This is a genomic window from Enterobacter cloacae complex sp. 418I7 (genome assembly GCF_050030705.1).
In the GTDB taxonomy this organism is placed as follows: domain Bacteria; phylum Pseudomonadota; class Gammaproteobacteria; order Enterobacterales; family Enterobacteriaceae; genus Enterobacter; species Enterobacter intestinihominis.
This window is the reverse complement of record NZ_JBLGUU010000001.1, coordinates 2,350,696-2,466,038: the sequence shown is the minus strand read 5'-3', so window position 1 is coordinate 2,466,038 and position 115,343 is coordinate 2,350,696. Positions and strand designations below refer to the sequence as shown.

Here is a 115,343-nt window from a genome sequence, read left to right as displayed (position 1 = left end):
CCAGGCTGTAAACCGATCGCACCATGCGGGGCAGAATGGCCAGCCAGACGGCGAACATCGCATGTGTGAGGTGCGGCCCCGCGAAGGCCACGACGATAATCGCCAGCAACAGCGAAGGAATCGAGAGCAAGGTATCAAGAATATGATTAAGCACGGCAGACCGCAGCCCATGGGTAGAGCCGGCAAAAATGCCCAGCGCAAGGCCGCATATCGCGGCGGCCAGGGTGACCACGAACGCGCCGCCTACCGTAGGTGCGGCGCCGCTCAGTAAACGACTTAGCACGTCGCGTCCGAGATCATCAGTCCCCAGGAAGAACGAAACCTCCCCGTAACGCGACCACGATGGCGGTAAAAGCTGATAACCAAGGAACTGCTGATCGATGCCATACGGGGCAAACCACGAACCAAAAACACACAGCAACACGAGGCCAATGCAGCCGTAAAAGCCGATCATCGCCGTGGTGTCGCCGTAGAAATTACGCCACACGGTGCGTAGCGCACCAGGCGTGCGCTTTTCGCTGTAGACGTTATCGTAAGGCATACCATTCCTTATGCTTCAACGGGTTGGCCATGGCACCCAAAATATCGGAAACAACGTTAACAATAATAACCAGCGAGCCAATCACCATCACTCCGGCGGAGATCGCAGCGTAATCCTGCTGGCGAATGGCGTTGATCATCCAGCGTCCAAGGCCCGGCCAGCTGAAAACCATCTCGGTGATCATCGCCAGCGTCAGCATGGTTGAGAATTGCAGCCCAAGCCGTGGGATTACCGGCGGCAACGCATTGTGCAGCACATGGCGACGTAGAATCGTCAGGCGAGACAGTCCGCGTGTGGCGGCGGCTTTCACATAGTTTTGATCGAAGACTTCGATAGTGCTGATGCGCATCAGGCGGATCACTTCGGTCGTCGGTGCGACGGCCAGCGTGAGCACTGGCAGCACCATATGGCGCAGGGCGCTCACGATCATTTCGTCGCGCCAGACTGAATCGGAAAGCCAGGCGTCAACGATGGCGAAGCCGCTCACCGTTTGCACGTTATATAGCAGGTCGAAACGGCCAGACACCGGAAGCCAGCCTAACGTCAGTGAGAAGAAGAGGGTAAGCAGCAGCGCCAGCCAGAAAACAGGGATGGAAAAGCCAATTAAGGCAAGCGCGCTGATGAATTTATCCTGCCATTTATTGCGATAAATTCCCGCCAGCATCCCCACCGGGATCCCCACCATGAGGGCAAAGCCAAAGGCGAGTATACACAGCTCCATGGTGGCCGGGAAAACCATCTTCAGCTGCTCAGAGATGAGCTGTCCGTTGATGCTGGACACGCCAAAATCCCAGTGCAACAGGCCGTTAAACCAGAACAGCCAGGCGTCCCAGAGGGATGAGCCCTGAAGCGGGGCGTGCGGCGTAAAGTAGCTAAGGCTAAAGCCGACAAAGGTCAGGAAGAACAGGGTGACCAGCAGTAACAGCAGCCGCCGCAAGGTAAATATAATCATGGTTTTTTCACCTCTTGTTCTTTCTCACGAGTCACGCCCGCGAAGGAGGCGTTACCAAACGGGCTGAGTACCAGCCCTTTTATATCGTAACGGTAGGCCTGAAGGCGCAGGGAAGAGGCAAGCGGCAACACGGGAAGCTCTCTGGCCAGAATATTTTGCGCTTCATCGTAGGCCTCAATGCGTGAAGCAAGCTGTTGAGATGAGAGGGCTTTTTGCAGCACAGCATCAAATTCCCGGTTACACCAGTGCGCGTAGTTGGTCTGGGAGTTGATCGCCGCACAGCTCAGCAGCGGACGGAAGAAGCTGTCCGGGTCGTTACTGTCGGTAGACCAGCCAGCCAGCGTTAAGTCGTGATTCATGTCCATCAGACGCGCCTCCTGGAAACGGCCTTCGACAGGAACGATGATCACCTTCACGCCCACCTGGGCCATATCTGCCTGCAACAGTTCGGCGGTTTTCAGCGGGCTAGGGTTCCACGCCTGAGAGCTGGTGGGTACCCACAGCTGAAGCGTCAGGTTTTCTGCCCCCAGTGCTTTAAGCTGTTCGCGCGCTTTCGCCGGATTATATTCCGTGATCTTCGCCTCGCCGTCATAGGCCCAGGAGGCGCGGGGCAGAATAGAGGCGGCGGTTTCCGCGGTGCCGTAATAAATCGACTGCATCAGACGCTGATTGTTGATCGCTAACGCCAGCGCATGGCGCACGGCCGGATTATTCAGCGGTGGCTTATCGGTGTTAAACGCCAGATAGGCGATGTTCATTCCCGGGCGTAGGGTCAGGCGCAGGCGGGGGTCGTCGCGCAAAATAGTCAACTGGCTGGCCGCAGGCCACGCAAGGACGTCGCACTCACCGGTCAGCAGTTTGGAGAGGCGACCTGTTCCACCTGAACCCAGATCAACAATAACCTGCGGCATCAGCGGTTTGCCGCGCCAGAAATGATCGTGTCGTTGCAGGCGAATGTATTGTCCGGCGCGGTACTCAGCTAACTGGAAGGGTCCTGTGCCCACAGGCTCACGATCGAGACGTTCCTGACGATCCTTTTTCGTCAGCTGATCCGCGTATTCGGCTGACATGACGGACGCGTAGTGCGTCGCCAGGTGCCAGAGGAAGGAGGCGTCCGGGCGCGTCAGGCGAAACTCAACCGTGCGGTTATCCAGCTTACGAACGCTTTTGACCGTGTCCGCGAATTGCAGACTGTCGAAGTAGGGGAAGTTTCCGCCGTTGACGTTATGCCACGGATGGTTGCGGTTAAAGATGCGCTGGAAGGTGAAAACCACGTCATCCGCGTTGAGCTTGCGGGTTGGGGTAAACCACGGGGTGTGCTGAAAAGCCACATCATCGCGTAGACGGAAGCGGTACGTGGCGCCGTTATCAAGCACTTCCCAACTTTCAGCAAGCTCCGGAACCAGCCGATAGGTATAAGGATCGACGTCGAGCAGGCGATCGTAAATCTGTGCGGCCAGCGTATCAACAATCACGCCGCTCCCCGCCTTTTGCGGGTTAAAGGTATCAACTTGCCCGCTGACGCAATAGACGAAACCACTATCACGAATATCAGGAGGCGCAGTACGATCGGGCGCAGCAAAGGCCAGATTGCTGAACAGACCGAGTGCAAACAGGGATGATAAAACCAGGCGCATAGTTTTTAAGGTTTTTAGATTCGATCTGCAAAGTGTATCGCACTTACGCCTGCTTCGTAAAAATGTCTGGGGGTAAGTGCTGATAATGTCAGCGCATTTGATGTTTTTTGAGCAATGCCCTTAACTGATGGTAGGTCAGACCCAGCAGTTCAGCTGCCCGTTTCTGGTTATATTTCGCCTCTTTCAGGCTCCGTTCCAGCAGTTGCTGCTCCTGCTGATGCTGGAACTGGCGTAAATCGAGCGGCAACGCCGGATCATGCTGGCGCGCCGCCGGATCAAGGGGCTGTTTAACCTCGCGCCGAAACGGATCGAGAATAATGTTGTCCAGTTCGGTCTCGCTGCTGCCATGACGGTAAACAGACCGTTCCACCACGTTTTTCAGTTCACGGATATTCCCCGGCCAGTGGTAACCGAGCAGGGTCTCGGTGGCTTGTTCGCTGAAGCCCGGAAAGAGCGGCAGGCCCAGTTCCCGGCACATCTGAATGGCAAATTGATCGGCCAGCAGCATGATATCGCTGCGTCGCTCACGCAGCGGCGGCAACTGGACGACATCGAAAGCCAGCCGGTCCAGCAGGTCGGCGCGGAATTTATCTTCTGCAACCATCGCGGGCAGATCGGCGTTAGTGGCGCACACCAGGCGAACGTTAACCTGAAGCGGCTGACTTCCACCAACGCGTTCCAGTTCGCCATACTCAATGACGCGCAGCAGCTTTTCCTGTACCAGCATTGGCGCGGTCGCCAGCTCGTCGAGAAAGAGCGTTCCGCCATCGGCACGTTCAAAACGACCGGGGTGCCGTTTTTGTGCGCCAGTAAACGCGCCGGCTTCATGACCGAAAAGCTCCGTGTCGAGCAAATTTTCATTCAGCGCCGCGCAGTTAAGCGAAATAAAAGGCCCGTCCCAGCGGCCAGACAGAAAGTGCAGACGGTTAGCGATAAGTTCTTTACCCGTTCCGCGCTCACCGATAATGAGCACCGGTTTATTCAGCGGCGCCAGGCGCGATACCTGCTCAAGCACTTCCAGGAAGCTGTTTGCCTCGCCAAGCAAATTGTCTTTATATTCAGCCATGATGAAATTAACCACTCCTTAGTGATATTCACCAGGTGAGAATAGCCGCTGGATGGATAAATATCAATCACACCCAGTAAAATCAATAAGATAAAAAGTTGGCATGGGATTTGTATTAACTACTCAGCAGGGCATCGCCCGATAACAGAACTATGAGGATTGAATTATGGGTATTTTTTCTCGTTTTGCCGACATCGTGAACGCCAACATCAACTCGCTGCTGGAGAAAGCAGAAGATCCGCAGAAGCTGGTGCGCCTGATGATTCAGGAGATGGAAGACACGCTGGTTGAAGTACGCTCCACCTCCGCCCGCGCGCTGGCAGAGAAGAAGCAGTTAACGCGTCGTATTGAGCAGGCGACTGCCCAGCTTAACGAGTGGCAGGAAAAAGCTGAACTGGCGCTGCGCAAAGATAAAGAAGATCTGGCCCGCGCTGCGCTGATTGAGAAGCAGAAGCTGACCGATATGGTTGCCACGCTGGAACATGAAGTGACGCTGGTGGATGATACTCTGACGCGTATGAAGAAAGAGATTGGTGAGCTTGAAAACAAACTCAGCGAAACCCGTGCACGTCAACAGGCGCTGGCGCTGCGCCACCAGGCTGCAAGTTCGTCCCGCGACGTGCGTCGCCAGCTGGACAGCGGCAAACTGGATGAAGCGATGGCGCGTTTCGAATCGTTCGAACGTCGTATCGACCACATGGAAGCGGAAGCCGAAAGCCACAGCATCGGTAAGCAGAAAACCCTGGATCAGCAGTTTGCTGACCTGAAAGCCGATGATGAAATTAGCGAGCAGCTGGCGGCGCTGAAAGCCAAAATGAAGCAAGACAACCAATAATAAATCCTGCGGCACCTGAGCGTGCCGCATCGCAAGACAAGGAGTACACATGAGCGCGCTTTTTCTGGCAATACCCCTGACAATTTTCGTGCTGTTTGTTCTGCCCATCTGGTTATGGCTGCACTACAGCAACCGCTCTTCTCGCGGGGAGCTGTCGCAAAGCGAGCAACAGCGGCTGGCGCAGCTCTCTTCTGAGGCAAACAAAATGCGCGAACGTATTCAGGCGCTGGAAGCCATCCTGGATGCGGAACACCCGAACTGGAGGGAGCGTTAATGGCTGGACTAAGTCTGAATAAAAAACTGTGGCGCATCCCGCAGCAGGGCATGGTTCGGGGCGTTTGCGCCGGCCTGGCACACTATCTGGATGTCCCGGTAAAACTGGTACGTGTGGTCACCGTATTGTCGATTTTCTTTGGCCTGGCCTTTATTACACTGGTGGCTTACATCATTCTGTCGTTTGTACTTGATCCGATGCCGGAAGGTGAACTGGATGCGGAAAACACGCCAACCAGCAGCGATCTTCTTAACGCGGTGGATGAACAGCTGAGCGCAGGGGAGAAGCGATTGCGCGAGATGGAACGTTATGTCACCTCCGATACCTTTACGCTGAGAAGTCGTTTCCGTCAGCTTTAAGAGAGAACTTACATGAAACAAAACTGGCAACAGGCCGGTCAGAAGGTAAAACCCGGCCTGAAAATCGCAGGTAAACTGGTTCTGATGACGGCGTTACGTTATGGTCCGGCTGGTGTGGCGGGCTGGGCGATCAAGTCTGTTGCCCGTAAGCCGGTCAGAATGTTGCTGGCGGTCGCCCTGGAGCCGCTGTTACAAAAACTGGCAAAACGCGTTTCACGTCGCTACTTTTCACGCTAATCCCGCTCATATAAGCCCTTTCTCGCGCTGAGAGAGGGCATGAATTCCCCCTCTGCTTTTTCTCTTTCTTTGCGGCAGCTCACATTACTGCGTTGCGCTGCTTTGAGAATGCCTTTTTCAGCCCCCAGGTCCGTTGACAGTTATTTTTCATGGGAGTAGATTGCCACTCCGTGGGACCGCTACCATGGAAAATAATGTGAACGCAAAAATTAAATACCTTATCAATCATATTTACGGTGAATCATTTTCAGATGCACACTTTGACGTGTTATTAACTAAGCTTCAACAGGCGGCGGTTAATATTACGGAGAAGCGTAAGTCAGGCTGGGATGAAAAAGATGTTGTTCTGATTACCTATGCCGATCAGATCTCCGCGAAAGGGGAGAAAGCATTGCCGGTATTTACCCGGTTCTATAATGAGTGGCTTTCTCGTACTTTTTCTCATGTCCATCTTTTACCTTTCTATCCGTGGTCATCAGATGATGGTTTTTCCGTTATTGATTATCATACCGTTGCACCTGAAACGGGAAACTGGCGCGATGTCGCGGAATTAAAACAGTCAGCCAGCTTAATGTTTGATTTCGTTTGCAATCATATGTCAGCGAAAAGCGAATGGTTTGCGAATTATCTTGCGCAGAAGCCTGGTTATGAAGATTTCTTTATTTCTGTCGATCCGGAAACCGATTTATCCGCGGTGACGCGCCCACGCGCTCTACCGCTGTTGACGCCGTTTACGCTTAATGATGGCAGCGTTCGTCATTTATGGACTACATTCAGCGATGACCAGATCGATCTCAATTTCGCCTCGCCGCAGGTGCTGATTGCAATGGTTGACGTTCTGCTCCATTACCTCATGGAAGGGGCGCGTTATATCCGTCTGGATGCGGTCGGGTTTATGTGGAAAATCCCGGGAACAACCTGCATCCATCTGGAACAAACTCATTGCCTTATCCAGCTGTTCCGCGCCATTACGGACGCCGTGGCACCTGGAACGGTGATCATTACTGAGACAAATGTTCCGCACAAAGACAACATCTCTTACTTCGGTGATGGTGAAAACGAAGCCCAGATGGTCTATCAGTTTTCCTTACCTCCGCTGGTGCTGCATGCCGTTCATCGTCAGGATGTGAAAGCACTTTGCCAATGGGCGGGGTCGCTGGCACTGCCTTCTTCACACACTACATGGTTTAATTTCCTGGCCTCGCATGATGGTATCGGTTTGAATCCGCTGCGCGGCATTCTTCCGGAATCAGAGATCCTCTCGTTGGTCGAAAATCTTCAGCAGGAAGGCGCGCTGGTCAACTGGAAAAATAATCCTGACGGAACGCGAAGCCCTTATGAAATTAATGTCACCTATCTTGATGCGTTAAGTTTACAAGACAGTTCAGATGAGGAACGTATTGCACGGTTCCTCCTCGCGCATGCTGTGTTGTTAAGTTTCCCAGGCGTCCCGGCTGTTTATATTCAGAGCATTCTTGGTTCGCGGAACGATTATGAAGGCGTCGAACGCCTCGGATATAACCGCGCGATTAACCGGAAAAAATACACGGCGGGGCAGCTTGATAGCGAACTGAATAATAAGAAGAGTATTCGTTATCAAATTTATTCTCGTTTGAGTGAGCTTATCGCTATTCGTCGCGGCGAGAGGGCGTTCCATCCGGATAGTCAGGTTGCTTTCGACGCAGTGGGTAAACAAATTCTTAAAATTATTCGTGTTGCTGAAAATGGCGAGCGAATTACAGCATTATTTAATTTTAGCAATAAAATGCAGACCGTTTATGAACAAACGCTTTCTGGTAAGGAGTTATTATCAGGACAGGATATTAGCGGTACGGAGCTGATCCTCAATCCATGGCAGGTAATGTGGATTAAAGAAAACTAAAAAGGACCCTAAAATGAAAATGCCAAAAATTGTGCTGTTATCAGCACTGGTTTCGTGCGCCCTGTTATCAGGCTGTAAGGACGATAAAGCATCTCAGGTCACCATTGAGTTCATGCACTCGTCGGTAGAACAGGAGCGTCAGGCCGTTATCACGAAATTGATTGAAAAATTCGAACAAGAGAACCCGACTATAACGGTGAAACAGGTACCCGTTGAGGAAGATGCCTATAACACCAAGGTTATTACTCTGGCCCGTACCGGTGCGCTACCGGAGGTGATAGAGATCAGTCATGACTACGCCAAAGTCATGGATAAAGAGCAGTTGCTGGATCGTGACGCCATCGGCCGCGCCGTCAAGGCGGTGGGCGAGGAGACATTTTACGACGGCATTTTACGCGTTGTTCGCACGGAAGATGGCAGCGCATGGACGGGGGTGCCGGTTAGCGCCTGGCTGTCCGGCGTCTGGTATCACAAAGATGCGCTCGCGGCAGCGGGGATCGAGGAACCGCACAACTGGGAACAACTGCTGAAAGCCAGTCAGGCGCTCAACGATCCGGCGAAAAAACATTACGGCATCGCGCTTCCAACCGCAGAAAGCGTTATGACTGAGCAGGCTTTCTCGCAGTTTGCTTTGTCAGGAGGGGCTAACGTCTTTGATGCAAACGGCAGCGTGAAAATCGATACCCCTGAGATGTCGAAAGCGCTGGAGTTTTATAGGGCACTGGCCGCGAACACCATGCCGGGCTCGAATGATGTCATGGAGATCAAAGACGCCTTCATGAACGGTTCTGCGCCTATGGCCGTTTACTCTACCTATATCCTGCCCGCGGTCTTCAAAGATGGCAATCCGGCCAACCTGGGGTTCGTGGTCCCGACGGAAAAATCATCAGCCGTGTACGGCATGATCACTTCTTTGACGATCACTACCGGCCAGACCGCAGATGAAACGCAGGCCGCCGAGAAATTTGTCACCTGGATGGAGCAGGCTCAGAACGCCTCTGATTGGGTCATGATGTCTCCGGGCGCCGCGCTACCGGTCAATAAACTCGTGGTGGGCACAGATTCCTGGAAAAACAACGACGTTATCAAGGCCTTTGGTCAACTGCCTTACGAGCTGATTGCGCAGTTCCCGAACGTCCAGGTGTTTGGTGCCGTGGGCGACAAGAACTTTACCCGCATGGGAGATGTTACCGGGTCCGGCATTATCAGTTCCATGGTGCATAACGTGACGGTGGGACAAAAAGATCTCAATGCGACGTTAAGCAACAGCCAGAAGAAACTGACTGACCTGATATCACAACGATAGGAGCGCTTTGCGAAGGGAATTATGAAGACGTTGTTTTCTGGTCGTTCAGATATGCCTTTCGCCATGCTGCTGTTGGCCCCCAGCCTGATTTTGCTGGGGGGCCTGGTGGCCTGGCCAATGATTTCTAACATTGAAATCAGTTTTTTACGTTTACCGCTGAATCCGCGTATTGATGCGGTGTTCGTCGGTCTGGATAACTACATTCGCATCCTGGGCGATGCTGCGTTCTGGCACTCCCTGTGGATGACGTTCTGGTATACGGCGCTGGTGGTGATCGGCAGCACCGGACTGGGGCTGGCCGTAGCGATCTTCTTTAACCGTGAATTCCGCATGCGGAAAACGGCACGTTCACTGGTGATACTGTCCTATGTGACGCCGTCTATTTCACTGGTATTTGCCTGGAAATACATGTTCAACAACGGCTACGGAATTGTGAACTATCTTGGCGTTGATCTGCTGCATCTCTACGATCAGGCGCCGCTGTGGTTCGATAACCCTGGCAGCAGTTTTGTCCTGGTCGTGCTGTTCGCCATCTGGCGTTACTTCCCATACGCCTTTATCTCGTTCCTCGCGATTCTACAGACCATTGATAAATCCTTGTACGAAGCGGCAGAGATGGACGGGGCGAATGCCTGGCAGCGTTTTCGTATCGTGACGTTGCCCGCCATCATGCCGGTGCTGGCCACGGTGGTCACGCTGCGCACCATCTGGATGTTCTACATGTTTGCGGATGTTTATCTGCTCACCACCAAGGTCGACATTCTGGGCGTATATCTCTACAAAACCGCCTTTGCGTTCAATGACCTGGGTAAAGCAGCCGCCATTTCCGTTGTGCTGTTTGTGATCATATTCGCTGTCATTCTGCTGACCAGAAAAAGGGTAAACCTCAATGGCAACAAATAAACGCGTTCTGGGCCGTATCGGTTTTTATCTGGGACTGGCGGTATTCCTGATTATCACGCTGTTTCCGTTTTTTGTGATGCTGATGACATCGTTCAAAAGCGCGAAAGAGGCGATCTCACTGCACCCGACTATCCTGCCGCAGGAGTGGACGTTACAGCACTACATCGACATCTTTAACCCGCTGATTTTCCCGTTTGTGGATTATTTCCGTAACAGCATGGTGGTGTCGCTGACCTCCTCGGTCATTGCGGTGTTTCTCGGTACGCTGGGCGCTTATGCATTATCCAAACTGCGCTTTAAAGGGCGCACGACGATCAATGCGAGCTTCTACACCGTCTATATGTTCTCCGGGATCCTGCTGGTAGTGCCGCTGTTCAAAATCATCACCGCGCTCGGCATTTATGACACCGAGCTGGCGCTGATCATCACCATGGTGACGCAGACGTTGCCGACTGCGGTCTTTATGCTGCGCAGCTATTTCGACACTATCCCGGACGAAATCGAAGAAGCCGCGATGATGGACGGCCTGAACCGCCTGCAAATCATCTTCCGCATCACCGTGCCGCTGGCGATCTCGGGTCTGGTGTCAGTCTTCGTTTACTGCTTCATGGTGGCGTGGAATGACTACCTGTTCGCCTCCATTTTCCTGTCCAGCGCCAGCAACTTCACGTTGCCGGTGGGGCTGAACACGCTCTTCAGTACGCCAGATTACATCTGGGGTCGCATGATGGCGGCATCGCTGGTGACGGCACTGCCCGTTGTCATTATGTATGCCCTGTCTGAACGTTTTATTAAAAGTGGTTTGACCGCCGGCGGCGTAAAGGGCTGAGGCGGCCGATTTTAACAAGGAGTGAGTCATGAAAAAATTAGTTGCGACAGCGCCTCGTGTAGCGGCGCTGGTGGAATACGAAGATCGTCCTGTTGCAGCACATGAAGTGAAGATTCGTGCCCGTTATGGCGCCCCGAAACACGGCACCGAAGTTGTGGATTTCCGCGCGGCAAGCCCGTTCATTGATGAAGAGTTTAACGCCGAGTGGCAGATGTTTACCCCACGTGAAGAGGGGGCAGCACGCGGCATCGAATTTGGTAAATTCCAGCTGGGAAACATGATCGTCGGCGACATCATCGAATGTGGTGCGGACGTAACGGAATACCAGATCGGCGACAGCGTTTGCTGCTACGGCCCATTGCAGGAAACGGTCATCGTCAACGCGGTGAACAACTATAAGCTGCGCAAAATGCCACAGGGCGCATCCTGGAAAAACGCTGTTTGTTACGATCCGGCTCAGTTTGCCATGAGCGGCGTGCGTGATGCTAACGTCCGCGTAGGGGATTTCGTTGTAGTTGTCGGGCTGGGCGCTATTGGCCAGATTGCGATTCAGCTGGCGAAAAAAGCTGGCGCGTCAGTGGTTATTGGTGTCGATCCTATTGAACATCGCTGTGAGATCGCCCGCCGTCACGGTGCAGACCACTGCCTGAACCCAATCGGTACCGATGTCGGTCTTGAAATTAAGAAACTGACCGGCAAGCAGGGCGCGGATGTGATCATCGAAACCAGCGGCTTTGCAGATGCGCTGCAATCTGCGCTGCGCGGACTCGCCTACGGCGGCACGATCTCTTACGTGGCTTTCGCCAAACCTTTTGCGGCAGGCTTCAACCTGGGCCGCGAAGCACACTTCAACAACGCGAAGATTGTCTTCTCCCGCGCATGCAGTGAACCCAACCCGGATTATCCACGCTGGAGTCGCAAGCGTATTGAAGAGACCTGCTGGGAATTGCTGATGAACGGTTATCTCAATTGTGAAGATCTGATCGACCCGGTCGTCACCTTCACCACCAGCCCGGAAAGCTACATGAAGTATGTCGATCAGCACCCGGAACTCAGTATCAAAATGGGCGTTACTTTTTAAGCTAAGGACAGCAAATCATGAAAATCGCAACACAAAACCAGGCCTTTTTTCCGACCACTATCATGGAAAAATTCAAATACATCAAAGCGATGGGATTTGATGGCTATGAAATTGATGGCCGACTGCTGGTTGAACATCTCGACGAAGTGAAAGCCGCTATCAAAGCCACCGGTCTGCCGGTCACGACGGCGTGTGGCGGATACGATGGCTGGATCGGGGATTTCATCGAAGAACGCCGCCTGAACGGTCTCCAGCAGATTGAACGCATTCTGGAAGCGCTGGCAGAAGTGGGCGGCAAAGGGATTATCGTCCCGGCTGCCTGGGGGATGTTTACCTTCCGTCTGCCGCCAATGACTTCGCCACGTAGCCTGGATGGCGATCGCAAAGCGGTCAGCGCTTCCCTGCGCTGGCTGGATGAGGTAGCAGCGCGCACCGGTACTACCGTCTACCTGGAGCCGCTGAACCGCTATCAGGATCATATGATCAACACCCTGGCCGACGCGCGTCGTTACATCGAAGAGAACGGCCTGAAGCACGTGCAGATCATCGGTGATTTCTACCACATGAACATTGAAGAAGACTCACTGACGGAAGCGCTGCATCACAACCGCGACCTGCTGGGTCATGTGCACATTGCTGATAACCACCGCTATCAGCCGGGCAGCGGCAGCCTCGATTTCGCCAGCCTGTTCGGTCAGCTGCGTGCTGATAACTATCAGGGTTATGTGGTGTACGAGTGCCGGGTTCGTGCCGACGATCCGGCTCAAGCCTATCAGGACTCACTCAATTACCTGCGTGAATGCTAAGGATGACGAGCGTGATGAGTGCTTCTACACCTTTGCCTCTGCGCGTCGCCATCATTGGCGCCGGGCAGGTTGCAGACAAAGTGCATGCCTCGTATTACGCCACGCGCAGTGATGTTCAAATGGTGGCTGTCATGGACAGCCGCCTTGAGCAGGCACAGGCGTTCGCGGAGCGTTATGCCATTCCAACGGCATGGCAGGACGCTCACGAGATGTTGCAGAAAGTAAAACCGGATGTGGTGAGCGTCTGTTCGCCTAACCGGTTCCATTTTGAACATGTGATGACGGCTCTCGAAGCGGGTTGCCATGTGATGTGTGAAAAGCCGCCGGCAATGACGCCGGGACAGGCCGACCAGATGCGCATCGCGGCGCGCAAGGCAGGAAAAGTCCTTGCGTATGATTTTCATCATCGCTTTGCCCTGGACACCCAGCTCCTGCGCGATGCGGTAATGAACGGCACACTCGGTGAAATTTACTTCACTTCCGCGCAGGCGCTGCGTCGCTGCGGTGTGCCGGGGTGGGGCGTTTTCACCAATAAATCGCTCCAGGGCGGCGGGCCGCTTATCGATATCGGCATTCATATGCTGGATGCTGCGATGTACGTGTTGGGCTTCCCGGCTGTGAAGCGGGTAACCGCGCACAGCTTCCAGAGACTGGGGAACCGGAAACACACCGGTCAGTTTGGCGAATGGGATCCTACGCAGTTTACCGTGGAAGATGCCCTGTTTGGCACGATTGAATTCTGCAACGGCGGCGTTCTGCGTCTGGACACCTCCTTTGCGCTTAACATCCGCGAGCAGTCCATCATGAACGTCTCTTTCTGCGGTGAAAAGGCAGGCGCAACGCTGTTCCCGGCGCATATCTATAACGACGAAGCCGGTGTTTTAGAAACCCTTTTCCATCGTGAAGAGGCGGACGATCAGCGCCATCTGCGCAGTATGGATGCCTTCGTGCGTCATGTGCTGGGAGAGCACGTTATGATCGCTGACGCAGAACAGGGTCTGGTTATTCAACAGCTTGTTGCCGCGCTTTATGAATCAGCAGAAACAGGGGAAAGCGTGACATTATGCTGAACGTGTCTGTATTAAACGATCCGGGCTTTTGTCCTCACAGCCTGAACAAATATGCCTCTGTCATGACATGCGGGAATGGATACATGGGCATTCGCGCTACGCATGAAGAAGATTACACCCAGCAGACCAGAGGCATGTATCTCGCGGGGCTTTATCATTGCGCGGGTCGCAACGAGACTACTGAGCTGGTCAATCTGCCGGATATCACCGGTATTGATGTTGAGCTTGATGGCGTCAATTTCACGCTCCTGTCAGGCGAAATTCTTGAATGGCAGCGCGAGCTGGCCTTTGCTAACGGCGAACTGCATCGCAACGTTGTCTGGCGTGCACCCGACGGGAAACGTTATCGGCTGGAGAGCCGTCGTTTTGTTTCGCTGGACCAGTTGCCCTTAGTGGCAATGCAGTTCTCGATCACACCGCTTGATGGCGACGCTCAGGCCGTGCTGAAAACCGGCATAGATGCGACACAAACGAACAGCGGCAGACAGCATCTGGATGAAATCTCGGTCAGGATCTTTGACCAGCACTACATGCAGGGCGTGTATGAAACGCAGGACCGTGCATCTGAGGTTGTGGTTTCGGCGTATTGCCAGCTCTCGACGAAAAGCGACAGCTGTTTCACCGCCAAAAACCGCCGTCTCAGCGTGCATCATTCGCTGACGATTGTTCGGGGTGACACTGTCACGCTTGAGAAGATCGTCTGGGTGGCTCATCGTAGCGAGAAAGCGCTGTCGCAGGAGTCATTCGCGCGCAACGCGCTGGCCGATCTTAAAGTCTGTGCGGCAAGAGGTTATGAGGCGTTGCTTGAAAGCTCAGCGTATGCCTGGAAAGATGTCTGGCGCGACGCACGTGTGGAAGTGACTTCCACAGAGCAACAGGATCAGCAGGCGCTGGATTACGCCGTCTGGCATCTGACGACAATGACGCCTGCTCATGATGAGCGAAGCAGTATTGCGGCGAAAGGGCTGACGGGTGAGGGGTACAAGGGGCACGTCTTCTGGGATACCGAAATTTTCCTGCTGCCGTTCCATCTGTTTACCCGCCCGCAGATTGCCCGCAGCCTGCTACGCTATCGTTGGCTTAATCTGGCAGGCGCACGGGAAAAAGCGCGCCGTAACGGTTGGCCGGGTGCATTGTTCCCGTGGGAAAGTGCGGCCAGCGGACAGGAAGAGACGCCAGAATTCGCGGCCATTAACATCCGCACCGGGGTTCGCCAGAAGGTGGCTTCCGCACTCGCTGAACATCACATCGTGGCTGATATCGCCTGGGCCGTGGTCGCTTACTGGCAGGCAACACACGACGATGCCTTTATGCGGAATGAGGGGCTGACGCTACTGATGGAAACCGCTTCGTTCTGGATGGGACGCGCGACGGAAATCAATGGTCGTCTTGAGATCCATGACGTGATCGGACCGGATGAATACACCGAGCATGTCAACAACAACGCCTACACCAACTATCTGGCCTGGCACAACGTTGCCTGCGCGCGTCAGTTTATGGCGATGTTTGGCCGTGAAGATGCGCGTTTTACGGAGAATGCCGGGGAGTTCCTGGCGCGCCTGTGGCTGCCAGAGGCCGACGCTGACGGTGTGATCCCGCAGGATGATACCTTCATGGCAAAACCTGCCATCGATCTGAGCCGCTATAAAGCCAAAGCGGGTAAGCAAACCATTCTGCTTGATTACTCTCGCGCGGAAGTGAACGAGATGCAGATCCTGAAGCAGGCCGATGTGGTGATGCTTAACTACCTGCTGCCGGAACGGTTTACGCCGCAGCAATGTGCCGCCAATCTGGCGTTCTACGAGCCACGCACGATTCATGATTCATCCCTGAGTAAAGCCATTCACGGCATTGTGCTCGCACGCTGCGGTGACACCGAGGGGGCGTATGCCTTCTGGCGTGACGGTATCGCCATCGACCTGGGGGACGACCCACACAGCAGTGATGACGGTATTCATGCCGCCGCCACCGGTGCGATCTGGTTGGGCGCTATTCAGGGGTTTGCTGGCCTGCACATTAGCGAAGGGGAGCTGCATCTTGCACCGAAACTGCCTGTTCACTGGCAGAAACTCGCCTTCCCGCTGCGGTGGCGGGACGCAACAATGCACATTACCTGTGAAGATGACCAGTTAACCATTGAGACTACCGCACCTGTCACGTTGACGCTGTGGGGTAAAACGCTGCATGTATCAGGGCGAAAAGTCTGCGCGCATAAGGACTTTCTTGCACCTGTTAATGGGACCGCTACCACGGAGGGGCGCCATGACGCTTAACGCTGTTGTATTCGATCTGGACGGGGTGATCACCGATACCGCGCATCTTCACTTTCTGGCCTGGCGCGCCGTGGCGGAGGAGATTGGTATTACCTTCGATGAAGTATTTAACGAACAGCTGAAGGGAATAAGCCGAATGGACTCCCTCCAGCGTATTCTGAAACATGGCGGGAAAGAGGGGATGTTCAGTGACGAGCAGCGCCTGGCGCTGGCAACGAAAAAAAACGCGCTTTACGTCCAGTCGCTGGCATCACTGACGCAGGATTCGCTGCTCCCGGGTATTCGCGACGTGCTGGCGGATATTCGCGCCGCGAAGGTCAAAATTGGGCTGGCATCCGTATCGCTTAATGCCCCTGGGATTTTGCACGCGTTGGGTATTCATCAGGCTTTCGATTTTTGCGCCGATGCTTCGCGCATTTGCCGCTCAAAGCCGGACCCGGAGATCTTCCTTGCAGCCTGTAAAGGACTGAACGTGCGTCCTGAAGAGGCCATTGGTATCGAAGATGCCGCCGCAGGGGTAGATGCGATCAACGCCGCAGGAATGCTGTCGGTCGGAATTGGGCCTGGCCTGAACCATGCGGGATTACAACTTCATTCAACGCAGGAACTGACCTGGGAACGCCTGACGGCGTTCTGGGCATCCCGGGCGTATTGATAAGGAATTAATAATGGCTCAACTGTCTCTGAAACACATTCAGAAAATCTATGATAACCAGGTCCACGTGGTTAAGGATTTCAATCTCGAGATTGAAGATAAAGAATTTATCGTCTTCGTCGGTCCATCGGGCTGTGGGAAATCCACGACGCTGCGAATGATTGCCGGCCTTGAGGAGATCAGCGCAGGTGAACTGATTATTGACGGGGTTTGCATGAATGATGTTCCCGCCAAGTCCCGTGATATCGCAATGGTCTTCCAGAACTATGCGCTCTATCCGCATATGACGGTCTACGACAACATGGCGTTTGGCCTGAAGATGCAAAAAATAGCACCTTCCATCATCGAAGAACGTGTTAGCTGGGCGGCTCAGATCCTGGGTTTACGCGACTATCTCCAGCGTAAACCTGGCGCATTGTCAGGTGGTCAGCGTCAGCGCGTGGCGTTAGGCAGGGCGATAGTGCGTGAAGCAGGGGTCTTCCTGATGGATGAACCGCTGTCAAACCTCGATGCCAAGCTTCGTGTACAGATGCGCGCTGAAATCAGCAAGCTGCACCAGAAGCTCAATACCACCATGATTTACGTGACGCACGATCAGACGGAAGCCATGACGATGGCGACCCGTATTGTGATTTTAAAAGACGGCATCATTCAGCAGGTGGGCGCGCCAAAGCAGGTTTACAACGAGCCGGCGAATATGTTCGTTGCAGGCTTTATTGGTTCACCTGCGATGAACTTCATTCGTGGCGCGATCGACGACCGATACTTCGTGACGGAAACGCTGCGTCTGGAGATCCCGGAGGAGAAGCTGGCCGTACTGAATGCGCAAGGTTACCAGCGCAAAGCGGTCGTCTTTGGGATCCGTCCGGAAGACATTCTCACGCTACAGCGCAGCGGTGAAAACATCGCGGCGAAGATCAGCGTCGCTGAGCTGACTGGGGCAGAATTTATGCTTTATGCCAACGTGGGCGGGCATGAACTGGTTGTCCGTGCGGGAGCGGCGGATGATTACGTTGCAGGAGATAATATCGGCATCCAGTTCGATATGAGTAAGTGCCATTTCTTCGATGCTGATACTGAAGCAGCTATTAGATAAGAAAGGTATTCGCCGGAAATGAAAGTTTCCGGTTTTTTTGTATGTTAATTATAAAGGAATATTTTAATGAGTACTCTACTAAGAAGTGCTGCGCTCGTTCTGTGCACAGGGGTAAGCTGCGCGCAAGCAACAGAGTCAACCAAACAGTGGGAATTTAATATTGGTGCCATGTATGAAATTGAAAACGTCGAAGGTCAGGGCGACGATAAAGATGGATTATATGAACCTTCCGTGTGGTTTAACGCCACGTATGATGCGTGGACAATTTCACTGGCGATGTATCAGGAAGGCCCGGTTGATTACAGCAGCATGACGCGCGGCACCTATTTCGATCGTCCTGAATTTGAATTACGGTATCGCTTCATTGGCACCGATGATTTTACGCTGGGTCTTACGGGCGGTTTCCGTAATTATGGATATCATTTTAAAGATGAGCACGGTGCGAAAGACGGTAGTGCTAATATGCAGCGCTATAAAATTCAGCCTGACTGGGATGTGAAATTAACAGATGACTGGCGTTTTGGCGGTTGGTTTGCCATGTACCAGTTTGCGAATGACCTGGGAAAAACCGGTTATTCTGACAGCCGCGTCGAAACGGAAACCGGATTTACCTGGACAATAAACGAAACCGTCTCTGCAAAAGTTAACTACTATTTAGAGCGTGGCTTCAATATGGACAGTTCACGTAATAACGGTGAATTCTCCACCCAGGAGATTCGTGCCTACCTGCCTGTTTCATTAGGCCAGACAACGCTTACACCTTACACCCGTCTGGGGCTCGATCGCTGGTCAAACTGGGACTGGCAGGACGATCCAACTCGTGAAGGGCATGACTTCAATCGACTGGGTCTGCTCTATGCTTATGACTTTGCGAATGGCCTTTCCATGACGCTTGAGTATGCCTACGAATGGGAAAATCATGACGAAGGCGAGAGCGACCGCTTCCACTATGCGGGTGTCGGCGTCAATTACGCGTTCTGATGACGTTATACCAGGGGCGTTTGCCCCTGGTTTTTAGCGTAACGAAGCTGCATCTGAAAAATGTGTTTCAACCAATACCTTATGCGGCGCAGGTTTATCCGCAATGCACCTGAACAACAAATCGCAGCTCTCTTCGCCCAGCTTTTTCGTGGGGATATCAAAGCCGCCTGGTGCAGGGGTTAATATGAGAGATAGCATCGGGTCGCTGTATCCTGCCATTGCGACCTGTTCCGGGATCGCCAGATTTAGCGCATCCGCGGCACGATAAAGACTCAGCAATTTCATGCTGTCAGTCGCAAAAACCGCATCGGGCGGGTTGTCTGAGGAGAGTAGCTGGCAGGCCGCCTGAAGCGCGCTTTCATGGGTATAGCCGCCATCGATAACCCAGGTCGGGTTAATTTCGATGCCGTGTTTCTCAAGGCTGAATTTATAACCCGCCAGGCGATCGATAGAGACGTGATAATCGAGCGGGGCATGCAGGCAGGCAATTTTGGTGCGGCCATGCGTGATAAACGAGTCTGTTAATATGGCGCTGTCGCGGAAATTATCCGTGTCGACAGAATAGATATTCTGGTAATTTCCTTCCACTTTACCAATGACGACCACGGGCACACCGTATTCATCCAGCGTCGAGAAAAACGACTCGTTCGCCGGCGAGCTTAGCATGATGATGCCTTTGATCATCTTCTGCTTTATTTTACCCACGCATTTTTGCAGATCATCTTCACTGCTTTTGGACGTTTGTAAAATAACATCAAAACCTTCTTCTTCTGCTTTTGCCGTAATGGCATGCAGTACATCTGAGAAAAAGGGATTTCCTGCAGTGGTCTTGGTTGAGCGGGTCGAAATAACCATAATGGCGTCGAAGCCAGAAGAGGTGAGTGCGCGGGCAAGTTTATTAGGTTGGTAATTTAACTCATCTATCGCCTTCAACACCTTTTCACGCGCTTCAGGAGAAATATTCGTTTGTTTATTCAGAACGCGTGACACGGTTGATTTCGAAACGCCAGCAACGCGGGCAATATCATAGATGGTGGGTGACATACACCTTACTCACTCCAGACGGACAGCAATTGCGTCCATCTTACTGGAGAGAAAACGGCAATAGCAATAATTAAGAATTGATAATCAACGATCTGCCCCAATTTACTGTATTCTGAAGTGACTTTGTTCAGGGTTCCAGACAATGAAGGACGGCGATGAAGCGACTTAAAAACGAATTCAATTCTCTGGTGAACCGTGGCGTTGATCGCCATCTGCGTCTTGCCGTTACCGGGCTGAGCCGCAGCGGTAAGACGGCATTCATTACGGCGATGGTCAATCAGCTGTTGAACCTGCATGCTGGGGCGCGCCTGCCACTGCTTAGCGCGGTGCGCGAGGAGCGATTGTTAGGCGTAAAACGCGTACCGCAACGTGATTTTGGCATCCCCCGTTTCACCTATGATGAAGGTCTGGCACAGTTATACGGGGAGCCTCCCGCCTGGCCCACCCCGACGCGTGGCGTGAGCGAAATTCGCCTTGCGCTTCGTTTTCGCTCGAATGAATCCCTGATGCGTCACTTCAAAGAAACGTCCACGCTGTATCTCGAAATTGTGGATTATCCGGGAGAATGGCTGCTCGATTTACCGATGCTGGCGCAGGATTACCTGAGCTGGTCCCGACAGATGACCGGTCTGTTGCAGGGGCAGCGGGCAGAGTGGTCGACCAAATGGCGCCAGCTTTGCGAAGGGCTGGATCCGCTGGCGCCGGCGGATGAAAACCGTCTGGCCGTCATAGCCCAGGCCTGGACGGATTACCTGCATCAGTGCAAGCAGGAGGGGCTGCATTTTATTCAGCCGGGCCGTTTTGTTCTGCCGGGAGATCTAGCCGGTGCTCCCGCGCTACAGTTTTTCCCGTGGCCGGACGTTGACCGCATCGGCGAATCGAAGCTGGCACAGGCAGACAAGACCACCAACGCCGGTATGCTCCGCGAGCGATACAATTATTACTGTGAGAAGGTGGTTAAGGGTTTTTATAAAAATCATTTTTTACGCTTTGACCGCCAGATCGTGCTGGTGGACTGCCTGCAACCCCTCAACAGCGGGCCGCAGGCGTTCAATGATATGCGGCTGGCGCTGACGCAGCTGATGCAAAGTTTTCATTATGGCCAGCGTACGCTGTTTCGCCGTTTATTCTCGCCGGTCATCGACAAGCTGCTGTTTGCCGCCACAAAAGCTGATCATGTGACGGTCGATCAGCACGCCAACATGGTATCCCTGCTGCAACAGCTGGTGCAGGATGCCTGGCAGAACGCGGCGTTCGAAGGGATTAGTATGGATTGTCTGGGTCTGGCGTCCGTACAGGCTACGCAGAGTGGGTTGATTGACGTGAATGGCGAGAAAATTCCGGCCCTGCGGGGCAACCGACTCAGCGACGGTGAGCCGCTCACGGTCTATCCGGGCGAAGTTCCCCCACGTCTGCCGGGCCAGGCTTTCTGGCAAAGCCAGGGTTTTCAGTTCGAAGACTTCCGTCCGCAGAGCATGAACGTTGACCAGCCATTGCCGCATATCCGTCTGGATGCCGCGCTGGAGTTTTTAATTGGAGATAAATTACGATGACGGAACCGTTAAAGCCCCGCATTGATTTTACCGGCCAGCTTGAGCAGTCCCCGCATGAGGCGTTTAAAACAGCGCAAACCTTCAGCGGTCCGCAGGCCGACAACTTTGCTCCCGTGCTGGCAGAGGAGCCGTTGGTTGAAGAGGGGCAGGCGGAAGCGGTCGTTGATGCGGCACTGCGCCCGAAACGCAGCCTGTGGCGTAAGATGGTGACCGCCGGGTTAGCCCTTTTTGGTGTGAGCGTAATTGGTCAGGGCGTGCAGTGGGGCGTCAATGCCTGGCAAACCCAGGACTGGGTAGCGCTGGGGGGATGCGCCGCCGGGGCGTTGATCGTTGGTGCGGGCGTCGGCTCGGTCGTGACCGAGTGGCGTCGCCTCTGGCGTCTGCGTCAGCGTGCGCACGAACGCGATGAAGCGCGGGATCTGCTGCACAGTCACGGCACCGGAAAAGGGCGTGCTTTTTGTGAAAAACTTGCGGCTCAGGCCGGGATAGATCACTCTCACCCGGCGCTTCAGCGCTGGTATGCGGCGATCCACGAAACCCAGAATGACCAGGAAGTGGTCACGCTCTATGCGCACATTGTTCAGCCGGTACTGGATGCGCAGGCTCGTCGTGAGATCAGCCGCTCGGCGGCGGAATCCACCCTGATGATTGCCGTCAGTCCGCTGGCGATGGTGGACATGGCCTTTATCGCCTGGCGCAACCTGCGCCTGATCAACCGCATCGCCAGACTGTATGGCATTGAGCTTGGCTATTACAGCCGACTGCGCCTGTTCAAACTGGTGTTGCTGAATATCGCCTTCGCCGGGGCAAGCGAACTGGTGCGGGAGGTCGGGATGGACTGGATGTCGCAGGATCTTGCGGCGCGTCTCTCTGCCCGGGCGGCGCAGGGGATTGGTGCCGGTCTGCTGACGGCACGCTTAGGAATAAAAGCGATGGAGGTTTGTCGTCCACTCCTCTGGATCGATGGCGATAAGCCGCGGCTGGGGGATTTCCGTCGCGAATTGATTGGTCAGCTTAAAGAGACGCTCAATAAAAAACCTGCTCAGTGAGGTTTCGTTTACTAATCGTGCGGGCTGTCAATATTTGTTGACAGCCACCTTCCCGAATACCGTGATCTGACATATCATTTTACTGTTATTGGCTTAAACGGTGAATTTCCCATGCGTCTGGAAGTCTTTTGTGAGGACCGTCTCGGTCTGACCCGCGAGTTACTCGATCTTCTTGTTTTACGTAGCATTGATTTACGTGGCATAGAGATCGACCCTGTCGGGCGAATTTACCTCAATTTTGCCGAAATTGAATTTAATACCTTCAGTAGCCTGATGGCCGAAATCCGCCGTATCGCTGGCGTTACGGATGTACGCACCATCCCCTGGATGCCATCCGAGCGGGAACACCTTGCGCTGAGCGCACTGCTGGAAGCAATGCCGGAGCCGTTTCTCTCTCTCGATCTGAAAAACAAAGTCGAGCGCGTTAACCAAGCCAGTTGCCAGCTGTTTGCGCAGACTCAGGAAAAGCTTATCGGTCATTACGCCACGCAATTGATCCCAGGTTTTAATTTCCAGCGCTGGCTGGACAGCAACCCGCAAAATACCCATAGCGAGCACGTCGTCATCAATGGACAGAATTTCCTGATGGAGATCACGCCGGTCTACCTGAAAGGGGAAAATGCCGCGCGGGTGCTCACCGGCGCGGTAATCATGCTGCGCTCCACGGTGCGCATGGGACGCCAGTTACAGAACCTTTCCAGCCAGGACGTCGGCGCATTCAGCCAGATTATTGCGGTGAGCCCGAAGATGCGTCACGTGCTCGACCAGGCGCGCAAGCTGGCAAATCTTACGGCACCGCTGCTGATTACCGGGGATACCGGTACGGGGAAAGATCTGCTGGCGCATGCTGTGCACATGGCCAGCCCGCGTGCGGCAAAACCGTATCTGGCGCTGAACTGCGCGTCTATTCCTGAAGATGCGGTGGAAAGTGAACTGTTCGGGCATGCGCCGGAAGGCAAAAAAGGCTTCTTTGAACAGGCGAATGGCGGCTCGGTGTTGCTGGACGAGATTGGTGAAATGTCGCCACGCATGCAGGCGAAACTGCTGCGTTTTCTCAATGACGGCACGTTCCGCCGCGTGGGGGAAGATCATGAAGTGCACGTGGATGTACGCGTCATCTGCGCCACCCAGAAAAACCTGGTGGAGCTGGTGCAGAAAGGAGTATTCCGCGAAGATCTCTACTATCGTCTCAACGTTCTGACGCTCAATATTCCGCCGCTGCGCGATTGCCCGCAGGACATCATGCCGTTGACGGAACTGTTCGTCGCCCGTTTTGCCGACGAGCAGGGCGTGCCGCGTCCGAAGCTCTCTGCCGACCTGGGTACCGTGCTGACGCGTTACGGCTGGCCGGGCAATATTCGTCAGCTAAAAAATGCGGTCTATCGCGCATTAACTCAGCTTGAAGGGTATGAACTGCGTCCTCAGGATATTCTGTTGCCGGATTACGATGCCGGGACGGTCTCGGTAGGCGAAGAGGCAATGGAAGGCTCGCTGGATGACATCACCAGCCGTTTCGAGCGTTCGGTGTTAACGCAGCTTTATCGCAACTATCCGAGCACGCGCAAGCTGGCTAAACGTCTTGGGGTGTCACATACCGCGATTGCGAATAAGCTGCGTGAGTATGGGTTAAATCAGAAGAAGGGTGACGAATAAATAAAAAAGCCTCTTTGCAGAGGCTTTTTTACGTTTAGGCTTTAAGTGCCTCAAGTGCAGCGGTGTAATCCGGTTCGGTAGTGATTTCGTTAACCAGCTCACTGAAAACAACGTTGTCGTTTTCGTCGATCACCAGCACCGCACGAGCAGCCAGACCTTTCAGCGCGCCTTCGGAAATGGCAACACCGTATTTTTCCAGGAAATCGGGGCTACGCAGAGTGGAAAGGGTGATGACGTTGCTCAGGCCTTCAGCGCCGCAGAAACGAGACTGGGCAAACGGCAGGTCAGCAGAAATGCACAGCACCACGGTGTTGTCCATTTCGGTCGCCAGCTGGTTGAATTTACGCACTGATGCAGCACAAACGCCCGTATCGATGCTTGGGAAAATGTTCAGGACTTTACGTTTGCCAGCAAACTGGCTCAGCGTGACGTCAGACAGATCTTTAGCCACCAGAGTAAAAGGCTGTGCTTTGCTGCCAGACTGTGGGATGGAACCTGCAACAGCAACCGGGTTGCCCTGGAAATGAACGAGTTGTGACATAGATATCTTCCTGTTTACAAATAGTTAACGTCGTGGCTAGTGTATGTCATCCACAGTTAGCACGGCAAACCAATTTTCTGCCTTTCCGGCCTGCAAGGAGTCAGTGATGAGAAGCGTTAAGGTCTATGAAGAAGCCTGGCCATTGCACACCCCGTTTGTGATCTCGCGCGGTAGCCGTAATGAGGCCTGCGTGGTCGTGGTTGAATGTGAAGAGGACGGCGTAAAAGGCGTCGGGGAATGTACCCCTTATCCTCGCTACGGAGAAAGCCTGGCGTCAGTCATGGCGCAAATTATGACGGTGGTGCCCGAGTTGCAGGCGGGCCTGACGCGTGAGGCTCTTCAGCAGAGGTTGCCGGCCGGCGCGGCACGTAACGCGATTGACTGCGCACTCTGGAGTCTGGAAGCGGCGAAACAACAAAAACCGCTACCTTCGCTGCTGGACGTTACGCTGCCGCAATCGATCGTCACCGCGCAAACGGTCGTCATCGGTGAACCAGAGCAAATGGCGGCCAGCGCCCAGGCGCTATATGCAACCGGTGCAACCTTATTAAAGGTGAAGCTCGATGATCGTCTGATTAGCGAACGCATGGTCGCCATTCGTGCGGCGGTACCTGATGCCACCCTTATCGTCGATGCGAACGAATCATGGCACAGCGAAGGGCTGGCAGCCCGTTGTCAGCTGCTTGCCGATCTGGGCGTTGCCATGCTGGAGCAGCCTCTCCCGGCAGAAGACGATGCCGCGCTGGCGAATTTTATTCATCCGCTTCCCGTCTGTGCAGACGAAAGCTGTCATACCCGTGAGAGCCTGTCAGCCCTCAAGGGCCGCTACGAGATGGTGAACATCAAGCTGGATAAAACGGGTGGGTTAACCGAGGCCCTGGCACTGGCACAAGATGCGCAGGCGCAAGGCTTTTCCCTGATGCTGGGCTGTATGTTGTGCACGTCCAGAGCGATCGGTGCTGCACTCCCGCTGGTGAACAGCGTGCGTTTTGCCGATCTGGATGGCCCAACCTGGCTGGCGGTTGACGTTTCACCCGCCCTGAGTTTTACCTCCGGCGTACTTCATCTTTGAGGCTGCCAGCGCAGAAGATCAGTCATCGCTCTGAGGTATTTTTCACTCGCTTCATCCGAGGAAATAGGCGGAAACTCTGCGGTGATACAGTGAAGACTGAGGTCCGCGCACCAGCTGCCAAACGACCCGGGCGTTTCATACCCGACGCTGGTTACCAGAGGTAGAGCAAACGCATCCGCCAGCCACTGCCCGAGCGCTGTATGACGAGGATCTTCAATACAGGCGAGGGGATCGTGGAAAGAGACAACCCAGGCCGGGTGGATCTTATGAATAAGCTGACACAGCGCCTGGGTTTCGGGCTCGGAACCCGGTTTTTCTCCCGTAAGCAGGACCACATCTCGTTCCTGCGCCGAACTGTTCCAGCGATACACCGTTTCACCGGCACGCCAGTTTGCTGCCGGAAAGTTCCTGTTAAGGTCAACGCCTCGTGCATTCGCCCGTAATCCAAGCTGGCATCCGTCCGGGTTGACGGTCAAAATCACATGATGTCGTCGTAAATCGGGGGCCAGCGTACGTAGCGCGCACGAAAGCGTCACGATGGACGAGTTTTCATCGCCATGTGTGCCCGCAATGATTAAGCCGCTAGTGCGATCGGGCTCGGGAGCCGGAAACCAGATCAGTGGGGCGCCTAAAAATGAGCGGCCATAATGTTCAGTCCCGGGCGGGAAGGCGCCGCGTTCCGTTCTTGGTCGGGTGGTTGCCATAATAAACCCTGATGATGAAGTCGCTTCTGGCAGTGTTGTGCAAAACCCGCGCTTAATCAAATAGTTTCCGTCTGTGTGTAAAATTGCCTGACATCAACTTTCCTGAGGAAGCATTTGCATTTCTCCGTTTCGAAACAAATAATTACGCATCTGCCTGTTACCTGACATCATTAAGGGGATCGTATGAAGCATCCTGTTTCGCTTCTTTGCACTGCGCTGTGGCTGTGCGGGTTTTCTTCACTTTCATATGCCGCAGAGGTTCCCAGGGGAACGGAGCTGGCGCATAAGCAGGAGCTGGTTCGACACATTAAAGATGAACCCGCCTCGCTCGATCCGGCAAAAGCGGTGGGTTTACCCGAGATACAGGTGATCCGCGACCTTTATGAAGGGCTGGTGAATCAGAACGAAAAAGGGGAGCTGGTTCCCGGCGTGGCGACGCGCTGGCAGAGCAACGATAACCGTGTCTGGACGTTTACGTTGCGGGATAACGCGAAGTGGTCTGACGGTACCCCGGTGACGGCACAAGATTTTGTCTACAGCTGGCGTCGTCTGGTTGATCCTAAAACTACGTCACCTTTCGCCTGGTTTGCAGCGCTGGCGGGTATTAATAATGCGCAGGCCATTATCGATGGTAAAGCTGCACCGGAAACGCTCGGCGTGACGGCAGTCGATGCTAAAACGCTGCGCGTGCAGCTGGATAAACCGCTGCCATGGTTCAGCAACCTCACGGCTAGCTTTGCGTTCTATCCTGTTCAAAAGGCAAACGTGGAAAGCGGTAAAGAATGGACGCGCCCTGGCGCGCTCATCGGCAACGGTGCGTATGTGCTGAAAGATCGCGTGGTGAATGAAAAACTGGTGGTTGAGCCGAATACTCACTACTGGGATAACGCCAACACGGTGCTTAAAAAAGTCACCTTTGTGCCAATCAACCAGGAGTCCTCAGCGACCAAACGCTACCTGGCGGGCGATATCGATATTACAGAATCGTTTCCGAAAAACATGTACCAGAAGCTGCTTAAAGATATTCCGGGACAGGTTTATACACCGCCACAGCTTGGGACCTATTACTACGCGTTTAACACACAAAAAGGCCCAACTGCGGATGCCCGCGTACGTCTGGCGCTCAGCATGACTATCGACAGACGTATTATGGCTGAAAAAGTCCTGGGAACCGGTGAGAAACCGGCCTGGCATTTCACTCCCGATGTCACTGCCGGTTTTACACCGGAAATCTCGCCATTTGAGCAGATGTCGCAGCAGGAGCTAAATGCTCAGGCGAAAACGTTATTACAGGCGGCAGGCTATGGTCCCCAGCGCCCGCTGAAATTAACGCTGCTGTACAACACGTCTGAAAACCACCAGAAAATCGCCATTGCCGTCGCATCTATGTGGAAGAAAAATCTGGGTGTTGACGTTAAGTTGCAGAATCAGGAATGGAAGACCTACATCGACAGCCGCAATACCGGGAATTTCGACGTGATCCGTGCGTCGTGGGTAGGGGATTACAATGAGCCGTCGACATTCCTGTCGCTGCTGACGTCCTCTCACACCGGCAACATCTCACGGTTCAACGACCCTGCTTACGATAAGATTATTCATCAGGCGACGCTCGAAACCACTGAAAAAGCGCGTAATGCAGACTACAACATGGCCGAGAAGATCCTCGCCGAGAAAGCGCCGATAGCCCCTATTTATCAATACACCAATGGCCGCCTCATTAAGCCCTGGGTTAAAGGGTATCCGATAAATAACCCAGAGGATGTTGCGTACAGTCGTACAATGTATATTGAAAAGCATTAAAAAAACAGGAAAGGCGCTTAAGTGGTTTTGGCAAATAGCTATACATCGCTTAAGCGCCTGAACACACGGTTCATGGTACCTACAGGCTAGTTATTATCAAAATTCCTTTCATAAAAAATCATTTATTCTTTTGATGAATGCTTCGAGCGACATCTCTTTTCCAGTTTATTGAAAAGCGTGCAAGCATTTATACATCCTCCATGTAATAGCTTAATTCCTGCTATTTAAAACCTGACTTTTGTCCGATATAGGATTTTTCCATATTCAGGAGGTTTATTGAATAAGATGATATGTCTCTGCGATTTTGCAGCTGATGCTTAGATCAGCATTGATATAAATCAATTATTCAACGACAGGTGGCAATGAATTCAATATTCTCTATCAAGGCAGACGTTCCTGCTAATCTATTGTGAATAAATGGTTAATACTTTCTGCGTGCCACTTATATCTGGAATTTATAAATACTAGTGATTAGTGGAAAATTCTTAAGAAAAATCCATATGCAGATCTTTGATCTGAAAAGTTGATCATGAATGGGCTTTTGCTCTAATATGGTTTTGTAAAGACCCGTCACTCACTTAACTCGTATTTCTTGCAAAGAAAGGGACTGCTATGGCCGATTCATTTCAGAATGAGGTGCCCAAGGCACGCATAAATTTAAAACTGGCGCTGCATACAGGCGGCGCGCAGAAGAAAGTCGAACTGCCGCTTAAACTTCTCACTGTCGGTGATTTCAGTAATGGAAAAGAGAATCGTCCATTGTCCGAAAGGAAGAAAATCAACGTCAACAAAAATAACTTCAATAGCGTACTTTCGGAATTTAACCCGGAGGTTAATCTGACGGTGCCTAACACCATGGCTGTCGATGGTTCGGAGGAAAGTATAAAACTGAATTTCTCCGATATTAAGGATTTCGAACCTGAACAGGTTGCCCGCCAGATCCCCCAGCTCCGCGCCATGCTGGCCATGCGTAATTTATTACGCGACCTCAAATCCAATCTTCTTGATAACGCCACTTTCAGAAAAGAACTCGAGAAAATTCTTAAGGACCCGGCGCTGTCTCAGGAATTACGCGACGAAATGAGTGCACTGGCCCCGAAATAAGCGGCATGTGTAATTTAATGGATTAACCGGGAATATGCTGATGTCTGTGAATAGTGAAACCGCCTCCGCGCAGGGGCAGACCATCGTACTGGAAAAAGAGGGCGTTTACGCCTCCCTGTTTGAAAAAATCAACCTGACTCCGGCCTCGAGCCTGGGTGATATCAATGCGTTTCTGGATGATGCCGCGCTTTCTGACGCGCCGGCGGGTGAACGCCTGACGGCGGCGATGCAGGTGTTTATGGACTGCATCCGCAAATCCGGTCAGCCCGTGGAGAAGCTCGACAAAACGCTGATTGACCACCATATCGCCGAACTGGATTTCCAGATTAGCCGTCAGCTGGATGCCGTAATGCATCACCAGGCGTTCCAGAAAGTGGAATCCCTGTGGCGCGGCCTGAAGCAGCTGGTGGACAACACCGACTACCGCCAGAATGTGAAAACCGAGATTCTGGACGTCTCCAAGGACGACCTGCGCCAGGATTTTGAGGATGCACCGGAACTGATCCAGAGCGGCCTCTACTGGCACACCTATACCGCCGAATACGACACCCCGGGCGGCGAGCCGATTGGTTCCGTGATTTCATCCTATGAATTTGACGCCAGTCCGCAGGATGTGGCGCTGCTGCGCAACATCTCGAAAGTGTCTGCCGCCGCACACATGCCGTTTATTGGCTCTGTCGGCCCGAAATTCTTCCTGAAAGACTCTATGGAAGAGGTTGCTGCGATTAAGGATATCGGCAACTACTTCGACCGCGCCGAGTACATCAAGTGGAAATCTTTCCGCGACACCGACGACGCCCGCTACATCGGCCTCGTGATGCCGCGCGTGCTGGGGCGTCTGCCGTATGGCCCGGACACCGTACCAGTGCGCAGTTTTAACTACGTTGAGCAGGTGAAAGGCCCGGATCACGAGAAATACCTGTGGACCAGCGCGTCGTTCTCCTTCGCGTCAAACATGGTGAAGAGCTTCATCAATAACGGCTGGTGCGTGCAAATACGTGGCCCGCAGGCGGGCGGGGCGGTGAAAGATCTGCCTATTCATCTGTACGATTTGGGTACCGGCAACCAGGTGAAAATCCCGTCTGAGGTGATGATCCCGGAGACCCGCGAGTTTGAGTTTGCCAACCTCGGCTTTATTCCGCTCTCGTATTACAAAAACCGCGACTATGCCTGCTTCTTCTCGGCGAACTCCGCGCAGAAACCGGCGCTGTACGACACCGCAGATGCCACGGCCAACAGCCGCATCAACGCCCGTCTGCCATACATCTTCCTGCTGTCGCGTATTGCGCACTATCTGAAGCTCATCCAGCGCGAGAACATCGGCACCACCAAGGACCGCCGTCTGCTGGAGCTGGAGCTGAATACCTGGGTGCGTAGTCTGGTGACGGAAATGACCGATCCGGGCGATGAGTTGCAGGCATCTCATCCGCTGCGTGACGCGAAGGTGGTGGTGGAAGATATCGAAGACAACCCGGGCTTCTTCCGCGTGAAGCTGTTTGCGGTGCCGCACTTCCAGGTGGAAGGCATGGATGTGAACCTGTCTCTGGTGAGCCAGATGCCGAAAGCGAAAGCGTAACGTAAGGCAGGAAGCATGAAAACGGAACAACCGTTATGGGGCAGGGGCCAGATGGTCTCTCCCCAGCACTTCCAGCAACAGGCCGCGTATGCGGCCTGGTCTGCGGAATGCATCGCCCGGTTAGGCCTCTCCCATCCCTGGGGAGTGATTGAAGCCACTTTCGAACCGGATGCACTGAAACTGGGCCGCCTGCAGGCCCGCCATCTGCACATCCGTTTCCCCGACGGGACGCTTATCGACACGGATAATGCTGACGATCTGCCACCGGTTCTCGCGCTGGAGAGTGAATCAAATGAGGTGGTAGTGATGCTCGCGCTTCCGCTGCTGCGCGCGAATGGTGGCAACTGTCTTAAGCCTGATGAGGTAGCCGGGCGTCCTGTTCGCTATCGCCAGCGCTGGCAGGATATCCGCAATACCTTCGGGGACGATACCCGCCAGATTGCGGTAATGCGTCCTGAGCTGACGCTGCGGTTTGCACATCAGAACAACAGCGATTACCTGACCTGTCCGGTTGCCCGCCTGCAGCAGGATCTGCAGGGGGCGTGGCAGCCTGATGAGACGTTTCTCCCCCCGCTCCTGGCCATCGAGGGCAGCCGCTGGCTGTTAACCCAGCTCGAACAGCTGATGATCCAGCTACGTGTACGCCTGAGCCGACTGATGGCCATGCGACGGGAAAGTAATGAGCGCATGGCAGACTTTGCCGTGGCCGACGTGTCGCTGTTCTGGTTGCTGAATGCCCTCAACAGCGCTGAGCCCGTGCTGGGGCAGTTTCAGCGCCATCCGCAAAGTCCGCCTGAACGCCTGTATCCGGAGCTGGCCCGCCTGGCGGGCAGCCTGCTGACCTTCTCGCTGGAGCACCAGGTGAGTGCGATCCCGGTCTGGCAGCACGAGCAACTGAATAACGTATTTCCGCCGCTGTTTGATTTACTGGGGGACCTTCTGGAAGCCAGTCTGCCATCGCGGGTGGTGGCGATTGAGCTTGAGCACGATGCCCGGCTGCACTTCTGGCAGGCCCGTCTGCATGATCCGCGTCTGCGTGAAGGGGCGGATTACTACCTCTCCGTGCGTTCAATGGTGCCGGTGGCTCAGCTGCAGGAGCAGTTCCCGCGCCAGTGCAAGGTTGGCAGCCCCGATCATGTCAGAAGTATCGTCAATTCATCGCGGGTGGGCGTGCCGCTGACCCCGCTGCGCCATGTGCCGGCAGCCATTCCGTTACGTCTGGAAAATCAGTATTTCAGTCTTGATGTCTCTCATCCTCAGGCCACTGAAATGCTCCAGGGCGGCACCTGCATGTTTTACGTTCCGGGCATGCTCGGCGAGCCTGAACTTGAACTCTTTGCGGTGCTGAGAACATGAGTGAGCGTAAACGCGGCGCTGCCGCGGCCATTGATATTGATGCCCTGCTGCAGGATACCTGGCTGCAGGTGATCAGCCTGCGTCACGGTCCGAAATTTCAGGATGGAGAAGGGCGCACGCTGTGGGAGCGTTGCATTGCTGATGTCGAACGTGTGCAGCGTGAGCTGAAAGCGGGCGAACTTGATGAAGCCAGCTGCCGGCATATTCTCACCGCACAATGTGCGCTGCTGGATGAGGCGGTTAAGAGTCGCGGTGTGGAGGATGATGCCTGCGTGCAGTGGTATGACATTCCCCTGCAGGGGCACTTCCTTGGCACCATGGACGCCGGTGACACGCTGTGCGATCGGATGCGCGATGTGCTGCGTGAACCGGCTCCTGACCACGCTGTCGTGACCTGCTTCCAGCGGGTCATGATGCTCGGATTCCTCGGCAACTTCCGCTCCCTGAACGATCCTGAGCGGCAGAAACTCATGAATGCACTTAATGAACATGTTGCGCCGTTCAGCTATTCACAACCCCATCCCGTTCTGGCGGAAAGCCATGCCGGACGGGGGATAGGGGGTTGGCTTGCTTCATGGCCCATGCGCATTGGCCTGAGTGTGGTGGTGGTCACCGCATTATGGTGGGGACTGGATTGCTGGCTGGATCAGACACTGCTTACCCTGCTGCCGGGAGCCGTGAAATGAGCCCTGCACAACAGCGCGGGCTTGCGCTCTGGGCTGCCCTGCTGAGTGCAGTGGTCTGCCTGTGGTTTCTGCCAGCATCCCGGCTGGTTTCCGTTCTCGTCCTGCTGGCGGTACTGGGGCTAATCATGGCGTTCTGGGCTGTCGCCTGCCGTCGCGTGCAGCACGATTTCACCCTGTGTCTGGAGGACCTGCCTGAAACCAGTTATTGCCAGCCCGTGGTACTGGTCTGTGGCGATCTGCCGCTTGCCTGGCCGCATCAGTCACCGGTACTTACTGTCACGCAGGGCTGCTGGATCCGTGTGGAGGATCATCTGGAACTGGAGCAGGCCGCCCGTCAGGTACTGTGGTTGCGCCCCGACTGGGGACGTCAGCTGTCAGTGATGGTCAGTGTTTGTCCGCAGCAGCACCCTGACAGTGAACGCCTTACCAGTCGTTTGCTTGCCCTGCGCTGGCAGATTAGTCGGTTGCGTAAAGCAACCGGCCATTCTGTGCCACTGGTTCTGAATGGACAGGTCGGCAGTGCGATGATGAATGACATGCTCTGGCAGACGGCGATCCTGGGGGAAGGGGTAAAGGTCTGGAGTGGGACTTCAGCGCCTGGCTCAGTTGCTGAATGGGTTAATACTGGCGGAACGCCTGCGATGCATCAACAGGTGCTTATGAACAGCCTGATGAGCTGGTTCCAACAGCACGTCCACGCTGTCCTTATGGATGAAAACCCCGATATTCCTGTCATTGAACCTGTTGCGGTTCTGTGGGGATTGGGCCCGATCCTGGCCGGAAGCATGGCCACCTCTGTCTGGACAGCGTGGTTGTCCCGCCATACTGCGATGCAGCAGGTGTCGGGCTGGCAGCCGGCGGGAACGGACAGTACGGTTATTTCCCTGTTCCCGAATTTTGTCCTCCCTTTACTGCCAGAAGGACGAGGCCTGACACCGCATGGACGAACCTGGCGCGGTGCGCTCGGAATCTTCACGTTGGCGACCATTGCTGCACTGCTCAGCAGTGGCTGGAACAACCGCCAGCTGCTGCAACGCGTTAGCTTCGATATTGTCCGTTACAACAGCATCGCCATGGATGATTACGGTCCTAAAGCCAGCGCCGTACAGGTGCTGCGCGAGGATGCGGCGCTGCTGGATGAGCATGCACGCAATGGTGTACCGGCCCGGCTGGGTCTGGGGCTTTATCGGGGGGAACGTCTGCGAATACCGGTGCTGGAAGCGATCCGCTCATATGTGCCACCACCTCCTCCACCAAAGCCTGTGGAAAAGGTCGCGCCGAAAATCATCCGCCTCGACAGCATGTCGCTGTTCGATACCGGCAAATGGGCGCTGAAACCCGCCTCAACAAAGCTGCTGGTGAACTCACTTGTGGGGATCAAGGCGAAGCCCGGCTGGCTGATTGTGGTCGCAGGCCATACCGACAGCACCGGGGATGACCAGTCCAACCAGGTCCTGTCGCTGAAGCGTGCGGAGTCCGTGCGCGACTGGATGCGGGACACCGGCGACGTGCCGGAGAGCTGTTTTGCGGTGCAGGGCTACGGTGAAAGCCGACCTGTCGCCACCAACGACACGGCGGAAGGCCGGACGCTGAACCGCCGTGTCGAAATCAGTCTGGTGCCGCAGGCGAACGCCTGCCAGCTGCCGGGCAACACCCCCGCGTCATCGCAGGATGATGGCGCTGATAACAACTTAACGGAGTAATTAACATGGCAATTCCAGTCTATCTGTGGCTGAAGGACGACGGCGGCGCGGACATCAAAGGGTCTGTGGACGTTCAGGATCGTGAAGGCAGCATCGAGGTGGTGGCCCAGGAGCACAACCTGTACATCCCGACCGACAATAATACCGGCAAGCTGACCGGTACCCGTATCCACACCCCGTTCCTGTTCACCAAGGAAATCGACTCCTCCAGCCCGTACCTGTACAAGGCGGTGACCACCGGCCAGACCCTGAAATCTGCGGAATTTAAGTGGTACAGAATCAATGACGCGGGCCAGGAAGTGGAGTACTTCAACACGAAGCTTGAGAACGTGAAGCTGGTGAAAGTGAATCCGAAGATGCACGACATCAAGGATCCGGCGTTCGAGAAGCACAACCACCTCGAGCAGATTGAACTGCGCTACGAAAAAATCACCTGGACCTACAAGGACGGCAACATCATTCATTCCGATTCCTGGAACGAACGCGCCACCGCGTAAGTCGCATGCGGACAGGGCCCTGTCCGCAGTTTTTTGCACAGCGTCTGTATGCACGGATGCTGTGCAAAGAAAAACACAATCTGCCTGCCCGACCTGATGCGCTTTGGGTTCCTGAATAACAGGGAACAGCGACGGGCGGTAGCGTGTCCGGAACTGATAAAGAGAGAGTCTCATGGAAAATCCAGCCATCCTGTTACGCCGTCTTAACCCTTACTGTGCCCGCGCGATGGAAGGGGCCGCTTCCCTGTGCCAGACCCGCGCCCATGCGGAAATCCTGCCCGAGCACTGGTTGCTGAAGCTGCTGGAGCAGGGTGAGGGCGACCTGACGGTGCTGGCGCGGCGCTACGAATGGGATATGGATACGATATGGCAGGATATGCTGGGTTTTCTGGACAGCCTGCCACGTTCGGTGCGCAGCCGTCCGCAGCTGTCGGACAGTGTCCGGGCTCTGATGCAGGAGGCCTGGCTGCACGCCTCGCTGGCGGGGGAAGAGCACATCCGCAGCATTCACCTCCTGATGGCCCTGGTGGACAAACCGGACCTGGTGCGCTGCGACGGCCTGTGGCCGCTGCTGACGCTGGCGCAGAGCCAGCTTGAGCGCCTGCGGGGGCTTCTGGATGCGCAGTCGGATGAACGCCCGGAGGTGCAGCAGGAAGCGGAGCTTACGCAGGGCGATGAGGTGGAGTTTGTCGGCCGTCCGGTGAATGCGGATATAAAAGGAGAGCTGAACCCGGCGTTACAGAATGCGCTGGACAGGTTCACCCTCGACGTCACCGCCCGCGCCCGTGAGGGCAGAATCGACCCGGTCTATGGCCGCGACAATGAAATCCGCCAGATGGTGGACATTCTTTCCCGGCGCCGCAAGAACAACCCGATTCTGGTCGGCGAACCGGGAGTCGGCAAGACCGCGCTCGTGGAAGGACTGGCGCTGCGCATCGCCGAAGGCAATGTGCCGGACGCGCTGAAGCCGGTCTCCGTGCGCACCCTTGACCTCGGCCTGTTACAGGCGGGTGCAGGCGTGAAGGGTGAGTTTGAACAGCGCCTGAAAAACATCATCGACGCGGTGCAGCAGTCACCCCTGCCAGTTCTGCTCTTCATTGACGAGGCGCACACCATTATCGGTGCGGGCAACCAGGCGGGGGGCGCCGATGCGGCCAACCTGCTGAAACCGGCGCTCGCCCGCGGTGAGCTCAGAACCATCGCCGCCACCACCTGGAGTGAGTACAAACAGTACTTTGAGCGCGACGCCGCGCTGGAGCGTCGTTTCCAGATGGTGAAGGTGGACGAACCGGACGACGACACCGCCTGCCTGATGCTGCGCGGTCTCAAGTCACGCTACGCGGAGCATCATGGCGTGCATATTACCGATGAAGCGGTTAAAGCCGCCGTCACGCTCTCCAGACGCTATCTGACCGGACGCCAGCTTCCGGACAAGGCGGTGGATTTGCTGGATACCGCCTCTGCCCGTATCCGTATGAGCCTCGACACTATTCCGGAGCCGCTGACCCGCATGAAGGCGCAGCTCACGGCCCTTGCTATGGAGAAGCAGGCGCTGCTGGAGGATATCGCGGTGGGCAATACCGCCCACGGCGAACGTCTGGCCGCCATCGGAGAGGAAGAAGTCGCCATCATTTTGCAGCTCGACGAACGGGAAACCCGGTACGGCCAGGAGCTGAAACTCACGGAAGAACTGCTTGCCTGCCGCACGGATATCTCCCGTCAGGGAGAGATTGCGGACCTTCAGAGGCAGCTTACTGCCGTGCAGCAGAATACCCCGCTGCTGGGGCTGGATGTGGACGCGCGTACCGTCGCCACCGTTATCGCCGACTGGACGGGCGTACCGCTCTCTTCCCTGATGAAGGACGAGCAGACGGAACTGCTGAGCCTTGAGCACAGTCTGGCGAAACGCGTTGTCGGTCAGGACAGTGCGCTGAATGCCATTGCGCAGCGCCTGCGCGCCAGCAAAACCGGTCTGGCGCCGGAGAACGGCCCGCAGGGCGTGTTCCTGCTGGTTGGTCCGAGCGGCACCGGCAAAACCGAAACCGCCCTGGCGCTGGCCGATGAACTGTTCGGCGGCGAGAAGTCCCTTATCACCATCAACCTCTCGGAATACCAGGAGCCACACACCGTCTCGCAGCTCAAGGGCTCACCGCCGGGCTACGTGGGTTACGGTCAGGGCGGCATTCTGACCGAAGCTGTCCGTAAGCGCCCGTACAGCGTGGTGCTGCTGGATGAAGTGGAAAAGGCGCACCGGGACGTGATGAACCTGTTCTACCAGGTGTTTGACCGGGGCTTCATGCGCGACGGCGAGGGGCGGGAAATCGACTTCCGCAACACGGTGATACTGATGACCTCGAACCTTGGCAGCGACCTTATCATGCAGATGCTGGATGAAAATCCGGTCGCCACCGAAGGCGACCTGCATGAACTGCTGCGTCCTGTCCTGCGGGACCACTTCCAGCCCGCGCTGCTGGCGCGCTTCCAGACGGTGATTTACCGTCAGCTGGCACAGGCAGCGATGCGTACGATTGTCGGCATGAAGCTCGGCCAGGTGAGTCAGCGCCTGGCCCGGCATTACGGCATGAAAACCGCTATAGCAGACAGCCTGTCTGATGCGCTGACCGATGCCTGCCTGCTGCCGGACACCGGGGCGCGCAATATCGACAGCCTGCTGAACCAGCAGATTCTGCCGGTCCTGAGCCAGCAGCTGCTGAGCCAGATGGCGGCGGGAAGGAAGCCGCATACCCTGACGCTTGGCTGGGATGAGGAAGAGGGCATAGTGCTCGAGTTTGACCGGACAGAAGGTGAGCATGCATGAGCAGTAATCTTCCCTTACGATTCAGCCACAGCCATCACCTGCTTTCGGTGAAGGGCTGCGATGCAGGGCTTGATGTGCTGGCTTTTGAGGGCGATGAAGCCCTGAGCACACCGTTCAGCTACCGTACTGAATTCACCAGCGCGGATCATGCCATCAGCAAAGAGATGATGCTGATGAAAGCGGCTTCCCTGACGCTTCAGGCCCCGGTAGACCAGGGTTACGGTATCAAAATACAGCAGCCGGTGCGGGTGATTCAGGGCGTGGTGACCGGTTTTGAACGCCTCAGCACGTCAAAAGATGAAACCCGCTACGCCCTGACGCTTGAGCCGCGTCTGGCGCTGCTCGACCGCTCGCACCAGAACGCGATTTACCAGGACATGTCCGTCCCGCAAATTGTGGAGAAAATCCTGCGCGAGCGCCACGGCATGCGCGGTCAGGATTTTCTGTTTTCGCTCATCAGAGAGTATCCACGCCGTGAGCAGGTGATGCAGTACGCTGAGGACGACCTGCACTTTATCACCCGCCTGCTGGGTGAGGTCGGTATCTGGTTCCGCTTCACCACCGACACGCGCCTCAGCATTGACGTGGTGGAGTTTTACGACAGCCAGCAGGGGTATGAGAAAGGCCTGACGCTGCCGTCGGTACCGCCGTCAGGGCAGCACTCGCAGGGTGTGGACGCGGTGTGGGATATGGAGAGCCGTCATAAGGTGGTCCAGAAGGAGGTCAGCACCCGGGACTACAACTACCGTCAGGCCACGCAGGACATGAACGCCCGGGTTGATGCGACCGGCGGGGATGTCACCACGTACGGTGATGCCTACCACTGGGCGGATAACTACCTGACGCCGGGCAGCGCGTATGACCGCAACCCGGCAGCGGAGTCCGGGGCGTTTTACGCCCGCATCCGGCATGAGCGCTACCTGAATGGCCAGACGCAGACCGTTGCCTTCACCAGCTGCCCGGCCCTTTCACCGGGTATGCGGCTGAAAGTCACCGGCGGGTACGAAGTGGCGGAGGTGTTTACCCAGGGCGTGGTGGTCACGGCGATGCACAGCCATGCCCGGCGTGATGCAGACTTTTGCGTCAGGTTTGACGGCATCCCGGACAGCGCGGATTTTTGCTTTCGCCCGGAACCCGGCAGCCGCCCGGTAATGGCCGGTACCTTACCGGCACGCGTCACCAGCACCACCGAAAATGACACCTACGGGCATATCGACAAGGACGGTCGCTACCGCGTCAATATGCTGTTTGACCGTGAGAACTGGGAGACCGGGTTCGAGAGCCTGTGGGTCCGTCAGTCCCGCCCGTATGCGGGGGACACCTACGGCCTGCACCTGCCGCTGCTGGCAGGCACCGAGGTGGCGATTGGTTTTGAGGACGGCAACCCGGACCGGCCGTACATTGCCGGTGTGCTGCACGACTCGGCGCACGGCGACCACGTCACCATCCGGAACTACAAACGCAACGTCCTGCGGACCCCGGCGAACAACAAAATCCGCCTCGACGACGAGCGCGGAAAAGAGCATATCAAGGTCAGCACGGAGTACGGCGGCAAGAGCCAGCTGAATCTCGGCCACCTGGTCGACAGCGAGAAACAGCAGCGCGGTGAGGGATTTGAGCTCAGGACGGACAGCTGGGGTGCGATACGGGCGCAGAAAGGGATATTTATCAGTGCCGACGGCCAGGCCAGGGCGCAGGGGCAGGTGCTGGAGATGCAGGCGGCGATGAGCCAGCTGGAGCAGGCGCGGTCACTGGCTGAAGCGTTACGCAGCGCGGCAGAGGCGGCGAGGGCTGAGCTGGCAGATGTGCAGACGCAGAAGGCGCTGCTGTCAGAGGCGCTGACGGATTTAAAGAAAGCGGCGTTGCTGGTCTCGGCGCCGGAAGGAATAGCGCAGGTGACAGGGAAAAGCCTGCAGCAGTCGGCGGGAGACAACATCATCAGCACCAGCGGCGGGCACACAGATTTCAGCGCACTGAAAAGATTCACCGTGGCGGCAGGGGAGCGGGTAAGTCTGTATGCGCAAAAGCTGGGCATCAAAATGTTTGCCGGCAAAGGAAAGGTGGAGTTCCAGGCGCAGGGAGATGAGATGACGCTGGATGCGCTGAAGGATATCCGCATCAGCAGCAGTGAGGGAAAACTCATCATCAGCGCGAAGCAGGAAATCATTCTGACGAGCGGCGGAGGATATATCCGGATAGCGGACGGAACGGTGGAGTGTGCGGCGCCGGACAAAATCATCGAGCGCGGGGCGGTGTGGCAGAAGTTTGGTGGACAGAGCTTTAGTCAGGCGGTCCAGAAGTGGGAAAGCAGCGCATTTGAAATGGGACCTGAAGTGCTGTGGCCCTATTCTGAGACACCCGTAGCGGGTCAGAAAATCAGCCTGACGCACAGTGATGGTACCGTGCAGGAGTTAAAGACTTCTGCGGACGGCCGTGGGGAGAAGCAAAACTTGGTGGATCCTGCATCAGTGCAGATAAACCTGAAGGATGAGGACTAACCGATGATTGAAGCCACTGAAAGCAATTGTGTTCTGCTGGGATACGACAAGTTTGGTCATCCCCTCTACAAGGCCATTGCCACGCCGAAAGACAAGGAGCAATGGCTCAAACTTTATAAGATGCCGGACAGAGTCATCCCGGTTGTATTTTTACCGGGGGTGATGGGGAGTAATTTAATGAGTCCTGACGGCAAGTCTATCTGGAAAGTAGATGGAACATGGAGCATGAAATCCTGGTTAGTGCGGGGCGCCGAGGAAAGAAAAAAATTACTGGATCCCACCAAAACCGTGGTTGATCCCAGCGGGACAATCGAGACTGAAAGCCCAGAAGAGCGGCTGTTATTTTCATCGCGCAGGGACAGGGGCTGGGGGGAAGTCGGGGCGATGAGCTATGGCACTTTCCTCCCCTGGCTCCAGGAAGCTCTGAACGATAACCAGATAATGTTAACAAATAAGACCAGCAAAAATGGTTGCCTGACCTTGCGTGAGAGGCTAATGGATAAAGCTTTGGGAGCCGAAACGGGTGAGAGCCCCCTGACCACTGAGGAAGTGGCTTTAAGCTATCAGTACCTCTTTCCGGTTCATGCAGTGGGCTATAACTGGCTACAGTCAAATATGGATTCTGCACAAGCACTAGCCGATCGTATTGAAAAGATTATTGGCGATTACAAAGCCAGCGGACGCAAATGCGAAAAGGTGATCCTGGTGACCCACTCAATGGGAGGGCTGGTTGCCCGTTACTATTCGGAATTGTTGGACGGAGAATTCGGACAGAAAAAAATCCTGGGTATTGTACACGGGGTGATGCCGGATCGGGGGGCCCCGATGGCCTATAAGCGCATGAAAGCGGGTGAAGCAGGAATAACCGGTTTAGTAATTGGTGGTAATGGCGCTGAAATGACTGCCGTGCTGGCGCAAGCGCCGGGGCCTTTACAGCTACTGCCTGGTAAGGGATACGGTATGGGTTGGTTTCATGTTGAAGGCCTTAAGCAGCCTTTACCCCAGACAAATCCCTATAGGGAAATCTATACCCAGCGATCGGTGTGGTGGGGGTTATGTGAGGAACGCTTTATTAATACTGAAAATAAAAATATAAATAAAGTCCAACTGGAGCAGGACTGGCAATCATATGTGGACATTATTGATGGTAAAGTTAGAAAATTTATTGAGGGGCTTGATGGGTTTTACCATGAACATACCTATGCCTTTTATGGCAATGACGGGAAGAATTACCCCTCTTATGCTGAACTACACTGGAAGGACGTAAGCGGAAAACATACCCCGGAAGCCTACCGCTCGCTGGTCAGCGAACAGGGAGAAATATTCTACCCGGCGGACAAATTTAACCAGACCATTCGCTATGCCACGCTGGAAACACCGGACCAGGGGTATGTTAGCCGCAAATATGAATTATTACCTCCTGTGGACGACGGTGACGGCACTGTACCGGTCAGAGCGGCAGTAATTAATTCTCCGAAATTAAAGGCCCAGCTCGGTGTGGGCGTTGACCACGAGGGGGCATACAAATCTGACAACACCATGGATGCGCGCTGGTTTACTCTTCGATCAATTATAAGAATTGCACAGCAGGTTAAAAATACGGGGCTTGCTTATCATGAATAAGATAAAACAAAAAGCAATGATCCTGGTCGCCTTCATTGTAGCGGGATATGGATTGTATCAATATTTTCGCCCTTATGACCCATCGCCACAAACACTGACGTCATCACAGCAGGTAGCCATGAACAAGATAAACGCTGAAATGAAACCTTACTGCGTCGGGCGCTATATGCTCGACCTGCCATCCTCCTTTACAGCTTATAATGACGCTGCACCGCTGAATAACAATATCTGGGCGGCGGTGATTTCACGGCCTGAGGATATATATAAAACCTACCTGGCGACAAAGAAAATGTACCACCCAGCTTTTGTGCAGTTAATCGCATTACGTGAAAAGGCGCTACAAAACAGTAAAACCATAGACGCCCGGGATATGCCGTTTTTAAAAAAAGTCTGGCCGTTACCCACTGGTATGGATGGTGTTATTTTTGAACGGAATGATAATGAGGGTACCGCAGATTTTATTCGCATACTCGAAGGCTATTTATATACTAACGGCGTAGTTATTAAATTTCAGAAGCAGACGATTAATGATTCTAGCCCTGTATATAATGAGCAACGAAGGGGGAGACCCGCCAGAAACTATGTCTCAAGTGATGTCAGCCAGATGCAGTCGCTGATGGCGAGAATTAGCGGCAGGGATAATGACGTCATTCCGAGGAAACCAGGTTCCTGTATCACCCATGCGTTTATTGCCACCGACCCGACGGCAAGGGAACGGGAAGATATCTCTGTTGGGCTTGAAAGTAAGACACTGGAACATATCAGAGTTATTCTTTCCACCGATAACTTCACCCGAGAAAAAGACACGGTGCTGGAGAGAGCAGGTGAGATAGAGAGTAACTTATACCGTGGCCATGTGGAAAGAAAAGGGGCCTTTAGTGTTAACGGGCTGCAGGCCCAGGAGTTTCTGGCAACAGGTTTACAGGCATCTCAGGACGAGCCGCGTTACGGCTTTGATATGTTCATCAATGAAATGACAGCCAGCTACAAGACTCCCAATTTTATTCTGACCCTGGAGAATGATTCCATGCCGCCAACCTCCTACAGCAAGGAGGAAATTATCGCCTTCTGGGACACGATCAGCCGTAGCGTACGCGTGCGTCCCGGCGCGTTTTAACCAGCCGGAAAGGATCACGGATAAATGACATGGAGGCTCCAAAATGGATAAAATAAAACGCAAAGTCATTATTTTTGTTGTTTTGTTCGCACTGGGATTTGGGGTATGTCAGTATTTTCGCCCTTATGACCCATCGCCACAAACACTGACGTCATCACAGCAGGTAGCCATGAACAAGATAAACGCTGAAATGAAACCTTACTGCGTCGGGCGCTATATGCTCGACCTGCCATCCTTCTTTACAGCTTATAATGACGCTGCACCGCTGAATAACAATATCTGGGCGGCGGTGATTTCACGGCCTGAGGATATATATAAAACCTACCTGGCGACAAAGAAAATGTACCACCCAGCTTTTGTGCAGTTAATCGCATTACGTGAAAAGGCGCTACAAAACAGTAAAACCATAGACGCCCGGGATATGCCGTTTTTAAAAAAAGTCTGGCCGTTACCCACTGGTATGGATGGTGTTATTTTTGAACGGAATGATAATGAGGGTACCGCAGATTTTATTCGCATACTCGAAGGCTATTTATATACTAACGGCGTAGTTATTAAATTTCAGAAGCAGACCATTAATGATTCTAGCCCTGTATATAATGAGCAACGAAGGGGGAGACCCGCCAGAAACTATGTCTCAAGTGACGTCAGCCAGATGCAGTCGCTGATGGCGAGAATTAGCGGCAGGGATAATGACGTCATTCCGACCAAACCAGGTTCCTGTATCACCCATGCGTTTATTGCCACCGACCCGATGGCAAGGGATCAGGAGGATATTAACATAGGACTCATCAGTAGTACTTTCGACAATATACGCGTTGCGGTTTCCACTGATAACTTTACGCGTGAAGAAAACACGGTGCTGGACAGAATGGGAGAAATAACAAGTAATATTTCCCGTTCACGGGGCGGCATAGAAAGAAAAGGGGCCTTTAGTGTGAACGGACTGCAGGCCCAGGAGTTTCTGGCGACGGGCTTGCAGGAAGATAACGATGAACCACGATATAATTTTGAAATGTATATTAATGAAATGACGGCCGGTTATAAGACTCCGGGTTTTATACTGACCCTTGATAATCAACGCATGCCGCCAACCTCCTACAGCAAGGAGGAAATTATTGCCTTCTGGGACACGATCAGCCGTAGCGTACGCGTGCGTCCCGGCGCATTTTGACCAGCCGGAAAGGATAACGGATAAATGACATGGAGGCTCCACAATGGATAAAATAAAACGGAAAGTCATTATTTTTGTTGTTTTGTTCGCACTGGGATTTGGGGTATATCAGTATTTTCGCCCTTATGACCCATCGCCACAAACACTGACGTCATCACAGCAGGTAGCCATGAACAAGATAAACGCTGAAATGAAGCCTTACTGCGCCGGACGCTATATGCTCGACCTGCCATCCTCCTTTACAGCTTATAATGACGCTGCACCGCTGGATAACAATTTCTGGGCGGCGGTGATTTCAAGGCCTGAGGATATATATAAAACCTACCTGGCGACAAAGAAGATGTACCATCCAGGTTTTGTGCAGTTGCTAGCTAGACGGGAAAAAGAATTGCGCGAAAGTAAAACCATAGACGCCCGGGATATGCCCTTTTTGAAAAAAATCTGGTCGTTACCCACTGGTATGGATGGTGTGATTTTTGAAAGAAATGAAAACGAAAGTGTTGCGGACGCAATGCGGATACTGGAAGGCTATTTATATACTAACGGCGTAGTTATTAAATTTCAGAAGCAGACCATTAATGATTCTAGCCCTGTATATAATGAGCAACGAAGGGGGCGACCCGCCAGAAACTATGTCTCAAGTGATGTCAGCCAGATGCAGTCGCTGATGGCGAGAATTAGCGGCAGGGATAATGACGTCATTCCGAGGAAACCAGGTTCCTGTATCACCCATGCGTTTATTGCCACCGACCCGACGGCAAGGGAACGGGAAGATATCTCTGTTGGGCTTGAAAGTAAGACACTGGAACATATCAGAGTTATTCTTTCCACCGATAACTTCACCCGAGAAAAAGACACGGTGCTGGAGAGAGCAGGTGAGATAGAGAGTAACTTATACCGTGGCCATGTGGAAAGAAAAGGGGCCTTTAGTGTTAACGGGCTGCAGGCCCAGGAGTTTCTGGCAACAGGTTTACAGGCATCTCAGGACGAGCCGCGTTACGGCTTTGATATGTTCATCAATGAAATGACAGCCAGCTACAAGACTCCCAATTTTATTCTGACCCTGGAGAATGATTCCATGCCGCCAACCTCCTACAGCAAGGAGGAAATTATCGCCTTCTGGGACACGATCAGCCGTAGCGTACGCGTGCGTCCCGGCGCGTTTTGAGTTTATATTTTTACACGGCGGAAATTGAAAACATATCGATAATAAAATGAAAGGATATTTTTGTAACAAGTCATCATAGTGTTGCAAATTGATTTTATAGAGAGGAGTGATATGTCTGGAATTGTTTGCCTGGGTGATGATACCACTCATGGTGGAAAGGTTATTGCCGCGTCGTCGACAATGTTTATCAATGGTATTCAGGTTGCCCTCGTCGGTGATTTAGTTTCTTGCCCAATACACGGAGTCAATCAGATTAAAGAAGGAGATTCAAGAGCATCAGAAAATGGGTTAAATGTTGTTGTTAATAACTGTGCTTGTGCCTGTGGATGCAAAGTCATTAGTTCTCACATCGAAAATACTATTGAGTCTTAACATTATGTGGCCTATCCCCAAAGTACCCGAAAAAAGTACAATTGCCAACTTGTCATACAAGCGATGGGGGATTGTTCTTATTTCTATGTTAATAGTTTGTGCTCTTTTAGGTTTTTCTTTATGGGGGGTTGATGAATATAAGAAAATAGAGTTTTTCCTTCTGCTTCCGGCATTTTTCATATGGTTATGTCTTTTTGGCGCAGCGCTGAATCGTTATGAACAGTCAAGCATTGCTCTTTCTGCCTGGAAAGAGGAAACTGAACGAACAAAGGCATTATGGCAGCACTGGAGTCGACAACAGTTGTCAGTGGTTGGAAATGTTATCCTTACTCCTGAGGACAAAGGGGCTGAGAGTTTGCTTGGGCCTTTGTCTGATATTCCAGCATATCCGGATAAAGTTAGACCGCTGTCGCATTCCTGGGGTTCCATCCGTGTTTTATCTGATATGATCGACAAACAGTTGGAGCAACAGTATCCGGGTTATCGGAAATATTTGCATACTGTTTATGTATTACAACCCTCCAGTTGGGACAAAAATAACGTAAGCCAGATTATTCTTTCACAATGGGATTTACTTCCCGAAGTGAATTATTCCGTTGAGTGTATTGAAAAATTTCACGACAATGTTAATTTTGATGGTTTGATATTAGTTCTTAGCTTCCAATGCTGGTTGACAGGTATACCGAAACAATCCAGCGAAATGGTCTCTGCTCAGCTTATATCATCATCAACTTTTTCCAAACGACATGCTATACCGGTACTTGCCGGATTAGGCCGTGTTATGCATCTGGATAATGATAACCTTGAAAAAGCTTTAGAAATGCTTTTTGAATACAATCGAATAGATAAGAGTGAGGTACGTCATGTTTGGCTTTCTGGTATAACTGCTGATATTACTTCAAAATTGATGCAGTATGCCGAACGATTTCAGTGGAAACTTCCAGAGAAACATCCTTTTTATTTAATTGATTTTTCTTTTGGTCCTCCCGGTGAAATGACATTCCCTGTTTCACTCGCATTGTTGGTTGACGCAGCTCAAAATACTGAAGCTAACCAATTATTAATTATCCAGGCATCACCTCAGTCCAGGCTGCTTTGTTTGATTACTCGGAAACATTACTTATGACCCAGAAAAAGGAATTGCAGTCGGCACGTTATGGATTTTGGGGGTATTTTATTTTAATTATTGGCCTTGCTGGTATAACTGCGTTTTTGCTGTTTATTAATCAGGATGCCTTGCTTAAGTATGGTCTGGCATATCGCCAAATTATGTCTGTATGGGGTGGTGTATTTTGTTTTTTATTTTTAGGCACTGTTTGCTCTCCTTTTTATTGGCGGAGGAAGCAAAGAAAAAAACAACGCAATTATTTACCACCGGATTCCTCGGGGGCTGAAACTAAAACAAATCCTGATGTGATGACAACAATCACAGTTTATACAGATTTAAAACAGCACCTTAATCTTCGTTATAGAGTCTTTTGGCGTCGCAAAGTCCGGTTATTATTAATCACCGGCGATGAAGCCGCGATTGAACAACTGGTACCCGGCCTACAACAGCAGCAGTGGCTTGAAGGCAACCGCACCGTGCTGATTTACGGCGGCAACCTGGCATCGGAGCCTGACCGCGAAAAATACACCGCGCTGCGTAAACTACGCCGCGGGCGCCCGCTGGACGGGATTATCCGTGTACTGCCTGAGTCGCCTAAGCTGACCCCACATATCAGCGACAGCGATTTACGCGGCCTGGAAAAAATCAGCGAACTGCTGCGTTATTCCGCTCCGGTCTGGCTGTGGCAACTGTGCAGCAGTCACTGGTCGCAGGGTACGCGTCCTGAGCAGGCGGTAGGCGCAAGCTTTCCACCACGCGCAAAAGAAGATGATGTAATCCGCCAGCTGGAACTGATGCTGCCGGCCCTACGGGCGCAGGGGATGAGTCAGGTCGCGGAAAACAGCAGCCACGACTTCCTGCTGCGCCTGAGCCAGCACCTGAACGACGGTGCTATTGCCCGCTGGGCTCAGCAGTTGCAGCCATGGTTCTTTGTTTCTCAGCAGCGCGTCCCGCTGCGTGGTCTGATGTTCAGCCTGTCGGAGAAGAAACCTGCCGGAATGTCAGCGGGGACAGCCGATGCTGAGAATTATGGATCACAGCGTCATGCCCTGACTCTGCCAGCAACCTGGCAGGGTATTGTTGACGACTGCACCCGCGTACGTGGCCGTCGTGTCGGTATGCCGTGGGAACGAGCGCTGGCCTGGGCACTGATGGCCATCATCAGTGTCTGGGGGGGAGGGATGCTGCTGTCGTTTGCGGTCAACCGGTCACAAATAGTTTCTGTTGCACAGCAGGCTCATGCTCTGGTGGAGCACCCTTCTGTATCGGATTACCAACTGACGGCCCTGCATGCTTTGCGTAATGATGCCGGTCGCCTGCTGCACCATATTCAGGACGGCGCGCCATGGTATCAGCGCTTTGGTCTTAACCATGATCAGCAGTTGCTTGACGCATTGCTGCCCTGGTACGGGGTGGCGAACAACCGTCTGATACGTGATCCGGCAAATGAAGCGCTTAAGCAGAAGCTCATTGCGCTGGTCAATTCGGCACCCAACAGCGACCAGCGGACACAGATGGCGAAACCGGGTTATGACCAGTTGAAAGCCTGGCTGATGATGTCCCGTCCGGATAAAGCTGATGGTGCATTCTACGCGCAAACCATGAAAACCGTGCAGCCGACGCGTTTAGGTATCTCAGCTGGCCTGTGGCAAAGCCTGTCACCGGATTTGTGGGCCTTCTACATCACCGAACTGCCAGCGCAGCCACAGTGGAAAATCACGCCGGATGCGCAACTGGTCAGCCAGAGCCGCCAGGTGTTGTTGCAGCAGATAGGACGGCGCAACGCGGAAAGTACGCTGTACGAGAACATGCTCAAATCCGTACGTCGTAACTTTGCCGATGTGTCTCTGGAGGACATGACTGGCGGTACCGATGCCCGTCGCCTGTTTACCACCGATGAGGTGGTGCCGGGCATGTTCACCCGTCAGGCCTGGGAGGGAGGGATTCAGCAGGCCATTGAGAAAGCGGCAAACTCCCGCCGCGATGAAATCGACTGGGTACTGAGCGACAGCCGGAAAACCGTTTCCTCAGACCTGTCGCCGGAAGCACTGAAAGCACGTCTGACGGAACGCTACTTCACCGACTTTGCCGGTAGCTGGCTGAGCTTCCTCAACAGCCTGCAACTTAATCCGGCAAACAATATTGCAGACGTCACTGACCAGCTGACGCTGATGAGTGATGTTCGCCAGTCACCGCTGATTGCCCTGATGAACACCCTCGCCTGGCAGGGGCAGGCCGGCCAGAAGAGTGAAGGCCTGTCGGACTCCATCATCAAATCGGCTAAAGACCTGGTAGGCGGGAAGGACAAACCGGTAATTGACCAGTCAGCCTCAGGCCCACAGGGCCCACTGGATGAAACCTTTGGACCGTTGCTAACACTTATGGGTAAAAACAACGGCAGCAACGTTATGTCGGCTGACAATTCACTGAGCCTGCAAACGTATCTTACCCGTATCACCCGTGTGCGTCTGCGTCTGCAACAGGTCGCCAGCGCCTCTGACCCTCAGGAAATGATGCAGAGCCTGGCGCAGACCGTATTCCAGGGCAAAAGCGTGGACCTGACCGACACCCAGCAGTACGGCAGCCTGATTGCTGCAAGCCTGGGCGAAGAGTGGAGTGGTTTTGGCAGCACCATGTTTGTGCAGCCGCTGACCCAGGCCTGGGAAACTGTGCTTCAGCCATCGGCAGCGAGCCTGAATGACAAATGGAGTCGTTCCGTGGTGGCGAACTGGCATACGGCATTTGACGGACGTTTCCCATTTGCTGTCAGCAAGAGTGATTCCTCTCTGCCAATGCTGGCTGAGTTTGTGCGTAAGGACAGCGGACGCATTGAGCGCTTCCTGACCACGGAACTCGGCGGTGTGCTGCATAAGGAGGGCAGCCAGTGGGTACCGGATAAGGTCAACAGCCAGGGACTGAACTTTAACCCAGCCTTCCTGCGGGCGATTAATCAGCTCAGCCAGCTATCGGATATCTTGTTTACCGACGGCAGTCATGGCATCAGCTTTGAACTACAGGCGCGTCCGGTACCGCAGGTGGTAGAAACGCAACTAACTATTGATGGACAAAAGCTACACTACTTCAACCAGATGGCAGACTGGCAGAGCTTCCGCTGGCCTGGTGACACCTACAAGCCCGGAACCATGCTGACATGGACCACCGTCAATGCGGGTGCACGTCTGTTTGGTGATTACAGCGGAACCTGGGGCTTTATTCGCTGGCTGGATGAGAGTAAACGAGAGCAGCTTGACCGCAGTCAGTGGATGATGAGTTTTACCGCGCCGGATGGTCGTACCCTACAGTGGGTACTGCGTTCACAACTGGGCAGTGGGCCGCTGGCGTTACTGGCACTGCGGGGCTTCACGCTGCCAGATCAAATATTTAGCGTAGATAGCGCGGCTATGGCGCAGGCGCTGATGACCAATACAGAAAACAGTGACATGGACGGAGTCGAATAATGGACGCTTTGCAGAATCTGGTTGTTGCCTGCCAGGCAGATGAAACCCTACTGCGACAGCAGGCGCAGTCACGTACCGAAAGCTGGCAGCGCTGGCTTACCCCGATCAGTGAGAACAGTCCTACAGGAGAAGACCCGGGTTATGACGATGATTTCCAGCGTATCCGGGAGGAGGTCAATAAACTTTCCAGTATTGATACCGGGCTGATTTGCCAGCTGGCTGAAAAGGTGCTGATCACTGTGGCCAAAGATGTCCGGATTGCTACTTACTATTGTTGGGCGCGCTTGCACCAGGACGGTGAAAACGGGTTTGCTGAAGGGCTTGAGTTACTGGCGGGATTACTAACCCAATATGGAACACAGCTCCATCCTCAGCGTGAGCGAAGCCGTAAACCGGCGCTGGAGTGGCTCGCAGGCTCTCGTCTACTTGACAGCCTGTTACTCTGGCCAGAAGTGGTACGCGACGATGCCCAGCGTACGACCGGAGCGTTGCTTCTCATCCGAGACAGTCTTGAAACTGAGCCTGAAGCGTCACGTCCAGATCTGAATGCCCTGTACAGCGCGCTGGGTTCCCGCCTGATGAAAGCCGGTGGCGTGGATGCGGTAATACCCCAGAACGCCAGCAGTAAAACACGCGCGCAGTGGGCATCTCACGCGGCAGAACAGGACGCGCCAGTGCTGAGCCACATCACGTCAGGTCAGGATTTGCTGGCTCAGGCCCGTACCCTGACGGGATATCTGCGTGAGCAACCCGATGGCTGGCTTGCCGCACACCGACTGATGAAAAGTCTGCGTCACGACACGCTGAGAGCGATCCCGGCACCGGATGCCGAAGGGAAAACGCGCATCGAACCGCCGCGGGCTGACCAGCGGGCAATGCTCAAACGGCTGTATTTGCAACAGAGCTGGCTGGAGATACTGGAACAAGCGGACAGCACTTTCTCGCGTGGCGCCAATCATCTCTGGCTGGATTTGCAGTGGTACATCCATCAGGCCCTGATTAAATCAGGCCAGGATGTGCTGGCCGATATCATTATCGCTGACCTGAAAGGGCTGCTGCGGCGCCTTCCCGGACTTGAAACGCTGGCCTTCAATGACGGCACACCCTTTGCTGATGAGGTCACGCTGAACTGGATAAACCAGAGCGTGCAGGACGAGATGTCCAACTGGCGGGATGAGCCTGTCAATGCCTTGAGTGAAACTGGCAACGATATTCTGGCCCTTGAACCGGAAGCTTTGGAGAAAGCTGACACGGATGGTCTGGATGCCACACTCCACTGGCTGCAAACGCGCCCGGGCACCGACACCACAAAAGACAAATGGTTGGTGCGTCTGCTGATGGCACGTGTGGCGGAGCAGAAGGGTAAGAATGAGCTGGCTCTGCATCTGCTGGGTGAGCTTGACGGTGCAGCACAGGCCATCACCCTCACGCAATGGACGCCAGCATTGTTGTTTGAAGTGAAATCGCGCCGCCTCAGGCTGCTGCGCATGAAAGCCGCCCGCAGCGAAACCGATAAGTCACGGCTTCAGCCAGAGATGGACCAGCTTCTGGCGGGCCTGATTGCGCTTGACCCGGCAGGCTGTGCGGTGCTTTGCGGGTAAAGCGACTGACATACCTTTAAAACACATTTATTCAGGTTCTTATGGATGATTTAACCCTGCGTTACTACGACGCTGAAATGCGCTATCTGCTGGAAGCCGGCGAAGAATTTGCCCGTGCTCACCCCGAGCAGGCGGCTATGCTCAATCTCGATAAAGCGGGCGCGCGCGACCCGTACGTGGAACGCCTGTTCGAGGGCTTTGCCTTCCTGATGGGCCGCCTGCGCGAGAAGCTTGACGACGACCTGCCGGAACTGACCGAAGGGCTGGTCAGCCTGTTGTGGCCGCATTACCTGCGCACCATTCCCTCGATGTCGGTGGTGGAGTTCACTCCTGTCTGGCGTGAGATGAAAGAACCGATGGGTATCGCCAGAGGTTTCGAGGTCAATTCGCGGCCGATCGGTGAAAAAGGCACGCGTTGTCGCTACACCACAACTAAAGAGATAACCCTTCAGCCACTGGCGTTGGAGCATGCCCGCCTGTCGACTGATCCTGACGGGCGCTCTGTCATCAGCCTGCGCTTCAGTTGTAGCCATCTTGCTGACTGGAGCCGTGTCGATCTCAGCCAGATCCCGTTCTATTTCAATGCTGACGCACCGCTGGCCTGCGCTATGCATGAAGCTTTTACCATGAATACGGCGCGTCTGTGGCTGCGCATGCAAGGTGACACGGACAGAAGGCCGATGGACGGGTATTTCACCGCACTGGGGTTTGGTGATGATGACAGGCTGTGGCCGAAGGGGGACAGCAGTTTCAGCGGTTACCAGTTGCTGCTGGAGTACTTCACCTTCCGCGAGAAATTTATGTTCATGGGGCTGCGCGGGCTGGAGGCCGTGATCTTTCCTTCTGAGCTTCCTTGGTTTGAAATCGACGTGGTGCTGGCGGAACGCTGGGAGCATGACTTCAGCTTTACCGAAAAGCACCTGCGCCTGAATTGCGTGCCGGTCATTAACCTGTTTCCGCTGGAATCCGATCCGCTGACGCTCAATTCTCTGCAAACCGAATACATGCTGCGCCCGATGCGCGTGCAGGATGGCCATACCGAGATATATACCGTGGATTCGGTGATGTCGTCGAGTCAGCATACCTACGTGCCGTTTTCGAGCTTCCGTCATAAGGGAGGAATGATGCGTCATGAAGCACCGGAATATTACTACCACACCCGCGTGCGCCGCGGTCCGTCCGGCCTGCATAACACCTGGCTCATTCTTGGCGGCGAAGCATTTGATAATCATACCGTCCCGGAAGACGAAAGCCTGTCGCTGACGCTCACCGGCACAAACGGTCAACTGCCACGACGTGCGCTGCAAAGCACCGTGCTTGATACGGTGATGAAAACCACTTCGGTCAGCATTGCCGTGCGCAACCTGTGCGCGCCGACGCTACCTTGTTACCCACCGGCGCAGGACCGTTTCCACTGGCGCGTGCTGAGTCACCTTGGCAGCGGATTTCTGTCGATGATGGATAATGCCGACGTGCTGCGCGGTACCCTGGCGCTGTATGAATGGACCGACAGCGAGATGAACCGTCGCCGCCTGGAAGCCATCATTGACGTGAAGCACAGTGAAACCGAACGCTTTGAGCAGGGCTATCTGGTGCGCGGCGTGCAGATTGAGGTGACCCTGGACAGCCATGGCTTTGCCGGGCGCGGTGACATCTGCCTGTTTGGCGAGATGCTGAGTCGTTTCTTTGCGCTCTACACCGACATTTATCTGTTTAACCGACTGATTATCATCCTGCAACCTACCGGAGAGCGCCTGGAATGGGAAGAGAAGCACAATCGCCGTATTCCCGGCTGAGCCCACGGCTGGAAGCCGACTTGCATCGTATGAACTTTTACCGTTTATGCCAGTTACTGGAGAAGCGTAACCCGGGCAGGCCGCTGATGGGCTCGACCAGTCACCCGGGGGATGATCCGGTACGCTTTGCCCCACATCCGGGGATGGGATTTCCGGCCAGTGAGATGAAAGCCGTGGAATATGATGAGGAGGATGACAGCCGGCCACCACTCATCCGCACGACCTTTATGGGAATGTACGGTGTCGACTCACCCTTGCCGACGGCGTATCTCGATGACATCGCTCAGCGTCGGGAAGGGCATGATGCACTACAGGGTTTTCTGGATATCTTCAGCCATCGCATTCTGACGCAGTTTTACCGTATCTGGCGTAAATACTCTTATCCGGCCACCTTTGAACCCGGTGGTACGGACAGCATCTCGCAGTCACTGCTGGGCCTGGTGGGGTTGGGTATTCCCGGCACAGCAGACCACATTGCCACACCGGTATCCCGTTTTCTGGCTTTGCTGGGTGTCCTACAGCAACCGGGCAAAACGCAGGAGGGGATGCAGGCGCTGGTGACTTTGCTGGCCCCGGAAACCACCGTGAAGGTTAGCCCGTACTGCCTGCGGCCGGTGGAAATTGGTCAGCCAATGGGCTTTTACGGTGATGACGATTTTCTGTTGGACGGCAACACGCCACTGGGTGACGAAGCGATGGATGCGGGTAGCCAACTGCTGGTTGCGCTTAGGACGGATAATGAACAGGAGGCACAGGGCTGGAAGCCGGACGGTCTGCTGTATCAGGACTTTATGGTGATGCTTCGTGTCTGGCTCGGTTGGCGTTTTAAGGCAAAACTCACCCTGACCACCCGGACCCGACTTCTTGCCGTTCCGCCGCTTGGTGAAGGCCCTTTCTGGCTCGGGATGAACGGCGTGCTGGGGGCTGATGAGGGGGAGTTTACAGACGATATCCCACCGACCTTTACGACGGAACTGGGCTATTACACCGGCCTGAAGCCGGCAATATCACAACAAGGAAACCGACGTGTTACGTACAAGTTCAATTAAACACGCGAGCTTGCTGCCTGCTCTGCTGGCATTCAGCCTGACGGGGTGCGGGGTGACGCAGGGCATCACTGATGGCACCAAATCGGCATTTAACTCCGTGTTCTACAAAAAAATTAAGATGCTGCACCTGGATTTCACGGCGCGTGAAGCGTTAAACACCGATTCCCGCGAAAATAACTCACTCTCCGAGCCGGTGGTAGTCCGCGTCTATCAACTGAAAGACCGCAAAATCTTCGATAAAACGGTTTACCAGCAACTCCTGAAAGATGGCGAAACCATCCTGAAAGCCGACCTGCTGACGACCCGAGATGTGGTCGTAAAACCGGGTGGTGATACAAATCTTGATATGCCAATGGAAGAAGAAACGCAGTTTGTCGCGGTAGTCGGCCTGTTTCGTCACCCGGACCTGGACAACAATACCTGGAAGCAGGTTCTAAAACGTGAAGATCTCGATCCGGATAAGCCGCGCATTCTGGAGGCCGGGAATAACCACCTGACGTTACAGCCATTGAAGGATGACTGATGCCAAAGGGACATAATACGCCATCGCTGTATGAAATGCTGAGCGGCAATTTCTCAGGTGGCCTGAACCTCAACCAGGTCAGCGAACAGAATCAGGTGATTTTATCAGTACTCGATAACATGCAGCGCATCCTCAACTGCCGCGCTGGTACGCTGGCTCACCTGCCAGACTACGGCATGCCGGATATGACAAAAATCCTCCAGGGGATGCCCGGAACCGCCCATCAGCTGATCACCACACTGTCGGCCGTGTTGCTGAAATATGAGCCGCGCCTGAATCGAATTAACGTGGTGATGCAGGAACAGATTCAGGCCGGTGAGCTTCGCTACGCCATTGACGCGGAGCTGAAGGGGGTGGGGCTGGTGCGCTACGGCACGGAATTTATGCCCGAGGGCAGGGTATTAATCCGTCATCTGAAACAACAGCAATACCTCGATGCACGAGCCGCCATCTAGTTATTACTCAGGTTAAAACAGTTATGACAATAAATTCTGAACGCCAACTTAAAACCGGCGGGGATCCGCGCACGCTTGCGGATTACGCTGCCTTGCGCGAAGAAATGAACAAGCTCACCCATCCGGCACGCCCGGATGTGAACTGGCAACACGCGGAAACGCTCTGTCTGTCACTGTTCGGGCATAACGGTGTGGAGCTACAAACGGCTGCCTGGTATACGCTCGCCCGTACGCATCTGGCCGGATTGTACGGTATGAATGAGGGGCTTGCGGTACTTGCTGCACTGGTAGCCCGCCAGTGGGGAAACCTCTGGCCACAGCCTGTCCATGCGCGAATCGAAATCCTCAGTGCACTCAGCAAGCGCCTGCAACAGGTAGTACGAACGCTATCGCTGACGTACGCTGACTTAGGGCAGCTGTATCAGTCTGAAGAGCATCTGAGCGCTTTGGGGGACGTCTTGCAGCGTATGGAACTCAAGCATGCTACTCAGCTTGATGCTCTGCGCACGATGATGCAGAACGCAGCAGTGCGTCTGGAAAACAGCGAAAATACGGACATGAGTCTGCACGGTGACGCATTGGGTGCTACGGAAATTCACCTCGTCGAACCGACTGAGCGTAGTAAATGGGTTTATGTGGTTGAGCCCGAGCCGGTGCTGAACGTTGAGGTGGTTAAAGAACCTCCGGTGTCGATGAAACCCTGGAAGCCATTTGCTGCTGGTATGTTAACCATGCTGGTGGCAGCCAGTGTCGTCGTAGGAGGATGGCAGATGTTGCATGCGCCAGATTCGGCACAAGCGCAGCTAGCCGCGGCTCTGGCTCCTCTACCTCAAGGGCTATCTACAGGGCAATTAGAGGAGCTGCAACAAACGTCACCGTCACCGGAACCGGGGATTGGCAGGACACAACAGCTGTTAGCGCAGCTTTTACAGTTGAAACCAGACTGGGCAGTGAGCTTCGGCGACCGTCTGGTGCAGCAGGCGCTGACGCTGTGGCCGGAAGAGGCCAAACCCCTGGCGCAACATTGGCAGAAACAGATGAGTATCGCTGCGCTAGCAGATTTAGATCTGAATGGATGGCATCAGGGTATGGCGCAGTTGCAGCAGTTGACGAACAAGCTGAACGCACTGGATGAACAGAAGGGGAAGTACATGACGGTGAGTGAACTGAAATCAGACGTGTTTGCCATGTCGCAGTCATTTAGCCAAACCATACCGCTTGAGGAGCAGCTTCGTCTGCTTTCCACTCTACCTGCCGGGCAACCCCGGTCAGCAGCGCAGCAAAACAAGGTCGAACAACATCTTCAGCAGTTGATTGTTAGCTACGCCCTGCTGAAGCACAAAAAAGAACAATAAGACTGGCGAAAAACACGGAGTTAACATGTCAGTAAGAGAGCGTTTTTTTAAGAAAGTGCAGCAGAATAACGTAAATAAACCGATTCATATTAATACGGCTGAAGCCGAAGTCAGGGCTTTTTGTCAGCGGATGGATGATCTTGCACAGCAAATTATTGTTTGGTTTGAGGGTTCTGGTATTGAAGTCCTGTTATCCCAAAAGCATATCACCGATTTGAGTACGGTCGGCTACAGCCTCAGTAGCAGTATATGTCGTTATGTCATCACGACTGTCATTCTGCGAAATGGAGATCGCAGCGTCAGCATTATGCCAGAACAGATCATCAGGGGATCAGAGAAGGGGTGTATGACAATGTGCATTAATGCCCCCGGCAGTATATCGGGGGAGAGGATATACCATTTAAGTATGGCGCCTGAAACAGGCTGGTATATTCGTCACGGACATCAAAGTGTGAAAGAGAATGTTCTCATGACGGAGGACTATTTTTTCCAGTCAGTCGACTGTCTGGCCTGAACGTAAGCCAGCCTGGTGGGAGGTCACGGTAACGTAGTTGATATATATTAACTACGTTAACTTATTAAGCATGACTAAACAATGTTGCCCTACGGTACTCCTTCTTAAATAGGTAAGCGCTAATATTTAAGGGGGGGCGGTAACCAAACTACAAGCTGGATATTTACCGTATATCATGCTTTTTATCTGCCTTAAGCGAAACTGCTCAAATCAAACTGCAAAACAACAAACCAACGACGAACGTGAGGACAAAATACTGTGGCAATGCTATAAACCTTAGAGCCCACAAAAATATAAAGTCGTAGGAAAAACTATGCTAAGAAATATTAGTGTCAGAACCTTCATTGTCTATTTCCTTTTATGTGTGTTTTTGGTAAGTGATGGAGTTATAGCGCTATTTTCAGGGAGTTTTTCGCTTTTTATTGCAGTCATTATCGTACAATGTATCGCCTTAATTTTACTCTGGGCGTATATGACAAAATATCTTGTGACGCCGATCAATACTGTGAAAAAAAGTATTGAAGAAGTGACGTCAGGCAATCTAGGCGTGTCGATCCCTGAATTCGGCAACAACTGTGCGGGACGACTGATCCCGGGCATTAATAGTCTCTCCAGCAACATTGCAACGCTGGTCCGTGAGATCCGCGCCTCCTCGCAAACCGCGATGACCCTGTCAGATCAGCTTTCTTCACGCAGCGCGCAGCTTTCCGTTAAAACAGAACAGCAGTCAGCTTCGCTGGTGCAAACGGCAGCCAGCATGGAAGAGATGGCTGCAAGTACAAAAAATAATGCCGACAATACCCGTTTAGCCAGCGAACAGGCGAATATCGCGACGTTGCAGGCGCGTAAAGGCGGAGAGTTAATGGGGCAGGTCGCGAACAATATGCAATCAATTACCGACTGCGCCCAGCAAATGACAGAAATTATCTCGCTGATTGACGGTATCGCTTTTCAGACCAATATTCTGGCGCTTAACGCCGCCGTTGAAGCGGCAAGAGCGGGCGACCATGGAAAAGGTTTTTCAGTGGTCGCTGGTGAGGTCAGAAGCCTGGCGCATCGTAGCGCCGAAGCGGCAAAAAATATTAAGTCATTGATTGAAGTCACCAGCCATAACGTGACGCAGGGCGTTAACGTAGTCTCTGAAGCTGAAAAAAACATGCACGACATCGTTACCGGCTCGGGCAACGTGAGCCGACTGATGGATGAAATTTCCGCCTCAACATCGGAACAAGAAAAAGGGATTTCACAAATCACGCTGGCATTGTCAGAGCTGGAACGCGTAACACAGAGCAATGTGTCGATGGTTGAAGAACTCAACGGTTCGTCAGATGTGCTGCGCAATCAGGTGATTGAACTTCAGACACGAACACGTAATTTCCGTCTGAAGAGCGAGTACCAGGCTGATAATGCGTTAATAAGCCGCGAATGGGTGGTGAATTCCTGAGCATATTCAGGATGATGCCTCACATAATTATTGCTTAACCCTCGACGAAAGCTAGACTGACACCGAAAGAGATAAATCGGTGGAGGCGCTGTGGAGAGCATTAAAGGGTCTGAAGTTAACGTACCTGACGCGGTTTTTGCATGGGTACTTGATGGGCGCGGGGGCGCAAGGCCGCTTGAAGATCAGGATCACATCGACAACGAACACCCATGCTGGCTGCACCTCAACTACACGCACCCGGACAGCGCCGAGTGGCTCGCGTCCACGCCGCTATTGCCTAACAACGTTCGGGATGCGCTGGCGGGAGAAAGTCTCAGACCTCGCGTCAGCCGGATGGGTGAGGGGACGTTAATAACACTGCGTTGCATAAACGGCAGTACGGATGAGCGTCCGGATCAGCTGGTGGCAATGCGTGTCTATATGAATGAACGATTGATTGTTTCCACCCGTCAGCGAAAAGTGCTGGCGCTGGATGACGTCATTAACGATCTGAAAGAGGGCACGGGGCCTACGGATTGCGGAAGCTGGCTGGTGGATGTATGTGATGCGCTGACCGATCATGCCAGCGAGTTTATTGAAGAACTCCACGATAAAATCATCGATCTGGAAGACAACCTGCTCGATCAGCAAATTCCCCCACGTGGTTTTCTGGCGTTGTTGCGAAAACAGCTTATTGTTATGCGCCGCTATATGACCCCGCAGCGCGACGTCTATGCGAGACTGGCCAGCGAACGCATGAGCTGGATGAATGACGATCAGCGTCGCAGAATGCAGGATATTGCTGACCGGCTGGGACGTGGTCTGGACGAAATTGATTCGTGTATCGCCAGAACGGCGGTCATGGCGGATGAGATAGCACAGGTAATGCAGGAGTCATTAGCCAGGAGAACCTATACCATGTCGCTGATGGCGATGGTTTTTTTGCCAAGTACGTTCTTAACCGGGTTGTTTGGCGTCAATCTTGGGGGGATCCCCGGCGGTGAATATCACTATGGCTTCACCACGTTTTGCGTCATGTTAGTGGTTTTGATTGGGGGTGTTGCATGGTGGTTGCATCGTAGTAAATGGCTGTAAATTTACGCATTTTCTAATGCTGCGACTGCTTCAAAACGACATTTTAATTGAGCGAAGTCAATAAACTTAGACCATGTTAGGTGCAATATTACTCCCGCAGGTGAATGCAACGTCAAGCGATGGGCGTTGCGCTCCATATTGTCTTACTTCCTTTTTTTGAATTACTGCATAGCACAATTGATTCGTACGACGCCGACTTCATAGTCGGCTTTTTTTTGCCTCCTTTTTATCTGCGTCTACCCTTTAGGGGTAAGCACCCAAATCTGGAGGAAAAGATGAGTATGCTACTTGCCCTGCAACGCCTGAACACATGGCAGTCCGATCCGGTGCCCACCGATCCGACCCCAATTCCCGATCCCATCCCGCGTCCGCAGCCGATGCCGGATCCGCCACCGGACGAAGAACCGATTAAATTGTCGCATCGTTAGCGGAGATCTGCGAGGATACGCGCCATCTGACTGCAATCATTACCATGAGAGTATATTGTGACCGCTTTTTCCACGCTGAACGTTCTGCCTGAAGCCCAACTGACAAACCTGAATGAGTTGGGTTACCTCACTATGACCCCTGTCCAGGCCGCCGCGCTGCCGGCTATCCTTGAAGGCCGGGATGTGCGCGTGCAGGCGAAAACCGGTAGTGGAAAAACGGCTGCATTTGGACTCGGCCTGTTGCAGCATATTGATGCAACCCTGTTTCAGACCCAGTCCCTGATACTCTGCCCGACGCGCGAGCTGGCCGACCAGGTCGCGGGTGAGCTGCGTCGTCTGGCGCGTTTTTTGCCTAACACTAAAATTTTAACGCTCTGCGGCGGACAACCGTTCGGTGCGCAGCGCGATTCCCTTCAACACGCGCCGCATATCATTGTGGCAACGCCGGGCCGTCTGCTCGATCACCTGCAAAAAGGCACCGTTTCACTCGATGCACTGCAAACGCTGGTGATGGATGAAGCTGACCGCATGCTGGATATGGGCTTCAGCGATGCGATTGACGAAGTGATCCGCTTTGCGCCAGCCACGCGTCAGACGCTGCTTTTTTCTGCCACCTGGCCAGAGGCGATTGCGGCGATCAGCGGGCGCGTGCAGAAGAACCCGCTGACCATTGAAATCGATACTGTCGATGCATTGCCAGCGATTGAGCAGCAGTTCTTCGAGACGTCGCAGCAGGGCAAAATTCCACTGCTGCAAAAATTGCTTAGCCAACACCAGCCAGCGTCCTGCGTGGTGTTCTGTAATACCAAAAAAGATTGTCAGGCGGTGTGCGATGCCCTGAATGATGCCGGACAGAGCGCATTATCGCTGCATGGCGATCTGGAGCAGCGCGATCGCGATCAGACGCTGGTGCGTTTCGCTAACGGCAGCGCTCGCGTGCTGGTTGCAACGGATGTGGCGGCTCGTGGCCTGGATATCAAATCGCTTGAACTGGTGGTGAATTTCGAACTGGCATGGGATCCGGAAGTGCATGTCCACCGCATCGGGCGTACCGCGCGTGCGGGTAACAGCGGTCTCGCGATCAGCTTCTGCGCGCCTGAAGAGGCGCAGCGCGCTAATATTCTTGCGGAAATGCTGCAACTGAAACTCAACTGGGTGAATGCCCCCGGTAATATCAGCATCGCTCCGCTGGCGGCGGAAATGGCCACCCTGTGCATCGACGGCGGTAAAAAAGCCAAAATGCGTCCCGGTGACGTTCTGGGGGCGTTAACAGGGGATATCGGTCTCGACGGGGCAGATATTGGCAAGATCACGGTCCATCCTGCACATGTCTACGTAGCAGTTCGCCAGTCGGTTGCGCATAAGGCCTGGAAACAGTTGCAGGGCGGGAAGATTAAAGGGAAAACCTGCCGTGTTCGGCTGCTGAAGTAAGGGAAAAAAGCGTCTCAGAAGCACTGTCTGAGACGCAGTCAGGTTATTTCACTTCCACCACGTTCAGGCGCAGTTCATCGAATTGCGCATCCTCTTCCTCTGGCTGCCAGCCAGCAGGCTGCATCGGGATCTCTTCGCGGTCAAACGCCAGATCCCCGCCGTTCACCACCTCTGAACCGTGGTTAATCCCTTTGAAATCGAAAAGTTCAACATCGGCGAGGTGCGAAGGCACCACGTTCTGCATGGCGCTGAACATGGTTTCGATGCGGCCCGGATAGCGTTTATCCCAGTCACGCAGCATTTCGCCAATGACCTGACGTTGCAGGTTCGGCTGTGAGCCGCACAGATTGCACGGAATGATAGGGAAGGCTTTGGCCTGAGAGAAACGCTCAATGTCTTTCTCGCGACAGTAGGCGAGCGGGCGGATCACGATGTGTTTGCCGTCGTCACTCATCAGCTTCGGTGGCATTCCCTTCATTTTGCCGCCATAGAACATATTCAGAAACAGCGTTTGCAGAATGTCGTCCCGGTGATGACCCAGCGCAATCTTGGTGGCGCCCAGTTCGGTTGCGGTGCGGTACAGAATGCCGCGACGCAAACGTGAGCAAAGCGAGCAGGTCGTTTTGCCCTCTGGGATCTTCTCTTTTACAATGCCGTAGGTATTCTCTTCTACGATTTTGTACTCAACGCCCAGGTTCTCAAGGTACTCCGGCAGGATATGCTCCGGGAATCCTGGCTGTTTCTGATCGAGGTTAACCGCGACCAGGGAAAAGTTCACCGGTGCGCTTTGCTGTAGATTGCGCAGGATCTCCAGCATGGTGTAGCTGTCTTTACCGCCCGACAGGCAGACCATGATGCGATCGCCTTCTTCAATCATGTTGAAGTCTGCAATGGCTTCGCCCACGTTACGGCGCAGTCGCTTTTGCAGTTTATTCAGGTTGTACTGTTCTTTCTTGTTAATCTCTTGATTTTGTTGCATCTATTCGTTACTCAGATCTCAAATGGGGCACAGGGTGAGAAAACGATTTCAAAGCGTCAGCTTCGTGTTCATCTCTTCTATCCATGTAGCATAGATTTCATACACCATCTGCGCATTTACGTGCCCCATCTGGTTAGCGATAAAAGACGGGTTTGCGGCTACCGGTAAAAACCAGCATGCGAAAGTGTGTCGTGTATGGTACGGATTGCAGCGCCGAATGCCAGCACGATTTACAAATGAGCCCCTCAAAGAAGTTTGGTTAAGACTAACGGGTTGTCTACACTTACAGCTTACGCAGTAAAAACGGAGGTGAAAATGTCTGACCGTCCCGTTAATGGTGACCATCCTGATTATAATCCCAGCCCGGATAACCCGGAAAAGGATGGAAGAAAACCGAAAGATGATCCTGGCTCAGCGCCTGAATCAGGCGATAAAGATCCAGAGTAATGACCAGCCGCCTTTACGAAGGCGGTTTTAAAACCCATTACGGCCTCGCTATGCGCAACGCTATTCACGATATTCCGATACCCGCTCAGAACCCCCTGTTTTGCCGGACGAGAAGGTGAGATAAAGCACCGATCTCATCCCCGCGTTCCAGCACGTTTTACAGTTCTCCTGCTACGCTTTTGAGGGGGACAAGGGAGCGCTTCTATGAAAAATAAAGACGAACAGACAGGATTAGTTGGGCTGGCGATTGGTGCCGCCGTTATCGGGCTGGTTTCAGCGCAGAAGATCATCAACCGTGAAAGTATTGTCGATGAGCTGGTGAGGCTCGGCAGGCAGAAGGGGGATGGTGTCGAAGATGAGGTCTTTTTAAAAGCGGCTGAGTTAGTGAGAAAAGGGGTATAAGCGATGGCTGAAATTCGTCATGCACAGTGTCATTGTGGGGCGGTGAAATTTACTGTTGAGCTGACGGACGGCCTGAATACCGCACGGCGATGTAGCTGCTCGTTTTGCAGGATGCGCGGGGCAGTAGTGGTTTCCGCGCCGTTGACGGGTATTAAGGTGACGCAGGGCGCGGACACGCTCACAGAGTACCGTTTCAACACCGGCACGGCGCGCCATTTCTTCTGCTCGGTTTGCGGTATTTACACGTTCCATCAACGACGTTCCAATCCCAATGAATATGGTGTGAATGTCGCCTGTCTGGAAAATGTTACGCCATTCGACTTCCCGGAAGTGGCGGTAATGGATGGGATAAATCACCCTATGGATGGCGACAGCGGGGTAATTGGCTATCTCTCTTTTCGCAAAGAACAGGCGAAACAGAGATAAAATTAGCCCGCAGATCGCTGCGGGCTAACGGGATTAGAACTGGTAAACCAGACCTAACGCTACGATGTCATCCGTACCGATGCCATTGTTTTTGTAGAATGAATCATCTTCATCCAGCAGGTTGATTTTATAATCAACATAGGTGGACATGTTTTTGTTGAAATAGTAGGTAGCACCGACGTCAGCGTATTTCACCAGGTCTTTATCGTCCTGTCCATTGCCCAGATCTTTACCTTTGGACTGTAAATAGGAAACAGCCGGGCGCAGACCGAAATCGAACTGATATTGTGCGGTCACTTCAAAGTTCTGGGTTTTATTTGCAACCGCATCTGCATTGTCGCCGTACGGCGTCATATTGCGGGTTTCGGAATACATTGCAGCCAGGTAAATGTTGTTGGCATCGTATTTGAGGCCTGCGGTCCATGCATCCGCAGTATCACCGCCCGCAGTAGTGTAATTTACCTGATCGTTAGTACGGTCAGATGAAGCATATGCCGCGCCTGCGCTGAAGCCCATGCCGAAATCGTAGGTTGCGGAGATACCGTAACCGTCACCATTTTCATGACGTGTATCACGACCGTTGTTGGTCCCTTCATTAGTAGAGCAGAAATTCTCATCGCAGTTATTACCTTCATTATTACCCTGATACTGCACCGCGAAGTTCAGACCCTGCACCAGACCAAAGAAGTCGGTGTTACGGTAGGTCGCCACGCCGTTTGCACGACCGGTCATAAAGTTATCGGCATAAGTATAAGAGTCGCCACCAAATTCTGGCAGCATATCGGTCCAGCCTTCTACGTCGTACAGGACGCCATAGTTACGGCCGTAATCGAAGGATCCGTAGTCGCCTACCTTCACACCCGCGAAGGCCAGACGCGTCCAGGACTGATTGTCAGAGCCTTCGGTGTTGTTTGCCTGAATGTTGTATTCCCACTGCGCGTAACCGGTCATCATGTCGTTGATTTGGGTTTCACCTTTGAAACCCAGACGCATATAGGTTTGGTCGCCATCTTTTGACGCATCGTCAGAGAAATAATGCAGACCATCTACTTTGCCATACAGATCCAGTTTATTGCCGTCTTTATTATAAATTTCAGCTGCGTGAGCGGCTCCAGCCATTAACAAAGCGGGGATCATCAGTGCCAGTACTTTTCTTTGCATTTTGATTATTCCTTTGCAGTTATTTTTTTATTGCTTAGTGAACTTTCCGGGCTGGAAAGCTGTCCCATGCTAAATCACACTGAGGGCTGATGAATAAAATATAATTGTTACGGGTTGAGTAAAATCTAAAGCAAATGATGCGTTTGAAATAACAATTGATGCCGTGAATTAATCGTTATAATCAATACAAAATAAAAATTATTAATTACGTGGAAAACAAGGTAATCTCCACGCCGTTATATGCCTTTAAGATTTTTTCATCCATAATTCACGTGAATATTGTTCAGAACGTTGAGGCAATTTTCACCGAACTTCTGGATTAGCCCGGTGCACGTGCATCGGGCTTTTTTATGGCAAAAAAATGCCCGGACAAGCCGGGCATAACGGTTATTCGCTGGTTGATTTTTCCGCTTTCCCCGCCAGCTGTGCAAGGAAGTCATAACGCTTCTGAAGATCCGCTGCCGCGTCCCTCCATAGCTGCTCTGCTACTTCTGGTTGTTGAGCGTTCAGCCTGCGGAAACGCTGCTCCTGAAGTAAGGTTTCGGCAAGGGCGTCTGAAGGCGGACGTGAATCCAGCGCCAGCGGTAATTTTCCTTCATCGGCACGGCGCGGGTCAAAGCGGTACAGCGGCCAGAAGCCGGTTGCGGTAAGCTGACGCATCTGGTCGTGGCTAAGCGCCAGATCGTAGCCATGCTCCTCACACGGGCTATAGGCGATGATCAGCGACGGGCCAGGATACGCTTCCGCTTCCTGAATGGCTTTCACCGTCTGGTTAAGCTGCGCGCCCAGCGAAATCTGAGCGACGTAGACGTGTCCATACATCATCATGCTGACGCCCAAATCTTTACGCGCCTTACGTTTGCCATGCTCACCAAATTTCGTGACCGCACCCAGTGGCGTTGCTTTCGAGGCCTGTCCGCCGGTGTTGGAATAACACTGAGTATCAAGCACCAGAATGTTAACGTTTTCGGTGAGGCTCAGGACGTGATCAAGACCACCGAAACCAATATCGTAGGCCCATCCGTCGCCACCGATCAGCCAGATAGATTTTTCAACCAGCGCGTCAGCATCGGTCAGCAGTTGTTCAGCCCCTTCAACACCCTGAAGCGCGTGGCGCAGCTCAGCAACCTGTGCGCGACGAACGTCAGGCGTGGCCTCCGCATGCAGGGCGTCATTCAGCTCTGCCGGGATTTTATCGGCAAACTGTTCCAGCAGACGCATTACGCGGGCGCGGTGCTGATCGACCGTCAGGCGGAATCCCAGACCAAATTCTGCGTTATCCTCAAATAACGAGTTTGCCCAAGCCGGGCCGCGGCCATACGCGTCGGTGGTATAAGGCGTGGACGGCAAGTTCCCCCCATAGATTGACGAGCAGCCCGTCGCGTTGGCAATCAGCATCCGGTCGCCGTAAAGCTGGGTAAGCAGTTTGATGTACGGCGTTTCACCGCATCCGGAACACGCCCCGGAGTACTCGAAGAGGGGGGTGATAAGCTGCGAGGTACGAATGTCAATACGTTCCAGCTTGTTGCGATCGATTTCGGGCAGGTCGAGGAAGAAGTCATAATTCACTTTCTCTTCTTCAACATGTTCCAGACGCGACATCATATTAATGGCTTTGATTGAGGGATCCTGACGATCTTTCGCCGGGCACACCTCGACGCACAGGTTACAGCCGGTACAGTCCTCTGGTGCCACCTGAAGAACATATTTCTGGCCACGCATATCACGGGATTTTACATCCAGCGAGTGCAGACTTTCCGGTGCGTCCGCCATCGCTTCTGGCGACACCACTTTGGCGCGAATGGCCGAGTGCGGGCAGGCCGCCACGCAATGGTTGCACTGGGTGCACAGCTCTTCTTTCCAGATAGGGATCGCTTCGGCAATGTTGCGTTTTTCCCAGCGGGTCGTGCCCATCGGCCAGGTGCCATCAGGCGGAAGCGCAGAGACGGGAAGAGTGTCGCCCAACCCGGCAAGCATCGCCGCCGTAACGGTTTTGACGAAATCCGGGGCAGCGTCAGACACCACTGGCGGCCGGTTCGGGCTGCTGGTATTGACCGGCTGCAACGGCACCTCGAACAGCGACTCGCGGGCCAGCGCCAGCGCCTGCCAGTTGCGCTCAACCAGCTCCTGACCTTTGCTGCTGTAGCTTTTGGCTATCGCCCCCTGGAGCTCCATCAGCGCGCTGTCGCCCGGCAGAATATTGGTCAGATGGAAGAACGCCATCTGCATAACCGTATTGATACGCGCGGCCAGGCCGCACTCGCGGGCGATCTTCGCGGCGTTAATGACATACAGGCGCGCCTGTTTCTGATTTAGCACCGCCTGGACTTCCTGGGGCAGTCGTGCCCAGACCTCATCGGCGCTATACGGGGTGTTGATCAGGAAAATACCGCCGGGCTTCAGGCGCTCGGCCATCTGGTATTTATCGATAAACTGGAGCTGATGACAGCCAACAAAATCCGCCTGAGAAATCAGGTATGCCGAGCGGATTGGATGTTCGCTGACGCGCAGGTGCGAGACGGTCAACCCGCCCGCTTTTTTGGAATCGTAAACGAAATACCCTTGCGCATACCACGGCGTGGAGTTACCGATAATTTTGATGTTGTTCTTGGTCGCCGAGACGCTGCCGTCGCTGCCCAGACCGTAGAACAGCGCTTCCAGTTTCGCATTCGAGGGCAGGGTGTTTTCCGGCAAAGGGAGAGAAAGGTTAGTCACGTCATCATAAATGCCGACCGTAAAGCGCGGCTTCGGTTTTGCCTCGCGCAGTTCAGCAAATACGGCCAGGACGCACTCCGGCCCGAACTCTTTGGAAGACAAACCATAACGCCCGCCAATGACGCGCGGCAGCGTTTCGCGTTCACCGTGATTAAACGCCTCAGCCAGAGCGGTCATTACATCAAGGTAAAGGGGTTCAGCCTGCGCGCCAGGCTCTTTGGTGCGGTCAAGTACCGCCACGGCACGCGCGCTTTCCGGCAGGGCTGCGAGCAGATGTTTCGCAGAGAATGGACGGTAGAGGCGAACTTTTAGTACGCCAACTTTTTCACCACGCGTAAGAAGCTCATCGACCACCTCTTCGCAGGTGCCGATGGCGGAGCCCATCAGGACGATCACGCGCTCGGCCTGCGGATGACCGTAATATTCAAATGGCTTATATGCGCGACCCGTCGCAGCGGAAAAATCGTCCATCGCCTGTTCGACGTGCTCATATACCGCGTTGTACCACGGGTTTGTCGCCTCGCGGGACTGGAAATAGGTATCCGGGTTGGCAGAGGTACCCCGGATCACCGGATGTTCCGGATTGAGGGCCCGAGCGCGATGGGCATCAATGTCAGCCTGCGGCAGCAGGTTCAGTATGGTGTCATCCGGCAGCGGAACGATTTTATTGATCTCGTGAGAGGTGCGAAAACCATCGAAGAAATGAATAAATGGCACTCGGCTTTTCAGCGTGGCGATATGCGAAATCAGCGCGAAGTCCTGTGCTTCCTGCACGCTGCTGGCGCAGAGCATAGCGCAGCCGGTCTGACGCACGGCCATCACGTCTGAGTGGTCGCCAAAAATAGAGAGCGCGTGTGTGGCTACAGTACGTGCGGCGACGTGCAGGACAAACGGCGTTAATTGTCCTGCCAGCTTGTAAAGCGTGGGGATCATCAACAGCAGCCCCTGAGACGAGGTGAACGAGGTCGACAGGGCACCGGTCTGCAACGCACCATGCACGGTGGCAATGGCGCCGGCTTCGGACTGCATCTCAACAACCCGCGGGACATCGCCCCAGACGTTTTTTACCCCATTACCAGCCCAGGCGTCAGCCTGTTCAGCCATAGTGGAGCTTGGGGTGATGGGGTAGATGGCGATAACTTCGCTGGTGCGAAACGCAACAGACGCGACTGCACCATTGCCGTCAATAGTTTGCATAGGACAACACCCTTACATTGCGCAAAAATGAAGGGCCTGTAAAACGACGACAGACCCTGAATATTATCTGTGTATTTTAGCAAAGCTCAGGTTTTACGATTTTCGCTTTTGTGTCCTTGGTATGCGCTGTATCAATGACTGGATGGCTATTCGCGATAAAAAATTGCGAGAAATTGTTACCAGAGCGCATAAATACGCACATCCGCTCTCGACGATGCGGCGCGTGATGCCTATTATGCATAGGTTTCGCTTTAACTATGGGGAGGAAGGTATGCGTTCTGCATTTTGGGTCGGATGTGCCGCGTTACTGTTGTCGGCATGCAGCAATGAACCTGTACAGCAGGCGACTGCGGCACACGTTACGCCAGGTATGCGAGCGGCTATGTCCAGTTCAGGCCAGGCCAACTGCGCAATGATCGGAGGATCACTCTCCGTTGCCCGTCAGCTCGACGGCTCCGCTATCGGCATGTGCGCGTTGCCAAACGGCAAACGCTGTAGTGAGCAGTCGCTTGCCGTAGGATCGTGCGGGAGTTACTGAGTTATTCAACTCGCTTAAACATTAAAGACTTATTGGCTGTCGCCAGCGTTAACTGGTCTTCGGTCAGGTCTACCTGAGCGCCTGTGCGTAGCATATCGGCGAGGGTCTGATCCAGTTCATTAAGCTGCGGCTCGGTGCAGAGTTTCCGCGTCATTGCCAGCGTTTTGACCGTCAACTCTCCTTCGGACAATTTTCCCTGGCCGTTGAAGCCGTTGCACATTGTGCCGGAGACGGCAATGTTGTTAATCAGGCTGATACTGGGCTGCGCGCTGAACCGAATTTCAGGCTGCGTTTTCAGGCCCTTAACCGCTTTTCCATCAACGTTTTCCAGCACGAAACGGTGATTCTCTAACTGATCGGTCTGAACGGAGGCTTTACCGGGATTAACGCATCCAGCCAGTGCGAGGCTGATTAAACTTACTGCCGCGAGCTTTTTCATTTTTCTTCTCAAACTATCAATGCTGTAAATATTTTTTCAGTGTAACCATACCCTCTAGGGTGTTAATGGGGTTTATCTGAAAGTGCGAGATAAGGACCGGGCGGCAACGCACCCGGTGAATAAATTAATGCGATTGAAATCCGGCTGCGGCCATCAGCATTTTAAAGAGCATACTTACGCAGGCCAGTGCCAGGACGCTGCCGCCCCAGATGATGGCAAGCCACATCAAACGTTTCCATACAGGTTGTTGCATCAGTGATAACCCTCCCCATGCTGTACTTTTCCGCGAAAAACGTAATAACTCCAGAAGGTGTAGACCAGAATCACAGGAATGATCAACAGTGCGCCCACCAGCATGAAGCCCTGGCTTTGGGCTGGCGCAGCGGCCTGCCAGAGGGTAATGTCCGGCGGGATGATATGCGGCCAGATGCTGATCCCAAGCCCGCTAAATCCAAGAAAAACCAGCCCTAACGTCATGATAAACGGCAGAGTATGGCTCGCAGGATCGTTCAGGCAGCGCCACTGGCACAGACTCAGGATCGCAACCAGCGCAGGAACGGGCAGCAGATAAAACAGATTCGGCAGCGTAAACCAGCGCGCAGCAATGGCTGGTTGGGCGAGAGGGGTCCATATACTGATTACCGCAATGAATACCAGAAGCAGGAGCAGAAGCACTTTCGATACCTGACGCATCCGCTGTTGCAGGGCATTTTCACTTTTCATTACCAGCCACGTTGATCCTAACAGCGCGTAAGCCACCACAAGACCCGCACCGCAGAAAAGATTGAACGCGGTAAACCAGTCAAACGGACCACCGCTGTAAGCGCGACCGGTGACGCTGAACCCGTGGATGACCGCGCCGACGGTGATGCCCTGGCTGAAGGCCGCCACAATTGACCCGCCAATAAAGGCCTTATCCCAGAACGGGCGGTGCGCCGGAGTCGCTTTGAAGCGAAATTCGAAGGCGACGCCACGAAATATAAGCCCGATCAGCATTATTGTCAGTGGAAGGGTTAGCGCGTCGATGATCACCGCATAGGCGAGAGGAAAGGCGCCAAACAGGGCCGCACCGCCAAGCACCAGCCAGGTTTCGTTGCCGTCCCAGACGGGAGCCACGCTGTTGACCATTACGTCGCGATCGTCCGCATTCGGCGTTACCGGAAACAGTATGCCTATCCCCAGATCAAAACCGTCCATCACGATATACATCAACGTGGCGAAAACGATAATCACGAACCAGATAATGGAAAGATCGATACCCATTACGGTTACTCCTTAAATTCAGTGGTGACGGCAGAAAGCGGACGAGCAGGGCGGCCATCGGATTCAGTCGCGAAGGATTCATAAGGCTGCGGCCCTTTTTTAATCAGACGCACCATATAGCTGTAACCCACGCCGAACACCGCTGTATAAACCACGAAGAAGGCCAGCAAGCTGATGCTCATGTGCAGATCGCCATGTGCGGAAACCGCATCCTTCGTACGCTGTAGCCCATAGACGATCCAGGGCTGGCGGCCGACCTCCGTTGTTACCCATCCGGCGAGGATCGCGATCAGCCCGGACGGCCCCATCAGCAGGGCAAACCACAGGAAGGAACGTGAGGTGTAGAGGCGCTGTTTATAACGCAGCCAGACCGCCACCATGCCCAGGAAGAGCATCAACATCCCTAAACCGGCCATGATGCGGAAAGACCAAAAGACAATGGTGGCGTTCGGGCGATCGTCTTTTGGGAACTCCTTCAATGCCGGAACTTGTTTATCGAAACTGTGGGTCAGGATAAGGCTGCCGAGAGCGGGAATTTCAAGGCTAAAACGGGTCCGTTCCTGCTCCATATCCGGCCAGCCAAACAGCAGCAACGGAGTAGGCTCACCCGGGGGATTCTCCCAGTGGCCTTCAATGGCGGCTATTTTCGCGGGCTGGTGTTTTAAGGTATTAAGCCCGTGCATATCACCCACCAGTGCCTGAACAGGGGCTACGATCAACGTCATCCACAACGCCATGGAGAGCATGGTGCGAATGGCAGGCGTGTTGTTTCCGCGTAGCAAATGCCAGGCCGCGGAGGCTCCGACAAACAGCGCGCTGCTGAGAAATGCCGCAATCGACATGTGCAGCAGGCGGTAAGGGAAGGAGGGGTTAAACACCACGGCAAACCAGTCCACCGGAACGACCTGACCGTTGATGATTTCATACCCTTGCGGTGTATGCATCCAGCTGTTTGACGAGAGGATCCAGAACGTAGACATGAGGGTCCCCAGTGCCACCATGCAGGTCGAAAAGAAGTGCAGCCCCGGCCCGACCTTATTCCAGCCAAACAACATTACCCCGAGGAACCCCGCCTCAAGGAAGAACGCGGTGAGCACTTCATAGGTCAGCAGAGGGCCGGTAATGCTGCCCGCAAACTGCGAAAACCCGCTCCAGTTGGTGCCAAACTGATAAGCCATCACCAGGCCGGAGACCACGCCCATCCCAAAGTTGACGGCGAAGATCTTCGACCAGAAATGGTACAGCGAACGCCAGACGGGGTTTTTTGTTTTCAGCCACAGCCCTTCCAGCACGGCGAGATAGCTCGCCAGGCCAATGGTTATCGCCGGAAAAATAATATGAAAGGATACGGTAAAGGCGAACTGTATTCGCGCAAGATGAAACGCATCGAAACCAAACATGCAAAACTCCGCAGTGCAAAAAATTCGATGCCATTCTAAGCTTTGCCAGGTCTGGGTTGCAGAGACAGACCGATGTTATTTATCTATAACAGTTTTCTTGACCGTCTATGTGAAACTTGTATCGGGCGGTAATATTACCGCCCATGTTAACGCTCACTTTCGTAACGCCCAAAGGTAGATCAATACGGCGTTAAGCAGAAAGGAAAAAATAAAAAGTAATAATGTGTAGCTTCCACTCCATTCAAGTTCAGTTACAAATCCAAAATGTCTGGTGTAGAGGTGATAAAGCAAAACATCCGGCATGATGTAGCATACCAGCGAATAAATAATGAAAAGCATCAATGTTTCGACCACCCACGTAAGGGCATGTTTTCTTGCATTCATCAATATACCTGTATGGTGCCAAGTGCATTTGATCCAGCAGCGACTTTTATTGTGCCGGACGCCAGTAGTCCATGCATTAATATTCTGAAGTGAGCATGGTTTGGTAATGTGATGCATCCATTACTAATACCGGACTGTCCCGCAGGGTGTAGACGAAAAGATCCTCGCTCAACTCTGTTGATAAAGGTTGTATCGTCAATGTGATTATCATGACGATAAAGAGCAAACCAAAAATCACGGTTCGATCCGCTTTCAAACTCTTTGATAACATCATGCCAGTGGGTAGCTAACCCACCTCGAGGACGTGTAACGATATAATAGAGTCCGGGTGGTAATGGCCCTACCTCAGGCGTTGAAACGGCATCAGGATTGTTTCTGTTGTGACCTGAGTTTCCTGAATATGCGGGGAAAAAACCCAGGCCAGGACAGCTCAGCGTTGAAAGTTGTCCCCCGTTTAAATGAAAAGTACATCGAATCATCTGTCTTTCCATTCATCAGAGAAGAGAATATTCCCGTCGCAATGCTTCCAGATAATCTTTTCGTAGCGAAGTGCGATACTTTCGAGATGGTTATGTTTTTCAGTCGCGGGATTTTTTATATCATGCATGAGTGGGCAGATAGAGACAACTTTCACGTTCTCCAGTAGCATGTTGAAGTATTCGACCTCCTGGCCTGCATTATTGATATGATACCACTTAAACTCAGCGCTTTTTAAGGTTTGTCCTTTTGCTACTGCTTTGTACAAATAGGGGCTTGAGCTGTCGAACTCTTTTTCAAAATTAAGTGGGCTATGAATACGGGTACCTGTGATCTTACCGGTCATGTTGTCGGTAGGGAGATACAGGCCGTGCCCAAAACTCAAAATTTCGATACTTCCCTCACGATTTACAACGTCGACAGAGCCCTTAATATTCGCGCCACCGTCATCTTTTAGCCAGAGGTATGCTGGAATTGCCATCCTATAGTTCCTTTTTTCTGAGGGAATCTGAAAAGTTAATACCTCTGTTGAACCAACCAGGTAGGCATAAAATGCCATATAAAACAATTATATTTCAATGTGTTATGTGTTGGTGCTTCGAAATTGGTTTCTTGAATAATCAATGAAGCTGTAGACAATCTTGAATAAAAAATTTCTTTTTATGATTTTTACGCATTAAACAGCTTGATTTGTCGCCTGCAACATGCGTTAATGGATTTCTGGTTTTGAATCCAAATAAATATCTGACGTAGTTTTATAAAGCAGTTCTCATCACGTTGTGCCTCTCCGCAGCCTCTCTTGGGTCTTTATCTACATTCCGATTAGTTTTGTATCGAACCAACTTTTGCCTGATCGGCTCATGAGTAATTTACGTTTTTACGTTTACAGGAGAATCCTATGACTTCTTATATCCATTTCCGCTGCCCATGCTGTCATGGCTCGCAGTACCGCACCTCAGCTTTTGATGTGTCTGACAAAAATCCGTTCGGCGCAAAATGCATTTTCTGCAAATCGTCGATGATCACGCTCGACCACCTGGCCGCAGCGCGTTCTGCTCAGAATCACATTACTGAGTACCGCAAGTAATCTACCGCGTTTCCCATAACAGTTAGCAAATTCTTCTCTTTTTCTCCTGCTGATATACACTGTCAGCAATAAGGAGAATCTGATGAAAAAATACCAGCGTCTGGCGCAACAAATTATCTCGCAGATTGAGCTTGGCGTATGGTTGCCGGGCGATAAGCTGCCTTCTCTGCGAGAGCAGGTGGCAAGCAGCGGCATGAGTTTCATGACCGTGGGCCACGCGTATCAGATGCTGGAAAGTCAGGGGCGCATTGTTGCCAGACCGCAGTCAGGCTATTACGTTGCCGCCCGTCCGACCACACACCAGCCAGCACCGCCCGCGCAGGTGATGCGCGATGAAGTAGTTGACATCAACACCTATATCTTCGACGTGCTACAGGCCAGCCGCGACCCCTCCGTTGTCCCTTTTGCCTCGGCATTTCCCGATCCGCGCCTATTCCCGCTTCAGCAACTCAACCGCTCGCTGGCTAATGTCAGTAAAACGGCCACGGCCATGAGCGTGATTGAAAACCTGCCGCCGGGAAACGTCGACTTACGTCATGCCATTGCCCGTCGCTACGCTCAGCAGGGGATGAATATCTCCCCGGACGAAATTGTGATCACCGCGGGCGCGCTCGAAGCACTCAACCTTAGTTTGCAGGCTGTCACTGAACCAGGTGACTGGGTTATCGTTGAAAACCCCTGTTTTTATGGCGCACTCCAGGCACTTGAACGTCTGAAACTGAAAGCGCTGTCGGTTGCTACTGACGTGCGTGAGGGCATCGATCTCAGTGCCCTTGAGCAGGCGTTAAATGATTATCCGGTGAAAGCCTGCTGGCTGATGACCAACAGTCAGAACCCGCTCGGCTTCACGCTGAGTGCAGAGAAGAAAGCTCAGCTGGTGGCCTTATTAACCCGGCATAACGTCACGCTGATTGAAGACGATGTTTACAGCGAACTCTACTTTGGCCGCGAAAAGCCGCTTCCGGCAAAGGCCTGGGATAAGCAGGATATGACGTTGCACTGCTCCTCATTCTCCAAGTGTCTGGTGGCCGGTTTCCGTATTGGCTGGGTGGCGGCGGGAAAACATGCGCGCCGTATTCAGCAGTTACAGCTGATGAGTACGTTATCCACCAGCTCCCCCATGCAGCTGGCGCTGGTGGATTACCTGGCGACCAAACGTTACGACGCCCACCTTCGTCGCCTGCGGCGCACGCTTGCTGAACGCAAACAGCAGGCCTGGCAATCGCTTTTGCGCCATATGCCTGCTGGCGTCAAAATCCATCATAACGACAGCGGCTACTTTTTATGGCTGGAACTGCCTGAACAGCTGGATGCGGGGCAGTTGAGTGAAAAGGCATTAACTCATCAAATCAGCATTGCGCCCGGCAAAATGTTTTCCACGTCCAATATCTGGACACCGTTTTTCCGTTTCAATACCTCATGGGGATGGGGCGAGCGGGAGGAGCAGGCGGTCGTCCAGCTGGCGGCGTTAATTCGCGAAATGATGCTGCCCCCAGTCACACCTTGATGAAAATTCCTGAAGCGACATGACGCGCGGTCTACCTTTAGTAAGGGAGTGTGGATTGGTAACGTGACGTTGTCACGCATCGACCCGCCAGAACGTGTGCTGACAGCGAAAACAATGTCGATTTCAACAGGACGATACTATGCAAAATCAACTGCTGATTAATGGTGAACTGGTGACCGGCGAGGGTGAGAAGCAGGCGGTTTACAATCCTGCCACGGGTGAAGTATTGCTGGAGATTGCTGAAGCGTCGGCAGCACAGGTGGACGCTGCCGTCCAGGCTGCCGATCGCGCGTTCACAGAGTGGGGACAAACGACGCCGAAAACGCGCGCCGAATGTCTGTTGAAACTGGCTGATGTGATAGAAGCCAACGCTGACGCGTTCGCAAATCTGGAATCCCTTAACTGCGGGAAACCGCTGCACTGTGTCCAGGGGGACGAGATCCCGGCCGTGGTCGATGTGTTTCGCTTCTTTGCCGGGGCCGCCCGCTGCCTGAATGGGCTGGCTGCCGGAGAATACCTCGAAGGACATACCTCGATGATCCGCCGCGACCCGGTTGGCGTTGTCGCCTCTATCGCGCCCTGGAACTATCCTCTGATGATGGCGGCGTGGAAGCTGGCGCCCGCGCTGGCGGCGGGAAACTGTGTCGTCATCAAGCCGTCTGAAATCACCCCGTTGACGGCGCTGAAGCTGGCGGAACTGGCGAAAGATATCTTCCCGCCAGGCGTGTTGAGCGTGCTGTTTGGTCGCGGCAAAACCGTAGGAGATCCGCTGACCGGTCACGAAAAAGTCCGTATGGTTTCTCTCACCGGCTCTATTGCTACCGGAGAACATATTATCGGGCATACCGCATCTTCAGTTAAACGTACCCATATGGAATTGGGTGGAAAAGCCCCGGTCATTGTCTTTGACGATGCAGATTTGGATGCCGTGGTTGAAGGCGTGCGTACGTTTGGTTTCTACAATGCTGGTCAGGATTGTACCGCAGCCTGTCGTATCTATGCCCAGAAGGGGATTTACTCCGCGCTGGTCGAAAAGCTGGGCGCAGCTGTTACCAGCCTGAAAATGGGCGCGCCGGACGATACATCAACGGAGCTGGGCCCGCTCAGCTCCGCTGCGCATCTTTCTCGCGTTTGCGCTGCCGTGGACGAAGCCAAAGCCCTTGGACATATCCGCGTCGTCACCGGTGGCAGTAAAAGAGAGGGGGCAGGATATTACTTCCAGCCAACGCTGCTGGCCGGGGCGAAGCAGGAAGATGCGATCGTCCAGCGAGAAGTGTTTGGCCCGGTGGTCAGCGTGACGGAATTTGAGGATGAAGCGCAGGTGCTGAGCTGGGCTAACGATTCGCAATACGGCCTGGCCTCGTCCGTCTGGACAAAAGACGTCGGACGCGCCCATCGACTCAGCGCACGGTTGCAGTATGGCTGCACCTGGGTCAATACCCATTTTATGCTGGTGAGCGAAATGCCGCACGGCGGAATGAAATTATCCGGTTACGGCAAAGATATGTCGATCTACGGACTTGAGGATTACACGGTAGTCCGACATGTGATGATCAAACACTAAACCCTCATGCCCGGCGCAGTGCCGGGCGATTCAGCTTACCAGCCACAGACCTCGTGTTCATTTTCCGTATCGTAGGCGCGAACGGTGTTCACCAGATCCTTCACGACATCTGCCGCGACGTCCGGGATCAACAGCTCCATTGGCGCTTCTGTTTCATAATCCACCGACACGCCGTTGCTGTTGTTGGTGACGGTCACGGTATAGGTAGCCTTACCCATTATTTACTCCTTATGCGTGTTGACCACTTTACCGATACCCGCACCGCTGAGCGTGACGGCAGGATCCGCGAAAAAGTCGATATTAAAATACGTGTCGTCGGTCAGTAGCTCAATGCGGTGCCATTTTTGCGGTGGCGAGATGCCAAAAGAACCGGCCTCAATGATCACTTCCAGATCGGGTTCGGTGGCATCGCCATCGGCAAAGCCAAAGTAACGCACCGCACCCTGCATGACGGACAACCGACCGTACACGCCGGCTTTGGTGTTGTGATGGGTAAAAAGCGCTTTTGGGGCGCTCTCTTTATTCCAGAACGGCGTCGAGCGGGTATGAACAAAGTTTTCAGGAATACGTAACATAATAGTTTCCTTCATGTTGTCGGACGCTTAAAGGGACTTAAGCACCTCAGGTTCAACAAAGAATTCAATATTGAACAAGGTATCGTCGGTCATCACCTCAATGTGGTGCCATCTCTCTGGCGGGAAAACGCCAAAACGACCCGCTTCAATGACGAGCTCGCTGTCAGGCTCAGGTGTAAATTCATCAGCATAGCCCAGATAACGCACCGCGCCGCGCATCACCGACAGGCGAGGGTAAACGCCCGGCTGCGTGCCCGTATCAAGGTGACGTTTAAAAATGCCGGCGGGGGCCGTTTCTTTGTTCCAGAAAGGCGTGGAACGGGTGTGAATGCAACTCTGCGGAATGCGTAGCATGTTTCCTCCCTTAAAAGCCTGCTTTTATTAGACTGCTTTCTGCAGGGATGGATTTATCAAAAAGTGCATTTAATTTGCATGTTATCAATAATAACCGTTTTGCTTTACCCGGCGTTGTTACACAAGGTACTCAGTTGTTATTATCATTAATAATTAAGTGGTTATTGTGTAACGAAAAAACTTGATCTGTGTCAACATATGACGCATATTGCGTGCGGTTATTTTTCGGCTCAGGTAAACAGAATGACGTTGTATCAAAAGATGTTGGTTTTCTACGCAATCATGGCCTCCATCTGCGCATTAATTACCTGGTTCCTGTCTAAAGATCGTAAACGTATTCGCCTGTTGAGCGCATTCCTGGTGGGATCTACCTGGCCGATGAGCTTTCCTGTTGCCCTGTTAATCTCTCTTTTCTGAAGCACGCTTCAAGAATCGGCATCCAGACATAGCACTTCATACATTGAGGCTGTATAAATATACAGTCCGTCATACATGGAGTGCTTATGAACAGTTTCTATTCACAGCAAGCAGGCTGCACGGTGCGCTGGCAGGATCTTCCCGGTTTCGGTGACCCGGTTGTGTTTATCCACGGGTTGGGCTGTGCATCGTCGTATGAATATCCTCGTATTGTCTGTGATACCCGTTTTGGGGGGCGCAGAGCCATTCTGATCGATCTCCCCGGTAGCGGTTACAGTGACAAACCTGACAACTACCGTTATCGCACGAGCGAACAGGCGCAGGTGGTGGTTGAACTGTTAAACCATCTCGCCCTGGATAGTCTCTGGCTGTATGGTCATAGCATGGGGGGGAGTATCGCGATCGAAACGGCAGCACTGTTAACGTCGCGCGTTAAGGGCCTGATAGTATCTGAACCCAATTTTCATGCGGGTGGCGGGATGTTCAGCCGAGCAATTGCGGCCCAAACGGAACAACATTTTCTGGAACAGGGCTATGATGACATGCTGCGGGCGGAAACGTCGCCGTGGGCTGGAAGCCTTCAAAGCAATGCCCCCTGGGCCGTCTGGCGCGGCGCAACAAGCCTGGTCGAGGGCGTTAAACCTGACTGGGCACACCTGTTCTTGTCATTGAGCTGCCCGGTAATGTTAGTTTTTGGTGAGCGATCCCTGCCTGATGACGATTTTAATCGCCTGCAACAAAACGGCGTTGCTGTAAAAATTATCCCTGATGCGGGCCATTCAATGTCCTGGGAAAACCCGTCAGCGTTGGCTCAGGCTTTGTCTGGCTTCATAAACGGCTCATGAATGGGTAGCCCGCATTGCTGCGGGCTGCAATGATTAAGACAGCAGGGCAGACAAGGCTTTCCGCGCAGCAGGCTGAACGTCATACGGGCACTGATAATCCACGTTTTCAATCGCGCGGGTGTAGAGCGCAACCAGCCAGTCATAAACATAGGCTGTCGCCGCATGGACAGGCTGCTCGCCAAGTCGGGTAAGACGGGGTGAAGCATTGCTCACAACTGGCGTCACAAAAATTGGCTGACCTTTGCGGATCCGGCTTGCAGGCCGTTCAGAAACGGGCGTCAGTTCATAGCCAAGCCAACTAATGAAATTGCCTGTCGCGGCATGCAGCTGCGCAGCACTGCTTTTATCTGTTTCTGCAATGCGTTGCAGTTGCAGCGGCAGATCCAGCCGGTAGCTGGTAACGATTAACACATCCGCAATCTGCTGTAATACCTCTGGGTCCAGGCCCAGACGGGCGGCGGCCGCGTCGTTGCGACTCCACTGACGAAGATGGTTAACCCACACGTTATGGGCCAGTCGCGCCTTGTCTTTGGTCTGCAACGTGCCTGGATATTCCGGCGTCTCTTCCGCAAACAGATCGATAACGTCGTTAAACAGGCCGTTGACCTGTTCCTCACGGGGCTGGTGAACCGTCAGCAGCGTCTCAAACGCGTTTAACGGCGGCAGAAGCCCCTCAAGCAGTTCACCATGACGAGCGGCGCTGCCTTGCAGCGTTCGGACCATTTTTTCGGCCTCTGCCCGCCCTGCGCCTGGCTCCTGAGTGAGTGGGGCGACGTATGCGCGCATCAGCGTGGTCAGAGACTGTTGCAACAGCCTTTTCAGCGCGTGGAGACGCTTCTGGCGCTGTGCTGGAAGGGTAGCCTGCGACAGCCATTCAATTACCCGCTGCATGCTGTGGGTATCGAGCGCCTGGAGCGTACCCCAGCGCAGACCCGGCTGGCCCAGCAACTGTTGCACCGCTTCGTCCAGATTCTGCTTTGTGGTAAACCGCGCATCGTGAGGGGTAATGGCCCAGACCAGGCCCGGCAACGCGGACTCTTCCACCGGCTGCGTCTCTTTGACCCAGTTTTGCAGGAGCCTGGCCGTTTTTGCCGTCTGCTGGTGGTGGGCCGTCGCATTGCAGATAACCAGGACATCCGGCTGTATGTGCTGACGATAATGCTCCAGCAACCACAGGCATTTTGCCTGCGTCATCAGCGGCGTGTTTTCCTCAGAAATGGCCGGAATATCAATAATATCTACGTTATCCAGAACGCAGTTTTCAACGGGCAGCACCACTTCGCGGGTCAGGCAGGCCAGCACATCGACGGACAGGCTAATGGCATTAAGCAACTCGCCGTTATTTACCGGATGAAGCAATGTTTCCTGCGCTTCCGGCACGGTAAAGGCCCCGTGAGTAAGGAAACCTTCACACGGCAGACCAAAACTGTCCACCAGCAGACTCAACGGCGCCGCAAGCGCGCTGGCATGGCTGGTTTGATGCAGCACCTGGGCGAGTTTAAGCCACTGCTGGGTTAACTCCTGCTGCTCACCCCACAGCAGAGACCAGACGCTGGCGCGGGTGCTGAGATCAAGCGACGGAACCAGCAGGGCAAACTGGTGCCACAGGGCATCATCAATATGCTGCTTAGCGCCGGGTACTACGGTTTGCCAGAACCGGGCAACGGTCGCGACTTCCTGCGCCGTTATTCCCGGCACGCTGTGCGGCTGACGCAGCGTACGCCACTTCTCAAGCCGGGCTTCAATCACCGATTTATCCACCGCACGGATCTGCGGATCCAACGTGGTGCGGGCGATAAACAGCTGTACCAGCTCGGCCTCCGTTACCAGGCTCAGGCGCAGGGGAAACGCGTCGTCTGCGACCTCGCTGGTCGCTCTGGTGAAACGCACGGCCATATTGGTCGGCGCATGCCCGGGGTTAATATGCGAGAAGTAATCAAACGTGCGTTGACCCGGCGTAACGTTCAGCCGTTCGTCGCCGCTGCCGCACAGGGAGGCCAGCAGATGCGCTTTCGCGGCCTGCGAGTGGCCGTATAAGCCGATGCTGCCCTGGCAGACAAGGGCACGTTCGAGGGCCTCTTCACGCGCGCGCGCGGCGTTAAGGCGGGCAAGCAGGGCGTCGGCTTCGTTATCCAGCATCGGGGCGTGCTGTCGCGTCTCGTTGATCCACCCGATTAAGGCCTGAGTGGTGGCAGTCGTCGCAGTCATTTAAGGTATACGCTCCCGCTGTCGATCCAGTAGTGGCTGCCGCTGTGTCGGCGATCGGCCAGAGTATTCAGTTTAAAGGTCAGGGCGTCCGGCGGCACTGGCGTGCCGTCCTGTAGCCAGGCATCACTCAGCTCGAAAGATTCCGGGCCCTCCTGCTTACTGCCGCCACACAGCTTCAGGCGCACGTTCAGTACGCCGTCGCCCGCAATGGCTTTCGCCAGCTCGGCAGAGTTGATGCTCAGGGTATAGAGCGGCGTCGCGGGCCAGCGGGCATTGGCCAGTTGCCGGAAGCCGAGCGTAACGTTGCCGCGCAGCGGGAAGTGCAGACGGGCGTCCAGTTTCGCGCCGAGTTTATCGAGGTCGATATCGTGATACCAGACGTTCTCGTCCCGCAGGGTATTGATGGTGTTATCCAGCACGCCCAGATAGCGCACCGTAGAGTACGCGCCAATATCTGCTGCTTTAAAGTTAAAGCGCGGCAGACGAAGATCCAGCGCCAGACTACAGAGCATCGCACCCACGGCGGCGGTGGATTTCGGGTTGCCGATCCGTCCCTGCTGGCTGAACGGATACCATTCATGAACCTGGTATTTATCCAGCCAGACGATGCGGTTGACGGGCACCGGTTGCAGGTGGCGAATCAAGGCCTGAACGCCTGGCAGACAGCCTGGCCGTCCCGTGATCAGCAGAATATCGCAGCTGTAGTGAGAGATCGCCTCACATACCGCATGCAGCGGGGCGGCAAGCGTGAACTGACCCGCCAGCATCGCGTCCTGCATCTCGCGGAAACTGACGTGCAGCGGGACGCTGAACAGATCAAAGTGTTCTGAGCCGGCAGGCAACGCATGGTCGATCGCCTGCTGGAGATAGTTCATCACGTTGCGGGTCGGTTTTTGCGCAAGCAGATCGCCAAAGGTGGCATGCAGCCCGGCCAGCGGATCGTCAACATCGCTCGATTCCCACGCCGCCAGGATCGCGTGACCGATCGGCATAAAGAGCTGAAGTGCCGTCTGCTGGCGCAGGACCGCCTGGGTATCGATCCGCCCGGAGTCACCGAACAGGGATGCCATCAGCTGGGAGGCATCGGCTATGCCGGATTTCTGAAGCTGGGTTTGCAGGGCGGGCAGAACGTAGCGCTGGATCACGTCCAGCAGCGTGTCGTCGCCAGCGACCTTGAACCCTTCGCGGAACAGCAGTTGCGGGGTGATTTTGACGTTATTACCGGTACCATCGTCTAGCTGATAGTGCGTGATGGCCATATCCGTCGTGCCGCCGCCGATATCAATCGAGGCCACGCGCAGAGCGCGCCCCGGCTGGACGCCAGGCTCAGGCGCGCGATCCGGACGGGCAAGAGAGGCGAAAAAGGCCTCGGTCTGGCCACCGAAGTGGGAAATGGCTTCGTTATACAGCCACACCAGCTGGCCGCAGCTGGCCTCGTCCCACTCCATCTGGATCTCAGGGACCGGCACCACGCTTTTTTCCTGCTGTTTGCGGCTGGCAAAATCTTCATCCTGCGGATGCCAGCCCATCGCTTTCCAGACGATGGCGATGGCTTCGAACATGCGGCGCCGGAAAATCTCGCGCTCCTGTTTCGGCATCGCCGAAGGCAGGGTAAGGATCAGCGTTCGCAGCTGGCGGGGAGAGGCCGGGAAGCCGAGCCGCAATCGGGTGGCTACGCTGTTAATCTGGCCAAGCGCCTGAGCCAGCAGCTCGCAGAGCATGTGCGTCATCAGGGTGCTGCGGCTGTACTGCGGCGAGAACACCGGCAGGCGCTCATCCTGCGGCAGCGTAAAGAGCGGTTCCCCGTCGTCGTTCATCAGGTTCATCAGCGGAAACGCGGTTGCCAGCGGTTCGCGCTGAGTTTTGCTGTTCATCTGGCTAAAGCGCCAGTCCTGCACCACCGGCGTCTCGTCCCACAGGTAGCGACGCGGGCTGGAGATACCGCTGTTGCCTTCCGTGCCCAGACGCTGCATCGCCAGCTTACGCGCTTCATCACCCACGCGGACAATCGACGGCCAGACGAACGCATCCTCCCGGCCGCTTTCCACCGAGAAGTGCTGCTTGCCAAAACGCGCTTCGGAAAATTCAAGACGGCTGGTAAAAAGCGGCTCATTCAGGAACTGCGGCTCACTCAGGGAACGCACCTGGAGTTCAGCTGTCTGGCGCAGGCCGTCGTTGGCATCACCATGATCTTCAATAATCACACCGCAGGTGTGGGTGTTGCCTACGTCAAGGATCAGATCGACAGGAATGGCAGGGGTGCTCAGGGTATGGGTGACAAACTTCACTTCCGGCACGGTGAGTTGTTCACCGAGCATGGAGAGCAGGTTGAGCCAGTGCGCCTGATATTCAAAGCTGCGCATGGCCTGATGCAGCTCGCGCTCGGCGCGTTTTTCAACCCCGTCAGCATATTGTGTGAAGGCTTCACGCAGCCAGCCGTCAATCCAGGTCTGGTCGAGGAAACTCTCAACCTCACTGTCGCGCCAGGCGAGGGCGAAACGCGTGCCGTTAAGAATGTCGTTTTCAACCGGCGACAGGGCAGACGTCGCATACTCCGCAATCTGGCTGTCGAGCGCGACGGTGACCCGGTGCGTATTGCCAGCCGCGTCGGGCGTGGACAGCTTCCGTACCTGGACGCGCGCCCAGTTATCGGGGCCATCAACAAACGTCCGCGGCGGGTTAAAGCGCAGGAAAGGAAGCGGCAACCAGACACCGTCCAGCACGGTCAGGGAGTCATGCAGTGGAATGGTGCTTTCAGGCTTGACCACTTCCGGCTTCCCGCCATCGGTGGCAGGCAGCGTGTACCGGCCGTTGACCAGGTCAAAATCCAGGCGCAGCAGCGGGCCATTTGCCGTTTTACGCACGAAACGCCCGTTGCTGGCGGTGTCCTGCGGAGTCAGGCCAAAATCGAGAAACTGTACGCCGCTGTTAGCAATCAGCGTCACGCTCTGTTTATAGTCGCAAAGATTAACCAGCATAGGATCAGACACCTGCTTTCTTGAACGTCAGAGGAACGACGGTGTTGGCATCGTAACGTGCGGTGCATTCCGCCACGTCGCTGGCACCTGCCTTACAGGTCACTTCCGGCATCGGATAGCGTGAACCGTCGGTGCAACGAGCGTTTCCGCGCGTTTTGATCAACAGCTCGCCGTTGCTGTGTAATCCGGAAAAGACGTCTACCCGGCAGACAACGTTGTCGCCATGCACGACCCGGGCGAAACCTTTATTGTTCTGGATCTGGTAGCGCAGAGACGGCGGTTTGCCGGTGAGCGGATCCTGCACATCGAGAAACGCGCGCCAGGTGCCGTTCAGGAAGCGCGTTAACCCCGCTTTGACCTGGTTTGCCTCCATCACCATCGCATCTTTCGGTATCGCGGTAATGACCACCGGTTCGGCTGCCGGGGCAGGCGTCTTCACCTTGGGCTCTACCACTTCTGCCTGGTGCAGCGGGAGTTTCAGCTCAAGCGGCTCAACCGTCTTCACGGGGGCCGGAGCAATGGCGACAGATGCTGGCGCTGATGAGGTAACTGGCGCTGCGGTCGGGGCCTGTTTTGGCCAGAGCAGCGGCGTGGCAATGGCTGCAATAATGACGGCGGCAACCGGCAGCAACCACAGGGGGGAGCGACGTTTTTTCTGCCCCACCGATGGTGCGGGCTCTGACGGCACGGTGTTCATGCGCACCGGCTCTGGCGTATACAGCTCATCTTCGGTGATACGGACGGTAGCCACAGGCGTGATAAGCGGCGCGTCGGCCTGCTCGAAGGTCACAACCGGGGCCGGTTCTGGCTCAGGTTCAGGTTCAGGTTCGTTAATCATCACGGGTTCAGGTTCAGGGACCAACGATTCGCGCAGGCAGTCCAGCACGTCGTCGCGCGCGTTTTCGTTAAGATTGACGAAACCCCAGAAGCAGATCACCGGTTTGCCATCCACCAGGAAAACAAAGTTTTCACCGGGAAACTGGAACGCTTTAGAGAGCAGAGATCCAAACAGTTGCTGCGCCGTTTTCGGTGACTGAAGGCATTTTTTACTCAGCGACTCCATGCTGGCGAGCGTGTTTTCCAGATAGCGCAGGGCGCGAAAACGATCGTCTTCATCCGCCGCCTTCCAGCTGGAGACGGTTCCCTCAACCGGGGAGTACCAGTCAACGCGATCGCCGCCGTCATTGACCTGAGGAATGGCCAGGCAATCGACGATAGCCTGCTGTTTGCGCAACCGAAGCGCTTCGCGGATTTGCAGCGCTGATTCAAAAACGGCCTGTCCGCCGCCGCCAACGGCCTGAAAATCATCCAGATTACCGCTGCGTAAAAGTGTTTTTGCCACGATTTGGTCCTGTAGACTTCTTCACGCCATTACTTTAGCGAATCAGGTAAGCAAGCAAACGGCGGAGGAGACGACAAAAGGGACGATTTCTTGCGGCATTGATCGTGACGGTTGTGCTTGACGAATAATGGACCTTAAGGCAAATCGGTTTCTGCGGGCTGATGTTAAAACCAGCGAAATGTACGGCTTTAGAATAACCTGATAGTGATTCGTTATTTGTCAGGCCAAAACGTCTGTGCTGTTATTACTGTTCACTATAATAAAACCGAAAGGGTAATAACCATGTTTACAGGGAAAACCATGCTCGCCCTCGCGCTGAGCGCGCTGCTACCGGCAAGCGCCGCATGGGCGGCAAACAAAGACACCATTATCTACTGCTCCGAGGCGTCGCCGGAGTCGTTTAACCCGCAGATCGCCAGCTCTGGCCCCTCGTTTGTTGCCAGCTCGCAAACGCTGTATAACCGTCTGATTAACTTCGACCCGGTAAAAAACACGCCGGTGCCTTCTCTTGCGGAGTCGTGGACCATTTCGCCAGACGGCAAAACATACACGTTTACCCTGCGTAAAGGGGTGAAATTCAACAGCAATAAATACTTCAAACCGACCCGTGATTTTAACGCTGATGACGTTATTTTCTCCGTTATGCGTCAGAAAGACCCTAAGCATCCCTATCACAATGTTTCCCAAGGTAATTACGAATACTTTAATGACGTGGGCCTCGACAAGCTCATTCAGGATGTGAAAAAGATCGACGATTATCACGTTCAGTTCACGCTGAGCGAACCCAACGCGGCTTTCCTGGCCGACTGGGGAATGGACTTCGCCTCGATCCTCTCTGCCGAGTACGCGGACGCGATGCTGAAAAAGGGCACGCCTGAAAATGTAGACACCTGGCCAATCGGCACCGGGCCGTATGTGCTTCAGCAGTACAAGGTGGATTCGCTGATCCGCTACGTCGCCAATCCGAACTACTGGGACGGTGAGGTGCCGACCAAACACCTGATCTTCTCCATCACGCCAAACGTTGAGACGCGTCTGGCGAAGCTGCAAACGAACGAGTGTCAGATCATTCCTGCGCCGTCGCCGGTGCAGTTTGAAGCGATCAAGAAAAACAAAGACCTGACGCTGCACTCGGTGGATGCGCTGAATGTGGGGTACCTGGCGTTCAACACAGAGAAAAAACCGTTTGATAACGTGCTGGTGCGCCAGGCTCTGAATTACGCGACGGACAAAAAGGCCATTGTGAACGCGGTCTTTATGGGGTCTGGTACGGTCGCTAAATCGCCGATCCCGCCGAACATGCTCGGCTTTAACAAAGATCTGAAGGATTACGGCTACGATCCGGAAAAAGCGAAAGCGCTGCTGAAGCAGGCGGGTCTGGAGAAAGGCGCGGAAGTGACCCTCTGGTCCATGCCGGTTCAGCGCCCGTACAACCCGAACTCCCGACGCATTGCAGAGATGATCCAGGCTGACTGGGCGAAGGTGGGCGTGAAGGCGAAAATCGTCTCTTACGAGTGGGGGGAATATCTCTCCGGCATGCGCAAAGGCGAGCATGATTCCGCGCTGTTCGGCTGGATGTCTGATAACGGCGATCCGGACAACTTCGCCGATGTGCTACTGGGTTGTAACAGCATCAAAACCGGATCTAACGCCGCGCGCTGGTGTGATAAGGGGTATGATGAGCTGGTGCAAAAGGCCAAACTGACCAGCAACCCGGACGAACGTGCGAAGCTGTATGGTCAGGCACAGGAGATTTTCTACCAGCAGGCACCGTGGATTGCGTTAGCTAACGGCAAAACGTTCTACGCGACCCGCAGCAATGTGACCGGGTACAGCGTAAGCCTGATGGGCAGCGATTTCTCGAAAGCGAAGCTGAACTGATCGTATTTTGCCGGGTGGCGGCTATGCCTTACCCGGCCTACGGGTGTCAAATGTAGGCCCGGTAAGCGTAGCGCCACCGGGCACGTGAAAAGGAGTGACAATGTCACATTTAAATGATGTTATCGCCCGCGTCGATGCCACCATCGAAGAGAGCGTAATTACTCACATGAACGAACTGCTGATCGAATTAAGCGATGATGCAGAGCTCAGCCGTGAAGATCGCTATACCCAGCAGCAGCGCCTGCGCACCGCGATTGCGCATCATGGTAAGCAGCATAAAGAAGAGGCGGAGGCACGCCATGCCCACCTCACCCAGGGCGGGACTATCCTGTAAGGGTTAAAACTGGCGCCGCGCCACCAGCCAGGCGCCGACCACCAGCATCACTGCGCCGCAGACCGGGCCAACCAGCGCGCGCAGGGGAACGCCGTCGCTCTTGAGGATGTCCATCACCAGACCGCCAATCAGCTGGCTTGCCACCAGGACGGCAATGGTCGTTGCCGCGCCCACATTCTGATAGCCGCTAATACTGGCAAAGACAAAAAAAGACCCCAGCAGGCCGGGGATCAACGTCCACCAGCGCACCGTTGACGCCAGTTCGTTAAACCCCGCCAGGCCATTTTTCACCAGCAAAATGCTGACAAACAGCACAATCCCCACCAGCGAGTTCAGCAGCATGGCGATAAGAATGGTGGAGGAAGATTGCGTAATGCGCACCATCAGGGTGTTTTGCACCACCAGCCCAATCCCGGCGGCTACCAGAAACGCTAACGTCAACGATTGATTCATGGCAGAGCATCCGGATCGCTGCGCTCATCAAGCTGGAGCTGCATAAAGGTTAAGTCCAGCCAGCGACCGAATTTGGTTCCCACCTGCGGCATATTGCCGGTGGTAATAAAGCCAAGGGTTTCGTGCAGATGAATTGACGCCTGGTTCTGCGCCTCAATACCGGCAACCATCACGTGTTTACCGATCTGGCGGGCTTCCTTGATTAACTCCGTCATCAGCAGCCGGCCAATGCCTTTGCCCTGATGTTCGGGATGAACGTACACCGAGTGCTCCACCGTGTGGCGAAATCCGTCGAACGCTCTCCAGTCGCCAAATGAGGCGTATCCCGTCACCACTCCGTCTTCTTCACTGACCAGCACTGGATAACCCGACAGAGTACGCGCCTCAAACCATGCGATACGGTTATCGGTGTCGACAGTTTTATCATTCCAGATGGCGGCGGTGTGCAGCACCGCATGGTTATAAATTTCACCGATAGCGGCACAATCTTCTTTGCAGGCATGACGAACAATCATGGGTAACCTCTGGCTGTGTTGTTCACTATAGTAGTACGATTTACTCACAATATTACACAGTTCTTATATTGCATCGCTACGACAAAATCCCTATTTTTTTGTCACAAAACTGCCCCGAAAAACCATCCGTACACTATAGTATGACGTCATGAATACAATGACAGACAATATGAATCAACGCATTAGCGCCCGCATACGCCTTGAACGCGAGTCGCGGGGCTGGTCATTAAGCGAACTGGCCGAACGGGCAGGTATCTCACGCGCCATGATCCACAAGATTGAACGGGGAGACAGTAGCCCAACGGCGACGCTGCTTGCGCGGTTATCCGGTGCCTTCGGTATTAGCATGTCTACGCTTATTGCGCGCGCGGAAATGCAGGAGGGCAAACTGTTACGTCTGGCGAACCAGCCCGTCTGGCGCGATCCGCAAACCCACTATTTGCGTCGCCATGTGTCGCCGCGCAGCGATATGCCTATCGACCTCGTCCAGGTGGAGCTACCCGCAGGTAGCGATGTGCCGATGCCCGCCTCCTCTTATGCGCTGGCACGACAGCTGATTTGGTTGCAGGCAGGTGAACTGGTCTTTCTGGAGGGGGATACTCGCCATGAAATGAAGGCCGGAGATTGTCTGGAACTCGGACCCCCGAACGACTGCCGGTTTATCAACGAAACGGATGAATCGTGCCTTTATCTGGTCGTGCGGCTTAATCAGTCCGGCTCATAATGCACAGGCGATCCGCAGGATAACGTGCCAGACTTGAATGACATTTTCAGCAGTAAGGAGCGATGAATGAGTCAATCTACTACGCAAAACCGACGCTGGGTACTGGCTTCCCGTCCACACGGCGCGCCGGTTGCCGATAATTTCCGCCTGGAAGAGCAGCCGATCCCCGCGCCCGCAGAGGGGCAGGTGTTATTACGCACCGTATGGCTCTCGCTTGATCCGTACATGCGAGGCCGTATGAGCGATGCGCCATCCTATTCACCTCCGGTCGAGATTGGCGCGGTGATGGTGGGCGGCACGGTAAGCCGCGTCGAGACCTCCCGTCATCCGGATTATAAAGAGGGTGAATGGGTTCTGGGTTACAGCGGCTGGCAGGAGTATGAACTATCCGACGGGCAGGGGCTGGTTAAGTTGGGTGAAAACCCGTCGCATCCTTCATGGGCACTCGGCGTGCTAGGGATGCCGGGCTTCACCGCGTATATGGGGCTGCTCGATATCGGCCAGCCTCAGGCAGGGGAAACCCTTGTCGTGGCGGCGGCCACGGGGCCGGTCGGCGCAACGGTGGGGCAGATCGGTAAAATCAAAGGATGCCGGGTCATCGGCGTGGCTGGCGGGGAGGAGAAATGCCGTCATGCGGTCGACGTGCTCGGTTTCGATACCTGTCTGGATCACCATGCGGATGATTTTGACGAACAACTGGCAAAAGCCTGCCCGCAGGGCATTGATGTGTATTACGAAAACGTCGGCGGTAAAGTCTTTGACGCCGTGCTGCCGCTCTTGAATACCTCCGCGCGCGTGCCGGTTTGCGGACTGGTCAGCGGCTACAATGCGACCAACCTGCCGGAGGGTCCGGACCGCTTACCGCTACTGATGGGGACCATCCTGAAAAAACGCATCCGTATGCAGGGTTTTATTATCGCGCAGGACTATGGTCATCGTATTGACGAGTTCCAGCAGGAAATGGGCCGCTGGGTGCAGGAAGGCAAAATTCACTATCGCGAGCAGGTTACGGAAGGGCTGGACGCGGCGCCGGACGCCCTGATTGGCCTGCTTGAGGGGAAAAACTTCGGCAAGGTTGTGATCCGCGTGGCGGCCGACTAAACAGAGCATCGGTTATGGCGGGCAGTGTCCGCCATAATTATTTGTGAAGATACGATATATTGTCTTTAATTAATCCATAAGCTTTGCGCGCCTCGGCCCAGCTGAGCCAGAAGTAAAAAATGCAATATTATTTGAACGATTTTAATATTACGCGCGCCCCTCATACCAGGCATGACGATACAGGATATATCTAACCGGCGATGTTTTTTTAAACAGACGCTGAAAATGGCATTTTGTTTGGCTACGGGAATTAAACATGCTTGATTTGGAACATATGGAAAAAGCACAAAGAATCAGTCTGACTTTGCAAGTAGAGAACAGTTTAAAGGGAGCATTAATTACGGGCTCATTAAAACCTGGGGCTCGACTCGTTACAAAAGAGATTGCGGATAAATTGGGCACCAGTATCACACCGGTGCGCGAAGCCCTGCTGCGCCTGGTGTCGGCGGGGGCATTACAGGCCACGCCAGCGCAGGCGTTTTTGGTGCCAGAAGTGACGCTGGAACGCTATAACGAAATTAACGCCATCAGAAAGCAGCTTGAACCGATGGCCGTTGCGGCGGCGTGCCAGAATATGACCGAGACCAAACTGGATGCGTTACGCGCGCTGTCAGATAACTTCAGTGCCGCCATGCATCAGGGCGATGTACAGAAAGCGATCCATGCCAACCGCGTGTTCCGGTTCACGCTCTATCAGTATGCCGAGATGCCGACCCTTCACTCGCTGATTGAGCAGCTCTGGGTACGGATTGGTCCGTGCATTCACTATCTGCATGAAGAGTTAAGCGAGGTTCCCGCAGCGACCTATCATTATGACGATCTGCTTTCTGCGCTTGAGCAAAGGGATGTGACGGCCAGCCGGGAAGCGATCGACAAAGCCATTGATGAAGCCAATATTCTTCTGCAACGGCAATACTACAGTTAAGGATCCCTCTGGCGCACTTATTTGTTTATTTGTATCAAACGTCCTTGATTATATTCCCGGCGCATCAGGCAACCGGGAATGATGTTATTTTGCTTATTTTTTTACCGGCAACGTGCGCTGCCGGAGAATGGTTTACTCAAAACGATAAGAGACCGACAGGCCCACGCCATAGTTACGACCAGGGGCAGGTTCGTAATAGCGGTTGTAGCCAGCGTTAACAATCTCTGAACCGGCGTACTCTTTATCGAACAGGTTATCGACGCGACCAAAGACGTCCATTCCCCATTTGCCGTAGTTGAGTTTATAGCCGGTATTCAGGCCCACAACGGTATAAGAGGGCGCTTTAGCGGTGTTGGTATCGTTGGCCATGACATCGCTCATGTAGCGGGCATCTGCCCCCGCGTACCAGCCTTCCTCAGGCTCCCAGCCAAACGACGCATATCCCATGTTACGGGCGATCCCTGGCATCCGGTTGCCGCTACAGTCTGCATTGCTACAGACGTTGGTGCGGTAGGTGGCATCAAGATAGGTCCACGCCATCTTCAGCTTCCAGTTCTCGGCAAACTGCTGGTCGAGCGCAATTTCCACACCCTGACGGCGCGTTTTCCCCGCGTTTTTATAAGTCGTGCGACCATCCTTGCTTTCGTCCACCACGATCTCATTGTCGGTATCCGTGCGGAACAGCGCCGCCGTCAGGATGCCATTGCCGATGCGGGTTTTGCTGCCAATCTCATAGGTGTTGTTGGTGGACGGTTGCAGGTTCATATTGAGGCCACCATTGCCATCAGAACGGTAGGAAAGTTCGTTGATGGTCGGCGTCTCAAATCCCCGTCCTGCCGCGGCATACAGGTTCCATGCGTCGGTCACGGCGTATTTCACCGCACCTGCCGGGAGCCATTTGTGGTAGCTGGCGTCGCCGCTGTCATCACCGTTTTGCGGGGTAATGTAACGATCGTTGGAGTCAAACCAGACGGAGCTATAACGTACGCCCGCCTCAAAGGACAGTTTTTGCGTTAGCTGCCACTGGGTTTGCAGGTAGGGATCCAGGTTCCACATCAGATTGCGTTCGTCACGGCGTTTATTACCCTTCACGCCATAATCTGGCACGTCGTTGCCCATCACGAAGTTCTCATACCCGCGACGATTTTCGCTCATGTTTTCGTAGTTCAACCCGGTGGTAAATGTCACCGGAACCAGCAGCTCACCGCGGTGGGTCCAGCGCGTATCAATACCCTGATAGTGACGCTGCATATCAATCACACCGCCCGAATGCGCAGGATTCTCGCGCTGAGTGGACGCCGGAATGGACTGGTACTGAGTCATTTCACGCTCACCGGCATACATCATCACGCTGAGGTCGTCCTGTTCGCTCAGCTGACGGTCGTAGCGGATCCCGGCCTGGGTCTGCTTAATGGTCTTACGCGTGTTGTACTGATCGCCACGTGGTGACTGGCGCGGGTTATTCTGCCACTCCTGATAGCTCAGTCCGCCTGGATCGTTGGCTTTCATGTCCACGCTGTTAAAAATCAGCGTCAGCTTGCTGACATCATTAATGCGCACGCCCAGTTTCGCGTTGGCGAGGTTTTTGCGCGCGCCGCTGTGGTCGCGATAGCCATGGGTGGTAAAACGGGTAGTGGATACGGCGTAATCCAAATCGCCCGCCTGAGTACCATCACCCACCGCCCCGGTGGCCTTCATACCGTAACGCCAGGTGCCGTAGCTGCCGTAATAGCTGCTGGCTTCAATGGTGGCTGGCTGTTGTCCGGTCTGGGTGTTGATGTTGATCACGCCGCCGGAGGCATTACCGTACAGGGCAGAGAAGGGGCCGCGCAGCACGTCGACGCTCTCTATGCTGTTGAGGTCAATGTTTGATGTCTGCCCCTGGCCGTCGGGCATGGTTGCCGGAATGCCGTCCACGTACATGCGGATCCCGCGTACGCCGAAGGTTGAGCGCGCGCCGAATCCGCGAACGGAAAGTTGCAGATCCTGAGCATAGTTCTGGCGGTTCTGGATTTGCAGGCCAGGTACGCTCCCAAGGGATTCAGAAAGGTTGATGCGCGGTGTGGCATGTCGCATATCCTCGCCGCTCACCACGCTGACTGCGGCCGGGGTGTCCAGTTCTGAGACGGTTTGCGGCGTGGCGCTGACGATCATGGTCTGTTCATCCGCGGCCATCGCACTCAGCGGGCCAAAAATGACGGGAACGAACAACAGGGGTAGTGATGCCTTATGGGCAGTAATAATTTTCATGGAGTAAGCCGGTTAAGAAAAATTTCGAACCAAATCAACTGGAACCTGTGTATATATGTTAAATCCTTTGTAAATGTTATGAAAACTATAACCGCACATTTCGTGAATGTAAGGTTTTGCAGGAAAGAAATACTCCACATTCAACTCATTAATGATTACTATTCTCATTAAAATAACGGCAAAGCGATGACTTTGCCCGCCGGAAGCGATGTCAGCGGTAAATCTCCTCATTTAAAAAGGAATTGTTATGTCTTTACGTCATCTGTGCTCGCCGCGCCTGCGTGGGTCTCTGCTGTTGGGCTCTTTACTGTTTGCCGGTACGTTCCAGGTTCATGCCGCTGAAGAGATGCTGCGCAAAGCGGTCGGCAAGGGCGCGTATGAAATGGCCGTCAGCCAGCAGGAAAACGCGCTGTGGGTTGCGACGTCACAAAGCCGCAAAACCGATAAGGGCGGCGTGGTCTATCGTCTGGATCCGGTCACGCTGGAAGTGACGCAGGCGATTCATAACGATCTCAAGCCGTTTGGCGCCACGATCGATAACGCCACCCAGACGCTGTGGTTCGGTAACACCGTCAACAGTGCCGTGACGGCGATTGACGCCAAAACGAGCGAGGTGAAAGGGCGCCTGGTGCTGGACGATCGCAAACGTAGCGACACGGTGAAGCCGCTTCAGCCGCGCCAGCTGGTGGCCGATGACACGACCAATACGGTATACATTACCGGCATCGGCAAGGAGAGCGTGATCTGGGTTGTTGATGGCGCAACGCTGAAGCTGAAGGACACCATCACGAACACCGGCACGTTCAGCACCGGACTGGCGCTGGATGCGAAGGCAAAACGCCTGTATACCACCAATGCGGACGGTGAGCTGGTGACCATTGATACCGCGACCAACAAAATCCTCAGCCGTAAGAAAGTACAGGAAGACGGAAAAGAGCACTTCTACCTGAACCTGAGCCTGGACACTGGCGGCCAGCGTGCGTTTGTGACGGATTCAAAACAGCCTGAAGTGCTGGTGGTGAATTTGAAAGATGGCAGCGTAATGCAGAAAATCGCCGCGCCAGAATCGCTGGCCGTACTGTTTAACCCGGCGCGTAACGAAGCCTATGTGACGCACCGCGAGGCGGGCAAGGTGAGCGTGATTGACGCCAAAACTTACAAAGTGACCAAAACCTTCGATACGCCGGTTTACCCGAACAGCCTGGCGCTGTCTGCGGACGGTAAAACGCTGTACGTGACGGTGAAACAGAAGTCTACCCGTCAGCAGGAAGCCACTCAGCCTGACGATGTGATTCGTATCGCGCTTTAAGGTAGGAATTGCCCGGTGGCGCTGCGCTTACCGGGCCTGGAAAACAATGAAATGCAGGCCGGGTAAGGCGTAGCCGCCACCCGGCTTTTTTATTAACGCGACGTCTCTTCCACCAGCGGACCATCCTGTTTATCATCTCCAGGATGAACCGGGGCGGTACTGTGGATTTCATTCACGCGTTTACGCACGCCAAACCAGCCAGCAATCAACAGCACCGCCAGCAGCGGGATTGTGGCGATGGTGTAAGTACCGTTCGGGTAGTCGAAGGCCATCAGCACCAGCACACTCAACAAGAACAGCAGGGTAAGCCAGGATGTTACCGGCGCGCCCGGCAGCTTGAAGCTGACGTCAGCCGCTTTCCCTTCTTTAATTGCTTTGCGCAGACGCATCTGACACACCACGATAAAGGCCCAGGAGGCGATGATGCCCAGCGCAGCGACGTTCAGCACGATCTCAAACACCTGAGACGGCACGAGATAGTTCAGGAACACGCCAAAGATATACACCACCAGCGTAGCCAGAATACCCGCGTAAGGCACCTGCTGCTTGCTCATCTTCGACATAAACTTCGGCGCAGAGCCCCCCATCGACATGGAGCGCAGGATACGGCCCGTCGAATAGAGCCCGGAGTTCAGGCTGGAGAGCGCGGCAGTCAGTACCACGATGTTCATGATGCTGCCCACGTACGGCACGCCCAGCTTAGAGAAGAAGGTCACAAACGGACTTTGCCCCGCCTGGTATGCATTCCACGGCAGCAACAGTACCAGCAATACCACGGAGCCCACATAGAACAGACCGATACGCCAGATCACGCTGTTGATGGCTTTTGGAACCATCGTCTGCGGATCTTTACATTCACCTGCCGCCGTACCGACCAGTTCGATGGAGGCAAAAGCGAACACCACACCCTGCACCAGAACCAGCGCTGGCAGCAGGCCGTGCGGGAAGAAACCACCGTTATCGGTAATCAGGTGGAAGCCGGTGGCGTTGCCGTCCAGCGGTTTACCGGTGCCGAGGAATACGGTCCCGACCACCAGGAAGATCACAATGGCCAGCACCTTCACCAGCGCGAACCAGAACTCCATCTCGGCGAACCATTTCACGCCAATCATGTTCATGGTCCCGACGATTGCCAGCGCCCCGAGGGCGAACACCCACTGCGGCACATCGCCAAACGCGCCCCAGTAGTGCATGTACAGCGCAACGGCGGTGATATCGACGATACCGGTCATTGCCCAGTTAACGAAGTACATCCAGCCCGCGACATACGCGGCCTTTTCACCGAGAAATTCACGGGCGTAAGAGACAAAGCTGCCGCTGGAAGGGCGGTGGAGCACCAGCTCGCCGAGGGCGCGAAGAATGAAGAAAGAGAAGATCCCGCAGACCAGATAGACCAGGGCGAGAGCGGGGCCAGCCATTTGCAGACGTGCGCCTGCACCTAAAAAAAGACCTGTACCGATAGCGCCGCCGATGGCGATCATCTGCACCTGACGGTTGCCCATCGCCTTGTGATAGCCCTCTTCATGAGAGTTCAACCAGCGACGTTTAGCAGCATGATGATCGGCTGCGCTTTTATTGCTTGTTTTCATTGAGTTACCTGTTTGCCTGTCTGAACCATTAACGTGATAGTCCTGCCTGGCAGAAGCCGAAACAAACGATTGCTTCTGCGCAGACACATGCTGCCTTTCCAGTCATTCTGTGTATGGATAAGGCAAAACATGGCGAGGCATCCTACCCGCAATTGATAAGCGACGCAAAATATAACCGTGCCGAAAGTGATGCTCGTCGAAGGAAATCGTGTGGTCAGAGCAGACTGCGATCACAACGCGCTGAATCGTGACGTTTTTTTAGGCAAAAAGGTCTGTGAATGCTGATTTAATCATCAGGTTTACTTAATAGTTACCTATAGGTAGAGCTTATGGATGCCGCAGAGCTGCGATAAGTAATGAAAACGCGGAAGTGTGCTGGCGGCGGCTCGGATAATAGAGATGATAACCGGCAAAAGCCGGACACCAGGCTTCAAGCACACGCACTAACCGGCCCTCAGCAAGGGCGTCCTGAACCGCATCTTCCGGGACGTACGCCAGCCCCAGACCGTTTTCGGCGGCATCAATGCGTTGCGGCAGGCTGTTGAGGATCAATTGGCCGTCAACCCGCACGCGCAGCTCACGTCCGTCCCGTTCAAATTCCCAGGCATATAATCCGCCGCGTGTGGGCAGGCGCATATTAATGCAGCGGTGCTGATCAAGCTGCTCCGGCGTTTCCGGTACCCCGAAACGATGCAAATAGTCTGCCGACCCGACGACCGCCATGCGCATGTCCGGGGCAATACGTATCGCAATCATATCTTTCGCCACCTGCTCACCCAGACGCACCCCCGCGTCAAAGCGGCCGTCGACAATATCTGTCAGCCCATCGTCCACCGTGACTTCAACGTTGATGTCAGGATACTGCGCCATAAAGGGTTTGAGCACGGGCCACAGCACGGCAGACATGGCGTGTTCCCCGGCGGTAAGGCGAATATTCCCGGCAGGTCTGTCGCGGGTATCACGCAGCGCGGTAAGTTCCTGCTCGATCTCCAGCAGATGGGGGCTTAAGCGCATGAAGAGTTGCTCGCCGGCCTCGGTAGGGGCCACGCTGCGGGTGGTGCGGGTTAACAGACGGACTTCCAGCCTCGCTTCCAGATTGCGCATTGCGTGACTGAGCGCCGACTGAGATACCCCAAGCTGCGCCGCGGCGCGGGTAAAACTGCGCTCCCGGGCGACAACCATAAAGGAGAGCAGATCGTTGAAGTTGTCTTTTAACATGGCGGCTTATCCTATTTATGAATTGAACTCATAGTTCCTTTCTGATTATGCACTCTAATGCTCCCCATGGCTTTACGCTACTGTTAACGCAATAGCAAACGAGGAGTAGATCATGAAAATTATCCGTAGCGGTTCGCTACCTTCCGTTCATGGGCCAGAGGCCTGGTTTACCGGCAGCGTGCGCATTGACGCACCTTTCCAGGCGACTGAACCGGCAAAAGTCGGCGGCGCGACCGTCACCTTTGAACCCGGCGCACGTACCGCCTGGCATACGCATCCTCTTGGACAAACGCTGATCGTGACGCAGGGGCGCGGCTGGTTACAGGAGTGGGGGAAAGAGGCGGAACCGCTGAATCAGGGTGATATCGCCTGGATCCCACCCGGCGTGAAGCACTGGCACGGTGCAAGCGTGCAGACGGCCATGACCCATATCGCCATCGCAGAAGCTGTCGACGGGAGCCCGGTGGCATGGCTGGAGAAGGTCACCGACGAGCAGTATCCGAACGAGTAGTCTGGCGTTTCGTAAACAAATTATTAACGTTATGATTCGATCCGTTTTCTTCAGCATGTGCAGGCGGAACGGTGAAAATCAATATCATAGGCACCAGCGGAAGTGGGAAAAGCACGTTTGGCAGGCGAATCGCGGAGGCGCTGGCTATCCCTTACATTGAGATGGACAGGCTTTACTGGCGATCGAACTGGCAGGGAACACCGGATGATGAGTTTCTTGCAACCCTGGAAAAAGCGCTCGCCGCCTCGCCTGACTGGGTCCTGGACGGGAATTACAACCGCACACGCGACGTTAAGTGGCGCGACGTCGATCTGGTGGTGTGGATAGATCGTGGGTTTTTCCGCACGCTCTGGCAGGCGGTGACGCGGGCCTCCAGACGCGCCTGGCACAAACAGGAGCTCTGGCCCGGCACGGGGAACCGCGAAAGCTTTCGTCGGTCGTTCCTTAGTAAGGACTCTATTATCATCTGGACGATCAAAACCTGGCGCAGCAACCGCAAACGATATGAGGCGGATATGCAAAACCCGCAGTACGCACACATTCGCTTTCTCCGCATTACCCGACGGCAGGATGCGGAAAGACTCATTACATCGCTCAAATCACGCCGATGACAGACTCTCTATTGCCGTTTTCCGGCAATCCAAATGTAAATTAATTGTTTCTCAGAGGTGAAATCCACCTTTAATAATGACGACATGTTAAGTCAAACGAGAACGCAACATGTCATGGCGAATCAGCATTCTGGATAAAAGCCCCGTCGCAGAACACGAAACAGCCGCCGATGCGCTGGCGCGAACCTTAGCACTGGCGCAACAGGCAGAAACGCTGGGTTATCACCGCTTCTGGATTGCCGAACACCACAATACCCCGCAGCTTGCCAGCCCCTCGCCGGAGCTGCTGATTGCCTGGATCCTCGGGCAAACAAAACGTATTCGCGTGGGCTCAGGCGGCGTCATGCTGCAACATTACAGCCCCTATAAAGTCGCCGAAAATTTTAACGTACTGGCCGCCATTGCGCCGGGCCGGGTTGATCTGGGCGTTGGCAAAGCGCCCGGCGGTCTGCCGCTCTCTACCCGTGCCTTGCAGCACGGCCTTAATCCGCAGGAAAAAGGCAGCTTTGCTGAACAACTGACGCAGCTCGATCGCTGGATCCGCCCTGAAAATCAGTCAGCGGAGGAGGACGTTCGCGCCACGCCGCTGCCGCCGGTGCCTGCCCGGGGGTTTCTGCTGGGCGCCAGCACAGAAAGCGCGCTGCTGGCGGCCTCCCTCGACTGGCATTTTGTCTTTGCCGCCCATCTGAACGGTGATCCTGAGCTGCTGCGCGAGGTCGTCACAGCCTGGCGTCAACACAGCGTCCGGGAGGTGATTGTGGCCGTGCAGGCCATTGTTGCCCCAATCCAGGCTGAGGCCGATGCGCTGGCGCAGAAGGTTGAAGTGTGGGGCGTGGAGCTGGTAAACGGACAGCGCGTCACCGTGGCCAGCGAAGAACAGGCCTACGCCTTTGCGCGGCAGGCGGGGAGTGACCCGGTGCGCATCGCGCGTCGGGCGCAGTCTCTGCTGGCCGGAACGGCGGATTCGGTGCTTGAACAGCTCAACGCGCTGCATCAGCAGTGGGGAATTGACGAATTTATCATCGACACGCCGGTCGCTGATGGCGCAACGCGCGTGCAGTCACTGCGACTGCTGGCCGAGGCGCGATTTAACAGGGAGGTGACCGTATGAGCTTTAGTGAACAACTGATTGCCTGGCGCCGTGAGCTGCACCAGAACCCTGAACTCTCCGGTCAGGAGGTCGAAACAACGGCGCGTCTGCGCGAGTGGCTGACGGCGGCCGGGATTGCACCGCTGCCTTACGATCTCCAGACCGGGCTGGTTGCGGAGATCGGCACGGGCAACGCACTGGTTGCGCTGCGCGCCGATATCGACGCGTTACCCATCGACGAGCGCAGTGGGGTGCCGTTTAGCTCCCGGCGTGCGGGGGTGATGCATGCCTGTGGCCATGACATCCACACCAGCGTGATCCTCGGCGCTGCGTTAAAGCTAAAGGAGCGGGAAGCCTCGCTCAACGGTCGCGTGCGGATCCTGTTCCAGCCTGCGGAAGAGAATTTCGGCGGAGCAAAAAGTATGGTGCGGGCCGGGGCGTTACGTGACGTACGCGCGATTTTCGGAATGCATAACGAGCCTTCACTGCCGGTCGGCGAGTTTGCTACGCGCGGCGGCCCATTCTATGCGAACGTCGATCGCTTCGTTATTCATGTTACCGGCAAAGGCGCGCATGCCGCACGTCCCCATGAAGGCAACGACGCCATCGTGCTGGCAAGCCAGCTGGTGACCGCGCTGCAAAGCGTAGCCAGCCGTAACGTTAACACGCTGGATTCGGTCGTTCTGAGCGTGACGCGCATCGCCGGGGGGAATACCTGGAACGTGCTGCCGGAAAGCGTTGAGCTGGAGGGCACGCTGCGCACGCACCGCACGGAAGTGCAGCAGAACGTGAAAGCGCGCGTCGGTGAAATCGCCGCCGGATTTGCCAGCGCCTTTAGCGCGCAGATCAACATCACCTGGTACGCCGGACCCACCGCGCTGGTGAACGATGAGCACTGGGCCGGGTTTGCCACCTCGGTCGCGCGCGAAGCGGGATATGAAACCCGGCATGCGGAACTGCACATGGGCGGGGAGGATTTCGCGGTCTATCTGCAAAACATACCCGGCGCGTTTGTCAGCATTGGCAGCAACAGTCCGTTTGGGTTACATCACCCGGCATTTAACCCGGACGAAGCATTAATCGAACCCGCTGCCCGCTATTTTGCTCAGCTCGCGGAAAAAGCCCTGCAACACGTTTAATTAATTTGAGGTGAATATGTCTGCACATCGTCAATTGCGGCTGGGGACCATTTTGCATGGTGCATCCGGAAATATGTCTGCCTGGCGCCATCCCGCGGCGGTCGCGGATGCCAGCATTAATTTTGAATTCGTCAAAGAAACGGCTTTAAAAGCAGAAGAGGGCAAGCTCGACTTTATATTTGTGGCCGACGGTCTTTATATTAACGAGAAATCCATTCCGCATTTTTTAAACCGCTTTGAGCCGCTGACGGTGTTGTCCGCGCTGGCGAGTATCACCTCGCGCCTGGGGCTGGTCGGCACGTTATCCACCTCGTACAGCGAGCCTTTCACCGCTGCACGCCAGTTCGCCAGCCTCGATCACCTGAGCAACGGACGCGCAGGCTGGAACGTGGTGACGTCGCCGCTGGAAGGGTCAGCGAAGAACTTCTCCCGCGAAAAACACCCGGAGCATGCGCTGCGCTACCGCATTGCCGATGAGTATCTCGACGTGGTGAAAGGGCTGTGGGACTCCTGGGAAGGGGATGCCTTTATCCGCAATAAAGAGAGCGGACAGTTCTTTGATGCGTCGAAACTGCATACTCTGGATCACCACGGTGATTTCTTCCAGGTTTCCGGCCCGCTGAATATTGGCCGCACGCCGCAGGGACGTCCGATTGTCTTTCAGGCTGGTGCGTCCGACGACGGTAAAAAGCTGGCGGCAAAACATGCTGACGCGATTTTTACCCACCATGACACGCTGGAAGAAGCCCAGGCTTTTTACCGCGATGTTAAACAGCAGCTGGAAAGTCACGGCCGCCGCGCAGGGGATTTACATATATTCCAGGGCGTCAGCGTGATTGTTGGAAACGACGCCGATGACGTAGAAAACCAGTATCAAACCACGGCGGCACTGGTCTCCATTAATGATGCGCTGAATTACCTTGGACGTTATTTCGAGCATCACGACTTCAGCCAGTATTCCCTCGACGCGCCGTTCCCGGATATTGGCGATTTGGGCAAAAACAGCTTCCGCAGCACCACCGATGAAATCAAGCGTAACGCCCGTGAGCGCAACTTAACTCTGCGTCAGGTCGCGCTGGAAGCCGCATCGCCGCGCCCGCGTTTTTCCGGCACACCGGAGCAGGTGGCCGATGGTTTACAGGCCTGGTTCGAGGAGAAGGCGGCGGATGGCTTCATCATTCAGGGCGGTACGCCGGACACCTTCCCGCGCTTTGTCGACCAGGTGGTCCCCCTTTTACAGGCGCGCGGCCTGTTCCGCACCGACTATCCCGGCACCACGCTGCGCGAAAGTCTGGGCTTAGACGAGCCCAAAAATCAGTTCACACAACAATAAAAGAGAAAAACGCTATGCAGAAATCATCGCTTATTCTGGCGCTTGCGCTGGCCTTTACCCCTGTCGTCTGGGCAGAGAACGTCAATATTAACGGCACCGGCGTGAGCATTGAGGCCAATAAAACGCCGATCAATACCGCCAAAAACAGCGATGCGATCGCGCAACTGCCGAAAGACTATCGCTTTGCCGTGCCCGGGAAATTTACCGTGGCGGTGGCGGGACTGAATCAACCGCCGCTGACGGTCTTTTCCGACGACAACAAGACCCTGCTGGGAAGTGAGGTCGACATTGCGCGTCTGGTGGCGGACAGCCTTGGGCTGGAGCTGAACGTGGTTCCCACCTCCTGGGAGGACTGGCCGCTGGGGGTGGCCTCCGGGAAATACGATGCGGCTATCAGCAACATCACCGTCACCAAAGCGCGCAAAGAGAAGTTCGACTTCGCCACCTATCGCAAGGATTCACTTGGCTTCTACGTGAAATCCACCAGTCCCATCAACTCGCTTGTGAAGGCAGAGGATATCGCCGGGCTGCGCATCATCGTGGGTTCCGGCACCAACCAGGAAGCCATTCTGCTGGCATGGAACGAAGAGAACCTCAAAAAAGGGCTTAAACCCTTTACGCCGATCTACACCAAAGACGACGCGGCCCAAACGCTGGCGCTTCAGTCCGGACGCGCGGACGCCTACTTTGGCCCGAACGTGATCGGCGCCTGGAAAGCGGCGCTCAACGGTAAAACCAAACTGGTCGGCAGCGTCGACGGCGGCTGGCCGAAGGCGGCGCATATCGCGGTGACGCTGAAAAAAGGCAGCGGCCTGGTCGAACCGGTACAAACCGCGCTGAACGGCGCAATCAAGAACGGAGATTACGACAAGGTGCTAAACCGCTGGGGGGAAGGCGTGGAGCGTATCTCCAGTTCCGAAGTTAACCCGGCGGGTCTGGGCGATTAAGGAGGCGCTATGCAGGAACAATTTCGTGACGTTTCGCCGGAAGATGCCGATCTTCAGCCCATTATCGCGGGGCTTTTCGGTGAGTACGCCGCTCGTTACGGCGACTACTTTTCAAAGGATGCGGAAGTCGAGCTGACAGAGTGGTACCTGGCGCCGCAGGGGCTGTTTATCGTCCTGGAGCGCGATGGCGAGATCATCGCCACCGGGGCGTACAAGCCCTTCGACGAACATACCGCAGAGATCAAACGTATCTGGACGAATAAAACGCTGCGCCAGCAGGGACTGGCCGCGCGCGTGGTACAGGAGCTGGAGCGCCGGGCGGTGCTGGCGGGTTACAGCCACATCTACCTGACTACGGGGTTTCGTCAGCCGGAGGCGGTGCGGCTCTATCTCAGTCAGGGGTATCAGCCGCAGTTCGATCTCAACCGCGACCCGGAAGAGTATAGCCAGCCGCCGTTCGACGGTCGGCTGCGTTTCACCAAGACGCTGATCCGCGAAGCGCTCAGCAAAACCGCATAAGGAGCGACGATGAGCAACGTTGAAACCATAAAAGTGGTCCCGGCACGTTATCCGCTGCGCGCTGCTGGCGCCGTGGTGGCGCTGTTTGTGCTGGCGGTCGTGATCCAGTCCGTGGCCTTTAATCCGCGCTGGGAATGGGCGGTATTTGCCCGCTGGTTCTTTGACCCGGTGATCCTCGAAGGCGTCGGACAGACGCTGCTGCTGACGTTGATAAGCACCGTACTGAGCGTGGTGATTGGCGGCATGCTGGCTCTGGCGCGGCTCTCGTCATCATGGCTGTTGAGCAGCCTGGCGTGGGGTTACATCTGGCTGTTCCGATCGCTGCCGCTGATCGTGGTACTGATTATCCTCTATAACTTCTCCTATCTCTACGACACGCTCTCTCTCGGCGTGCCTTTTACCGGCATTACCTGGGGCAGCTTTGAAACCATCAACGTTCTCGGGCAGTTTTCTACCGCCATCGTGGGGCTGACGCTGGTGCAGAGCGCCTATACTGCGGAGATCATTCGCGGGGGCTTCCTTGGGGTCGACCACGGTCAGTATGAGGCGGCCGCTGCGCTGGGTCTGCCGGCGTGGCGTCGCACCGTGCGCATAATTCTCCCCCAGGCGCTGCGCACCATCCTGCCGTCCGGGTTTAACGAAATCATCAGCCTCGCCAAAGGGACGGCGATGGTTTACGTGCTGGCGATGCCGGAACTGTTCTACACGATCCAGATGATCTACAACCGCACCCAGGAGGTGATCCCGCTGTTGATGGTGGGGGCCGTCTGGTATCTGGTGATCACCACCGTACTGTCTGCCATCCAGCATGTTATTGAGCGTGGACTCGCCCGCAGCGAGCGCCGCTCCGCCGTAAACCAGAGCCGGGCGACCAGCCGCGCGCGTTCCGTCACCACTTCGTCAGCACAGGAGCCCGTTCATGCAAGCCTCTCCTGAAGGACACATTTCCATAACCGGCGTCAGTAAGTTTTTTGGCCGACATAAAGCGCTCGATAACGTCACGCTTGAGATCCCACCGGGCTCCGTGACGGTGATCCTCGGACCCTCTGGATCGGGAAAATCGACGCTGCTGCGCACTATTAACCATCTGGAGCGCGTAGACGAAGGCTTTATCCAGATTGACGGGGATTACATCGGCTATCGCCGTCAGGGTGACAAACTCTACGAGCTCAAAGAGAAAGAGATCCTCAAACAGCGCGTCAACGTTGGGTACGTGTTTCAGAACTTCAATCTTTTTCCGCATCTTACGGTGCTGGAAAACCTGGTTGAAGCACCCATCGCGCATAAAAAGTTCAGTAAAAAAGAGGCTATTGAAAACGCCTACAGCCTTCTGGATGTGGTAGGTCTGCGCGATAAAGCCGATGCCTGGTCGCGTCACCTCTCCGGCGGCCAACAGCAGCGCATTGCCATTGCCCGCGCGCTGGCGCTGCGCCCGCGCGTGATGCTGTTTGATGAGCCAACTTCGGCGCTGGATCCGGAACTGGTTGGCGAAGTGCTGGACGTGATTAAAAAGCTCGCCCGCTCCGGCACTACGCTGGTGGTGGTCACCCAGGAGATCGGCTTTGCACGGGAAGTGGCGGACCAGGTGGTATTTATGGTCGACGGTAAAATTGTGGAGCAGGGCAGCAGCGACGACGTGTTAAACCGACCGTCGCATCCGCGAACGCGCCAGTTCCTCTCAAAAGTGCTGTAAGGAGCGCAGATGAAATATGGACTCCTGGCGGGGCTGGTCTTCACGACGGCGAGTCACGCCAGCATTGATTTAAAGGCCAACGAACAGCCGCTGCCGGTGACGGTTGATCAACAGGCAGTGGCGAAAATCCCGGCGAACTATAAATTTGTTGAGCCGGGTACCCTCACGGTGGCGATTTCAGCCCTGAATTCTCCGCCGCTGGCGCTGCTGGCCAGTGATAACCGCACCCGTATTGGCAGCGACCCGGATATCGCCCGGTTACTGGCGGGCAGTCTGGGGCTGAAGCTGAAGCTGGTGCCAACGGCGTGGGAAGACTGGCCGCTGGGGATCACTTCCGGGCGCTATGACGTGGCGTTGGTGAATATCGCCGTCACCGAGCAACGTAAGGAGAAGTTCGATTTTGCAACCTATCGCGTCGATTCCTTGGCCTTCTCGGTGAAATCCACCAGCAACGTACAGTCGATCACCAGTGCGAAAGATCTGGCCGGTAAAAAGGTGATTGTCGGGTCAGGCACCAATCAGGAACGTATTCTGCTGGGCTGGAACGAAGAGAATAAAAAGGCCGGACGCGAGCCTGCGTTGCCGGTTTATCTGACCGACGACGCCTCAGGCAATCTCTATATTCAGTCCGGCAGGGCGGATGTCTTCTTTGGACCGCAGTCCGTTTCGGCCTACAAAGCCGCGTTAACCGGCAAAACCCGCGTCGTGGGATTAGGCCCGAAGAAAGCCTATGTCGCCACCACAACCAAAAAAGGCAATGGGCTGGTGTATGCGTTGCAGGCTGCGCTGGACGGTGCGATTAAGCGCGGGGATTATCAAAAGGTGCTGGCGCGCTGGGGGGAAGCGGGCGAAGCAGTGACGTCTTCAGAAGTTAATCCACCCGGGATAACCTACTAATGGTGCTCTATACCCTAAATAATTCGAGTTGCAGGAAGGCGGCAAGGGAACGAATCCCCGGGAGCGTACATAAGTACGTGACTGGGGTGAGTGAATGCAGCCAACGCACCTGCAACTTGAAGTATGACGGGTATACACTTAGGGTTTTCATCCCTGAGGAGGCAACATGATCAAACTCTATGGCGTACCCGGCTGGGGATCGGCAATCAGTGAGGTGATGCTGACTCTGGCAGACATCCCCTATCAGTTCGTCAACGTGGATGGGTTTGACCAGCCCGGCCCGCAGCGCGAATTGCTGTTGAAACTGAACCCGCTGTGCCAGGTGCCGACGCTGGAGCTGGAAAATGGGGCGATCGTGACGGAAACCGCGGCGATCGCCTTGATGGTGCTCGACAGACGACCCGACCTCGCGCCGCCCGTTGGGCAGGCCGAGCGCCAGCAGTTTCAGCGCCTGCTCATCTGGTTTGTGGCGAACGTCTATCCCACCTTTACGTATGCAGATTACCCGGAACGCTGGGTGCCTGATGCCCCGGAACAGCTGAAGAAAAACTGTATTGAGTACCGGAAATCCCTCTATCTGTGGTTTGACAGCCAGCTCAGCGCCTCGCCTTATGCCTTTGGCCAACAGCTTACGCTGCTTGACGTCTATATTGCCGTCGTGCGTACCTGGGGGCCAGGTCATGAGTGGTTTACCACCAACGCACCTAATATCACCGCCATCGCGGATGCCGTCTGCGCGTTGCCAGAACTGCACAAGGTGCTAAAAGCTAACGACATAATCTGATAACGTGGAACGCTAACCTATAAAAGGAGCCCTGCCCATGCCTCACGTTGATATCAAATGTTTTCCACGCGATCTGACTGACGAACAAAAAACGGCCCTGGCGGCGGATATCGCCGAAACGATAGTCCGTCATCTGAACAGCAAAGATCGCTCAATCTCCGTGGCGCTTCACGAAGTCCAGGAAGCTGACTGGAAGGCGCAGGTCTGGGATACCGAGATTGGACCTAAACTGGATGAACTGATTAAGAAGCCCGGCTATTCGATGTAACTCGCCTGCCGGGTGGTGCAGTATCACCCGGCGATCCCTGCCTTTCATTCCTTTCGCAAAAATCGATAATAAACAGCACAACGTTTCCGCTACAATTCACTCCTCCGAACAATATTCGTTAAATCAGCAGGTAAGCACTACAACTGCACCAGATTAAGTACAGATAGTAAAAGGATAATTTTTTCATGACAAAATTACCTCGGTTTTCACTCGCCTTTATTCATCCTCGTTACTGGTTCAGTTGGGCAGGCATCGCCGCACTCTGGTGTACGGTCCAGCTCCCATATTCGCTTCTGTTAAAAGCAGGGCACGGACTCGGGCGTCTGGCTATGCGCATGCTTCCACGCCGCGTGGAAATCGCCAGACGAAATCTTGAGCTTTGCTTTCCGGAGATGAAAGAGGGTGAGCGCGAGCGTTTGCTTGAGCGTAATTTTGAATCGGTTGGAATGGGCGTCATCGAAACGGGCATCGCGTGGTTCTGGCCTGACTGGCGCGTGCGCAAACACTTCAGCGTGACCGGCTACGAACATATGGAACAGGCAAGGGCGCAAGGAAGGGGCGTGGTGCTCATTGGCATGCATTTTCTCACGCTGGAATTAGGCGCACGCATCTTTGGCATGCTCAACGCGGGTATTGGCGTCTATCGTCCCAACAACAATGCGTTGCTCGACTGGCTACAGACGCGCGGTCGTCTGCGTTCCAATAAAACCATGCTCGACCGCTACGATTTGAAGGGCATGATCCGCGCGCTTAAGCAAAACGAGATCCTGTGGTATGCCCCGGATCACGACTATGGAAAAACGAATAGCGTGTTTGTGCCGTTTTTTGCCGTCCCGGACGCCGCGACAACTGCCGGGAGCTATATGCTGGTGAAAAGTGCCAGACCGGCCGTGATCCCGTTTGTACCACGCAGAAAAGCAGACGGCACAGGGTATGAGCTGATTATCCTGGACGATATTAGCGATACCTTGCAGGGAGGCGATAAAGTGGCCGTGGCTACGCAGATGAACAGGGCGATTGAGCGTGCGGTGATGATGGCACCCGAGCAATATATGTGGCTGCATCGTCGCTTCAAAACGCGTCCTGAAGGGCAACCGGACCGGTATGCGCGAAAAAAACAGGTCCAGTCCTCAGTCAGAACTTTCTCTGCCAGCGATATGTCGGATCGGTCGAGTATCCAGCAGTAGCACAGGGGGCGGATGCCGTTGCGCTCCGCCCTTTATAAAATCTGCGCCGCTGGATAGAATTACCGCATCCACCTTGTCGGGATGCAAAATATGACCGGAAGAGTCGACTATCACCTTGAAAAATATCTCCTCACCGAAGTCGCCGAGCCAGAACGTCTGACCCGCCAGTGGGCAGAAGTGATGCGCGAGTGTCGCGAGCAAAAATCCGGTGCGGAAGAGCGTTTGCGTCTCGCGCTGCTGAATGTGGATTATGTGACCAGCTTTGAGCTTCCCTTCCGGTTACTCCTCACCCGCGCCCCGCAGTTGATTGATGGGATCAGAAATGAGTTCCAGCTCAGTCAAAAAAATGTCCTGTTCAACGGCAAGCGGTTTGGCTGCGTTTACAGCCTTAAACAGGACCTGGAAAGTGTTCCTGACGAATTTACCTATCACCTGAAAACGCGGATCCAGCGAAGCGACAGCACTGGCGGAAGTGAAGTACCTTACCGGCAAATTGCACAGCAGGTGAAAGCGCCCAGGGAACGACTCAAACTAGCACTCGAAAATGGACTATCTGTAACGGCGCTCGACGGGCTTTTCTGGTTTGGCATTCAGCGTATCGCGGCCGATGTGCAGAGGCTAAGAAAAACGGGCACGAGGATTGTGACGTCAGAGACTGAGGTGTTTGATACGCTAACGATGACAACCCGGCGGATCCCCGTCTACAGCCTGACGCAGCCGGAATGAGCCTCGGTCGCTGAATCGTCGAACGTCTCAGAGAAGACAAAAAAAGACGGTAAGCTCTTTCTCAGATATACCGTGCTTCAGCAACGCTTTCATTGACATTATGCCCCTTAGAAAGAGGGGCATTTCACGCGATGGCATTGCTACTCAGCAAATGCCCGCAATGCCTCGCCATCAAGACGATAGCGTACCCATTCGGACTGCGGTACCGCGCCGATGCTCAGATAAAAATCAATTGCAGACTGGTTCCAGTCAAGCACGCTCCATTCCAGCCGGCCGCAGTGACGTTCCACTGCGCATTGCGCGATATTTTTAAGCAGTGCTTTTCCCGCACCCTTGCTGCGGTATTCCGGGGAGACATACAAATCTTCCATATAGATGCCGTTGCGGCCAAGCCAGGTGGAATAGCTGGTGAAAAAAACGGCATACCCCACAGCATGGCCTGCATATTCGGCAACCAGCGCTTCGGTTTTACTGTCTGCACCAAACAGCGTTTTACGGATTTCGTCCGGCGTGGTGACCACTTCTTCTGGCGCTTTTTCATAGACTGCGAGTTCGTAAATCATATCGTATATTGCCGCTGCATCTTCAGGTCGCGCCTGACGAATCGTAATGCTCATTCCTTTCCCTTTATCTTTGTTTGTAGTTGATGGGGATAAGCATAAAGGCTAATGTCAGAAGAATTAAGTGCAATGAAATCAATAAATGATGAATATTATGCATCCAGCCTTAAGGCGCCTTGATTTAAACCTTCTGCCGGTTTTTGACGCGATTTATCGCCACAGTTCCGTTCGACTTGCGGCAGATGAGCTGGCGATGAGCACCTCGGCGCTCAGCCATGCCCTGTCACGGCTGCGTGTTTCGCTCAACGACCCGCTGTTCTACCGGGAAGGACATCGAATGTGTCCCAGCGTCTATGCCACCCAGCTTGCGCCAGTTATTGCATCGGCCCTGAAATATCTCGACCAGGAGCTGTCGCCGCAGCCGGAATTTGATCCTGCTATTAGTACAGCGTGTTTGCAGATCGCGATAACGGACTTTACCGCGTTCTGCATATTCCCTGCGCTCATGAATACGCTTCAACATGCGGCGCCTGGCTTGCGTCTGGAATTACGATATTTGCCGCACAGCCCGGCGTTGACGGAATTACTGGCAGGCGAGGTGGATTTGGCCCTGGGATTCAGCACCATTGAGGATCGCCGGTACCCGGAGCTGGAAGAGATCAGCTGGTTCGAAGATGAATATGTGGTGATTAGCAATGCGAGCCGGAGCGCGCTCACGCTAGAGGATTATCTCGCCGCCCGGCATCTTGTGGTTACGCCGTGGAATGAGAAGCAGGGGGTGCTGGATTTGCAACTGGAACGCATGGGTTATACCCGACACATTGCGATCAAAACCCCGTCTATGCTCAGCGCCCCGTTTGTTATTGCAGAAAGCGATCTGCTGATGGCGTTACCTCGATTCGCCGCTGAAAAGCTGCTGCCAGCTACCCGTATTAAAATTTTTGATTTACCGTTCCACATCAGTCCGTTTGAAGTAAAAATTTATTCGCACAAGCGCAGCGGGAAACGAGGCGTTACGAACTGGCTCAAAGCTACGCTGCGCGCGCTGGCCGAAGGGCAACAGTCAGAGCGCTTATGATTTCGACTGTAACAGGATCGCCATCAGCCCCGGAAAGCGGGCGTCCAGATCTTCTCTTCTCAGTGAAATCATATTCTCGCGCCCCTGCGGGCGCTGCCAGATCACGCCGCTGTCGCGCAGTACACGCCAGTGGTGAGTCATGGTTGATTTCACCACCTCGTCCGGGCGCAGCGCGTTGCAGCTCAGCTCACTGCCGTCGGCCAGCCGTCGAATAATCGCCAGCCGCAGCGGATTGCCGAGGGCGAACAGCACATTTTCCAGCAGTATTTGTTCAGGTTCCGGGTGGTTTGGGATCATCGTTTTCCTGCGTCTCGCGTGAGATTGAGCTATATCAACAATAGGTCAACCGTTAAAAAATAGTTCGATAATACTCGTACAATAGGACTATTATAACAAACGAACAAACACGCGACTATCTTGGTCGTCACAAACCCGTCATGAAGACGTAAGGAAATATCATGCCCCGACCCATTCCACTCGAACGTTATCGCAACATCGGTATCTCCGCGCATATCGATGCGGGCAAAACAACCACCACTGAGCGCATCCTGTTTTACACCGGGATGAGCCACAAGCTGGGTGAAGTACACGATGGCGCGGCAACCACCGACTGGATGGCGCAGGAGCAGGAGCGCGGGATCACCATTACGTCGGCGGCGGTGAGCTGTTTTTGGCCCGGCATGGACAGAGGCTTTGAACCGCACCGCATCAATATTATCGACACCCCCGGGCATGTGGATTTCACCATTGAGGTGGAACGTTCCATGCGTGTGCTCGACGGCGCGGTGATGGTTTATGACTCCGTCGGCGGCGTGCAGCCGCAGTCGGAAACCGTCTGGCGTCAGGCGAATAAATATCACGTCCCGCGTCTGGCATTCGTCAACAAAATGGACCGCCCGGGTGCGGATTTCTTCCGCGTGGTGCGGATGATGCAGGAGCGGCTGAAAGCTAATCCGGTCCCGATTGTGATCCCCGTGGGCGCAGAGGAACACTTCACCGGCGTGGTTGATCTCATCAAGATGCGCACCATTCTTTGGGATGATGCGACCCAGGGCATGGCGTTCACCTACGCGCCGGTGCCCGACGATCTGCTGAGCACCGCCCAGACGTGGCGAGAAAAAATGGTCTCGTCTGCGGCAGAAGCCAGCGATGAGCTTATGGATAAGTACCTTGAGACGGGTGAACTGGATGAAGCGGAAATCATCAAAGGGTTACGGATCCGGACGATCTCCGGTGAAATACAGCCCATGCTGTGCGGCAGCGCTTTCAAGAACAAGGGTGTGCAGCGCATGCTCGACGCGGTGATTGAAATGATGCCGTCTCCACTGGACGTGCCCGCTATCGATGGGGTAGACGAAGATGGACAGCACGCCGAGCGCCACCCAAGCGATGATGAACCATTCTCTGCGCTGGCCTTCAAGCTGATGAGCGATCCGTACGTCGGACAGTTGACCTTTATTCGCGTCTATTCCGGCATACTGCGCAAAGGCGACGCGGTTTATAACCCGGTGAAGGGCAAAAAAGAGCGAATCGGGCGCATCGTGCTGATGCATGCCAACGACCGCCATGAGGTGGACGAGTTGCGCACAGGGGATATCGCAGCCTGTGTCGGGCTGAAAGACGTCACCACCGGTGACACGCTGACCGACCCGAATGCGGTGATCACCCTTGAACGGATGGAGTTCCCGGACCCGGTTATTTCGCTGGCGATTGAGCCGAAAACCAAGGCCGATCAGGAGAAAATGGGGATCGCCCTACAGCGCCTGGCGGCGGAGGATCCGTCTTTCCGCCTGCACACGGACGAAGAGTCCGGTCAGACCATTATCTCCGGGATGGGCGAACTGCATCTCGAAATCATCGTTGACCGCATGAAGCGTGAGTTTGGCGTTGAGGCAAACATTGGTCGTCCACAGGTCACCTACCGTGAAACCCTGCGTAAAGCGGTGAAGGATATTGAAGGTAAATTTGTCCGACAGTCCGGCGGGAAAGGGCAGTACGGTCATGTGGTCCTGAGTCTGGAGCCGTTAGCAGCCGGAAGTGGTTTTGTGTTTGAAGATGCCACCAAAGGCGGGGTAGTTCCACGGGAGTACATCCCGTCGGTGGAAAAAGGCTTGAGAGAAGCCATGAATACGGGGGTGCTGGCGGGCTATCCGGTTGTCGATGTGAAAGCGACCCTGACGTTTGGTTCCTACCATGACGTTGACTCCTCGGAGATGGCCTTCCGCATGGCGGCGATCCTCGGCTTCAAAGAGGGCGCGCGGCGGGCGGATCCGGTTATTCTTGAGCCGGTGATGCACGTTGAGGTGGAAACGCCGGAAGAGTATGCCGGGAACATTATGGGCGATCTCTCCTCCCGCCGCGGCATGGTGCAGGGGATGGCAGAGCAGTACGGCAGCCAGATTATTCGCGCTGACGTCCCGCTGGCTGAAATGTTTGGCTACGCCACCACGCTGCGCTCGATGTCCCAGGGGCGCGCGACGTATACGATGGAGTTCCATCATTTTGCGGAAGCTCCGCGGAATGTGGCGGATGAGATTATTGCGAAGCGTGTTAAGTAATAAAAAGCCCTCTTCCTCAGGAAGAGGGCTTTTCTTTTTTGAGATGCGTTAATCCAGCGCCTTCACCATCTTCCCACTCGTCACAAACGTCCCGGCCCCCAGATGATGCAGCGTATTCAGCTTATCCCCGTCAAACTGCCAGCGTCCGGAGACAAATGCGCGTTCATCTGCCGCGGCGGAAACCACTTCGCCAAACAGGGTGTCATATTTCTCGGCCGCAGAAGTGACAGGTAATAACCGACACTCCATCCACGCCAGACATTTCTCTTCTATAACCGGCAGACCAAGCTCAGGGCCATGAATAACCGGGA

General features: G+C 54.4%; 105 protein-coding genes and 2 pseudogenes (2 of these 107 only partly in view). 76 read left to right on the top strand and 31 right to left on the bottom strand.

What is annotated here, in order from left to right; all coding sequences use genetic code 11:
* The 4 genes from sapC to pspF form a co-directional block, all read right to left on the bottom strand.
* A protein-coding gene (sapC, locus tag ACQG0S_RS11845; protein ID WP_006810824.1) for a putrescine export ABC transporter permease SapC crosses the window boundary here: on the bottom strand, positions 1 to 541 show its 5' portion. 350 nt of this gene lie to the left of the window's left edge; 541 of the gene's 891 nt are visible here — the first part of the coding sequence; the start codon lies at positions 539 to 541; its stop codon lies off the left edge, out of view.
* Positions 528 to 1,493: a putrescine export ABC transporter permease SapB gene (sapB, locus tag ACQG0S_RS11840; RefSeq protein ID WP_022648308.1), complete on the bottom strand. Its 966-nt coding sequence runs from the start codon at positions 1,491 to 1,493 to the stop codon at positions 528 to 530. Before sapB ends, sapC begins: the two co-directional genes overlap by 14 nt.
* A complete protein-coding gene (sapA, locus tag ACQG0S_RS11835; protein WP_022648307.1) occupies positions 1,490 to 3,130 on the bottom strand; it encodes an ABC transporter substrate-binding protein SapA in 1,641 nt (546 codons plus the stop codon). The genes sapB and sapA overlap by 4 nt, the downstream gene beginning before the upstream one ends.
* An 88-nt stretch (positions 3,131 to 3,218) precedes the next feature.
* Entirely contained in the window at positions 3,219 to 4,211 is a 993-nt protein-coding gene (gene pspF, locus ACQG0S_RS11830; RefSeq protein WP_162200560.1) for a phage shock protein operon transcriptional activator, read from the bottom strand.
* 151 nt (positions 4,212 to 4,362) lie between these two features.
* On the opposite strand from pspF, the gene pspA reads away from it, so the two are divergent.
* The 15 genes from pspA to ACQG0S_RS11755 all read left to right on the top strand — a co-directional run bounded on the left by pspA (position 4,363) and on the right by ACQG0S_RS11755 (position 18,783).
* Complete coding sequence (pspA, locus tag ACQG0S_RS11825; RefSeq protein ID WP_022651342.1) at positions 4,363 to 5,031, top strand: phage shock protein PspA; 669 nt, start codon at positions 4,363 to 4,365, stop codon at positions 5,029 to 5,031.
* A 49-nt stretch (positions 5,032 to 5,080) separates the two neighbouring features.
* Complete coding sequence (pspB, locus tag ACQG0S_RS11820; RefSeq protein ID WP_022648304.1) at positions 5,081 to 5,305, top strand: envelope stress response membrane protein PspB; 225 nt, start codon at positions 5,081 to 5,083, stop codon at positions 5,303 to 5,305.
* Positions 5,305 to 5,664, top strand: a complete 360-nt coding sequence (gene pspC, locus ACQG0S_RS11815) for an envelope stress response membrane protein PspC (protein ID WP_048966773.1) — start codon at positions 5,305 to 5,307, stop codon at positions 5,662 to 5,664. The genes pspB and pspC overlap by 1 nt, the downstream gene beginning before the upstream one ends.
* Before the next feature lie 12 nt (positions 5,665 to 5,676).
* Entirely contained in the window at positions 5,677 to 5,901 is a 225-nt protein-coding gene (gene pspD, locus ACQG0S_RS11810; RefSeq protein WP_006810818.1) for a phage shock protein PspD, read from the top strand.
* Positions 5,902 to 6,085: 184 nt separating this feature from the next.
* Positions 6,086 to 7,783 (top strand): sugar phosphorylase, encoded by a 1,698-nt coding sequence (locus ACQG0S_RS11805; protein WP_048966774.1) that lies wholly within the window; start codon positions 6,086 to 6,088, stop codon positions 7,781 to 7,783.
* Between the two features lie 13 nt (positions 7,784 to 7,796).
* Entirely contained in the window at positions 7,797 to 9,089 is a 1,293-nt protein-coding gene (locus tag ACQG0S_RS11800) for an ABC transporter substrate-binding protein (protein WP_048966775.1), read from the top strand.
* 21 nt (positions 9,090 to 9,110) lie between these two features.
* Complete coding sequence (locus ACQG0S_RS11795) at positions 9,111 to 9,992, top strand: carbohydrate ABC transporter permease (RefSeq protein ID WP_022648300.1); 882 nt, start codon at positions 9,111 to 9,113, stop codon at positions 9,990 to 9,992.
* Positions 9,979 to 10,821 carry a carbohydrate ABC transporter permease gene (locus ACQG0S_RS11790; protein ID WP_003856865.1) on the top strand — a complete coding sequence of 281 codons (843 nt, stop codon included), beginning with the start codon at positions 9,979 to 9,981 and terminating at the stop codon, positions 10,819 to 10,821. Before ACQG0S_RS11795 ends, ACQG0S_RS11790 begins: the two co-directional genes overlap by 14 nt.
* 28 nt (positions 10,822 to 10,849) lie before the next feature.
* Positions 10,850 to 11,902, top strand: coding sequence for a zinc-dependent alcohol dehydrogenase (locus ACQG0S_RS11785; protein ID WP_015570403.1), 1,053 nt, complete (start codon positions 10,850 to 10,852; stop codon positions 11,900 to 11,902).
* 17 nt (positions 11,903 to 11,919) lie between these two features.
* Complete coding sequence (locus ACQG0S_RS11780; RefSeq protein ID WP_023300245.1) at positions 11,920 to 12,708, top strand: sugar phosphate isomerase/epimerase family protein; 789 nt, start codon at positions 11,920 to 11,922, stop codon at positions 12,706 to 12,708.
* 11 nt (positions 12,709 to 12,719) lie between these two features.
* Complete coding sequence (locus tag ACQG0S_RS11775; RefSeq protein ID WP_048966784.1) at positions 12,720 to 13,778, top strand: Gfo/Idh/MocA family protein; 1,059 nt, start codon at positions 12,720 to 12,722, stop codon at positions 13,776 to 13,778.
* Complete coding sequence (locus tag ACQG0S_RS11770) at positions 13,772 to 16,051, top strand: glycoside hydrolase family 65 protein (RefSeq protein WP_048966776.1); 2,280 nt, start codon at positions 13,772 to 13,774, stop codon at positions 16,049 to 16,051. Before ACQG0S_RS11775 ends, ACQG0S_RS11770 begins: the two co-directional genes overlap by 7 nt.
* Positions 16,041 to 16,706: a beta-phosphoglucomutase gene (pgmB, locus tag ACQG0S_RS11765; protein ID WP_022648295.1), complete on the top strand. Its 666-nt coding sequence runs from the start codon at positions 16,041 to 16,043 to the stop codon at positions 16,704 to 16,706. The genes ACQG0S_RS11770 and pgmB overlap by 11 nt, the downstream gene beginning before the upstream one ends.
* Before the next feature lie 13 nt (positions 16,707 to 16,719).
* Positions 16,720 to 17,802 (top strand): ABC transporter ATP-binding protein, encoded by a 1,083-nt coding sequence (locus tag ACQG0S_RS11760; RefSeq protein WP_022648294.1) that lies wholly within the window; start codon positions 16,720 to 16,722, stop codon positions 17,800 to 17,802.
* A 66-nt stretch (positions 17,803 to 17,868) separates the two neighbouring features.
* Positions 17,869 to 18,783: an OmpG family monomeric porin gene (locus ACQG0S_RS11755; RefSeq protein ID WP_048966777.1), complete on the top strand. Its 915-nt coding sequence runs from the start codon at positions 17,869 to 17,871 to the stop codon at positions 18,781 to 18,783.
* A 33-nt stretch (positions 18,784 to 18,816) separates the two neighbouring features.
* Here the strand turns inward: ACQG0S_RS11755 and ACQG0S_RS11750 are convergent, their stop codons facing one another.
* The gene (locus tag ACQG0S_RS11750) at positions 18,817 to 19,827 is read right to left on the bottom strand and encodes a LacI family DNA-binding transcriptional regulator (RefSeq protein WP_022648292.1); all 1,011 of its coding nucleotides are present in this window, start codon (positions 19,825 to 19,827) and stop codon (positions 18,817 to 18,819) included.
* 155 nt (positions 19,828 to 19,982) lie between these two features.
* On the opposite strand from ACQG0S_RS11750, the gene ACQG0S_RS11745 reads away from it, so the two are divergent.
* From ACQG0S_RS11745 to tyrR, 3 genes are all read left to right on the top strand, one after another.
* Positions 19,983 to 21,380, top strand: coding sequence for a YcjX family protein (locus ACQG0S_RS11745; RefSeq protein WP_022648291.1), 1,398 nt, complete (start codon positions 19,983 to 19,985; stop codon positions 21,378 to 21,380).
* On the top strand, positions 21,377 to 22,429 hold the full coding sequence (locus ACQG0S_RS11740) for a TIGR01620 family protein (RefSeq protein ID WP_426750375.1): 1,053 nt from the start codon (positions 21,377 to 21,379) through the stop codon (positions 22,427 to 22,429). Before ACQG0S_RS11745 ends, ACQG0S_RS11740 begins: the two co-directional genes overlap by 4 nt.
* 111 nt (positions 22,430 to 22,540) lie before the next feature.
* Positions 22,541 to 24,082: a transcriptional regulator TyrR gene (gene tyrR / locus ACQG0S_RS11735; RefSeq protein ID WP_048966778.1), complete on the top strand. Its 1,542-nt coding sequence runs from the start codon at positions 22,541 to 22,543 to the stop codon at positions 24,080 to 24,082.
* Between the two features lie 34 nt (positions 24,083 to 24,116).
* On the opposite strand, the gene tpx is transcribed toward tyrR, so the two are convergent.
* Positions 24,117 to 24,623, bottom strand: a complete 507-nt coding sequence (gene tpx / locus ACQG0S_RS11730) for a thiol peroxidase (RefSeq protein WP_003856889.1) — start codon at positions 24,621 to 24,623, stop codon at positions 24,117 to 24,119.
* A 106-nt stretch (positions 24,624 to 24,729) separates the two neighbouring features.
* Between tpx and ycjG the strand changes: the two genes are divergently transcribed.
* A complete protein-coding gene (ycjG, locus tag ACQG0S_RS11725) occupies positions 24,730 to 25,695 on the top strand; it encodes an L-Ala-D/L-Glu epimerase (protein ID WP_045308907.1) in 966 nt (321 codons plus the stop codon).
* On the opposite strand, the gene mpaA is transcribed toward ycjG, so the two are convergent.
* Entirely contained in the window at positions 25,686 to 26,399 is a 714-nt protein-coding gene (mpaA, locus tag ACQG0S_RS11720) for a murein tripeptide amidase MpaA (RefSeq protein WP_022648287.1), read from the bottom strand. The genes ycjG and mpaA overlap by 10 nt on opposite strands.
* A 183-nt stretch (positions 26,400 to 26,582) precedes the next feature.
* Between mpaA and ACQG0S_RS11715 the strand changes: the two genes are divergently transcribed.
* The 27 genes from ACQG0S_RS11715 to dbpA all read left to right on the top strand — a co-directional run bounded on the left by ACQG0S_RS11715 (position 26,583) and on the right by dbpA (position 62,127).
* Positions 26,583 to 28,199, top strand: coding sequence for a peptide ABC transporter substrate-binding protein (locus ACQG0S_RS11715; RefSeq protein WP_169441141.1), 1,617 nt, complete (start codon positions 26,583 to 26,585; stop codon positions 28,197 to 28,199).
* Positions 28,200 to 28,811: 612 nt separating this feature from the next.
* On the top strand, positions 28,812 to 29,303 hold the full coding sequence (gene tssB, locus ACQG0S_RS11710; protein ID WP_023300236.1) for a type VI secretion system contractile sheath small subunit: 492 nt from the start codon (positions 28,812 to 28,814) through the stop codon (positions 29,301 to 29,303).
* Positions 29,304 to 29,337: 34 nt separating this feature from the next.
* Complete coding sequence (tssC, locus tag ACQG0S_RS11705; protein ID WP_072202206.1) at positions 29,338 to 30,879, top strand: type VI secretion system contractile sheath large subunit; 1,542 nt, start codon at positions 29,338 to 29,340, stop codon at positions 30,877 to 30,879.
* A gap of 15 nt (positions 30,880 to 30,894) precedes the next feature.
* Complete coding sequence (gene tssK, locus ACQG0S_RS11700; RefSeq protein WP_022648283.1) at positions 30,895 to 32,235, top strand: type VI secretion system baseplate subunit TssK; 1,341 nt, start codon at positions 30,895 to 30,897, stop codon at positions 32,233 to 32,235.
* Positions 32,232 to 32,921, top strand: coding sequence for a type VI secretion system protein TssL, short form (gene tssL / locus ACQG0S_RS11695; protein WP_023300235.1), 690 nt, complete (start codon positions 32,232 to 32,234; stop codon positions 32,919 to 32,921). The genes tssK and tssL overlap by 4 nt, the downstream gene beginning before the upstream one ends.
* Positions 32,918 to 34,624, top strand: a complete 1,707-nt coding sequence (locus ACQG0S_RS11690) for an OmpA family protein (RefSeq protein ID WP_022648281.1) — start codon at positions 32,918 to 32,920, stop codon at positions 34,622 to 34,624. The genes tssL and ACQG0S_RS11690 overlap by 4 nt, the downstream gene beginning before the upstream one ends.
* Before the next feature lie 5 nt (positions 34,625 to 34,629).
* Positions 34,630 to 35,121 (top strand): type VI secretion system effector Hcp, encoded by a 492-nt coding sequence (hcp, locus tag ACQG0S_RS11685; protein WP_009653685.1) that lies wholly within the window; start codon positions 34,630 to 34,632, stop codon positions 35,119 to 35,121.
* A 172-nt stretch (positions 35,122 to 35,293) separates the two neighbouring features.
* Positions 35,294 to 37,939: a type VI secretion system ATPase TssH gene (tssH, locus tag ACQG0S_RS11680; RefSeq protein WP_048966780.1), complete on the top strand. Its 2,646-nt coding sequence runs from the start codon at positions 35,294 to 35,296 to the stop codon at positions 37,937 to 37,939.
* Complete coding sequence (locus ACQG0S_RS11675; RefSeq protein WP_048966781.1) at positions 37,936 to 40,437, top strand: type VI secretion system Vgr family protein; 2,502 nt, start codon at positions 37,936 to 37,938, stop codon at positions 40,435 to 40,437. Before tssH ends, ACQG0S_RS11675 begins: the two co-directional genes overlap by 4 nt.
* A 3-nt stretch (positions 40,438 to 40,440) precedes the next feature.
* A complete protein-coding gene (locus tag ACQG0S_RS11670) occupies positions 40,441 to 42,060 on the top strand; it encodes a lipase family alpha/beta hydrolase (protein ID WP_048966782.1) in 1,620 nt (539 codons plus the stop codon).
* A complete protein-coding gene (locus tag ACQG0S_RS11665) occupies positions 42,053 to 43,177 on the top strand; it encodes a T6SS immunity protein Tli4 family protein (RefSeq protein WP_148741986.1) in 1,125 nt (374 codons plus the stop codon). Before ACQG0S_RS11670 ends, ACQG0S_RS11665 begins: the two co-directional genes overlap by 8 nt.
* A gap of 43 nt (positions 43,178 to 43,220) precedes the next feature.
* Complete coding sequence (locus tag ACQG0S_RS11660; RefSeq protein WP_426750369.1) at positions 43,221 to 44,351, top strand: T6SS immunity protein Tli4 family protein; 1,131 nt, start codon at positions 43,221 to 43,223, stop codon at positions 44,349 to 44,351.
* Positions 44,352 to 44,394: 43 nt separating this feature from the next.
* Entirely contained in the window at positions 44,395 to 45,519 is a 1,125-nt protein-coding gene (locus tag ACQG0S_RS11655; protein WP_074142880.1) for a T6SS immunity protein Tli4 family protein, read from the top strand.
* A gap of 111 nt (positions 45,520 to 45,630) precedes the next feature.
* Positions 45,631 to 45,891 carry a PAAR domain-containing protein gene (locus tag ACQG0S_RS11650; RefSeq protein WP_072049838.1) on the top strand — a complete coding sequence of 87 codons (261 nt, stop codon included), beginning with the start codon at positions 45,631 to 45,633 and terminating at the stop codon, positions 45,889 to 45,891.
* Positions 45,881 to 47,017 carry a hypothetical protein gene (locus ACQG0S_RS11645; RefSeq protein WP_225303391.1) on the top strand — a complete coding sequence of 379 codons (1,137 nt, stop codon included), beginning with the start codon at positions 45,881 to 45,883 and terminating at the stop codon, positions 47,015 to 47,017. Before ACQG0S_RS11650 ends, ACQG0S_RS11645 begins: the two co-directional genes overlap by 11 nt.
* A complete protein-coding gene (locus ACQG0S_RS11640) occupies positions 47,014 to 50,457 on the top strand; it encodes an ImcF-related family protein (protein WP_080461262.1) in 3,444 nt (1,147 codons plus the stop codon). Before ACQG0S_RS11645 ends, ACQG0S_RS11640 begins: the two co-directional genes overlap by 4 nt.
* Positions 50,457 to 52,058 (top strand): type VI secretion system protein TssA, encoded by a 1,602-nt coding sequence (gene tssA / locus ACQG0S_RS11635; RefSeq protein WP_048966795.1) that lies wholly within the window; start codon positions 50,457 to 50,459, stop codon positions 52,056 to 52,058. Before ACQG0S_RS11640 ends, tssA begins: the two co-directional genes overlap by 1 nt.
* Before the next feature lie 41 nt (positions 52,059 to 52,099).
* Positions 52,100 to 53,854: a type VI secretion system baseplate subunit TssF gene (gene tssF / locus ACQG0S_RS11630; protein WP_048966796.1), complete on the top strand. Its 1,755-nt coding sequence runs from the start codon at positions 52,100 to 52,102 to the stop codon at positions 53,852 to 53,854.
* The gene (gene tssG, locus ACQG0S_RS11625; protein WP_048966797.1) at positions 53,818 to 54,903 is read left to right on the top strand and encodes a type VI secretion system baseplate subunit TssG; all 1,086 of its coding nucleotides are present in this window, start codon (positions 53,818 to 53,820) and stop codon (positions 54,901 to 54,903) included. The genes tssF and tssG overlap by 37 nt, the downstream gene beginning before the upstream one ends.
* Positions 54,881 to 55,426, top strand: coding sequence for a type VI secretion system lipoprotein TssJ (tssJ, locus tag ACQG0S_RS11620; RefSeq protein ID WP_023300219.1), 546 nt, complete (start codon positions 54,881 to 54,883; stop codon positions 55,424 to 55,426). The genes tssG and tssJ overlap by 23 nt, the downstream gene beginning before the upstream one ends.
* On the top strand, positions 55,426 to 55,881 hold the full coding sequence (tssE, locus tag ACQG0S_RS11615) for a type VI secretion system baseplate subunit TssE (RefSeq protein ID WP_023300218.1): 456 nt from the start codon (positions 55,426 to 55,428) through the stop codon (positions 55,879 to 55,881). The genes tssJ and tssE overlap by 1 nt, the downstream gene beginning before the upstream one ends.
* Positions 55,882 to 55,904: 23 nt before the next feature.
* Positions 55,905 to 57,236, top strand: a complete 1,332-nt coding sequence (locus ACQG0S_RS11610; RefSeq protein ID WP_063137798.1) for a VasL domain-containing protein — start codon at positions 55,905 to 55,907, stop codon at positions 57,234 to 57,236.
* Positions 57,237 to 57,261: 25 nt separating this feature from the next.
* Entirely contained in the window at positions 57,262 to 57,750 is a 489-nt protein-coding gene (locus ACQG0S_RS11605; protein ID WP_046621363.1) for a hypothetical protein, read from the top strand.
* Between the two features lie 313 nt (positions 57,751 to 58,063).
* Positions 58,064 to 59,194 (top strand): methyl-accepting chemotaxis protein, encoded by a 1,131-nt coding sequence (locus tag ACQG0S_RS11600; protein ID WP_080461263.1) that lies wholly within the window; start codon positions 58,064 to 58,066, stop codon positions 59,192 to 59,194.
* A gap of 90 nt (positions 59,195 to 59,284) precedes the next feature.
* Positions 59,285 to 60,268, top strand: coding sequence for a zinc transporter ZntB (gene zntB, locus ACQG0S_RS11595; RefSeq protein ID WP_032624170.1), 984 nt, complete (start codon positions 59,285 to 59,287; stop codon positions 60,266 to 60,268).
* 281 nt (positions 60,269 to 60,549) lie between these two features.
* Positions 60,550 to 60,696: a hypothetical protein gene (locus tag ACQG0S_RS11590; RefSeq protein WP_369702450.1), complete on the top strand. Its 147-nt coding sequence runs from the start codon at positions 60,550 to 60,552 to the stop codon at positions 60,694 to 60,696.
* Positions 60,697 to 60,753: 57 nt separating this feature from the next.
* Complete coding sequence (dbpA, locus tag ACQG0S_RS11585; protein ID WP_022648261.1) at positions 60,754 to 62,127, top strand: ATP-dependent RNA helicase DbpA; 1,374 nt, start codon at positions 60,754 to 60,756, stop codon at positions 62,125 to 62,127.
* Positions 62,128 to 62,170: 43 nt separating this feature from the next.
* Here the strand turns inward: dbpA and ttcA are convergent, their stop codons facing one another.
* Together ttcA and ACQG0S_RS11575 are read right to left on the bottom strand one after the other, a co-directional pair.
* Entirely contained in the window at positions 62,171 to 63,106 is a 936-nt protein-coding gene (ttcA, locus tag ACQG0S_RS11580; protein ID WP_048966800.1) for a tRNA 2-thiocytidine(32) synthetase TtcA, read from the bottom strand.
* A gap of 48 nt (positions 63,107 to 63,154) precedes the next feature.
* Positions 63,155 to 63,340 (bottom strand): annotated as a pseudogene (locus ACQG0S_RS11575) (tyrosine-type recombinase/integrase); the annotation flags it as partial.
* A gap of 81 nt (positions 63,341 to 63,421) precedes the next feature.
* On the opposite strand from ACQG0S_RS11575, the gene ACQG0S_RS11570 reads away from it, so the two are divergent.
* The 3 genes from ACQG0S_RS11570 to ACQG0S_RS11560 all read left to right on the top strand — a co-directional run bounded on the left by ACQG0S_RS11570 (position 63,422) and on the right by ACQG0S_RS11560 (position 64,381).
* Positions 63,422 to 63,553: a hypothetical protein gene (locus ACQG0S_RS11570; protein ID WP_255248590.1), complete on the top strand. Its 132-nt coding sequence runs from the start codon at positions 63,422 to 63,424 to the stop codon at positions 63,551 to 63,553.
* Between the two features lie 204 nt (positions 63,554 to 63,757).
* Entirely contained in the window at positions 63,758 to 63,955 is a 198-nt protein-coding gene (locus ACQG0S_RS11565) for a hypothetical protein (RefSeq protein WP_022648260.1), read from the top strand.
* Positions 63,956 to 63,958: 3 nt separating this feature from the next.
* Entirely contained in the window at positions 63,959 to 64,381 is a 423-nt protein-coding gene (locus tag ACQG0S_RS11560; RefSeq protein ID WP_023300213.1) for a GFA family protein, read from the top strand.
* A 33-nt stretch (positions 64,382 to 64,414) separates the two neighbouring features.
* Here the strand turns inward: ACQG0S_RS11560 and ompC are convergent, their stop codons facing one another.
* A complete protein-coding gene (gene ompC, locus ACQG0S_RS11555; RefSeq protein WP_022648258.1) occupies positions 64,415 to 65,542 on the bottom strand; it encodes a porin OmpC in 1,128 nt (375 codons plus the stop codon).
* A 387-nt stretch (positions 65,543 to 65,929) separates the two neighbouring features.
* Positions 65,930 to 69,454 (bottom strand): pyruvate:ferredoxin (flavodoxin) oxidoreductase, encoded by a 3,525-nt coding sequence (nifJ, locus tag ACQG0S_RS11550; protein WP_023300212.1) that lies wholly within the window; start codon positions 69,452 to 69,454, stop codon positions 65,930 to 65,932.
* Between the two features lie 271 nt (positions 69,455 to 69,725).
* Between nifJ and ACQG0S_RS11545 the strand changes: the two genes are divergently transcribed.
* Positions 69,726 to 69,992 (top strand): putative hemolysin, encoded by a 267-nt coding sequence (locus tag ACQG0S_RS11545; RefSeq protein WP_003856935.1) that lies wholly within the window; start codon positions 69,726 to 69,728, stop codon positions 69,990 to 69,992.
* Position 69,993: 1 nt separating this feature from the next.
* Here ACQG0S_RS11545 and hslJ read toward each other — a convergent pair whose 3' ends face one another.
* The 6 genes from hslJ to ACQG0S_RS11515 all read right to left on the bottom strand — a co-directional run bounded on the left by hslJ (position 69,994) and on the right by ACQG0S_RS11515 (position 74,436).
* Positions 69,994 to 70,431 (bottom strand): heat shock protein HslJ, encoded by a 438-nt coding sequence (gene hslJ, locus ACQG0S_RS11540; RefSeq protein WP_023300211.1) that lies wholly within the window; start codon positions 70,429 to 70,431, stop codon positions 69,994 to 69,996.
* Positions 70,432 to 70,555: 124 nt separating this feature from the next.
* Positions 70,556 to 70,684: a DUF2474 domain-containing protein gene (locus ACQG0S_RS11535; protein ID WP_048966801.1), complete on the bottom strand. Its 129-nt coding sequence runs from the start codon at positions 70,682 to 70,684 to the stop codon at positions 70,556 to 70,558.
* On the bottom strand, positions 70,684 to 71,694 hold the full coding sequence (cydB, locus tag ACQG0S_RS11530; protein ID WP_048966802.1) for a cytochrome d ubiquinol oxidase subunit II: 1,011 nt from the start codon (positions 71,692 to 71,694) through the stop codon (positions 70,684 to 70,686). Before cydB ends, ACQG0S_RS11535 begins: the two co-directional genes overlap by 1 nt.
* A gap of 5 nt (positions 71,695 to 71,699) precedes the next feature.
* Positions 71,700 to 73,094 carry a cytochrome ubiquinol oxidase subunit I gene (locus tag ACQG0S_RS11525; RefSeq protein WP_048966803.1) on the bottom strand — a complete coding sequence of 465 codons (1,395 nt, stop codon included), beginning with the start codon at positions 73,092 to 73,094 and terminating at the stop codon, positions 71,700 to 71,702.
* 383 nt (positions 73,095 to 73,477) lie between these two features.
* Entirely contained in the window at positions 73,478 to 73,957 is a 480-nt protein-coding gene (locus tag ACQG0S_RS11520) for a DUF2778 domain-containing protein (RefSeq protein WP_075208110.1), read from the bottom strand.
* Entirely contained in the window at positions 73,954 to 74,436 is a 483-nt protein-coding gene (locus ACQG0S_RS11515; RefSeq protein WP_048966805.1) for an Hcp family type VI secretion system effector, read from the bottom strand. Before ACQG0S_RS11515 ends, ACQG0S_RS11520 begins: the two co-directional genes overlap by 4 nt.
* 417 nt (positions 74,437 to 74,853) lie before the next feature.
* Between ACQG0S_RS11515 and ACQG0S_RS11510 the strand changes: the two genes are divergently transcribed.
* From ACQG0S_RS11510 to patD, 3 genes are all read left to right on the top strand, one after another.
* A complete protein-coding gene (locus ACQG0S_RS11510; protein ID WP_017693360.1) occupies positions 74,854 to 75,042 on the top strand; it encodes a hypothetical protein in 189 nt (62 codons plus the stop codon).
* Between the two features lie 82 nt (positions 75,043 to 75,124).
* Positions 75,125 to 76,549 carry a PLP-dependent aminotransferase family protein gene (locus ACQG0S_RS11505; protein WP_038416126.1) on the top strand — a complete coding sequence of 475 codons (1,425 nt, stop codon included), beginning with the start codon at positions 75,125 to 75,127 and terminating at the stop codon, positions 76,547 to 76,549.
* A gap of 139 nt (positions 76,550 to 76,688) precedes the next feature.
* Positions 76,689 to 78,113: an aminobutyraldehyde dehydrogenase gene (gene patD, locus ACQG0S_RS11500; protein WP_048966806.1), complete on the top strand. Its 1,425-nt coding sequence runs from the start codon at positions 76,689 to 76,691 to the stop codon at positions 78,111 to 78,113.
* A 35-nt stretch (positions 78,114 to 78,148) separates the two neighbouring features.
* Here patD and ACQG0S_RS11495 read toward each other — a convergent pair whose 3' ends face one another.
* Genes ACQG0S_RS11495 through ACQG0S_RS11485 form a run of 3 tightly spaced genes read right to left on the bottom strand, consistent with a single transcriptional unit; the run spans position 78,149 to position 79,042 of the window.
* On the bottom strand, positions 78,149 to 78,331 hold the full coding sequence (locus tag ACQG0S_RS11495) for a DUF1869 domain-containing protein (protein ID WP_003856955.1): 183 nt from the start codon (positions 78,329 to 78,331) through the stop codon (positions 78,149 to 78,151).
* Between the two features lie 3 nt (positions 78,332 to 78,334).
* Complete coding sequence (locus tag ACQG0S_RS11490) at positions 78,335 to 78,688, bottom strand: DUF1971 domain-containing protein (RefSeq protein ID WP_022648250.1); 354 nt, start codon at positions 78,686 to 78,688, stop codon at positions 78,335 to 78,337.
* A gap of 27 nt (positions 78,689 to 78,715) precedes the next feature.
* On the bottom strand, positions 78,716 to 79,042 hold the full coding sequence (locus tag ACQG0S_RS11485) for a DUF1971 domain-containing protein (protein WP_022648249.1): 327 nt from the start codon (positions 79,040 to 79,042) through the stop codon (positions 78,716 to 78,718).
* Between the two features lie 243 nt (positions 79,043 to 79,285).
* Between ACQG0S_RS11485 and ACQG0S_RS11480 the strand changes: the two genes are divergently transcribed.
* On the top strand, positions 79,286 to 79,459 hold the full coding sequence (locus tag ACQG0S_RS11480; protein WP_003856960.1) for a GhoT/OrtT family toxin: 174 nt from the start codon (positions 79,286 to 79,288) through the stop codon (positions 79,457 to 79,459).
* An 86-nt stretch (positions 79,460 to 79,545) separates the two neighbouring features.
* Entirely contained in the window at positions 79,546 to 80,304 is a 759-nt protein-coding gene (locus tag ACQG0S_RS11475; RefSeq protein ID WP_039270671.1) for an alpha/beta fold hydrolase, read from the top strand.
* A 33-nt stretch (positions 80,305 to 80,337) separates the two neighbouring features.
* Here ACQG0S_RS11475 and ACQG0S_RS11470 read toward each other — a convergent pair whose 3' ends face one another.
* Genes ACQG0S_RS11470 through ACQG0S_RS11460 form a run of 3 tightly spaced genes read right to left on the bottom strand, consistent with a single transcriptional unit; the run spans position 80,338 to position 86,832 of the window.
* Entirely contained in the window at positions 80,338 to 82,512 is a 2,175-nt protein-coding gene (locus tag ACQG0S_RS11470; protein ID WP_048966807.1) for a virulence factor SrfC family protein, read from the bottom strand.
* On the bottom strand, positions 82,509 to 85,490 hold the full coding sequence (locus ACQG0S_RS11465; protein WP_048966808.1) for a virulence factor SrfB: 2,982 nt from the start codon (positions 85,488 to 85,490) through the stop codon (positions 82,509 to 82,511). Before ACQG0S_RS11465 ends, ACQG0S_RS11470 begins: the two co-directional genes overlap by 4 nt.
* 4 nt (positions 85,491 to 85,494) lie before the next feature.
* Entirely contained in the window at positions 85,495 to 86,832 is a 1,338-nt protein-coding gene (locus tag ACQG0S_RS11460) for an SrfA family protein (protein ID WP_169441134.1), read from the bottom strand.
* A 282-nt stretch (positions 86,833 to 87,114) separates the two neighbouring features.
* On the opposite strand from ACQG0S_RS11460, the gene ACQG0S_RS11455 reads away from it, so the two are divergent.
* Together ACQG0S_RS11455 and ACQG0S_RS11450 are read left to right on the top strand one after the other, a co-directional pair.
* Positions 87,115 to 88,713, top strand: coding sequence for an ABC transporter substrate-binding protein (locus ACQG0S_RS11455; RefSeq protein ID WP_169441132.1), 1,599 nt, complete (start codon positions 87,115 to 87,117; stop codon positions 88,711 to 88,713).
* A 100-nt stretch (positions 88,714 to 88,813) separates the two neighbouring features.
* Positions 88,814 to 89,047 carry a YdcY family protein gene (locus ACQG0S_RS11450; RefSeq protein ID WP_022648243.1) on the top strand — a complete coding sequence of 78 codons (234 nt, stop codon included), beginning with the start codon at positions 88,814 to 88,816 and terminating at the stop codon, positions 89,045 to 89,047.
* Positions 89,048 to 89,050: 3 nt separating this feature from the next.
* On the opposite strand, the gene ACQG0S_RS11445 is transcribed toward ACQG0S_RS11450, so the two are convergent.
* Both ACQG0S_RS11445 and ACQG0S_RS11440 read right to left on the bottom strand, forming a co-directional pair.
* On the bottom strand, positions 89,051 to 89,500 hold the full coding sequence (locus ACQG0S_RS11445) for a DMT family transporter (RefSeq protein ID WP_169441130.1): 450 nt from the start codon (positions 89,498 to 89,500) through the stop codon (positions 89,051 to 89,053).
* Positions 89,497 to 90,015, bottom strand: a complete 519-nt coding sequence (locus ACQG0S_RS11440; RefSeq protein ID WP_023306282.1) for a GNAT family N-acetyltransferase — start codon at positions 90,013 to 90,015, stop codon at positions 89,497 to 89,499. Before ACQG0S_RS11440 ends, ACQG0S_RS11445 begins: the two co-directional genes overlap by 4 nt.
* Before the next feature lie 148 nt (positions 90,016 to 90,163).
* On the opposite strand from ACQG0S_RS11440, the gene ACQG0S_RS11435 reads away from it, so the two are divergent.
* The 3 genes from ACQG0S_RS11435 (at position 90,164) to ACQG0S_RS11425 (ending at position 92,765) form a co-directional block, all read left to right on the top strand.
* The gene (locus ACQG0S_RS11435) at positions 90,164 to 90,739 is read left to right on the top strand and encodes a helix-turn-helix domain-containing protein (RefSeq protein WP_017382277.1); all 576 of its coding nucleotides are present in this window, start codon (positions 90,164 to 90,166) and stop codon (positions 90,737 to 90,739) included.
* Between the two features lie 66 nt (positions 90,740 to 90,805).
* On the top strand, positions 90,806 to 91,840 hold the full coding sequence (locus tag ACQG0S_RS11430; RefSeq protein WP_048966812.1) for an NADP-dependent oxidoreductase: 1,035 nt from the start codon (positions 90,806 to 90,808) through the stop codon (positions 91,838 to 91,840).
* 256 nt (positions 91,841 to 92,096) lie between these two features.
* A complete protein-coding gene (locus ACQG0S_RS11425; RefSeq protein WP_022648238.1) occupies positions 92,097 to 92,765 on the top strand; it encodes a GntR family transcriptional regulator in 669 nt (222 codons plus the stop codon).
* A 132-nt stretch (positions 92,766 to 92,897) separates the two neighbouring features.
* Here the strand turns inward: ACQG0S_RS11425 and pqqU are convergent, their stop codons facing one another.
* On the bottom strand, positions 92,898 to 95,015 hold the full coding sequence (gene pqqU / locus ACQG0S_RS11420) for a TonB-dependent receptor PqqU (RefSeq protein WP_426750357.1): 2,118 nt from the start codon (positions 95,013 to 95,015) through the stop codon (positions 92,898 to 92,900).
* A gap of 247 nt (positions 95,016 to 95,262) precedes the next feature.
* On the opposite strand from pqqU, the gene ACQG0S_RS11415 reads away from it, so the two are divergent.
* Positions 95,263 to 96,324: a YncE family protein gene (locus tag ACQG0S_RS11415; protein ID WP_048966674.1), complete on the top strand. Its 1,062-nt coding sequence runs from the start codon at positions 95,263 to 95,265 to the stop codon at positions 96,322 to 96,324.
* 92 nt (positions 96,325 to 96,416) lie between these two features.
* Here the strand turns inward: ACQG0S_RS11415 and ansP are convergent, their stop codons facing one another.
* Positions 96,417 to 97,913, bottom strand: coding sequence for an L-asparagine permease (ansP, locus tag ACQG0S_RS11410; protein ID WP_022648235.1), 1,497 nt, complete (start codon positions 97,911 to 97,913; stop codon positions 96,417 to 96,419).
* A gap of 327 nt (positions 97,914 to 98,240) precedes the next feature.
* Complete coding sequence (locus tag ACQG0S_RS11405; protein WP_022648234.1) at positions 98,241 to 99,131, bottom strand: LysR family transcriptional regulator; 891 nt, start codon at positions 99,129 to 99,131, stop codon at positions 98,241 to 98,243.
* Positions 99,132 to 99,243: 112 nt separating this feature from the next.
* Here ACQG0S_RS11405 and ACQG0S_RS11400 point away from each other — a divergent pair, with 112 nt between their 5' ends.
* From ACQG0S_RS11400 to ACQG0S_RS11340, 13 genes and pseudogenes are all read left to right on the top strand, one after another.
* Positions 99,244 to 99,642 carry a (R)-mandelonitrile lyase gene (locus tag ACQG0S_RS11400; RefSeq protein WP_032624190.1) on the top strand — a complete coding sequence of 133 codons (399 nt, stop codon included), beginning with the start codon at positions 99,244 to 99,246 and terminating at the stop codon, positions 99,640 to 99,642.
* Between the two features lie 71 nt (positions 99,643 to 99,713).
* Positions 99,714 to 100,253: a shikimate kinase gene (locus ACQG0S_RS11395; protein ID WP_048966675.1), complete on the top strand. Its 540-nt coding sequence runs from the start codon at positions 99,714 to 99,716 to the stop codon at positions 100,251 to 100,253.
* A 109-nt stretch (positions 100,254 to 100,362) separates the two neighbouring features.
* On the top strand, positions 100,363 to 101,364 hold the full coding sequence (locus ACQG0S_RS11390) for an LLM class flavin-dependent oxidoreductase (RefSeq protein ID WP_048966676.1): 1,002 nt from the start codon (positions 100,363 to 100,365) through the stop codon (positions 101,362 to 101,364).
* Complete coding sequence (locus ACQG0S_RS11385) at positions 101,361 to 102,482, top strand: amidohydrolase (RefSeq protein ID WP_017382285.1); 1,122 nt, start codon at positions 101,361 to 101,363, stop codon at positions 102,480 to 102,482. Before ACQG0S_RS11390 ends, ACQG0S_RS11385 begins: the two co-directional genes overlap by 4 nt.
* A 16-nt stretch (positions 102,483 to 102,498) precedes the next feature.
* Positions 102,499 to 104,762: pseudogene (locus ACQG0S_RS11380) on the top strand (NtaA/DmoA family FMN-dependent monooxygenase).
* A gap of 9 nt (positions 104,763 to 104,771) precedes the next feature.
* A complete protein-coding gene (locus ACQG0S_RS11375; RefSeq protein ID WP_048965889.1) occupies positions 104,772 to 105,281 on the top strand; it encodes a GNAT family N-acetyltransferase in 510 nt (169 codons plus the stop codon).
* Between the two features lie 9 nt (positions 105,282 to 105,290).
* Positions 105,291 to 106,217 (top strand): amino acid ABC transporter permease, encoded by a 927-nt coding sequence (locus ACQG0S_RS11370; RefSeq protein WP_022648227.1) that lies wholly within the window; start codon positions 105,291 to 105,293, stop codon positions 106,215 to 106,217.
* Positions 106,201 to 106,974, top strand: a complete 774-nt coding sequence (locus tag ACQG0S_RS11365) for an amino acid ABC transporter ATP-binding protein (RefSeq protein ID WP_426750353.1) — start codon at positions 106,201 to 106,203, stop codon at positions 106,972 to 106,974. The genes ACQG0S_RS11370 and ACQG0S_RS11365 overlap by 17 nt, the downstream gene beginning before the upstream one ends.
* Positions 106,975 to 106,983: 9 nt before the next feature.
* Positions 106,984 to 107,871 carry an ABC transporter substrate-binding protein gene (locus tag ACQG0S_RS11360; RefSeq protein ID WP_048965890.1) on the top strand — a complete coding sequence of 296 codons (888 nt, stop codon included), beginning with the start codon at positions 106,984 to 106,986 and terminating at the stop codon, positions 107,869 to 107,871.
* Positions 107,872 to 108,037: 166 nt separating this feature from the next.
* Positions 108,038 to 108,655, top strand: coding sequence for a glutathione S-transferase family protein (locus ACQG0S_RS11355; protein ID WP_022648224.1), 618 nt, complete (start codon positions 108,038 to 108,040; stop codon positions 108,653 to 108,655).
* A gap of 37 nt (positions 108,656 to 108,692) precedes the next feature.
* Entirely contained in the window at positions 108,693 to 108,923 is a 231-nt protein-coding gene (pptA, locus tag ACQG0S_RS11350) for a tautomerase PptA (protein ID WP_022648223.1), read from the top strand.
* Between the two features lie 185 nt (positions 108,924 to 109,108).
* On the top strand, positions 109,109 to 110,110 hold the full coding sequence (locus ACQG0S_RS11345; RefSeq protein ID WP_022648222.1) for a Kdo(2)-lipid IV(A) acyltransferase: 1,002 nt from the start codon (positions 109,109 to 109,111) through the stop codon (positions 110,108 to 110,110).
* Between the two features lie 90 nt (positions 110,111 to 110,200).
* The gene (locus ACQG0S_RS11340) at positions 110,201 to 110,836 is read left to right on the top strand and encodes a helix-turn-helix domain-containing protein (protein ID WP_032624847.1); all 636 of its coding nucleotides are present in this window, start codon (positions 110,201 to 110,203) and stop codon (positions 110,834 to 110,836) included.
* 140 nt (positions 110,837 to 110,976) lie between these two features.
* On the opposite strand, the gene ACQG0S_RS11335 is transcribed toward ACQG0S_RS11340, so the two are convergent.
* Positions 110,977 to 111,453, bottom strand: a complete 477-nt coding sequence (locus ACQG0S_RS11335) for a GNAT family N-acetyltransferase (RefSeq protein WP_022648220.1) — start codon at positions 111,451 to 111,453, stop codon at positions 110,977 to 110,979.
* An 85-nt stretch (positions 111,454 to 111,538) separates the two neighbouring features.
* Here ACQG0S_RS11335 and ACQG0S_RS11330 point away from each other — a divergent pair, with 85 nt between their 5' ends.
* Positions 111,539 to 112,474 carry a LysR family transcriptional regulator gene (locus tag ACQG0S_RS11330; protein WP_022648219.1) on the top strand — a complete coding sequence of 312 codons (936 nt, stop codon included), beginning with the start codon at positions 111,539 to 111,541 and terminating at the stop codon, positions 112,472 to 112,474.
* On the opposite strand, the gene ACQG0S_RS11325 is transcribed toward ACQG0S_RS11330, so the two are convergent.
* Positions 112,469 to 112,771 (bottom strand): ArsR/SmtB family transcription factor, encoded by a 303-nt coding sequence (locus ACQG0S_RS11325; RefSeq protein WP_022648218.1) that lies wholly within the window; start codon positions 112,769 to 112,771, stop codon positions 112,469 to 112,471. The genes ACQG0S_RS11330 and ACQG0S_RS11325 overlap by 6 nt on opposite strands.
* A 161-nt stretch (positions 112,772 to 112,932) precedes the next feature.
* Between ACQG0S_RS11325 and fusA the strand changes: the two genes are divergently transcribed.
* Positions 112,933 to 115,032, top strand: a complete 2,100-nt coding sequence (fusA, locus tag ACQG0S_RS11320; RefSeq protein ID WP_048965891.1) for an elongation factor G — start codon at positions 112,933 to 112,935, stop codon at positions 115,030 to 115,032.
* 48 nt (positions 115,033 to 115,080) lie between these two features.
* On the opposite strand, the gene ACQG0S_RS11315 is transcribed toward fusA, so the two are convergent.
* Positions 115,081 to 115,343 carry the final stretch of a flavin reductase family protein gene (locus ACQG0S_RS11315; RefSeq protein ID WP_045622528.1) on the bottom strand. It continues 310 nt past the right edge of the window, so 263 of the gene's 573 nt are visible here — the last part of the coding sequence; its start codon lies beyond the right edge, outside the window — the gene reads right to left on this strand; the stop codon is at positions 115,081 to 115,083.

Coding starts and splice junctions, on each gene's coding strand:
- patD (WP_048966806.1), top strand. CDS start 76,689: ATGCAAAATCAACTGCTGATTAATGGTGAACTGGTGACCGGCGAGGGT.
- ACQG0S_RS11330 (WP_022648219.1), top strand. CDS start 111,539: ATGATGAATATTATGCATCCAGCCTTAAGGCGCCTTGATTTAAACCTT.
- ACQG0S_RS11335 (WP_022648220.1), bottom strand. CDS start 111,453: ATGAGCATTACGATTCGTCAGGCGCGACCTGAAGATGCAGCGGCAATA.
- ACQG0S_RS11430 (WP_048966812.1), top strand. CDS start 90,806: ATGAGTCAATCTACTACGCAAAACCGACGCTGGGTACTGGCTTCCCGT.
- ACQG0S_RS11745 (WP_022648291.1), top strand. CDS start 19,983: ATGAAGCGACTTAAAAACGAATTCAATTCTCTGGTGAACCGTGGCGTT.
- ACQG0S_RS11400 (WP_032624190.1), top strand. CDS start 99,244: ATGAAAATTATCCGTAGCGGTTCGCTACCTTCCGTTCATGGGCCAGAG.
- ACQG0S_RS11435 (WP_017382277.1), top strand. CDS start 90,164: ATGAATACAATGACAGACAATATGAATCAACGCATTAGCGCCCGCATA.
- ACQG0S_RS11505 (WP_038416126.1), top strand. CDS start 75,125: ATGAAAAAATACCAGCGTCTGGCGCAACAAATTATCTCGCAGATTGAG.
- tssF (WP_048966796.1), top strand. CDS start 52,100: ATGGATGATTTAACCCTGCGTTACTACGACGCTGAAATGCGCTATCTG.
- sapB (WP_022648308.1), bottom strand. CDS start 1,493: ATGATTATATTTACCTTGCGGCGGCTGCTGTTACTGCTGGTCACCCTG.
- ompC (WP_022648258.1), bottom strand. CDS start 65,542: ATGCAAAGAAAAGTACTGGCACTGATGATCCCCGCTTTGTTAATGGCT.
- ACQG0S_RS11390 (WP_048966676.1), top strand. CDS start 100,363: ATGTCATGGCGAATCAGCATTCTGGATAAAAGCCCCGTCGCAGAACAC.
- pspD (WP_006810818.1), top strand. CDS start 5,677: ATGAAACAAAACTGGCAACAGGCCGGTCAGAAGGTAAAACCCGGCCTG.
- hcp (WP_009653685.1), top strand. CDS start 34,630: ATGGCAATTCCAGTCTATCTGTGGCTGAAGGACGACGGCGGCGCGGAC.
- ACQG0S_RS11325 (WP_022648218.1), bottom strand. CDS start 112,771: ATGATCCCAAACCACCCGGAACCTGAACAAATACTGCTGGAAAATGTG.
- ACQG0S_RS11610 (WP_063137798.1), top strand. CDS start 55,905: ATGACAATAAATTCTGAACGCCAACTTAAAACCGGCGGGGATCCGCGC.
- ACQG0S_RS11780 (WP_023300245.1), top strand. CDS start 11,920: ATGAAAATCGCAACACAAAACCAGGCCTTTTTTCCGACCACTATCATG.
- fusA (WP_048965891.1), top strand. CDS start 112,933: ATGCCCCGACCCATTCCACTCGAACGTTATCGCAACATCGGTATCTCC.
- tyrR (WP_048966778.1), top strand. CDS start 22,541: ATGCGTCTGGAAGTCTTTTGTGAGGACCGTCTCGGTCTGACCCGCGAG.
- ACQG0S_RS11360 (WP_048965890.1), top strand. CDS start 106,984: ATGAAATATGGACTCCTGGCGGGGCTGGTCTTCACGACGGCGAGTCAC.
- ACQG0S_RS11570 (WP_255248590.1), top strand. CDS start 63,422: ATGTCTGACCGTCCCGTTAATGGTGACCATCCTGATTATAATCCCAGC.
- tpx (WP_003856889.1), bottom strand. CDS start 24,623: ATGTCACAACTCGTTCATTTCCAGGGCAACCCGGTTGCTGTTGCAGGT.
- ACQG0S_RS11445 (WP_169441130.1), bottom strand. CDS start 89,500: ATGAATCAATCGTTGACGTTAGCGTTTCTGGTAGCCGCCGGGATTGGG.
- ACQG0S_RS11560 (WP_023300213.1), top strand. CDS start 63,959: ATGGCTGAAATTCGTCATGCACAGTGTCATTGTGGGGCGGTGAAATTT.
- pspA (WP_022651342.1), top strand. CDS start 4,363: ATGGGTATTTTTTCTCGTTTTGCCGACATCGTGAACGCCAACATCAAC.
- ACQG0S_RS11565 (WP_022648260.1), top strand. CDS start 63,758: ATGAAAAATAAAGACGAACAGACAGGATTAGTTGGGCTGGCGATTGGT.
- ACQG0S_RS11785 (WP_015570403.1), top strand. CDS start 10,850: ATGAAAAAATTAGTTGCGACAGCGCCTCGTGTAGCGGCGCTGGTGGAA.
- ACQG0S_RS11465 (WP_048966808.1), bottom strand. CDS start 85,490: ATGCTGGTTAATCTTTGCGACTATAAACAGAGCGTGACGCTGATTGCT.
- ACQG0S_RS11450 (WP_022648243.1), top strand. CDS start 88,814: ATGTCACATTTAAATGATGTTATCGCCCGCGTCGATGCCACCATCGAA.
- ACQG0S_RS11485 (WP_022648249.1), bottom strand. CDS start 79,042: ATGCTACGCATTCCGCAGAGTTGCATTCACACCCGTTCCACGCCTTTC.
- ACQG0S_RS11740 (WP_426750375.1), top strand. CDS start 21,377: ATGACGGAACCGTTAAAGCCCCGCATTGATTTTACCGGCCAGCTTGAG.
- ACQG0S_RS11650 (WP_072049838.1), top strand. CDS start 45,631: ATGTCTGGAATTGTTTGCCTGGGTGATGATACCACTCATGGTGGAAAG.
- ACQG0S_RS11345 (WP_022648222.1), top strand. CDS start 109,109: ATGACAAAATTACCTCGGTTTTCACTCGCCTTTATTCATCCTCGTTAC.
- ACQG0S_RS11750 (WP_022648292.1), bottom strand. CDS start 19,827: ATGTCACCCACCATCTATGATATTGCCCGCGTTGCTGGCGTTTCGAAA.
- ACQG0S_RS11590 (WP_369702450.1), top strand. CDS start 60,550: ATGCTACTTGCCCTGCAACGCCTGAACACATGGCAGTCCGATCCGGTG.
- ACQG0S_RS11495 (WP_003856955.1), bottom strand. CDS start 78,331: ATGGGTAAGGCTACCTATACCGTGACCGTCACCAACAACAGCAACGGC.
- ACQG0S_RS11715 (WP_169441141.1), top strand. CDS start 26,583: ATGAAGCATCCTGTTTCGCTTCTTTGCACTGCGCTGTGGCTGTGCGGG.
- ACQG0S_RS11755 (WP_048966777.1), top strand. CDS start 17,869: ATGAGTACTCTACTAAGAAGTGCTGCGCTCGTTCTGTGCACAGGGGTA.
- ansP (WP_022648235.1), bottom strand. CDS start 97,913: ATGAAAACAAGCAATAAAAGCGCAGCCGATCATCATGCTGCTAAACGT.
- pspB (WP_022648304.1), top strand. CDS start 5,081: ATGAGCGCGCTTTTTCTGGCAATACCCCTGACAATTTTCGTGCTGTTT.
- hslJ (WP_023300211.1), bottom strand. CDS start 70,431: ATGAAAAAGCTCGCGGCAGTAAGTTTAATCAGCCTCGCACTGGCTGGA.
- ACQG0S_RS11660 (WP_426750369.1), top strand. CDS start 43,221: ATGGATAAAATAAAACGCAAAGTCATTATTTTTGTTGTTTTGTTCGCA.
- ACQG0S_RS11415 (WP_048966674.1), top strand. CDS start 95,263: ATGTCTTTACGTCATCTGTGCTCGCCGCGCCTGCGTGGGTCTCTGCTG.
- pgmB (WP_022648295.1), top strand. CDS start 16,041: ATGACGCTTAACGCTGTTGTATTCGATCTGGACGGGGTGATCACCGAT.
- ACQG0S_RS11665 (WP_148741986.1), top strand. CDS start 42,053: ATGAATAAGATAAAACAAAAAGCAATGATCCTGGTCGCCTTCATTGTA.
- ACQG0S_RS11385 (WP_017382285.1), top strand. CDS start 101,361: ATGAGCTTTAGTGAACAACTGATTGCCTGGCGCCGTGAGCTGCACCAG.
- ttcA (WP_048966800.1), bottom strand. CDS start 63,106: ATGCAACAAAATCAAGAGATTAACAAGAAAGAACAGTACAACCTGAAT.
- ACQG0S_RS11535 (WP_048966801.1), bottom strand. CDS start 70,684: ATGCAACAACCTGTATGGAAACGTTTGATGTGGCTTGCCATCATCTGG.
- ACQG0S_RS11510 (WP_017693360.1), top strand. CDS start 74,854: ATGACTTCTTATATCCATTTCCGCTGCCCATGCTGTCATGGCTCGCAG.
- ACQG0S_RS11790 (WP_003856865.1), top strand. CDS start 9,979: ATGGCAACAAATAAACGCGTTCTGGGCCGTATCGGTTTTTATCTGGGA.
- tssA (WP_048966795.1), top strand. CDS start 50,457: ATGGACGCTTTGCAGAATCTGGTTGTTGCCTGCCAGGCAGATGAAACC.
- ACQG0S_RS11470 (WP_048966807.1), bottom strand. CDS start 82,512: ATGACTGCGACGACTGCCACCACTCAGGCCTTAATCGGGTGGATCAAC.
- ACQG0S_RS11600 (WP_080461263.1), top strand. CDS start 58,064: ATGCTAAGAAATATTAGTGTCAGAACCTTCATTGTCTATTTCCTTTTA.
- ACQG0S_RS11520 (WP_075208110.1), bottom strand. CDS start 73,957: ATGATTCGATGTACTTTTCATTTAAACGGGGGACAACTTTCAACGCTG.
- cydB (WP_048966802.1), bottom strand. CDS start 71,694: ATGGGTATCGATCTTTCCATTATCTGGTTCGTGATTATCGTTTTCGCC.
- ACQG0S_RS11355 (WP_022648224.1), top strand. CDS start 108,038: ATGATCAAACTCTATGGCGTACCCGGCTGGGGATCGGCAATCAGTGAG.
- ycjG (WP_045308907.1), top strand. CDS start 24,730: ATGAGAAGCGTTAAGGTCTATGAAGAAGCCTGGCCATTGCACACCCCG.
- ACQG0S_RS11480 (WP_003856960.1), top strand. CDS start 79,286: ATGACGTTGTATCAAAAGATGTTGGTTTTCTACGCAATCATGGCCTCC.
- tssB (WP_023300236.1), top strand. CDS start 28,812: ATGGCCGATTCATTTCAGAATGAGGTGCCCAAGGCACGCATAAATTTA.
- tssK (WP_022648283.1), top strand. CDS start 30,895: ATGAAAACGGAACAACCGTTATGGGGCAGGGGCCAGATGGTCTCTCCC.
- ACQG0S_RS11405 (WP_022648234.1), bottom strand. CDS start 99,131: ATGTTAAAAGACAACTTCAACGATCTGCTCTCCTTTATGGTTGTCGCC.
- ACQG0S_RS11440 (WP_023306282.1), bottom strand. CDS start 90,015: ATGATTGTTCGTCATGCCTGCAAAGAAGATTGTGCCGCTATCGGTGAA.
- tssH (WP_048966780.1), top strand. CDS start 35,294: ATGGAAAATCCAGCCATCCTGTTACGCCGTCTTAACCCTTACTGTGCC.
- ACQG0S_RS11340 (WP_032624847.1), top strand. CDS start 110,201: ATGACCGGAAGAGTCGACTATCACCTTGAAAAATATCTCCTCACCGAA.
- ACQG0S_RS11795 (WP_022648300.1), top strand. CDS start 9,111: ATGAAGACGTTGTTTTCTGGTCGTTCAGATATGCCTTTCGCCATGCTG.
- ACQG0S_RS11760 (WP_022648294.1), top strand. CDS start 16,720: ATGGCTCAACTGTCTCTGAAACACATTCAGAAAATCTATGATAACCAG.
- ACQG0S_RS11675 (WP_048966781.1), top strand. CDS start 37,936: ATGAGCAGTAATCTTCCCTTACGATTCAGCCACAGCCATCACCTGCTT.
- tssL (WP_023300235.1), top strand. CDS start 32,232: ATGAGTGAGCGTAAACGCGGCGCTGCCGCGGCCATTGATATTGATGCC.
- ACQG0S_RS11425 (WP_022648238.1), top strand. CDS start 92,097: ATGCTTGATTTGGAACATATGGAAAAAGCACAAAGAATCAGTCTGACT.
- ACQG0S_RS11640 (WP_080461262.1), top strand. CDS start 47,014: ATGACCCAGAAAAAGGAATTGCAGTCGGCACGTTATGGATTTTGGGGG.
- mpaA (WP_022648287.1), bottom strand. CDS start 26,399: ATGGCAACCACCCGACCAAGAACGGAACGCGGCGCCTTCCCGCCCGGG.
- ACQG0S_RS11690 (WP_022648281.1), top strand. CDS start 32,918: ATGAGCCCTGCACAACAGCGCGGGCTTGCGCTCTGGGCTGCCCTGCTG.
- ACQG0S_RS11370 (WP_022648227.1), top strand. CDS start 105,291: ATGAGCAACGTTGAAACCATAAAAGTGGTCCCGGCACGTTATCCGCTG.
- ACQG0S_RS11770 (WP_048966776.1), top strand. CDS start 13,772: ATGCTGAACGTGTCTGTATTAAACGATCCGGGCTTTTGTCCTCACAGC.
- ACQG0S_RS11545 (WP_003856935.1), top strand. CDS start 69,726: ATGCGTTCTGCATTTTGGGTCGGATGTGCCGCGTTACTGTTGTCGGCA.
- nifJ (WP_023300212.1), bottom strand. CDS start 69,454: ATGCAAACTATTGACGGCAATGGTGCAGTCGCGTCTGTTGCGTTTCGC.
- sapA (WP_022648307.1), bottom strand. CDS start 3,130: ATGCGCCTGGTTTTATCATCCCTGTTTGCACTCGGTCTGTTCAGCAAT.
- pptA (WP_022648223.1), top strand. CDS start 108,693: ATGCCTCACGTTGATATCAAATGTTTTCCACGCGATCTGACTGACGAA.
- ACQG0S_RS11525 (WP_048966803.1), bottom strand. CDS start 73,094: ATGTTTGGTTTCGATGCGTTTCATCTTGCGCGAATACAGTTCGCCTTT.
- tssC (WP_072202206.1), top strand. CDS start 29,338: ATGCTGATGTCTGTGAATAGTGAAACCGCCTCCGCGCAGGGGCAGACC.
- ACQG0S_RS11805 (WP_048966774.1), top strand. CDS start 6,086: ATGGAAAATAATGTGAACGCAAAAATTAAATACCTTATCAATCATATT.
- ACQG0S_RS11655 (WP_074142880.1), top strand. CDS start 44,395: ATGGATAAAATAAAACGGAAAGTCATTATTTTTGTTGTTTTGTTCGCA.
- pqqU (WP_426750357.1), bottom strand. CDS start 95,015: ATGAAAATTATTACTGCCCATAAGGCATCACTACCCCTGTTGTTCGTT.
- tssG (WP_048966797.1), top strand. CDS start 53,818: ATGGGAAGAGAAGCACAATCGCCGTATTCCCGGCTGAGCCCACGGCTG.
- ACQG0S_RS11490 (WP_022648250.1), bottom strand. CDS start 78,688: ATGTTACGTATTCCTGAAAACTTTGTTCATACCCGCTCGACGCCGTTC.
- pspC (WP_048966773.1), top strand. CDS start 5,305: ATGGCTGGACTAAGTCTGAATAAAAAACTGTGGCGCATCCCGCAGCAG.
- ACQG0S_RS11475 (WP_039270671.1), top strand. CDS start 79,546: ATGAACAGTTTCTATTCACAGCAAGCAGGCTGCACGGTGCGCTGGCAG.
- ACQG0S_RS11670 (WP_048966782.1), top strand. CDS start 40,441: ATGATTGAAGCCACTGAAAGCAATTGTGTTCTGCTGGGATACGACAAG.
- ACQG0S_RS11515 (WP_048966805.1), bottom strand. CDS start 74,436: ATGGCAATTCCAGCATACCTCTGGCTAAAAGATGACGGTGGCGCGAAT.
- ACQG0S_RS11800 (WP_048966775.1), top strand. CDS start 7,797: ATGAAAATGCCAAAAATTGTGCTGTTATCAGCACTGGTTTCGTGCGCC.
- ACQG0S_RS11375 (WP_048965889.1), top strand. CDS start 104,772: ATGCAGGAACAATTTCGTGACGTTTCGCCGGAAGATGCCGATCTTCAG.
- ACQG0S_RS11455 (WP_169441132.1), top strand. CDS start 87,115: ATGTTTACAGGGAAAACCATGCTCGCCCTCGCGCTGAGCGCGCTGCTA.
- tssE (WP_023300218.1), top strand. CDS start 55,426: ATGCCAAAGGGACATAATACGCCATCGCTGTATGAAATGCTGAGCGGC.
- ACQG0S_RS11605 (WP_046621363.1), top strand. CDS start 57,262: ATGTCAGTAAGAGAGCGTTTTTTTAAGAAAGTGCAGCAGAATAACGTA.
- ACQG0S_RS11365 (WP_426750353.1), top strand. CDS start 106,201: ATGCAAGCCTCTCCTGAAGGACACATTTCCATAACCGGCGTCAGTAAG.